The following is a 101,583-nucleotide window of genomic DNA, read 5'->3' on the forward strand; positions in this document are numbered from 1 at the left end:
TGAAGCCCCAAAATAGAGGCATCAAACGATGGGTGGTCGTTGAGTTGGGTGGCTTCGCTAGCCATTCTAGCTGCCGATATTTGCGATTGTGCTGCCTTCACTTTCTTGTTCTGAGTGAGGGCCATTTCTCGGCAATTTTGAAGAGAAAATGTAGTGGTTTGGGCATCACAGGGTAAAGCCCATCCTGCTATTACCACTATGGCTAATGCTTTACAATACTTGATAAGATTCATCTTATTGCTTTTTGTTTTTATCAAATGCTATTGTTGGTAGGTATATGAGGGGGCATTCTCAACTAACCAAGGTTGTTGACTCCTCATCAATATTTCGCTCTCTACAATGCCCCCAATTACCTGTATTGTACTCGTGTTGTTGTTTAGTGATGCTCTGGCTTATATTGGATTTCTACGGTAGCATCGGCCAAATCTTGGGGTTCTGGCTCAGGTTTTACAAATTTGTAATACAGAACAGGAATAACAAATAAGGTAAGTACCATAGAAATAATAAGACCAAACGCCAATACACTGCCAAGAGGAGCCCAGAGTGGCGACTTGCCTACAATCATTGGCACAACCCCCACGGCGGCGGCGGCCGATGTAAGAAATATAGGTCGCATTCGGCGTTTGGCCGAAGCTAGGGCAGCCGCTTTGATGGTATAGCCGTGTTCGAGGACAAGCTCGTCGGCGTAGTCGACAAGGATAATGCCGTTTCGTACTACAATACCAATAAGACTAATTACTCCCATAAAGGCTGTCATACCGATAGGGTTGTTGGTAACATACAGCCCCAAGAAAGCCCCCAGTAAGCTTAGTGGAAAAGTGGCCAAAATAATAAGGGTTTTTCCGAAGCTTTTGAACTGAAATAATAGTGTAACAAAAATCAAAATTAAACTTACACCCAAGGCTGTGAGCATACCAGGGGTATTTTCGGCATTTGATTCATAGTCGCCACCGTACTGAATACTAATGCCTTCGGGCAAATTAAGCTTTTCAATTTTGGGCTGAACCTCTTTTAAAATATTGGATGCTCGAATACCGTTTTGGGCTTCTGATAAAACCGTAAGCGTTCGGATACCATTGCGGTGAGCAATTACACCTGTGTGCCACGAAGGAGTAAGTTCGGCTACTTCGTTTAAGGGTACTTTTCCACCATACATAGTACCCAAATGGATATTGCCAAGGGTATTTATATCTTTGCGGTTGTTGGCATCGAGTCGGAGGAATATATCTACAGGCTTGTCGCCTTCCCATAGCTGAGATACGGCATAACCTTTTAGCCCAGCTCCTAGGGTTTGGGTAATTACTTGATTAGGAACACCCAAACGAGCCGCAACGTCTTCTTTTATATTGAGACTAATACCCAAATAATCATTTTCATAATCAGAACGCACCCAGTTTGTGCCTTTGGCTTCTTTCAAAATGTGTTCTATTTGTTCGGCTACACGTTTTTGGTCGTTGATATTATTACCAATTACTTTTACAGCAATAGGAGAGCCTTCCTGAAAGCTTAATTGCCGAAACCTTACATAGCCATCTTTGACAAACCCTTCAAACTTAGGACGGTATTGATGAACAATATCGTCGGTAGCCTGATTACTGGTAGTGGTAATAAAAAGCTGGGCGAAATTTTTACGTGGTATTTCGGGAGCATACGAAGTTTGGAAACGAGGTGAGCTTGTTCCGATAAAACTTGCGACACTTACGACACGTTTGTCTTTTTTTAGGATTTCTTCTACACGCCTAACGGCATTGTCGGTTTCGGAAAGAGACGACCCATCGGGCATCCAAACTTCAATATTAAATTGGTTTCGTTCGCTGGTTGGAAAAAACTCTTGGTCTACTTTTCCACCAATAAAAAAGGCCAATAAAACCGCTAACGCAGCCCCTAGCATGGTAGTTTTGGGCCAGCGAAAACAAAGCTCAACGGTTATATTGAATACATTTTGTAGCCTATCGAGCAGTGATTTTTTGGGCGGTCGGTCAGAAACCTTGTGCTTCAAGCCTTTTTTGATAAATACATAACACGTGTAAGGTGTTAAAAATAAGGCTACTAGCATGGATGTGATCAGTGCTACTGCTACAGTAATTGGTAGCGAAGCCATAAAGTCTTTGGCAATACCATTCATAAAAAATGCCAGTGGTGCAAAAGCAAATATAATGGCTAGGGTAGCCGTAAATATAGGCAACGTAAGCTGTGTGGCAGCCTGCCAAGCACCTGTCCAAGGGCTAATGCCTTCATCGAGTTTTTCGATATAATTATCTACCACAACAATGGCATTGTCGACGACCATCCCAAGCACAATAATAAGGGCAGCAAGCGAAACCTGATGTAATTCGACCCCAATGATATTCATCAAACCAAAAGTAATCAGAATAGCAATAGGTGCTGCAATCGACGATACGGCGGCCATTCTAAATGGTAATAGCAACATTACAACAATAATTACCGAGGCTATAGCCATACCAAACTCGACCATAAAATGGCTGATACTTTCTTCTACTACTTGGGGCTGATTAACAATGGTTTCGATTTTGATGTCTTCAGGAAAGGTTTTTTGGAGTTCTTGGAGTTTTTCGTCTACTTTATCTCCAAAAGCCACAATATTGTTTCCTGGCTGCATTTCTGTTGAAATCAACATTACTTTATCGTTTCCAATACGGATATAAGACGACTCTTCTTCATAACGTCTTTCTATATTAGCGACATCCTTGAGCCGTACTACAACGCCATCGGGCGTGGTATAAATCACTTGATTAGCAATATCGGCTTGTGTTTTGAACTGACTATTGGTAAAAACAGGAATGGTATTTTTGCTGATAGTTAGCTCGCCCGAATACCCTGTAATGTTTTGTGCCTGCAAGGTTTTTACGATAGTGCCTAGATCAAAGCCATATTGCTGCATTTTTTGGTCGTCTACCGTAACATAAATTTGTTGCTTTTGTCCGCCCGACCTATTGATTTTAGATACCTCAGGAATGGTTTTGAGGGCATCTTCCATTTTGTCGAGGTACTGTTCTAGTTCGGCATAACTTCTTGTAGCAGAAGATACGGCAATGATTTGAGCGGTTACATCACCAAAGTTGCTATTAACTACTGGCCCAATTACTCCCGATGGAATATTTGACCTTAGGGTAGTGTTGAGGCCGTGTTGTAATGTTGCCCAAAACTTCTTTCTATCTTTTATACGAGTATGGAGTTCGATGGTAATAAAAACCTGTCCATCTCGGGTTTGTGATTTGGTTTTTTGTTTATTAACTTCTTCAAAAGAAAACAAATATTGTTCAATTTTATTGGTTACTTGTTTTTCCATTTGTACCTCGTTGGCCCCAGGGTAAAAAGCATACACCATGGCTACGGGCGTATCTATTTTGGGGTCTTCGGCACGAGGCATATTCCGAAGAGAATAATAGCCGAATATCAATAACAGGCAGGTGATAACAATCGTTACTTCCTTGTACCTCATTGCAGCTTCAATAAAATTTATCTTTCGCTTTTCCATTGTATTTTTTTGCTAAAAACTGACACCAACGTTTTATTTTAAAAGTTTACTAAAGCTCCGTCTCTGAGCTGGGTTTGCCCTTCAACAACAATTAGGTCACTTTTATCTAGCCCATCTTTTACAATTGCTTCTTTATTGCCAATAAGGCTGCTTACTACGATACGTTTTTTGATGGCCTTTTTGTCGGCGTTTATAACAAATACATAAGTAAGGTCGTCGGCATCTCTGACCACCGCTGTAGCTGGAATAGTTAGTACGGGAACGTACTTATTAGGATTGATTTCGACATTGGCAATCATCCCTGGCAATAGGTTTTGGCTAGGGTTATTCAATTGAATTTTAGCAGAATAGGTTTTAGAAGCGGCATCTGCCTGAGGATTGATGATAGAAATTACACCTCGTACCGAGTCGTTGAGGGTAGGAATAAACACAGTTGTGAGCATTCCCTTTTTAAAATTGCCAATTTCATTTTCTGGTACTGTAATTTTGGCATATACCTTGTCGGTTTTGATAATCGTAAATGCTGGTATTCCTGGTGCTGCCATACTACCACGTTCTATGAGTTTTTCGGTAATAATACCCGACATTGGCGAGTACAATTTGCTATCGGCAATGTGCTTGTTATTAATACTTTTGCTAGCTTTTGCCTGAGCCAATTTTGTTTTAATATCGATATAATCTTTGGCTGGAAGGCTACCTTTTTGATAAAGTTCGTTGAGCCTTTGATACATATCTTCGGCTTGTTCGAGGCCTGCATTGGCAATAATCAAAGCATTCTCATATTCGGTGGCATCTATACTGGCCAAAAGCTGGCCTTGTGTTACAAACTGACCTTCTTTTACCGTTACATTATTGATAACTCCCGAAACCGCAAAGCCTATTTTGGTAGTAATATCGGGCTCAATAGTAGCCGAATATGTTAGCTTTTGGAGGCTATTGATTTGTTGTACCTGCTGGGTAGTTACTTTAACGGGTTGAGGTTTATCTTGCGTTTCGGTTGGTTTGTTATCACAGGCCGACAACATCAGGGCGGTCACTAGCAGGGGGAAAGCCTGTACTAGACTTGACTTTATCATAGGGATTTTCGTGTTTAAAAGATACTTGAACTTGACATTGCAAAGATGATATACCAAGTAGCTTTTAAAAAGGTCGAGAATTCGGCAAGATTGGTCAAAAAGTCGGCTGTAGTCTTTTATACTAAAAATAATCCGAAAAAAGAGCCAAAAATGTAGTTGTAGGTCATTATAATTTACGATATTCTTTTGGAGAAATCCCTGTGTGTCTCTTAAAAAACTTTCCAAAGAATGATTGGTCACTAAAACGAAGCTCTTCGGCAATCTGGGCAATACTCAGGTTGGAGTCGCTCAGCAATAATTTGGCTTCTTGAATCACAAAATCGTCGATAATTTCACCAGCACTTTTTCCTGATATTTCTTTGACCGTTTCGGTAAGGTATTTGGGTGTAATATGTAATTGAGACGCGTAAGCCTGTACATTTCGCTGAAATTTGGCTTGTTTTTGTAATAGCGTTACAAAATTCATGACTAAATTTTCTTTTCTCGACAAATTGGGGTTTTTAAAATTGGAGTATTTTTTGGCAAATCCTGCCAATTCATACATAAAAATATTAAAGGTAGAATAGAATAATTCTTTGCCAAAAGGATGTTCGTTTAGGGTGGTATAACGCTCTGAAATCTGAAGCATTAGTTTTTTGACGGTATTGGCATCTTTGGTATCAAGACTCCAATGCGGTGTGAGCTGATACGATAAATAGCTAAATACCTCAGGGAGGTTTTTTACCATATCGATTGCTTTGGTCATAAAATTTGCCGTAAAAGCTATACCTGATATTAATACTTGGGTATTATTGTTATAATTAGACCGTTTTAGATCGTTGGGAGTCGTAACAACTATATCATTTTTCTCGATTCTATATTCTTGTAAATTAATATTGAGGGTTAGCTCACCCTGTAATACTACAAATATAAGGAAGCAGTCGGTACGAAAATGTTTCTTATATATTTCGTGCTCTATAATAGGGCAATTGATATTGATGCTGAAATCTTCAGTATTATACCCTTCAAATACAGGGTCTATAAATAAATCAGCCATTTTATAGACGGGGGTATTCTCTCCTTTGGGTTTCATGGAAATATAAATTAGGGATGGTAAATTGTATATTGAAAGTAGGCGAGTATCCAATGGCAAAGGTATAATTTTATTTATAAATAATAAGTGCTTATGGTATTTTGAATTTTTAGGATTGGGTCTATTACTATATTTTTTAGATGAATAATCTGTGCAATGATAATCAATTTTTAGGCTCAAATCGCCGTATCTGTAGTTTATTTGACACCCCAAATAAATAATCCCGTTTTCTTATTAATCTCAATGTCATGACACTAAAGCGTACTAACTATGATAACTATACGTATGTGTTTGTGGGGCATTCAAAACAAGTATTGTGCAAATAATAAACCAATAATTCTGTTGTAGCGATACCCCATAATATTGATTAAGCTTGTAGACAGTACTGATACAAAATAGAAAAATCGGTACAAGAAGGAGTTTATCGTTGGCATATTTTGTCGGCCTATACTATAGTCTATTCATTTTTGACTAACCATAATAGTAATAATTGTTATTTGTAAGGTATCTTTGCCACATTGATTTATTTTATGTTTGGACTCCAATATCATATCGGTAAGCTCAATCCCCAAAAGGCTCGTCAAGCACGCAATGCCGTTTTGGTGGCTATTGTATGTATTATGGCCGCCCAAGGATTAATCATTCACCTTTTGGCGTTGTCAATATCGGCTCATGACGAGTTTAGCCAAGGATTGTTAAAAGCCGAAACGGAGATTGTGTCAACGCATCAAGTTTGGAAGCAAAAAGTAAAGACAATCCTGAACCTTTCGGTAGAAAATAATACGCCAGAAAAACCAAGCTCTAGCAGTAATATTGTTGTAACGTTCAATCTTTTTGTAGAAAAAATCGGTATCGAAATACCTTCTTGCCATTTTGACGAACTAGAACATCAATCTTTATTTAGTTATATCAATTTTTATCATCGGCTTCATAAGCAAAAAATCCCTCACCCGCCACAAAGGCAATCGTATTTTTCTTAGGCACATTCTTGGTCATTATTTTGTGTACAGTACTCATCTATAAGCCTTTGGCTTGATAGCTCGAAATATATTGCCTCAATGGCATTGTGCTGTACCCTTCTAAGCTGTTGTATCTGCTACGATGACAACCCCAATCGGTGTGCCTTATTATTGATTTTAACTACAATTTATAGGGTTTTTAAACAAAAGATTCATCATGGATTTTCCCATATTTCATTTAGATTTTATGGGCGATAGGCTATTGATTGCCATTATCGCTGTTTTACACGTGCTGATTAACCACGGCTTGGCAGTAGGTTTTATTCCGTTGGTTACATGGCTCGAATACATTGGTTACAAAAAAGGTGGTCAAAGCGAAATTACCAATACTAGTTGGGACAAGCTAGCGTATCATCTTATGACAGTAGCCTTTATTATTACTACTACCATCGGAGCAATGACGGGTGTGGGTATTTGGTTTGCGTCGTCATTGGTAAACCCTGCTTCTATTGGGTCGCTTATTCGGGTTTTTTATGGAGCTTGGTTTGTTGAATGGATGGTTTTTGTTACGGAGGTTGTCTTGATTCTGATTTATTATTTGTCTTGGAAAAAATCCCTGAAAAGTATCAAGGCCAAAGCTAAACATATCAAATTGGGGGCATCGCTTAGTATTTTTTCATGGGTTACTATGTCGATTATTGTATCTATTCTGGGGTTTATGATGGATACTGGTAGTTGGGTCGAAAACAAAACGTTTGTATCGGGTTTTACAAACCCTATTTACTTACCACAATTAGCCTTCCGAACACCTCTGGCAGCACTAATGGGCGGCTCTATTGCCTTATTTTTATGTTTACTTTTTACCAAAAAGGACACCGAAATCCGACAAGATGCAAGCCGGGCTATAGCCAAATGGATGTTAATAGCTACACCATTTACGGCGGTGGCGGCTTTTTGGTATCATAGCCGTATACCGCATTTGATGATAGGTAACTTGCCTGTAGCTGTGGGTACAATGGACTTCCAGTTGTGGTATGACCTCTTGGTAAAATTTATTTGGGGAGCTTTGGGCTCGGTACTCATTGTAGCAGGGTTTACTTATTTCAAGCCCCAAATTAAGCTTCCCAAGGTATTGTATATTGTTCCAGTAATAGGAATGCTGGGCTTTGCTGGTATTTTTGAGCGTATTCGGGAGTTTATCAGAAAGCCTTACGTGATAGGTAATTATATGTATTCCAATACTTTACGAAAAGAGGATTATCCTTTGTATAAACGAGATGGCCTATTGGCACATGCTGTTTTTTCGCCTGTAAAAGAAGTTACAGAAGCCAACAAACTGGTGGCAGGCGAACAAGTTTTTTTATTGGCTTGTAGTCGGTGTCATACTACCAATGGTATAAACTCGGTCGTAGAAAAATTTGAAAATATGTATAGCATCAAAAACGGTGAACCACTCAACCCCGACTTGATGAAAAACTACATTGCCCATATCGAAAACGCTCGCTATTTTATGCCTCCTTTTCCTGGTAATGAAAAAGAACTAGGGGCTTTGGTAGAATACATCAAGCATATACAAGCCCAACGTGTACCGTCGGAAGGGGTACAAGAAAGAGGTATTGCCAGTGTTCAATAATTATTTAAAAAGCTTATTGTTAGTTTGTTACAATAGGATGTTCAATTTTAATCTAAGAATATTATCATGATATTACAACATATTTTATTGCAAACGCCCATTCCTAGAGACTTGCCTTTGGCATTACCTTTGCCCCACTGGCTTTTGGTGATACTATTGGTTTTTTCGTTTTTGTGCCATCTTATTTTTGTTAATTTGATGGTTGGGGGTAGTATTTTGACCCTTTGGAGCGAAATAAAAGGCCGAAAAGAGCCTGACTATGATATTTTAGCACATGAAATTGCCCAGACAATCACCGTCAACAAAAGCTTGGCTGTGGTATTGGGTGTTGCTCCATTGCTTACTATCAATACACTTTATACGGTTTATTTTTATTCGGCCAACGCCCTTACTGGGTTGTTCTGGATTGCCATTATTCCTTTGGTGACGGTGGCTTTTTTACTGACTTATGCACATAAATATTCGTGGGAAATCCTAGAGAATAATAAACCATTGCATATCAGCATTATGGCTATTGCTGTACTGGTTTTTTTATTTATTCCGTTTATTTTCCTTACCAATATCAACCTCATGTTGTTTCCAGAAAAATGGAATACCATTCATGGGTTTGTTGAAGCATTGCTTTTGCCCAATGTATTTCCACGGTACTTGCATTTTATTTTTGCTTCATTAGGTATTACAGGGCTATTTGTTTTTTGGTATTTTGGTCGAAAAAACTACGAGTTTGAACAGACTTTTCGCGTATTGACCCGTTACGAGATTCGTAAAAAAGCCTATTCATTAACTTTTGTGGCCTCTGTCATTCAGTTTTTGATTGGGCCAGTTGTATTATTAACCTTGCCCACCAAAGGCATGAGCTGGCATTTGGTTTTTACTATTCTGATAGGAGCAGCCTTTGCCCTACCTGCCCTTTATTGGATGTGGAAGGGTATTACAGGCAAAGTCGAAGAGATTGACAAAAATTTCTGGAAAGTGGCTTTGATGCTTACCGTAACGGTAGTATTTATGGGCTCGGGAAGGCATATTTACCGTGCTACAGCATTAGAGCCTCATCAAAAATTAATGGCTCAGAAAACGGCTGATTTTCAAAAAGAAGTGGCAAAGGCTACTGCCGAAGCCAACAACCCTGACAAAAAAACTGTTGTTGCGGCTACTGGCGAAGCCGTTTTTACAACAAAATGTAGTGCTTGCCATGCGATAGATACCAAAATTGTAGGGCCTTCTGTACATGAAATGGTAAGTATTTATAAAGGCAATGAAAAAGGTTTGCACGATTGGATTCAAAAACCAGGCAAAAAACGCCCCGATTATCCTCAAATGCCAGCATTGGGTCTTTCAGAACAAGAAATAAAAGATGTTTCGGCCTATATTCTCAAACAATAACCTTGACATACCATGTTGACACTCATTATATCTATTAGTATTGTTGCGGTAATATTGCTCATTATTTTCACATTGGTCAATATACAAGTAACCATCACGGGTTTAGAAAAAATTGGAAACCCTTTACGAGAACGCATAGCACAATATAAAAATCGTTATGAAAAACAAAAAACATCTTCATAAATCCAGTAGCAGGTCTATTGGGGCATTGCTGCTACTTTTATTGTTACTCGTTTCCATGATTTTTGTATTGTGGTTTGCTTTACGAAATAATTAATTATCTATGGCTGGATTTATGGGATTAAAGAATTTTTAGGATTATAGCTTGATTATGTTTCCTATCAATCCTAAAATCCCGTAAATCCAGATAAAGAAGTTCAAATATTGATTCAGTTTTTTGAGTAAAAGAAATAACTTAATTACCAATCTATCTGTAGTATAGGAAAGCCTTTTATGCTCAACGTTGCTCTACTTTAAAGACTACAGATGTTTCGTAAGGCATCGTTGAAGGACAGGTAATGGTTAAGCCGTCAGCTTCTTGTTTCCAATGGAGTTTTCCTTTGTAACCAAGCAAAGAAACCTTCTTGATACTTTGAGAATAATTCCCTGTATTTGTACCCAAAGATTTTATTTTAATAGTGGTATTTGGAGCAGGCACTGTCATACAAAAAGCATAAAGTGAATTGTCTTTCCCAACCGTAAATCTGAAGTCTGTTTCATTGAATTTAAACTCGGCGTGCCTTTTCGTTAAGCCACCCCCTGGTAACATTTTCAACTTATTATTGATGATTTCTCCTTCTCCAGGAATACTCCAAGCCTTGCTACCATACACAGCAGCCCCATTTCTACGCATCCAGATACCTACTTCTTTTAGCATTTTCAAACTGCCTTCGTCCAAAGAACCATCGGGTAAAATAGAGATACAAAGAGCCGCATTACCGTCACGTGCAATGGCTTCGATTACATATCTAATCATCATTCCTGAATCATAAGTAAAACCTGGGGCATAAAACCAGTCTCCAACTGGTGCTTCGGCAATCCAAGGTTGAGCGGTATTGATTTTTTCAGGAACGCCAAACTCTTCAGTATTCACTGTACCATTGGTATTATTACGGAATTTTACAATACTGAAAGTATTTACGCTACCTCTTCTTTGGAGTGTACGGTTGTAAAAATCAGCAATTACATGTTGCATAGCATCGGCTTTTATCCCTGTTCCTGTGCCATTTCCTGTAAATGGGCCTTGTACAGTACCATCAGTATAAATAAAATCTGGGTCGTAATGTTCTACAACATCCATCATTCGCAAAGCCCAATTGGTGGTGTACCATCTGGCATAATCAAGATGGTTTGAAAAAATACCCGCTGGAGATGGCGACCAGTCGGTATGAGCATTTTGTTCTACTCCTTTATATTCTCTGAGGTCGATACCATAAAGCATCCGAGGGTCATAGCCTTCCCACCATTTTCCTTTACCATCGGCAAGGGTGAGGTGTCCGTCGTAAGGAATTCCCTTTTTGTCTCCTTCTTTATCGCTTCCAAAGGCTGTTTGCCACCACCACCAAGTATATTCATGGTGAAAGGTAACACCAAATCGCATTCCATCAGTTCTACAAGCTTTTGCCCATTCTCCAATTAAATCTCTTTTAGGGCCAATATTGACTGAATTCCAAGGCTGATATTTTGACTTCCATAAATCATAATTATCATGATGCACGCCTTGAATCATCAGATATTTTGCACCAGCATCTCTGTATATTTTAGTGAGCTTTGATGGATTAAGCTTGACGGGATTCCAGTCACGCAAAACTTCTTTATAGCCAACCTCTGATGGGTGTCCATACTTTTTTAAATGATTGGTATAAGCCTTTTTCTCTGATTTGTACAAATTACGGGCATACCAGTCGCCGCTTTCTCCTGCCGATTGCGGGCCAAAGTGAACCCAAATCCCAAACTTGGCATCACGAAGCCACTTAGGAGTACCGGGATAGTTTTTTTCAATAGATTCCCATGTGGGTTCAAAAGGCCCTTTTGCGATGGGAATATTTAATTTCATTTCTGGAAATGTTTTCCAATCTCCTACGGTTTCACTATCGATGGGTCTTGGCTTCGAGATCGTTGGAAATGGATTTTTTTCCTGTGCATACATACAAACAGGCAGTATGAAGGGAACAAGTAGGACAAATATTTTTTTCATGTTTGTAGCTCAATAGAGCATTTAATTAAAAAAACCTAGCGAATGAAAAACGCATTTTCATTCGCTAAGGCGTTTTAGGGATATGATTTTAATGAATAATATAAGTATCAGTGCTGAATTGTGAATGTGAAAAATTTTAATTATCAATACTTTACGCCTCCAGTTCATTAGATTTAATTTTTTGGCTTTCGGCAATGGGCTTTCGGTAAAAATATTCCCCATGAATTCAATGAAGCTTTTTGACCTAAAACTTATAACCTAGAAGGAATTAATCAAATTTAATATTCTGATAATCAGTATTTTGTATGTTTAATTCACAACTCATAACTAGTTCTGTATGAAAGATTAATCTTGTCTTCAGAATAAAATTCCAGTAGTAGCAACCCTTGTGGTTGCCATGCTGAATGTGGCAACCGCAAGGGTTGCTACTACCGCAAAAATGCTAATAATTAGAACGCTTTTGAATAAAATAATATCTTTCGTACAGCCCTAACTCACAACTCATAATTCAGCACTAATACTAATATCCAGGGTTTTGTGTAAGGTTTTTATTAATATCTCTTTCCGACTGAGGAATTGGCCATAATTCATTTCGTCCAGCAACAAAGGCTCTTTTTTGATAAAGCAAGAATCCTTGATTATCAACAGGGTAGTCTTTATAGGTAGATGGCGAGTTGGTGAGCTTCATACCTGTAAACTGTCGATTCAGTTCGGTTGCGGCAGTGCCCCATCTCAGAATATCATAATAATGTATTCCTTCAAATGCCAATTCTACTTTGCGTTCTCTTCTAAAGATTGTTCTCAAAGGTGCAGCATCAGTTACCCTTACAGGGGGCATATTCACAGACGCTCTACCTCTAACTTTATTGATAGTTTCATCCAATAACGCTTGATTAATGGCATCGCCAGCTTCCACTTTTGCTTCAAGATAGCTTAGAAGTACTTCAGCATAACGAATCAAGGTAAAGTTTCCACCATAGTTCATGAGGTTTCCAGAAAAGGTTGAATCCATAAACTTGTTGACGCAATAGCCACTCCAATTATATCGACTCATTCTATCAGGAGAATTTGATTCGGGTCTTGAGATATATTGTACTCCTTTGAATACTGCACGATCAGAAATCATGATTGTTTGGTCTAGCCTTGGGTCACGATTGTTATAAGGGTTATTTGAATTGTATAAAGGAGACTCTTCTACCGTTTTTCCATCGGTACACTCATACGACTGTACCAACTCGTTGTAAGGCGAAAACTGATGCCATCCACCGTAAGTTTCAGGATAAAGATATTGCAAAAACACATGGCTGTAGGTATCCTCGTGGTATTGTGAGGCAAGAATGATTTCATTGCTATTTTCTCCTGTTTGAATAAATAACTTTTTAAAACCTCCTTGTTCGATTGAATAAACACCGCTATCAATGATTTTTTTGTAGGTTGTAGCGGCATCGCTCCATTTTTTTTCTGCCATTTGTACTCTACCCAAAATAGCCAAAGCCGCTCCTGCTGTAATACGTCCCATTTCACTACTTGGACGAGTAGCAGGTAATAAGGCAGCACTTTCTTTTAGTTCGTTTTCTACAAAAGTCCAAACCTCTGCCTTAGGCGTTCTCGTAATAGAGTTTGCCTCATCTAAGGTTAATAGCTTTTTGGGCAAAGGCACATCCCCAAAGTATAGAGCAAGGTTGAACAAACAATAAGCCCTTAAAGTACGAATTTCAGATTTTAAGATATTCTTCTTGGTTTGATCCATCTGAATAGCATCAATATGGTCTAGGAAGTTATTGCATTTGGCAATCTTATTGTAAGTATTATTCCAATAGCTATTCGTTACCCAATAAGAGGCATTGAGTGTGCCATCGGTAACATGGTCGGGAATTAGCTCTTTCTCAGAACCCAGTCCTGCCATTAAGTCAAGATAAAATACAGCTCTGGCATTCCAAAAATCCTCGCCAGACCAGCCTGCTCCGATATTATAACATCCAATTAGGGCTAAATTTGCATCTTTTTCTGTTTTCCAGAAAGTACCGTCTGAAATGGAGTCGAGGGGTTGTTTATCAAAGTAATCACTTTTACAAGCTACCATCGAACAGTATAGTACAAACAGTAAGCCTATTTTGAAAGATGGTAGTTTTGAATATATATTTTTGAATTTCATGTCTTTCAATCGTTTAGTAAAATATGTCAGTATAGTTTAGAATGATACATTTACACCAAAAGTATAAACACTTGTAAGGGGATAAAATCCGCCATTTTGTGCCATTTCGGGGTCCCATCCTTGATAATATGAATTAATAGAAAGGAGGTTTTGACCACTAAAGTACACTCTCAGTCTATCAATCTTCATTTTATTCATCAACTCATTACTAAATGTATAGCCTACCTGTAAGCTCTTTAATCTAGCAAAACTGGCATCTCTATTCCAAAATGTTGAGGCTTGAACAATACCACTTCCTTCGTTGAGACTTGTTAGTTTTGGATAAAGTGCATTTGGATTGGGGTTTTCAGTTGTCCAACGGTTTTCTACTTGCCATCTTTGGATTTGTCCTCCGTTGAAGAAGGCAAATGCCTGATAGTTATTCATTTGTTTTTGCCATCCTGCAAGTCCTTGCACTAACATTAAGAAATCAAATCCTTTGTAGTTTGCGGTAAGTGTTAAACCAAAGTTGTATTTCGGTACAGTATTTCCGATAAATGTTCTATCATAAGTAGCGTCTACTTTACCATCTGGTACACCATTAGGGCCACTTATATCTTTGAATCTGATAAAGCCAGGTTGTGCAGAATAAGGTTGTTGAGGATACTTAGCTACATCATCGGCATCTTTAAATAAGCCATCTGCAACATAGCCATAAGTAACGCCTAACGACTGTCCTACAAACAAATTGGCACTAATATTTTGCTGAAGCCCATTGGCGAGCTCAGTTACCTTGTTGTTGACCACCGTAAAGTTTGGCGATACTCCGATTTTAACCTTCCCGATGTTGGCATGATAGTTTAAGCTCGCTTCAAAGCCCGTGTTTTCTACGCCTCCAATGTTTACAGGAGAAGTACTAAGACCCAAAGTGGCAGAGCTTGCTACGCTATAAAGCACGCCAGAAGTTTGTTTTTTGAACACACCCAAGGTAAAATCTAATTTTCCTTTCCACAAACTGGCATCTATACCAATATCGGTTGTAGTGGTGGTTTCCCAAGTAATATCAGCGTTACTAAGTCTTGTAGTAGCTGCTCCAGAAACCAAAACGCCACCTAGAGAATAGTTTTGTCCAAGCGAAACGATGTTCTGATAAGGATATGTTCCTACATTTTGGTTACCCAATTTTCCCCAGCTTGCTCTTACTTTTAAGGTATTAACCCAAGAAACATTCTTCAAGAAATCTTCTTCTGAAAGAATCCATCCTGCTGAGAACGAAGGGAAATACCCCCATCTACCTTTTGCAGGAAAGCGAGAAGTTGCATCCGAGCGTATATTGGCCTCAAACAAGTATCGGTTGTTATACGAGTAGTTTACTCTACTAAAAAACGAACGCATCGACCATGCCGAAGCAGAACCCGAGTTACTCATCCCTGTGGCAGAGCCGCCATTGATTTCATAGAGTGTATTCGTAGGGAAATCTTTACGAAAAGCCGACATTCCCCAATCATCATATTGCTCCTGAGAAACACCACCGAGTATCGTAAACGAGTGTTGGTCTATTTGTTTGGAATAGGTTGCCAATGACTGCATGGTTAATTGCTGTCCTTGCCCAGATGATACGGTTAGATTATTTGGGCCAACCGTTTTGTTTGCATTAAACACAAATTCTGAAGCATAATCTTTGTTGTAATAGCTCCAGAAATTATATCCAACTTTTCCGCTCAAGGTTAATCCTTTGATTACTTCCCAAGCAATTTCACTGCTTCCCAAAAAGTATTTGTTTGTTCCCTTGTAAAAAGACTGACTTGACATCCATGCTTCAGGACTGTAATTATCTTGGTAACCATAAGTTCCATCAGATTTTTTACCTGCAAAAATAGGGCCTTGTCTTACCGCAAAATTTATCATGCTGTTCATGCCACCATCATATTGACGTGGAGAGTGGTTTTCGGAAGTGTAGCCAGCCAAATTCACCTTTAGTGTAAGGTTATCCTTGATTTTGGTATCAGTATTCAAAAGGATATTGTATTTTGAATAGCCATTTTTAGCCACGATACCGTTTTGTTGAAGATACCCAATAGAAAAAAGGTACCTTGTTTTATCATTCCCACCCATAAAACTTAGGTTATGGTTACTTTGAAAACCATCTCCAGAAGTCAAGAGATTTTTTAAGTGAGGTACATTTGGATAATTATCAGAGTCTGAGCCATTTCTGAATTTCTCAATGTCAGCATCTGTATAAGAAATACCTGCACCTGCGTTGATATTTGCCTCATTCCTTAACTTAGCATATTCGGCAGATTCCACAAAATCAGGTAGTTGTGTAGCATTTTGCCATCCAGCATAGCTATTATAACTAATTTTCATTTTGCCAGCTTCTCCTCGTTTGGTTTCGATGAGGATTACACCATTGGCAGCTCGGCTACCATACATCGCCGCTGAGGCTGCATCTTTCAATACCGAAACACTCTTGATGTTGTTGGGGTCAACATCATTAATAGACGTGGCTAATCCGTCAACAAGTATCAATGCACCACCGCCAGCACCATAAGAGCCAATACCACGAATCGTAATACTTGCACCGTTATTACCAGGCTGTCCAGAACCTTGCGATACCGAAACACCTGTCATTAAACCTGCTAGTGCTTGAGACGATTGTGTAATGGGTCTGTCTGCAATTTCCTTAGCAGAAATACTTGAAACAGAACCAGTTAAATTGATTTTCTTTTGAGTGCCATAACCCACAACTACCACTTCATCTAAGCTTTGTTGTTCTGCTACTAGCTTTATAGTCAATTCGGTTGCTTTACCTACTTGGATTTCTTGCTTTTTGTATCCTATATAGGAAAATACCAAAATGCTAGAGCCATTAGGGACATTGATGCTGAATTGTCCTTTGTCATTGGTTACACCACCCTTAGACGTTCCTTTGACTGTAATATTTACCCCTACCAAAGGAACACCATTTTCGTCTGAAACAGTACCTGTGATGGCTTGTTCCTGATATTCAGCTTGGGGTTCTACTTTTTCTTCGTTTTTTGAGAGAGGAGTATTGGACTTTTTTAGCAAAATCCTATTTCCTTGAATTTCATAGCTAATACCAAGTGGTGTAAATACTTCATGTAACACCTCTTTTAATTCCTTATTTTTGACATTAATACTTATTTTTCGCTTTGCACCTATACTATTTGGGCTATAGAAAAAGTTTACTTTTGCGGTATTCTCAAACTCAGAAAGAGCATCGATTAACCCTTTTTCTTGGATATGCAGAGTTATCTTTCTCTGTAACATATCTTGTCCGCTAGCATCTCTGGCGTACGACAGCGTTGTGAAAATAATCGCAATAAATATCTGTCCAGCTGAAATTTTCATAATGGATAGTAACGTTGCTAACGTTAATAGATTTTTTTTCATAAATTGTAATGTTTTTGTTTTTCTCGAAAATTGACAAAAATATTCCCATACACTTCCTCGAAAGAAGTGCCTAAAATTGTTTCAACGGGAATTGCATGGAGTCGGTAAATGGTGCGAACATTTGCCGACTTTTCTTTTTTAGGAAGAATTGGAAACTTTTTAGCTCATAGTTGTTAGTAGGCTTTTTATAGTGTTAAAGAAATATATTTGTTAATAATTAGTAGTTACATCCTTGTCCAGATATAATCACCTGAACATCCGTAACTTGGTAGCTTAGCCCTGTGATTTTGGTAATACTATTCAATTTATCAAACATGGTTTCGTCCGATAGGTTGCCGTTAATCGTACAGTTTTCATAGAGTTTTGCATCGTATACTATTTTGATTCCATAGGCTTTTTCTAAGTCTGAAAACACATTTGCCAAAGATGCGTTATGATATATAAATAATTGATGACCAGTAGATTCTGGTAGTATTTGAGGCAATTCTACAATCTTTCTTATTAATTTAGCTTTGGGCAACTCATAAACCACTTCTTGATTTGGAGTAACAATGACTGTATTTGGGCTCGTAATGTTATCTTTATTGTTGCGACTATTTACTTCTGTTTGTGCAAGCACCGATACTTTACCCGTTTTTACAATAACTCTTTCTTCTTCAGTATCAGGGTTTGCTTTGATTGTAAAGCTTGTTCCTAATACTTGAGTTATGAGCTTTTTGGTATAAATAATAAATGGTTTTTGTGGGTTTCTTTTAACTTTAAAAAAAGCTTCACCAACCAAATAGACCTCTCTTTTACTTTTTTCAAATACTTTAGGGTATTTAATCCGTGTGTTTTTTTGGAGAACTATTTCCGAACCATCACCCATTTTGATACTCATAGGTTGGTTTGAAGTATTTTGATTTTCAACAAACTCTATTTCTTCAAGATTATAATTCGCTAATTGAGGAATATCAAAATTTCTATTCTCTTGCTTATAATAGCTCATCCAATAGCCTAGTCCTATCAGTAACAATACTGATGCTGCTAGCTGCCACTGAAACTTTGGCCAATAGCTTGATTTTTCAGACATTTGGATTTCTTGCTCTACACCACTCCATATTCTTTGGAGCGATAACTCTTCATCAATAGGTGTAGCTTGCATAGTGCCAAGCGTTTTTACCAGTGATTTTGCTTCTAAAATCACCGTTCTTTTTTCTGGATGATTTCGCATGAAATCTTGCCAGAATGTATTTGTATGTTTATCGGGACTTTGTACCCAACGACAAAAAAAATCGTCTTTTACAAAATCTGTGGTGTTGTAATGAGAGTAGTTCATAGCTGTCAATTATAGAATGACATTTATAACAAAAATATATCCTATTTTTTTGAAAAAAATTTATACTTAATTTGTCATAAATTAGGTAAGTGAAAATAAATCAATGATTTATCTAATAAATAATGCGAAAATAATTAGGGAAAAATGGATGGAAATATGGATTGATTGACGTAAAGAGAACAGAGCTTTTTGAAGAAGATTACCCACAGAAGCATAATTTAGCTCCATTATTTCTGCAATCTGGGCATTTGAGAATTGGTGATAATATTTTAAATTGATGACTTCACGCTGACGCTGCGATAGCCCATCAAATGCTATTTTGAGTCTTTCTAATCGTTCTTTTTGACTTTCTTCCTCAATTAAAATTTTCTCGATCGAAGCCTCGAAAAGATCTCCTCCTAATGTTTCATCAATTTCATCAGTATTTTTAGAAAAGTCGTACTTAACTGTTCGCATCAGCTTGTTTTTCAACGCCCGAAACAGGTAAAATTTAATAGAATCTGTGTCAGTGAGGTTTTCTCTACTTTGCCATAGTTCCAGAAATAAATCTTGAATACAGTCTTCGACAACCGATAAGTTTGAAGAGATACGGAGTGTTACGCCATAATTCAGTAATGACTTAGCGTATAACTGGTATATTTTAGTAAAAGAATTTTTGTCTCCTTTTTTGAAGGATTGCCAAATTTCTAAATCACTGTTATGGAAAGAATTGATAGCCAAAATCTTAGAATTAATAAAATTTATAAATGACTACGACAGCTATTCATCATCTACAACTCAACGGGTATTGGTGACACAATTACTTAAGTAAAATAATACAAAAAATACTATTATAAATATCAATTTTTAACAAAAAAATACCAAACAATACTCAATAAATGAATTACACACAATAATATCTCTATTACCTAAACTAATATCAGCAATATTAATGGGGATTTTTTCTTGTATTTTCAATAAGCTGCAATAGGGTTGTAGATATAGTTTTTGTATTGGCTTGAAGGCAAATGAATCATTGAAGATGTAAAAGATTCTATCTAAAGCAAGGTACAGGTATAATACTTTCTTGCTCAATCTTAATTATATGAGTTGTCCTAAAACCTATTCTTTTTAATTATTCTGAATTCTTACCCAAGTGTTTCCTTTGATCAGATTATATATTGAAATACAGAATGCTCTGCTTCAACATCCAGAAAGTTGGAATCTTATGATATATTTCAGATGATTGTCATTGAAACTCGCAAAATGAGCCTTGATCTTGTAGATGTCGTTGTATTTGTGCCAAAATTTGAATTCTATATTACTTATTACATAAAAGACTTCTGTAAAGCAGTAATCCAAATGGCCAAGTAATGGGAATAGTAAACCTTTCGGTTATGTCTTATGGATTTGGCAAAAATGGGAACTTGGGTTTAGGAACTCTAGCTAATGTAATAATTACTACTTGATGGTAATGTTGGTGCTACTGATGTAGAATCCCTTCGTAAAAATTAACTTTGATACTAACTAGCTGATATGAAATATTTTTTTCTAAACCAAAAAGCCAAGTTAACCAAAGCAATTAGTGCAGGTACTTCTACCAATGGGCCAATAACCCCAGCAAAAGCTTCGCCACTATTGATGCCAAAAACACCAATAGCTACGGCAATAGCCAATTCAAAATTATTGCCTGTAGCGGTAAAGGCTATTGACGTACTTGTAGAATAATCGGCACCGAATACTTTGCCAATAAAAAAACTTAGCACAAACATTACCAAAAAGTAAATACTTAAAGGAATAGCTATTCTGATTACATCGAAAGGGATTTTTACCATTAGGGACCCTTTCAAACTGAACATTACCACAATAGTAAAAAGCAAGGCGATTAACGTAATGGGCGATATAACAGGAATATATCGACGCTGATACCACTCTTCTCCTTTTGCTTTTATCAAAACATACCTACTAATAAACCCCGCCACAAAAGGAATGCCCAGATAAATAGCCACACTTTCGGCAATTTGTCCAATCGTAATAGTTACTTCAAGCCCCTTTAATCCAAAAATAGGAGGGAGTACCGTGATAAAAACATAAGCATAAACACTATAAAGTAATACCTGAAAAATACTATTCATCGCTATTAGTCCAGCTCCATATTCACGGTTACCTTCAGCTAGTTCGTTCCAAACCACCACCATCGCAATACAGCGGGCTAAGCCAATCAAAATTAAACCAATCATGTATTCAGGGTAGTCGCTTAGAAAAGTAATAGCCAATAAAAACATAAGAATAGGGCCAATTATCCAATTCAATATCAAAGACACTCCTAAAACTTGGGTGTTTTTAAATACCTCGCCCATGTTTTCGTACTTTACTTTTGCCAATGGGGGGTACATCATCAAGATAAGTCCTATGGCCAATGGAATATTGGTTGTGCCATTCGACATGGAATGTATTGCTGAAGCTGTTCTAGGAACAAAATAGCTTAGACTTATGCCTACGGCTATTGCTAAAAAAATCCAAAGGGTAAGGTAGCGGTCTAAAAAGCTTAATTTTTTCCGCTCCACAACAGGAGTACAACGATTGGCGGCCATAATTTTATTGAATTTGAGAGAAAACAAAAAATGTTTCAAGGGCAATCTGACGAGAACGTTCATCGTACTTGACATCTTGTAAGTCGGTATTGTCGAAGGCCTTAGGGTCGTCGTAGGTTGTCCCTATTCTTAGCTCAACGCCTGAAATAAAGGGGCAGTTTTCGTCTGCATCCGAACAAGTCATAATGGCTGCAAACCCACTTTGAGGATTAGCGGTATGGTTATACACTTTTGAAAAACAAGTGGTGTTTTTACCTTCGCCAAAAGCTACTGTATAAATAGGATTACTTGTGGCTTGGTTGTTGGTAATTACAAAGCCCGTTTTTTTCAAAGAATTGATGGCATTATGATTAAAGGCTGTAGCCTCTGTGCCTCCCGAATAAGTAAATACATTGGGTACGCCATAATAGCAGGCTGCAACGGCTGCCCAAACTTGCCCAAAATGGCTTCTTCTTGAGTTGTGGGTACAAATATACACCAAATGAATAGGTGAATTTTGGTCTTTTTTGTGCTGAATATAATCGGTAATTTGTAGTAATAACTTTTTTCTATCATTACTAATAGTACCAAACGAATCGATAAGGTTATCGCCAAATTTTTTGATTTCTGTAAACATTTCTATGATATTTGATTAACAACAACTTTGTTTTTTGGGGGTATATTCATCGAATAAGGTATTTAGAATACCTTGAAATTTTCGCCAGGCTTGTTCGTCAATACAATAACAAATGGCATTGCCTTCGATTTCTCCTTTGATAAGACCTGCGTTTTTTAGCTCTCTAAGGTGCTGTGAAACAGTAGGTTGTGCTAGGGGTAGTTCATTGACAATATCGCCACAAATACATGAATCAACTTTGATAAGATAATCTAAAATAGCAATACGAGCAGGATGCCCAATGGCTTTGGCCAATGTAGCAAGCTGATTTTGGCGGTCGGTAAAGTGGTCTGTTTTGCTAGCTCCCATAATGTTTAATTTAATATTGCAATATTACGATAAATATTCAATAAATAAAAGTACATAGCAATAAGGTTATTGGAAGGGCTTATTCTATGTACTTTTAATAGCTTTTCAGTAAAATTTCGTAGTAATTTCTATGATTCTATGATTTTCCAACCTTCACGGTACTGACGACCAACAAACTGGTTGGCATCGTCAAAGTTGGTGATTTTCATAGATTCGCCATTCCAAATTAACTTGTTACGGCCATAGAAATCTAAGTTTCCTTTTTCGTTTTTCTTACGAAGCATATAACTCCTGATAGCCAAATTACCCATCAAAACGGTTTCAGTCAATGGCCCAGAATAGTCAAACGACGACGTTAATCCTTTATGCTCTTTGCTATTAAAACCAGCTTTGCAAGCTTCTGTCCAACTAATTTGGTGACCATATTCTGGTAGCGACTTCACTTCGTTTTGGGCTTTTGGCATTTCTATTTTTTCACCAGAATTCAAATAGATTTTTGGGTCGTTGCCATACATACCGATAGTCATAATACCTTTTGTTCCTGTCAAAATAATACCATTTGCTCCGCCATCGTTACTGATAGCCTCGTTGGCAGGTATCAAATCGGGGTGCATCGGACGAATACCGCCATCCATCCAAATCATTTTTACGGCAGATTTATTCTTTTTGGTAGCTGGAAACTTAATTTCTACGTGCGAAGATGGAGGACAGCCTTCTGGAATATACTCAGGAGTCCAGTCTTTAATAAATACTGCTCCTACGCTACATTCTACTTCTGTTGGATAACTTAATCCTAATATTCTGAAGGCCGAATCGATTGTATGACAACCAATATCGCCCAGTGCCCCTGTACCGAAGTTCCACCAGCCACGCCATTTGAATGGGTGATAAAGCGGGTGATAGTCTACCCACTGAGCAGGGCCAACCCATACGTCCCAATCTTGTGGCGACATTGAGTCTATCAAAGGGGGTTTATCGGTAGGAACAGGAATACCCTGAGGCCAAACAGGGCGGTTTGTCCAAATATTCACCGTATTGACAGTACCTATTTTGCCTTCCTCAAACCATTTGATGGCTACCTGCTGAGCAGGGTTTGACGACCCCTGATTACCCATTTGCGTAACAACTTTATACTTTTGAGCGGCTTTGGTCAACATTCGAGCCTCGGCAATATTATGAGTCAAAGGCTTTTGTACATAAACGTGCTTGCCCAATTGCATACAAGCCATAGCGGCATAAGCATGAAAATGGTCGGGTGTAGAAATCGTTACAGCATCTATATCAGAACGCATTTCGTCGAGCATTACTCTAAAATCACGGAATTTTTTTGCTTTGGGAAACTTATCAATAGCGGTTTTGGCTCTTGCCCAATCTACATCGCACAACGCCACTACATTCGATGCTCCATTGTTATAGGCATTGATAATATCAGACTGCCCCTTGCCGCCTGCCCCAATAGCCGCAATATTCAGCTTGTCGCTAGGAGCAATAAATCCTTTGCCGAGAACATGACGAGGAACAATGAAAAAACTTCCTACTGCCAGAGAGCTTTTTTTGATAAAGTCTCTCCTTGAGTTTTGATTGTTAGAATTTGACATAGTTTTTTTTCTAGTTTATTTGGGAATATGACGCTCCAAAATACGATTTATCGTTAAATAGTGTATCCTGATTGAGTCAAAAAGTTGCCTTTTATTAAGATTTTTTAGTATTTATTGACTTTGGCAATGTCGAATTACGGGAATTCTTATAAATTTGTGGTTCGGTATGCAAAACATTAAGCCCATAACTCGTGTATTTAGCACATTATTGATGTGCCAAATATTGCTATTTTCGGTATTGGGTAAAAGCCTACCGATTAAGCAAACTCACTTTGTTGTAGCCAAACATACAACTGTTGAGCCAGCAAAGCCACATGTTCATCAAGTATTTGGCGAATACCGTGCTGTCGATGAAATTCAATTCAATTCCCTCAATATTGAATTTCTTTCACAAATAGAAGTGAGTTTCCTTAGCCATTTTCAGCGTTGGGCAGCCATTTCTTTTTCGCTATTTGAATCTACCTTTACCACTACATTTCCACTTCACGCTATACTTTTCGAGCAGTTTATCTCGATGAATGCCCCTTGATTGTATTGATACACCTTGAGATTACTCTGTTTGGTTTCAACAATCAGGCATAAATCTGCTATTGTCATTTCTACACAATAGCCCTATTCTATTGTATCAATTAGTCACCATTTTGTTAGTAGTAAGTGCATAAAAACGCCACAATAGGTATGTCTTTGTACTATAGCCTGTTTGTGGGGTTGATGCCCTATTACTTGCCAACTAACACAATCATTTAGGATTATGCGTAATAAAAACGCCATTATTTGGCTTACAGGCATTGTTTCGGCTTTATGCCTTTTTTTCTTATCATTTACTTGGAAAGCCAACCAAATTCGTAAAGAAGCTATCGAATATGCTACTAATGCCGATGGAAAACTCGACCCAAGCCGAAAAACCCGTTATATAGATTCGTTGTGGCGAAAACCCGTATATTGGAGCTATACCCTACAAGATGTAACCACTTATGCTCTTCAAAAAGGACTTGACCTAGAGGGTGGTTTGCATGCTGTTATTGAAGTTTCATCTGTAGAAATTATTAGGGCTTTATCAGGAAAAAGTACCGACCCCAATTTTGAAAAAGCTTTACAGTTGGCTAGCCAAGCTCAAGTTAATTCTAATAAACCTTTTAGTGATTTGTTTTTTGAGGCTTTTGCCAAAGTTGCTCCTCAACAACGTTTATCGACTATCTTCAGTAATTCGGTAAATCATGAAAAACTCAATGCGTCGTCGTCGGATACTCAAGTAAAAAAAGTAATAAATAAAGAAATAGATGGAGCAGTTGACCGTGTTTACAAAATTATTCAAGCTCGTATTGATAAATTTGGCGTGGCTAACCCCAATATTCAACGATTGCCAGGTACTAATCGCATACAGGTTGAGCTACCAGGAGTAGACAACCCTGAGCGTGCCAGAAAACTATTATCAGGCTCGGCCAAATTAGAGTTTGTCGAAGTTGCCGAAATCAATGAATGGGGTGCGAGTTTATCGGCTTTGGATGAATATTTGACTGCTGCCGAAAAACTTAAAGACAACAATACCACAACTGTAGACTCATCGGCTGCTTTGGCCAATAAATTGGGCAAAACTAAAAAGGACAGTGCCCAGTCGTCGGCTTTGACTAAATTATTGATACCTTTAGACAACCAAGGCCGTACTTGGGGGGCTTTCAGAAAAGATACAGCCAAAGTAAATGAGCTGTTGCACCGTCCAGAAGTGAAAGTTTTATTCCCTTCCAATATTACTTTGCTTTGGTATGCCAAAGGAATTGTGGCAGACAACGGCGATGAAATTATTCAACTAGAAGCTGTCAAAAAAGCGGAAGGTCAAAAAGCTTTATTGGAAGGCGATGTTATTACCGATGCCTCGCAGGATTTTGACCCTAACAACCGCCCAGAGGTTAGTATGGTAATGAATGCAACAGGTGCTAGAATCTGGAAAAATATAACAGCAGCCAGTATTGGTAAGCGTATTGCTATTGTTCTTGACAATTATGTTTATTCAGCTCCAGTAATCAATGGCGAAATCCCAGGAGGTCGTTCATCTATCACAGGGTCGTTTAGTATTGAAGAAGCCAAAGACTTGGCCAATGTCCTGAAAGCAGGTAAACTACCTGCTCCAACACGACTCGTTGAAGATGCTTTCATTGGGCCTTCTTTAGGTGAAGAAGCCATCAATCAAGGGTATTTATCCATGGGGCTAGGCCTTGCCTTAGTGGTGATATTTATGATTGGTTATTATGGAAAAGCTGGTTGGATGGCCAATTTGGCACTTCTTTTCAACATCTTCTTTATTTGTGGTATCCTTGTTCAAATACAGGCCGCCCTTACCTTGCCTGGTATTGCAGGTATTGTACTTACCTTAGGTATGGCTGTTGATGCCAACGTACTTATCAATGAACGTATTCGGGAAGAGTTACACCGAGGGCATGGGCTTCTGAAGTCTATACAAATAGGGTATGAAAAAGCCCTTTCGGCGATTATTGATGGGCAAGTAACTACTGTACTAATCGGTGTTATTCTTATTCTTTTTGGAACAGGCTCGGTAAAAGGCTTTGGGGTAACTCTTTGTATAGGTTTGGTAACATCGGTATTTACGGCTGTTTATATTTCACATATTCTGATAGATTGGATGGCTAAAAGAGCCATTAAGCAAGGCAAAGAACACGAAATTACGTTTGAAACGTTTATCTCTAAAGACCTCTTCAAGGGTATGAATTTTGACTTTATTGGTAAAAGAAAGGCTTCTTATTTCTTTTCGTGGGGGCTTATTGTCCTTGGTGCTATTGTACTGACTATTCAGGGAGGGTTTAACCTTGGGGTAGACTTCAAAGGTGGCCGCTCGTATGTGGTACAATTTGCCAAACCTCTTGAGGCTGGTATCGTAAAAGATGCCCTAAAAGATAATTTTGATGAAAAAGGTGTAGAAGTAAAAACCTTTAATGGTGATACCAAACTCAAAATTACAACTTCGTATTTGGTTGAGGATGAATCTATTAAAGCTAATCAAATCGTAAGAACAGCTTTAGAAAATGGATTGAAAGAATTTGCTAGTGCAAAACCCATTATTATTTCCGAATCAAAAGTTGGGGCAACTATTGCCGATGATATTCTCAAGCAGTCATTTGTGTCGGTAGGATATGCCCTCATTGCTATATTTATTTATATTCTGATTCGTTTCCGCAAGTGGCAATACTCATTGGGTGGTATTATTGCTCTTACACACGACACCCTTGTTGTTTTGGGTATGGTAGGAATTGTGCGGTTATTTGGTTTTGAACTCGAAATCGACCAAATCTTTATTGCAGCAGTATTAACCGTAATTGGCTATTCGATTAACGATACGGTAGTAGTTTTTGACCGTATTCGTGAAGAAATAGGGGTAAATGCCGACCTGAGCGACAGAGAATTAATCATCAAAACTATCAATAGCTCTATTAATCATACCATGAGCCGTACAGTTATGACAGCTACAACAGTATTTTTGGTAGTAACAGTATTGCTTTTGTTGGGTGGCGATGTACTTCGAGGATTTTCGTTTGCTATGTTTGTCGGTGTAGTTTTTGGGGCTTATTCGTCCATTTTTGTGGCGGCGCCTATCATTATTGACTTAGGTACAAAAAAGAAAAAATAACCACTATATATTTAAGGAGTTTGGTTTGTAGCACCTGCTATTTCCTCTTAGTGAGCCACTAAGAGGAAGCTCCTTTTATAGACGTTACAGTTCTACTCAGTATACCTATTCTTCTCTATTTGCTGTTTTTTGCCCAATTTTTTTATTCAATGTTCGTAAAATTATTTTAATAAAAAATAAGATTATATCAATTTTATGCAAAAATTAGTCAACAATATTGACCAATTCGTCTCAAACGCCAGATTTTGTTGAACGAATCTTTTTTCAAAGGCGTTGTTGATATATGTTTTACCTAAATGAACATTTTTTAAACTTTATTAACAGCTAATTTCATGTACAATATGCGTAACATCGGAAGATTGTTGCCGAAACTGTTTTTTACAGTCCTATGCTTGCTTAGGTTTTCTTCGGACATTTATTCCCAAAATCAGCTCGCCCCAACTCCTGTCGGAAGTACATCGAGCAAACCCGAAACCCTGGACAATGCTACGCTTGAGAATATTATTCAATATGCCATCAAGCATCAGCCACAAATCCAACAATCGATTATTGACCAGAAGGTCGTTGAAAATACCATTAAAAGTAAACTTGCCGATTGGTATCCCCAAATCAACTTCAACTACAACCTGCAGCATAACTTCTTGGTTCAAACCAGTATTATTGCAGGCAACCCTGTCAAGTTAGGCGTAGATAATACCTCGGCAGCACAGTTTAGTCTTTCGCAAAGTATTTTTAACAGAGACGTTTTGTTGGCAAACAGAACCCAAAACGATGTTCGACAACAAGCATCACAAACTGTTACCAATAATAAAATTACAGTGACGGCCAACGTTGCCAAGGCCTTTTATGCGGTGTTGGCTACTCAGCAACAAATTGCTGTATCGGAAGGTGATATTATTCGTTTGGAAAAAAGCTTGAAAGATGCCAAAAACCAATACAATGCAGGAACAAGCGATAAAATCGACTTTAAAAGAGTAACGATTGCCCTCAATAATACCCTTGCTACCAAAAAAAGCAACGAAGAGTTATTGAAAGCCCGAGTTCAAAACCTGAAGGCGTTGATGGGTTATCCAGAAGCTGAGCCTCTTACTATTGTATACAACCCTGAAGCAATGGAGTTAGAAATTGCTCTTGATACTACACAAAAGGCAGATGTTCCTTCACGTATCGAGTTCCAGCAATTACAAACTCTCAAAAGACTTCGTGAAGCCGATTTGAATTATAATAAGTGGAGTTATTTGCCTACTGTAGCATTCAACGGGGCTTATAACCTTAACTTTTTGAACAACTCTTTTGGCGATTTATATAACCGTAATTATCCCAACTCTTTTGCGGCTATTACACTTTCGTTACCTATTTTTCAGGGAGGAAAACGCAAAAACAATATCAATTCGGCCGAATGGCAACTCAAACGCCTTGAATGGGATATTACCAGCCTCAAGTTATCTATCAATGCCGAATACCAACAGGCTTTGGCTACTTACAAAAGCAATTTGACGGTATTTTTATCACAAAAAGAAAATATGGAATTGGCCAAAGAAGTATACGACCTTGTTCAGTTACAGTACCGTTCGGGTATCAAAACCTATTTGGAAGTTATTACCTCCGAAACAGATTTACGCTCGGCTCGAATCAATTATTACAACTCCCTATATTTGGTGTTGTCGAGCAAAGTAGACGTACAAAAAGCTCTAGGTCAATTCAATTATTAGTACTTAAAACTCTAAGAATTACTATGTTATTCCATAAATCAGCAACATACACAGCATTTTTAGGACTTATTTTATTGAGTTCGTGCTCAGATAATAAAGCAGGTCAAGCTCCACAAGGCCCAGCGGCCGTTCCTGTTACTATTGAAGAAGTAAAAATTACCGATGCTTCGTATCACGACGAATACCCTGCTACCGTAACAGCCTTAGATATGGTAGAGCTACGCCCACAAGTAAGTGGTTATATTTTGGGGGTTCATTTTAGCGACGGAGCACGTGTACGCAAAGGGCAATTATTATATACTATTGATACACAGCTATATGAAGCCAACTACGACCAAGCTGTAGCTAACCTCAATGTACAAGAAGCAAATTTGGCGAAAGCCCAAAAAGATGCAAATCGTTATCATGAACTAGCCAAAAACGATGCCGTTGCCAAACAGTTGGTAGACAACGCAGATGCAGCCTTAGAAGCAGCTCAAAGACAAGTAGAAGCCTCAAAAGCCAATATTCGGAGTGTACAAACCAATGTGCGTTATACCAAAATTTATGCTCCTTTTGATGGTACAATTGGTATTTCGGCAGTAAAAAAAGGAACAGCCGTTACTGCTGGACAAACCCTTTTGAATACTGTTTCGACTGATAACCAATTGGCGGTAGATTTTAATGTAGACCAAAAAGAAATTTTCAAATTTGCTAATTTATTACAAAAGAAAGCTTCAGGTAATGACTCCACTTTTACGCTAGCCTTTAACGGAGAAAAATATCCTTATGTTGGGAAATTAGCTTTTCTTGACCGTGCCGTTGACCCACAAACAGGTACTATCAAAACCCGTTTGGTATTTCCAAATCCTAACAACCTTCTTAGAGCAGGCATGAGTGGAACAGTACGGGTACTTTCAACGTCAAAAGAAGCCGTCTTGATTCCTTACAAAGCTATTTCTGAGCAGTTGGGCGAGTTTTTTGTATATGTACCAACCGACAGCAGTAAAGTAACCCAACGACGTGTTGATTTAGGAACTGCCATTGGCACAAACGTAATTATCAAAAATGGATTAAAAAGAGGAGAACGCCTTATTGTAGAAGGTATTCAGAACTTACGTGAAGGAGCTGTTTATATAACTGAAGTTCCAGCGGCTGCACCTGCCAAAAAGTAAGTAAATGAATCGTGGTACAAGCCACCTCGTTATTTTTAATACTTAAAACATATTTCTTATGATAGCTGATGTTTTTATAAAAAGACCTATCACTGCCATTGTTACATCTATAGTAATTGTAATAGTTGGAGTTATAGCACTTACCACTTTACCTGTAGCTCAATACCCCGATATTACCCCGCCAACCGTAACAGTAACTGGTAATTTTACGGGTGCCGATGCTCAGACAGTAGAACAAACCACTACAACGCCTATCGAAACCCAAATCAACGGTACGCCAGGCATGACCTATATGTCGAGTAATAGTACCAGTAGTGGACAAAGTAGTATCAACGTAACTTTTGATATTGGTACTAATGTTGATATTGCTGCCCTCGACGTACAAAACCGTGTATCGGTAGCTCAGCCGACTTTGCCCGATGCCGTAAAACGTCTTGGTTTGACTGTACGTAAACGTAACCCAAGTATCATGATGGCCTTGGCTTTGTATTCGCCACAAGGTACACACGATGCCAAATTTATTGGTAACTATGCCAATATTTACCTAAAAGATGCCCTACAAAGAGTAAAAGGTGTAGGTGATATTGTATCAAGAGCTGATGACTTCGGGATGAGGATTTGGTTAAACCCTGAAAAATTAGCCAACCTCAGAATGACCCCTGCCGATGTAACGGCCGCTTTGGCCGAACAAAACTTACAAGTAGCCGCAGGTACGGTAGGGGGGAATCCTCAGCCAAGCAATCAGGCTTTTGAATACAGTGTATTGACAAACAGTAGGTTAAACAAAAAAGAACAATTCGACGACATTATTGTGAGGTCTTCGCCTGCTACAGGAAGTGTGGTTTATTTGAAAGATGTAGCTCGTGTAGAATTGGGTCGTTTTGACTATGGTGTCAACGCATTTGTTTCGGGCAAGCCTGCTGCTTTTGTAATTATTTATTTGGCTCCTGGTGGTAATACCCTCGACACATACAATGGCGTAATGAAAGCTTTAACAGAAATGAAAAAGACTTTCCCAAAAGATTTAGATTACGTTGTTCCGCTCGAATCGGCATCGGTAGTAAAGGTATCTATCGAAGAGGTAATACACACCCTTGTTGAAGCCCTTATCTTGGTGGTATTGGTGGTATTTTTATTTCTTCAAAACTGGCGTGCTACGCTTATTCCTATATTAGCTATTCCGGTGTCGTTGATTGGTACGTTTATATTCTTTATTCCTTTTGGTTTTACGATTAACACCCTTACGTTATTTGCTTTTGTACTGGCCATTGGTATTGTAGTCGATGATGCCATTGTAGTGGTAGAAGCCGTTCAGCATAATATGGACGAACACGGGATGACTCCAAAAGAAGCAACAGCCAAGGCTATGAAAGATATTTCTGGCCCAGTAATTGCCATTGCCCTTATCTTGGCGGCGGTATTTGTGCCAGTAAGTTTTGTACCGGGTATTGTTGGCCGTTTGTATCAGCAGTTTGCAATTACGATTGCGGTTTCGGTAATTCTTTCGGCATTTGTGGCTCTTTCATTAACGCCAGCTTTGTGTTCTATTATGTTGAAACCAACCAAGGGCAAAGATGAAAAGAAAAACTGGTTAGAGAAGTTCTTTGTATGGTTCAATATTCGTTTTGAAAAACTTTCTTTTGCTTATACACGTGGTGTAGCCAAATGGATTAAGGCTACTCCTTTGGTATTGGTAATGATGGTTTGTTTGTTTGTAGGCTTATTTTTCTTATTCAAAAACAAAGCTACTGGCTTTATTCCAACCGAAGATGAAGGCCGTTTGTATGTAACGTATGAAATGCCCGAAGCTACTTCTACAAGCCGTAACGTAGCCTTGTTTCAAACTATTATGAAACGCCTCGAAACCGTCCCAGAGGTGCGTGTAGTTGGGGGTATTGCAGGCTTGAACATCGTAAGTTTCTCAAACAAAACCAATGTTGGTACTTTCTTTGTCAACCTAAAACCTTGGTCGGATCGTGAGGGCAAAGAACACCATGTACAAAGTGTAATAGAACAGATCAAGAAAAAAACGGCTGATATTAAAGAAGCTAGGGTGTTACCGATTGCTCCTCCTGCTATTCCGGGCTTGGGGCAAACGGCAGGTTTTACCTTTGAATTGCAACAAACCACTAGCCCCGACAATATTCAGCAATTTGAGAAGGTTGCCCGAAATTTCTTGGCCGAACTCAACAAACGCCCTGAAATAGGTATGGCCTATACGTTCTTTAGTTCAAGAACGCCAAGTTATCAAATCGATGTTGACCGTGACCAAGCCAAAAAGCAAGGGGTTCAGGTATCTGAAATCTTTGGTACATTGTCTACGTTGCTGGGTAGCTCGTATGTCAACGACTTTACGCTATATGGCCGTAACTTTAGGGTAATGGTACAAGCCGATAGTAGCTACCGCTCGTCGCTGGAAAGAATCGAGAAGTTTTATGTACGCAATACAGCAGGCAATATGATTCCTTTGAAAGCTTTGGTAAAAGCCAAAGTAGTAGAAAATGCCGCTTTGATTTCGCACTATAATGTATATCGTGCTATCGAAATCAACGGTTCGCCAAAGCCAGGCTTTAGTAGTGGTCAAGCTATTCAGGCTTTACAAGAAGTTGCTGCTAGTACTTTACCTGTTGGGTATTCATACGAATTTTCGGGGATGAGTCGCGAGGAAATCAAGGCTGGCGATAGTACTACGGCAATTTTTGCCATTTCGATTGTCTTTGTATTCTTATTCTTGGCAGCCTTGTACGAAAGTTGGTCTATTCCTTTCTCGGTATTATTTGCAGTACCAGTTGGGGCATTTGGTTCAATTCTAACATTGACATTATTGCCCAACTTATCAAACAATATTTATGCCCAAATCGGTTTGATTACCTTGATTGGTTTGGCTGCCAAAAATGCTATTTTGATTGTAGAATTTGCCAAAGAGCGTGTCGATAAAGGTATGGAACTAATTGCTGCTACCTTAGAGGCCGTCCAGTTGCGTTTGCGACCAATCATTATGACATCGCTTGCCTTTATTCTTGGGGTATTGCCTTTGGCTTTTGCTAGTGGTGCTGCCGCAGAATCACGCAAAACAATAGGCTGGACAGTATTTGGAGGTATGATGGCCGCTACTTCGTTGGCTATCTTTATTGTACCAGTGTTGTTTGTTGTTATTGAAAAAATAGCTAACAAAAAACAACATTCAAAAACAGTAGCTACCGACGAGGCAAAATAAGCCCCATAGCATACTTTTATATCAACCCCGTTGAGTTTTTGGACTCAACGGGGTTTTGTTTGGTAGCCAAGTAATCGTACAAAGTATATTTTCAAAATCTCAATACCTACTTATTCTCTACAAAACAGTATTAGTAATAGGGAGATTTTTACTAAATTTTAGCTCAATTTTTAATACTTATTTCAAAACATGAAAAAACTTTTGTACGTTACCTATTTCTTGCTCTATACTTCGGCTATCTTGGCTCAAACGGCTGGTAATCCTGTATTTAAAGGCTGGTATGCCGACCCCGAAGGAATTATTTTTGGAAAAAAATACTGGATTTATCCTACATATTCTGCTCCTTACAATAAGCAAGTTTTCTTCGATGCGTTTTCTTCTACAGATTTAGTAACATGGACTAAGCACGAAAGAATTTTGGATACTACTGCCATAAAATGGGCGAAAAGAGCCGTATGGGCTCCTTCTATTATTGAAAAAGATGGAAAATACTTTTTGTTTTTTGGAGCAAACGATATCCAAAACGATAATGAATACGGTGGTATTGGTATAGCTGTAGCCGATAACCCTGCTGGCCCCTTCAAAGATTATTTGAATAAACCCCTCATTGATAAATTTCATAACGGGGCACAGCCTATCGACCAGTTTGTTTTTAAAGATAAAGATGAATATTACTTGATTTATGGCGGTTGGAGACACTGTAATATAGCTCATTTGAAAAAGGACTTTACGGGTTTTATTCCTTTTGAAGATGGTAAGATATTCAAAGAAATTACGCCAGAAAATTATGTCGAAGGCCCTTTTATGTTTAAAAAAGATGGCAAATATTATTTTATGTGGTCGGAAGGTGGCTGGACAGGCCCCAACTATAGTGTAGCATACGCCATAGCAGACTCGCCTTTTGGCCCATTTAAGCGTATCGGTAAAATACTGCAACAAGACCCAAAAATTGGTACTGGTGCAGGACACCATTCTGTAATTCATGACCCCAAAAGTAAAGATTGGTATATTGTATATCATAGAAGACCCCTCGACCAGACCGACGGAAATGCCCGTGTAACGTGTATTGACCAAATGTTTTTTGATAAAAACGGACTTATCAAACCTGTTGTTATCACAAACGAGGGTGTTAAAAAGAACACAATCAAATAACCCTATGAAATTGAGTGTTTATTGGCTGAAACCAATAAACACTCAATAACTAAACAACAAGATAGTAACTAGTACTTCTACCACCTGCGTCTTCTTTTTGAAGTATGCCTTTCTCAATTAAATCCTGAATATCTCGACCTGCAGTGTCTTGTGAACATTTGGCCATTTTTGCCCATTTAGATGATGATAATTTCCCTTCAATACCATCCTGTAGTTTAATAATCATCAATCGTTGTCGTTCGTTGAGCAATGTTTCTTTGTGTTTTTCCCAAAATAGAGCTTTTTGCAAAATCGTACTCAACATTTCATCACTGGTTTGTAAAGCTGTATAGAGGCAGCTCAAAAACCATTCTAACCATTGGGTAATATCAAGAGATGATTTTTGCGTTTTTTCTAAAATATCATAATAACTTTTTCTTTCCAAACGAATCTGTGTTGACATACTATAATAGCGTTGGGTATTTTGCTCGGCTCTTGCCAACTGCATGTCTGTTAAGGCACGGGCAATTCGGCCATTGCCATCGTCGAAAGGGTGAATCGTCACAAACCAAAGATGTGCAATACCTGCCTTTATAACAGGGTCGAGGGTATCGGTGTCGTTATTAAACCATCTGAAAAAAAGGCTCATTTCGTCATCTATTAGCTCAGCACTTGGAGCTTGATAATGAATACGTTCACGCCCCAAAGGCCCCGAAACAACCTGCATAGGCCCTTTGGTATTGTCTCGCCAGTTGCCTGTAACTACTTGGTACATACCACTCCAGCCTGAAGGAAACAGCGACGATTGCCAACCCCAAAGGCGTTCTCTGGTTAGCTTATCGGTATATTTCTGTGTAGCATCCAGCATCATTTCTACTACACCATCCACATTTCTATCTGATGGTACTAAGCCTGCTATTTCAATGCCCAATCTACGGGCAATAGACGAACGCACTTGAAGAGGGTTTAATACTTCGCCCTCGATTTCTGTAGATTTCAGAATATCATCGGTAAGATTTTTGAGGGTTGTTTCTGTTCTCACCGATATACCCACACCTTCCATTCTTCCAGCAATTTTTCCCTGCAAATACCGTACTTTGCCTAATAAGGGCGATAACAAGCTTTCGTCCCACTCAAAAAAAGGCCAACCTGCTCGTTGATATATATATAGACTCATGATAGAATAGCTATTTTAGGGTGAATATACGCATTATTCTCCGCAAAAATACTGAGAAAATGTCTTTTTTTCTCCGCATCATCATATCAGTATTTTTAATATACGTTAAGGTAATAGGTTAATATTTTCCTATTTTATTCACCAATTACCAAAGGTTAAACAGTTTTATCTAGCAATCCCTAAAACTGAGAAGATTTTCTAACTATTAATTCACCTTGTACTGTAATAGTGGTGGGCGTAAAATTATCTTTTTCTATGATATTATTAATCAAGGTATTAGCAGCTATTTCACCCACTTTGAACGGAAACTGATGGAATACCGTCAGCGATGGTTCGATAAGTGCCGCAATCTGGTCATCACCAAAACCTACTAATGCTATATCTTCTGGAATTCTGACATTGCGTTCTTTAAGAGCTACCAGCAGTTCTATGGCATTGCCATGATGTACCGAAAATATGGCATCGGGAGGCTCGGGCAGAGCCATCCATTGATTCAGAGCAACCAACGATTCATCTTTTTGGAAATGAATATGATAAACCAACGCCTCGTCGAAAGGAATATGATAGGCAGCCAAAGCAGCCACATACCCCTCGAATCGTTCTTTACTAATCAATAAATCCTTTGGGCCAGCACAAATGGCAATTCTTTTACAACCCTGCAGAATCAGATGCTCGACCAATAAATACGAGCCTCGAAAGTTATCCAAAATCACCTTTGCCGTTGGAAGTTCATAACAAACCCTATCAAAATGTACAATAGGTACGCCTCTGTTGAGGTGTAATTTGATATGCTCAAAAGACGTAGTTTCGATAGAATGGCTAATGAGCAAACCATCGACCTGACTACTTATTAGGGCTTGTACATTGAGGGTTTCGGTAGAATGTGATTCGTTCGACTGGCAAATCATTACTCTATAACCTGCATTGCTAGCAACGTGCTGAATACCAGCCAAAACACTCGCAAAGAAAGGGCGTTGAATATCAGGAATCACTACACCGATTGTATTGGTAGCTCCACGATTGAGGCTTTGAGCCAGTAGGTTGGGGCGATAGTCAAGCTCCTGAGCTACCCGAATAATCTCCTGGCGGGTAGCTTCATTAATTTCTTTGCTATTATTCAGGGCTCTTGATACTGTTGATGGTGCAACCCCCAAAGCCTTGGCAATATCTACGATTGTAGTTTGGTGCGACTTTTTTTGTATGGTCTGATGAGGTAATTGTATCGTAAAATATTGTTCACAGGCTTTACAATAAAAACGCTGTTGTCCTCTTACAAAACCCGCTTTAACCAGTGTTTCGGTTGCTCCGCACTTAATACATTGACTCATCTTGAATATAACTTTTTAAATAATTGTCTAAACCCCCTTTTTTATAGTACCACTACGGTAATATTTAATCAGTCTTCAATTTACATAAAATAAATTAGCTTTTAGTATATATCGAAAACGTTTCCGAAAACGAATCCGATATTTTTATAGAAATAAATCAATTAAAACATTGTTTAATATAAAAACATACCTGTACTTTTAGCTAAATAGCCAATAATTATCTACTAATCCCTGAGATACCAAAAGACTTTTTTTTGTACTTTACTTAGAAAAAGACTTTGGTTCTTCAAAAATACCCCTACTGAGTATGATACACACAATGAGATGGTTTGGCCCTAATGACCCTGTTTCGCTCATGGACATTCGGCAAGCTGGATGCACGGGTGTAGTTTCGGCCTTACACCAAATTCCTGTTGGTGACGTTTGGTCGGTTGAAGCCATTCAAGAACGCATCCAAATAATAGAACAACACAATCATAACTTTACCCCTTTAGAATGGCTAGTTGTAGAAAGCCTACCTGTGCATGAAGACATCAAAAAGGGGCTGCCTACTAAGGATTTTTACATAGAAAATTACAAAACATCTTTGCGGAATTTGGCTAGTTGTGGCATCAAAACGGTATGCTATAATTTTATGCCTGTTTTGGATTGGTCACGTACCAATATTAGTTATGAAATGCCCGATGGCTCAAAGGCGCTGCGGTTTGTTTGGGAGGACTTTGCTCTTTTCGATTTGTTTATTTTGAAACGCCCCAATGCTCCGCTTGATTATACCCCCGAAGTACAGGCTTCGGCCAAAACTAAATGGGAAAATATGAGTAAAGAAGCTATTGCCGAACTCACCAATACTGTTTTGTTAGGTTTGCCTGGTTCGGAAGAAGCTTTTGATTTAAACACCTTTCAGGGTTTATTGGATCAGTATGCTCATATTGGCGATAGTGAGTTACGCAATAACTTGTATTATTTTATACAGCAGATTGCACCACTTGCCCAAGAACTAGGCATCTTGCTTTGTATTCATCCCGACGACCCACCCAAATCGCTATTGGGTTTGCCACGTGTTGTAAGTACCGAAGATGACTTAGCACAACTCATGGATGCCTGCGATGTTACAGCCAATGGTATTACTTTCTGTACGGGTTCGTTGGGGGTTCGTGCCGACAACGATTTGCCCAAAATGGTAAAACGCTTTGGCAACAGAATCCATTTTATTCATCTTCGCACTACGAAACGAGAAGAAAATCCCCTGAATTTTCACGAAGCAGCTCACCTCAATGGCGATGTAGATATGTACGAAGTGGTAAAGGCTTTTGTGGAAGAAGAACAACATCGTAAACAAACAGGACATTCTAATCCGAGCTTGCCGATGCGTCCCGACCACGGTCATCAGATGCTCGACGACCTCCATAAGCGTACTTATCCAGGCTATTCGGCTATTGGCCGCTTGAAGGGCTTGGCTGAGCTAAGAGGCTTAGAGTTGGGTATTGTGAGAAGTATGTCGTAAGGGTATTTGATTCGTTATGATTTTGATGTTTTTAGTTAAAATATCAAACATTAGCATTATTAAATTGACTCACCAATTCAGGGAAATAAGACGATATTTTGAACCATTTTGATTGATAAAACCTATAATTATTACGATAATGCTAAAAAAAATAAGCTTCCTATTACTATTTATTTCGTCAACAGCATGGGCTGACGATGGGTATCGTTTGTGGCTAAAATTTGATTTAATCAAAAACCCTACTCAGCGAGCTACCTATGCAAAATTCAGTCAATTTATTTATACTGAACAACAAGATGCCATTAGCCAAACAGCGAGCAAAGAGCTACAAACAAGTTTGCAAGGCTTATTGGGCAAGCGTATCCCTATTGCCAAGAATATTCAAGATAAAAAAGGAGGGATTCTGCTAAAAGTATCGGCAACAGATGCCAAAACACAAGCTTTGGCCGACGATGGCTTTGCCATTTATACACAAAATAACAATATCGTTGTTTCGTCAAAAAACCCTTCTGGAGCATTATATGGGGCTTTTGCACTGTTAAGACGTATCCAAACAGGACTAGACATTAGCAAGATTGATATTGCCGATAGCCCCAAGGTACGCTTGCGAATGCTTAATCACTGGGACAACCCCCTTGGCACAATAGAAAGAGGCTATGCTGGTTCTTCGCTTTGGAAATGGTACGAATTGCCCGAAGTAATAGATCAACGTTATATTGATTATGCCAGAGCCAACGCCTCTGTTGGTATCAATGCTGTAGTACTCAATAATGTCAATGCAAGTGCCCGTTTTTTGACAGACGAATATCTTCAAAAAGTAAAGGCCCTAGCTGCTGTATTTCGTCCTTATGGTATCAAAGTGTTTTTATCTTTGAATTTTGCCGCTCCTAAAATTTTGGGGAAAACCAAAAACTCTGACCCACTTGCACCAGAAATAAGAACATGGTGGAACAACAAAACCCAAGAAATCTACAAGCTCATTCCTGATTTTGGAGGGTATTTGGTAAAAGCCAATTCTGAAGGAGAACCAGGCCCACAAGATTTTGGCCGTACCCATGCCGACGGAGCTAATATGCTAGCTGAAGCCTTAAAACCTCACCAAGGTATTGTAATATGGCGTGCATTTGTATATGCTGCCGACCCTAAAGGCGACCGCTTCAAAGAAGCTTACAAAGACTTTAAGCCTTTAGATGGTACATTTGCCGACAATGTGATGGTACAAGTAAAAAATGGCCCTATAGATTTCCAATCTCGTGAGCCGTTTCATCCTCTTTTTGGTGCTATGCCCAAAACGCCTCTAGCGATGGAATTTCAACTAACACAGGAATATCTAGGCTTTTCGACCAACTTGGTTTATGAAGCTCCTTTGTTCAAAGAATGCCTCGATAGCGACACCTATGTACAAGGCAAAGGCTCGACAGTAGCCAAAGTAGTTGATGGTAGTCTTGATAAACATACCCTTACTGCCATCGTAGGGGTTGCCAATACGGGTTCAGATAGAAACTGGACAGGACATTTAATGTCGCAAGCCAACTGGTATGCTTTTGGCCGTTTGGCATGGAATCATGCCCTTTCTTCTGAACAGATTGCTGAAGAATGGATTAAAATGACATTGACGCAGCATCCACAATCGGTAACTGTGATTCAAGATGTGATGCTGAAATCCAGAGAAATTTATGTAGACTTCACTACGCCACTTGGCCTACATCATGTAATGGGGCAAAATATCCATTTTGGCCCTGAACCTTGGCTAGAGCGCAGTGCCCGACCCGACTGGACGGCCATTTATTATCACCGTGCCGATTCGCTAGGATTAGGATTTAATCGTACTGCTACTGGTAGCAATGCTCTAAGCTTATATTCGCCCGAAGTACAACAATTATGGGGAAATCCCGATACTTGTCCGCTTCCATATTTATTATGGTTTCATCATGTGCCTTGGACAAAGCAGCTGAGTACAGGAAAAAGCCTTTGGGATGAATTTAGTAGCCGCTATTACAAAGGCGTTGCCTCGGTAGAATGGATGCAAAAACAGTGGAAAAGTGTGGCCAATCAAATAGACCCAGCCATTTTTGCCGATGTTGATGGCCGTTTGGCAGCACAGCACCGTGAGGCTCTTAATTGGCGAGATGCTTGTGTGCTGTATTTTCAGCAATACGCCAACCAGCCTATTCCTGCACCATATCCAAAACCTACCAGAAGCTTAGCTGAAATGAAAAAAATAGTAGAGATATATCAGTTAAGATAAGCCATAAAGTCGAAAAACTTTTGTCTGCTTAACCTCAGGCTTTCCTTTTTCTATTAGCTAGAGCTACTCTTTTCTGGCTAATAGCATATAAATCAAAACCTTATTCCTATAAATAAAAGTTTTTTCCGAACGATAAAACCCTCATTAATAAGGTAATATGATAAATCGTAATTCATAAAACTTCTTTAAAAACGACAAAAAATGTTTAGTTTAGCTAATAAAATTGCCTTGATTACTGGTGGCGGTAGTGGTATTGGATTTGCAATTGCTACAAGTATGATTGAAGCAGGAGCAAAAGTTGTTATTACGGGTCGACGAGAAAATGCTTTACAAGAAGCTGTGGCATCTTTGGGCGAAAACGCCTATTATGTTGTCAATGATGTAACAGCATTACAGCACTTGGAAGGCTTAGTAGCACATATAGAAAATAACATTGGCGAAATAGATATTTTGGTCAATAATGCAGGTATCAATATGAAAAAACCTGCTCTGGAAGTAACAGACGAAGAGTTTAATCGAATTATTCATACCAATCTCAATGCTGTATTTGCACTAACCCGCACTTGTGCTAGCCGTATGACTGCCCGCAAACGGGGAGTAATTTTGATGATTTCGTCGATGGCCGCCTATTATGGTATCGACCGCGTGCCAGCTTATTCGGCATCCAAACATGGTGTCGAGGGGTTGGTAAAAGCCTTAGCCATGGATTTTTCACCCCACAATGTTCGTATCAATGCTATTGCACCGGGTTTTATAGAAACGGCCATGATGCAAACCGCCATGAGTTCGGACCCTGCTCGAATGAATAAAGCCTTAGATCGTACTCCGATGGGTTATTTTGGAAAACCCGAAGATATAGGCTTGGCGGCTGTGTTTCTAGCTTCGGAAGGAGCAAAATATATTACAGGAGCATCATTGCCTGTAGACGGGGGCAATTCTATTGGTTTTTAAAAACTATTTTAAATAAAAAATTAACTCCATTAAATGATGAAATCAACCTTGATTACTGCTAGCTTGGTAGTTTTTAGTTTGGGTGTTTACGCTCAAGCCAAAAAGCAACCCATTTCACAACCTTTGGTTTCTCATATTTTTACGGCCGACCCCTCAGCTCATGTTTTTGAGGGCAAGATTTATATCTATCCTTCACATGATATAGAAACGGGGGTATCTCAAAATGGAGACGGCGACCACTTCGATATGCGTGATATTCATGTGTTATCTATGGATAAAATTGGTGAAAAAGTAACCGATCATGGTATTGCTATCGACAAAAAGGATATTCCTTGGGCTGGTCGTCAGTTATGGGCTCCTGATGCGGCTTATAAAAATGGTACATATTATTTATATTTTCCACTCAAGGATAAAAACGATGTTTTTAAGATTGGGGTAGCTACCAGCAAAAAGCCCTATGGCCCTTTCAAGGCCGAAAAAGAGCCTATTAAAGGAAGTTTTAGTATCGACCCTGCTGTATTTAAAGATAGCGATGGTAGTTTTTATCTTTATTTTGGGGGTATTTGGGGTGGCCAATTACAACGATGGGCTACAGGTAGCTACAATCCTGATGGAAAACTAAAAACCCCTAACGAAGTGGCCTTCTCGCCCAAGGTAGCAAAGCTGTCGGCCGATATGAAGAGCTTTACTGAAGAGCCCAAAGATGTACAAATTTTAGATGAAAATGGTAAAGTTCTTTTGGAAAGCGATAATACCAAACGCTTTTTTGAGGGAGCTTGGATGCACAAATACAAAGGCAAATACTATTTGTCATATTCTACGGGCGACACCCATTTTGTGAGCTATGCCACTAGCGACAACCCTTATGGCCCTTTTACCTACAAAGGAGTTGTGCTAAACCCTGTTGAAGGCTGGACAACCCACCATTCTATTGTTGAAATAAAAGGAAAATGGTATTTGTTTTATCATGATGTGCAGCTTTCGGGAAAAACCCATTTACGCAATATCAAAGTTACAGAATTGAAGTATAACCCCGACGGTACAATCCAGACCATTACGGCTTATCGATAAATTTCATTCACACAGATAGTAGTTTTCAACGCAAGTAGGTTTTCCTGCTTGCGTTTTTTTGTATTAGCTAAAGGTAATTAAGGATAGCGTATCATTATTAAAAGAATATTTTAGAGGAAAAATAGGAAGTAGATAAGCTATCGAACCCGCTTTTTTGGTTGAACTACTGAATACAATCTATCCAATGCACTATTCTTTGAAAAAACAGATACCTACTTTTATTTTCTTTTTATTCGTTTTTGTAAACACAACCTTTGCCCAAAATAAGGCTTTGGTGAAGGGAAAAGTTGTAGACAAACAAACCAACGAGGCATTGAGCTATGCCAATGTAAGAATCTTTAAAAGTGCTGATAATAAGGTAATAACGGGCAGTATATCCAATGAAAATGGGGCGTTTTCTATTGATTTAGCTTTTGGCGAATATTACGCATTGATTGAGTTTATGGGTTATAAGGCCATCAAAACGGCATTGTTTAGCCTCAGCAAAGAGCAGCCTTCCAAAGATTTGGGGATTCTTCAAGCCGAATCTGTTAGTAATCAACTTTTGGAAGTGGAAGTTCGTGGCGAAAAAAGTACGATGGAATTAGCCCTCGACAAAAGGGTATTTAATGTTGGTAAAGACCTAGCCAATGCAGGAGGCACAGCCAGTGATATTCTTACCAATATACCATCGGTGGCTGTTGACCCCGACGGAGCAATCAAGCTACGAGGAAGCGACAATGTCAGGATTTTGATTGATGGAAAGCCTTCGGGTTTGGTGAGTTTTAAGGGTGGTGCAGGTCTACAATCGCTACAGGCCAGTATGATTGAGCGTGTCGAGGTTATTACCAATCCTTCGGCCCGATACGAAGCCGAAGGGATGGCGGGTATCATTAATATTATTCTGAAAAAAGACAAAAAACAAGGCTTCAACGGCTCTTTTGATGTTATTACGGGGTATCCTGTCAATCAGGGTTTAGGACTCAATTTGAATTATCGCCACCGAAAAGTCAACTTCTTTATCAATTATGGTATTGCTTATCGCATTACGCCCAATATAGCACATACCTATCAGGAAGTATATGGTAAAGATACCACTACGATTTCGGACCAAGACCGCAATGGACGTTTGAGAGGTTTCAACAACAATATTCAGGGAGGGTTAGACTATTATTTTACCGATAAAAGTTATTTAACAGCTTCGTATCTTTTTAGAAGAAGCGATGCCCGCAGGCTCACCGATTTGGTTTATAAAGATTTTATTAATTCAACCAACAACCTTATCCGTACAACTTACCGTACCCAAGACGAAACCGAAGCCGAACCTAATTCGGAATATGCCCTAACCTACAGAAAAGATTTTGACAAAAAAAATCATACATTTTCTGCTGAAGTTCGATTTTTAGATAATTGGGAACGTTCTGACCAGCTATTTACCCAAAATGCGTTTTTTAAAGACGGCTCTATTGATAGCAAACAAACCGTTTTGCAAAATTCACTCAATGATGAATACGAAAAACAATGGCTTTTTCAGATAGATTACTCGCAACCTATTGGCAAGGAGGGCAAGGTTGAAACAGGACTCAGAAGTAGCTTTAGAGACATGGTAAATGACTATGTTGTTAACCAAAAAAGTGACCAAGGGGTATTTGTGCCACTCCCTGGGCTAAAAAACTATTTTATTTATAACGAAAACATCAATGCTTGGTACGGAATCGTTGGCAACAAAACCCGAAAGTTATCGTACCAAATGGGGCTTCGTGCCGAGTGGACAGACGTGAAAACTACCCTTCGAGAAACCAACGAAGTAAACCCTCGCAAATACACCAACCTATTTCCAAGTGCCCATATTTCGTATGAACTACCTCTGGAAAATGCTATTCAGCTAAGCTATAGCCGACGTGTACGCCGACCATTTTATAATGATTTAAGCCCTTTTGCAACGTTTTCGGATAGCCGTAATTTTTTTGGAGGCAACCCCAACCTCAATCCCGAATTTACTAATGCCTTTGAAATAGGACATGTCAAATACCTTAAAAATGGTTCGTTGAGTTCATCGTTCTTTTTTAGAGATACCAAAGACAAAATCCAAACGATTCGTCGAGTAGATGCACTAGGCTTTGCCACGACTCGCCCCGAAAACCTCAAAGGAGAACAGTCGTTGGGCGTCGAAATGGCCAGTCAGATAAATCTCAAAAAATGGTGGAAAAGTGATTTCAGTTTTAGCTTTTTCCAAGCCAAAATAGATGGTAGCAATATAGACGAAGCCTATTTACGAGAAACCTATAGCTGGTTTGTTCGGCACACTTCTCGTTTTTCATTGCCCAATAAATGGGATTTACAGCTACGTGGTAACTATGAAGCTCCACAAAAAACTGTACAAGGGCGACGATTGGCCCTTTATTATGTTGACTTTTCGGTAAGCAAAGATGTGTTTAAAGGCAAAGGCACTCTCAATCTCAATATTATGGATATTTTTAACTCAAGAATTTCAAGATTTGTTACCGAAGGAGATAATTTTTATACCGATGGTCGTTCACAATTTAGAAGACGACAAATCAATTTAACGCTTAATTACCGTATCAAAAATGCCAAAAAAGTAAAAAGTATTATCAGCGACGAAACCAACTAGCGTATCCTGTATTGGGCGTATTTATAAGTAATCGGCAAGTTATTACATTGGGAATATAAAAGACATCCTCTAACTTGCCGTTGATTACTCAAAAGGTTTTTCAACTAAAAACAATCCTCATGAAAAAAGTATTTGGCCTTATTATAGGGCTGTTCATTATTCAACAAACCTATTCACAAGCCTTGAATGTGGCAACGTACAACCTTCGTCTCAATACCGCTAGCGATGGTGTCAATGCTTGGCCCAATCGTAAAGAAGAAGTAAAAAAGCTAATCCGTTATCATGAATTTGATATTTTTGGTACACAAGAGGGCTTTATTGGACAAATAAAAGACCTCGTCGAAATGCCCGAATACGCCTACGTAGGTGTTGGCCGTGACGATGGTAAAGAAGCAGGCGAGCATTCGGCTATTGTTTATAAAAAAGACCGTTTTCAATTATTACAAAAAGGTGATTTTTGGCTAAGTCAAACTCCCGACCAACCTACCAAAGGCTGGGATGCTACTTGTTGTAATAGAATTTGCTCGTGGGCTAAGTTTAAAGACCTCAAAACGACCAAGGTATTTTACTTTTTTAGCGTACACTTTGACCACCAAGGTGTTGAAGCACGTCGACAATCGGGCTTTTTAATGGTAAAAAAAATCAAAGAGATTGCCAAAAATAGCCCTGTTATCTGTGTAGGTGATTTTAATTCTACCCCCGATACCGAGCAAATAAAAACAATGCAAGCGTCTTTGAATGATGCCTATTTGGTTTCAAAAATGCCTCCTTATGGCCCTGAAGGCACTTTCAATGGCTTCAAGCACGACGCTGAACTCAAAAGTAGAATTGATTATATTTTTGTAGATAAAAAAATAGAAGTACTAAAATACGGCGTACTAACCGACTCTTACGATAATAAGTACCCGTCCGACCACCAGCCTGTAGTAATCAAAGCGGTGTTTAAGTAATATCCTGTACTGAGTGTCTGAGCAAATAGATTGATATTGAGCAGTTTAGATACAATTTTACGAAGTGTCTTATTGAAGATTTTTTTTGTTATAGTACAGTTAGCTAGCCTATTTATGGGCTAGCTAACTGATTCCAGAAGCCTAGTTCTGATTACAGCGAAAATGCGATATAGCTATCGCCCTTTTTAGTACCTAATTTTGTACCACCACAAGCTATCACGATATATTGTTTGCCATTGAGTAAATAAGTGCTTGGTGTGGCAAACCCTGCGGCTGGTAGCTGGGTTTGCCAAAGAATTTCTCCTGTTTTTTTATCAAAAATCCTGAACATACCATCTTTGGTAGCAGCAATAAACAACAACCCACTTGCAGTAACTACTGGCCCGCCATAGTTTTCAGAACCCGTTGTTGGAATACCTTTGGCCGTGAGTTCGGGATATTCGCCAAAAGGTTTTTGCCAGAGATGTTTGCCCGTATTAAGGTCAATTGCGGTGAGTGTTCCCCAAGGCGGACGAATACCAGGGTAGCCTTTTGAATCAATAAATTTGTTATATCCATTGAATTGGTAGGGTATATATGGTGTTTGGGTATTTTTGTTGGTAGCACTTGCTTCGATTTTTTCATCTCCCAACAAAAAAGCTACTAAAGCCTGTCGGTCGGTATTGGATAAATGACCAAAGCCAGGCATCATTCCTTTTCCCGACGTAATTATTTTGTTAATGTACTCACGGTCATGTTTTTGTGAAATATCTACCAACGACGGATAACCGCTTTTAGGATTACCTTTTCGTTCTTTACCATGACAAACAGAACAATTATTGCTATAAAGTCTTTGGCCTGCACTTAAATGTGCCAATTCGTCTTCTTTCGGGGTTTTGCGTAAGCTAAACAGCCACGCCATTTCATTGGCATTGACGTACATAATACCCTCAGGGTCTACTGCTGCCCCGCCCCATTCGGCTCCGCCATCGGCACCAGGATATACCAATGTTTCCTTTTGGCTAAGGGGTTTAAATAGACCCTTTTGAGCTGTTTGGATTGTTTTTAATAAAGCTGCCTTATCGTCCGAATAAGGGTTTACGTCGGCTTCAGTGATATTTTGTCGAGAAAAAGGAGCTGGTAACATAGGAATAGGCTGCGTAGGCCATGTACTTTCTTCGGGCAGAGTCGACTTAGGAAATGGCATTTCTTTGATAGGAAACAAGGGTTTTCCCGTTACTCTATCAAAAACAAATACATGCCCTGTTTTGGTTACTTGTGCTACTGCATCAATATTTTTACCATTACGTTTAATCGTAATCAAGTTGGGCGGGGCGGGTAAATCTTTGTCCCAAATATCATGATGTACAAACTGAAAATGCCATAATCTTTTGCCAGTATTGGCATCTAGGGCAATTAAAGAGTTGGCAAAAAGGTTTTGTCCTTTGCGGTTTCCTCCATAAAAATCAGAAGCCGCCGAGCCTGTAGGTACATACAAAATACCTCTTTGTCGGTCTATGGCCATACCAGCCCAGTTATTTGCACCACCAACTTCGGTATTTTTATAGGTATCTTTAGGCCAAGTATTATACCCAAATTCGTTGGGGAAGGGAATCGTATGAAAAACCCAAGAGAGCTTGCCTGTTCTTACGTTAAAAGCTTGAATATTCCCTAAGGCTGCATCAGCCCCTTCTGAAAGGCGTAAAGGCATAATAATATTGTCGCCAAACAAAGTACCAGGGGTATTAGAAACTACAAATTTATTAGCGGCTGTTGCCCCTAATCCTTCTTTCAAACTTACACGACCGTCATCGCCAAAGGTGTTTATTTTTTGCCCTGTCTTGGCATCGATGGCATAAAGCCATGAACCCAACGCCACCATGATTCTAGGGGTATCGGTATCGTTTTTGTTGGTACTGGCCCAGTAGGTTACTCCCCGACATGTATTGAGTGACGACCCCCCTGTATTGACAAACTGCCATAGTTCTTTGCCTGTAGCAGCATTAAGGGCAAATAGCTTGTTGGTAGCTGTAACACCATACAATATCCCATTCACCACAATTGCATTGCATTGTACCTGCCCTGAGTCGAGTGTGTGGTATTCCCACGCTACTTTTAGCTGGCTAAGGTTGCTTTTATTGATTTGAGTCAAACTTGAATAGTGGTTACGTTCGGGCCCACCCAAATACTCTGTCCAGCCTGTATTATCAACTTGGGTGGTTGACTGAGGCAAATAGGCAGCTGTTAACAAGGCCATTGTGATAAATGCCAAGAATAAATAGATTTTTTGCATATAGTTATCAGTTTCTGAGGAATGGATTTTATTATTCAAATCAAAAAAGCCCATTGCATAGCTATGGTTGCCAAAATTATATATTTTATTGCTTTAATAGTATTTTTCTGTGTGGTAATGATAGCGTTATTCCTGCAAGCACATCATTATGTTTGGTCAAAAACACGCTAGGTAATGAAAATTATGTAGTAAATAACTTTATTTTTTGTTGTAATAAATATCAGTATAATGATATATATAATATATTTGCATTATTATAATAATAAAAATGCTATGATACTGAATTTAGAATGGCTTCGTACTTTTAAGGCTATTTACGAAACGGGTACTTTGACACAGGCCGCCCAAACCTTATATATTTCACAACCAGGCGTAAGTTTACATTTGAGTTCGCTAGAGGCTTATACTGGTTATCAGTTATTTGAGCGTTCGGCCAAAAAAATGATTCCTACCGAAAGAGGTAAAGTTTTGTACAACTTTGTACTAGAGCCATTAAGTAAGTTGGAGGCCGCTGAGCAGTTATTTCACAAAAGTTCTAATACCGATAAAGCTACGATTAGTATTGGCATGTGTTTTGAAACATTCCAGTTTACCCTCGAAAAATACATTTCATCGCTTAATTTCAATGTCATAATCAAATTTGGCGAATACCCCCAAATGATACATGATTTGGACAAGGGGTTATTGGATTTGATTATTACTCCTCAAAAAGATGTTCAGAAAAATTTAGAATTTACGCCTTTTTCTAAAGAAAGAATCGTACTTGTTTGTGGTGCCAAAACAGATACCCAAGCCCTGGACAAAATGCTGGAACAAGAACAAATACTATCGGCAAAAGATTGGCTCAAGCAACAAATTTGGTATAGTACTGCCGCAGATATGGAACACCAAAAACGGTTTTGGATTAATAATTTTAAAAGCCACCCCGACTTTAAGCCTAATTATATTGTACCTAATATTAGCTCGATAGTGCGTTGCCTAAGCAATGGATTTGGTTTTGCGATTGTGCCAGATTTTTTGTGTAGAGACGAAATCAGGTCAGGGGGGCTCAAGTTGGTTTGGGAGGGTAATCCAATTATGGAGAATATCCTATATTTTGGAAAACGCAAGAAAACACTATTTGCCCATGAAATAGGGCAGGTAGAGCAAATTTTTGAACAAAATGGGTTATAGACTGGTAATGAGTCAAAAACTAAGTGGCAAAATATAGGTAAAATACCACAATAGAATACTTTATGAATAAAGAAGTTTGGGTAAAAGGTGATGAGCTATAATATCAATAGTTATCTTATTGAACTGATTATCAGTTTTTAATAATTTAATCTTTCACTCAAACTTTTGCTTAATCATTTAAGTGTAATAAATTGTATATATTTGAGATTGAATATTACCATTTGAATAGACCTCCTTTTGACTAAGAAAATATTACATATTGAAGATGAAGTCCTTTGGGAGTTGTTGCGGGCGGGCGACGACACCGCCTACGAAGCCTTGTATAGGCGTTATTTCAAAATACTTTACAGTTACGGAAAACGTATTTTTAATGACGAGGATATTCTAAACGATGCTATTCAAGACCTTTTTGTGGACATTTGGCGAACACGCCATTTGCTCAATCAGGCCGAATCAGTCAAATTTTATTTAATAAGTTCTTTGCGTCGTAGAATTCACCGTTCTACCAAGCTCAATACTTTGCAGGTAAATGAATGGGAAAATGTACACGAAACCCTATTACCAACCGAAGACTCGCCCGAAATAGATTTTACCAATCAAGAAGATACCGTTATTCAAAAACAAAAACTCAGTCAATGGCTGAATCAATTACCTACTCGTCAGCACGAAGCCATTGTGCTGAGATTTTTTCATGATTTCAGCTATGCCGAAATTGCCCAAATGCTTCAAATCAAAGAACAAACTGCCCGAAATCTTGTTCAAAAGGCTTTGATTATTCTACGGTCATTGATTATTCTATTGATTTTCATGGTTTTATAAAATATTTTATATTTTTTATAAAAAAATTCTTCTTAAAGGAGTTAAAATCGACAAAGCATGTCTCTATACAAGTAAGAGCGAAATAGTACAAATATTTCTCTTTTATATGATATGAATTATGCAGATTTTACTCGAAATGATTTTATAGAAGATACTTTTTTTAGGTGTTGGGTTTTTGAGCCAAACCAAGAAACAGAGTTTTTTTGGCAAAACTTCATGGCCGAATATCCCGAAAAGAAGCAGGATATACTAGCTGCCAAAAACTTATTACTTGCGATTGACCAAGAGGTAAAAAGCGATTTTCCGACACAAGAACATGAAGATTTAATTTTTGACAGAATCCAAGAACAACTCAACAAACAGGTAGTTTTCTTGAGTCCTCGTTTGGCTATTTGGGTAAAATGGGCTGTTGCGGCATCGGTGGTATTGGCTATTGCTTTTTGGCAATGGAATACGCCTTTTTGGCAAAACCCCGCTGTTACTTATGAGACAAACCTCCAAAAATCTACTTTAACGTTGATCGAGAAAATGAATACTACCAACAAGCCACTTGTAGTAAAGCTGAGCGATGGTAGCACAGTTACCCTAAGTGCCAATAGCAAAATAAGCTATCCAGAAGCATTTAATACCTACCCAACTCGTGAAGTGTATTTGAGTGGAGAAGCCTTTTTTGAAGTAGCCAAAAATCCCAAAAAACAGTTTTTGGTATATGCCAACGAAATGGTAACGAAGGTGTTAGGAACAAGTTTTAGGATTAGGGCGTACCCTCAAGAAAAAGACATTATAGTTCGGGTAAAAACGGGTAAAGTGTCGGTATTGGCTGTTGCCAACGACAAACAAGCTGACAATCATACGGGGCCTTATCAGGTAGAAGGCGTTTTGCTATTGCCCAACCAGCAGGCCATATTGGTTCGTGAAGAAACCCGTTTGGTAAAGTCGCTAGTCGAAAATCCTGAACTGCTCAAATCGGCCAAGCCATCGTTTGTGTTTACCGACACCAGCGTTGTTGAAGTGCTTAAAGCTTTGGAAAAAGGATACGGAATAGAAATCGTTTTTGATGAAGATGCGCTAAAAAGCTGTCAATACACAGGCGATTTGTCGAGGGAATCTTTGTACGAAAAACTGGATGTAATTTGTAAATCAATCGAAGCAAATTACCAGATTTTAGATACAAGCATAGTTGTTTCCTCGAAAGGATGTGAATAAAACTACTGATACAATACTTAATAAATACAATGTTTCAACCATAAACCCCAACCCTTGACTATGCAATAAAAAAACTTACGAACATTTTAAATGAAGAAGTCGGCAATGCTCCACCATCACCGACTTCGGATTCCTCTCTTTGCAAATCTCATCTGTTTTTAGACAGATGCAGAGGTAGTTTTTTGTCAAATTTTCTCTAAAAAACAAATCAAAAGTATGAAAAAAAATAATACCATCCGTTACTGGGGGGGTAAAATTATGAAATGGACTATAATACATTTATGTATAACTATCGTCTTTACTAATATTTCATTAGCATTTGATGCATCAGCCCAAGAACTACTCGATCGTCGTATTTCTATAGAAACTATTAATCAGAATATCAACGTGGTACTCTCAGAAATTGAGAAAAACGTTGATGTAAAATTCTCGTATAGCCCCAACCTTATCAAAGCTTCGAGAAAGGTAACTTTCACAGCCACCAACGATAAGCTGTCGACGGTATTGGAGCGGTTGTTGAAGCCTCAAAAAATTAAGTATGAGATTGTTGGACGACAGATAATTCTTAGAAGAGAACTGTCGGAGGTAATCCCAAACGAAAAAGAAGAAGCGTCAAGCCTCGTCAATATTTTTGAACAAACCCTTACAGGAACAGTAACCGACGAAAGTGGTATTCCTTTGCCAGGGGTTACTATTTTGGTAAAAGGTACACAAAAAGGCGTAAACTCAGACAACAACGGGAAGTTTAAAATAACAGTAGCCAACGAAAAGGCAGTATTGGTATTTTCGTTTGTGGGCTATATTGCCCAAGAAATAGAAGTAGGTACTAAAACCACAATTAATATTTCTTTGAAAGCCGACAACAAAGCCCTTGAGGAAGTTGTCGTGGTAGGTTATGGTACAAAAAGCCGCAAAGATGTAACAGGTTCTATTGCTTCGATTAGTACACAAGACATTAAAGATATGCCTGTAACCAATGTTGCAGAAGGTATGGCTGGAAAAATGCCTGGGGTTTTGATACAACAAACTACAGGTGCTCCGGGCAATAGCCCCTCAATCAAAATTCGGGGGTTTGGGTCTATTAGTGCTGGCAATGGCCCATTGATTGTGGTTGATGGTCAGCCTCTTAGCTCAGGAGACCTGAATAATGGAAGTGGCCTAAACCTGATGAATCCCAACGATATAGAAAGTGTTGATGTGCTGAAAGATGCTTCTGCAACGGCTATTTTTGGGTCGAGAGGAGCCAATGGGGTAATGATGATAACCACCAAGCGAGGCAAAGCTGGTAGAAGTCGTATCAATTTTGACTTTTACACGGGTGTACAGCAAATCAGCAAAAAAATGGATATGCTCAATGCACAGCAGTTTGCCGAATTTAGTAAAGATGCTGCCAATAATGCCTATTTAGAGCGAGTAGCGGGTGCTTTGGTAACAGACCCCAACAGTGTTCGTCCTGCTGGTGGCCGTTATCGTTATCCAAGAGGCGAATTTGCGGGTATTAATTTTGACAACCCCGCCAGCTTAACTTCATACGATTATCAGAGCCTTATTTTTCGTCAAGCTCCTATTAGTAACTATCAGTTATCGGGTTCGGGTGGCTCTGAAAAGGTACAATATATGGTTTCTGGCAACTTCCTTACTCAAGATGGCATTATCAATACATCGGGCTTAAAGCGTTATACTTTTCGCTCAAATATAGATGCTCAGTTGTCGCCTAAGTTAAAAGTAGGAATGAGTATGAGCCCTTCATTTACAACCGAGCGTCGGGTCAATTCAGATGGTCACTGGGCCAACAACGGTGTTATTAATGCGGCATTGTCACAAGCTCCTATTATTTCTATTTATCAGGCCGACGGCGTAACCTATAATTCGCAGGCATCTATTGCAGGAGCTTACGACTGGGCAGGTGTAACCAACCCAGTAGCCAATATTACCGAACTCGACAATACAGCCAATACATTGAGGTTGCTTGGTAATGCTTATGCCGAGTTGGCTATTTGGAAAAGCCTCAAATACCGTGGAAGTATAGGCGGTGATTTTAACTATTTCCGTCAAAATCAATTTCAAACTTCGGCTCTTCCACTCAACCAATTGTTGCCACCTAATGCCAATTCGGCCTCGTCGACTACCAGCCAGAATATCAACTGGGTAACAAGCCATACATTGAGCTATAACTTTGATATAAACAAAGATCATCATTTTGATGCTTTGGTAGGCTTGGAAGCACAGAAAAATGATTTTGAAAGTAATAGGGTCAATGCCAATAAGTTTCCTAACGACCTTGTAAGGACACTCAATGCTGGGGTTATTATTGGAGGTAGCTCATTAAAAGAACAATGGTCGTTGGCTTCGTATTTTGGGCGTATTGGGTATACTTACAAAGACAAATATCTTTTCAATGGCTCTATTCGTCAGGATGGCTCTTCTCGTTTTGGTGTTAATCAACGCAATGGTATTTTTCCTTCGGCCTCGGTAGGTTGGCGAATAAGCGAAGAGTCTTTCTTGAAAAATAGTAATGTTATTTCGGATATGAAATTCAAAGCTAGTTACGGATTGGCAGGTAACAACGCTTTTAATAATTATGGCTCGATTGGCCTATTGAGTAGTGACAACTATGTTTTTGGCAATAACCTTGTTAATGGCTTGGCTACAACCAGTATCGGTAACGATAATTTGACATGGGAAAAAAGCCGCCAAACCGACATAGGCTTAGAGCTGGGTTTGTTGAAAAGACGTATCTTTTTGACCATAGATTATTACTCTCGTATTACTACCGACTTGTTGCTATCGGTGCAAGTACCCACTCTTACGGGTTTTTCTACGGCTAGTCGCAATATCGGTAAAGTTGAAAATAAGGGAATGGAGTTTGGCTTAGTAACTCGCAATATTACTGGCGAATTTCAGTGGAGTACCGATTTTAATGTGTCGTTCAACCGAAACAAAGTGCTAGCCTTAGGGCCAACAGGCGATGCGATTCGCAGTGGGTCGGGTGTTGGCGAAACCAATATTACCGTTATTGGAAAGCCACTTGGTAATTTTTATGGGTTCAAACAGCTCGGTGTATTTAAAGACCAAGCCGATTTGGATAGCTACCCACACGAAGCAACGGCTCGCCCTGGCGATGTGAAGTTTGAAGATGTGAATGGCGATGGAAAAATCAATGCCGATGACCGTACCATTATTGGTAATAACCAACCCGATTTTATTTATGGTATGACCAATACCTTTTCATTCAAAGGCATCGACATAGGTATTTCGGTACAAGGAATACAAGGTGGACAAATCCTCAACTTGAGTCGCCGATTTATCGAAAACCTCGAAGGAAGTCAAAATCAGCTTACTACGGTCTTGAACCGCTGGCGTTCGCCTCAAGACCCAGGCAATGGTGTTGTACCACGTGCCAACCAACGCACTACGGGTAATAGCAATGCTATTTCGAGCAGATGGGTAGAAAGTGCCAGTTATTTCCGTATCAGAAATATTACGATAGGATATAACATTCCTAAAAAATTGATTGAACGTGTCAAAATCCAAAGCCTTCGTTTATATGGTGGTGTTCAAAACGCCTTTACTTCAACCAAATATTTAGGATATAACCCCGAAGTAAGTGGCTACGAAAATGCCCTTACTGGTGGTGTCGATTACGGCTCGTATCCTTTGGCTCGTACCTATACGATTGGTTTAAATATTGGTTTTTAATCAAATATAAAACGGTAAAATAATGAAAATAAGATATATATACCTTAGCTTTCTGATGCTTGGGCTAAGCAGTTGCAAGGATAGCTTTTTGAGTTTGGCTCCTATTTCATCGGCCAATACTGCTACCTTTTACAAAACAAGTAGCGATATGATTAATGCCCTCAATGCTAGTTATGGCTCGTTGCAGTCGGCAGGTCAATATGGCAACTATTATGTAGTATCCGAAATCCCCTCCGACGATACCACTCCTGTGCTTTCGGGTTCTGTAACCGACCAAGACGAATTTGATAAATTTTATTTGCGTACGACCAATCCCTTTTTGGCTGCTCGCTGGAGCGACGGCTATCGTGGTATTTATCGGACAAATGCTATTTTGGACAGAATAGGAGCCGTACAAATGGATGAAACCCTCAAAAAACGTATTGTGGGTGAATCCAAGTTTTTGAGGGCTTTGATGTATTTCAATCTTGTGCGGGTATTTGGCGATGTACCTTTGGTTTTGAAAGAAATCACCGACCCTAACGATGGATACAATTATAGCAGAACAGCCGTAGCTGATGTTTATGCTCAGATTATCAAAGATTTACAAGAGGCAGAAACCGACCTTCCAGACCGATATACAGGTGCTGACCTTGGGCGAGCTACCAAAGGGGCTGCCAAATCTTTACTAGGAAAGGTGTATTTGACTCGTAAGCAATATGCCGAAGCTGCTACCAAACTCAAAGAGGTAATTGATGGTGGTGTTTATGACTTATTGCCCAATTATGCAGATGTATTTAAGGTAGCCAACAAAAATCATAAAGAATCCATTTTTGATATTCAATACAAAAAAGGGTCGATTGGTGAGGGTAATGGCTTGCCTAATGCCTATGCTCCCGAAAATTCGGGCAACTCGGTAGTTTTGTTTGGAGGTGGTGGCAACAACCGCCCAACCGCAGATTTTGTTAATGCTTACGAATCGGGTGATTTACGAAAAAGTGTTTCTATGTCAACTAGTTATGTAAATGCACAAGGTATAACTGTAGAATATAATTATATTAAAAAGTATTTGGATACTCCAATAACCAGTGGCGACTCGGAAGATAATTTCCCCGTTTTGCGTTATGCCGATGTTTTGTTGATGTATGCCGAAGCCCTGAACGAAACAGGAAAACCAATAGATGCTTTGCCGTTTTTGAATCGGGTTCGTCAGCGAGCAGGCTTGGCTAGTAAAACCACTTTGAGTCAGGCCGAAATGCGTTTAGCTCTTGAACAAGAACGCCGAATAGAGTTGTCTTTTGAAGGCCATCGCTGGTTTGACCTTGTGCGTACTGGCAGGGCAATTCCTGTACTAACAGCCAAGGCTCAGGCAATCGGTATCAAAACCAACCTTACCGAAAACAATTTGTTGTTTGCTGTACCTCAAAGCCAAATAGATATTAACCCTTCCAAAATTAAACAGAATGCAGGGTACTAAATCTTGGCTATAAGTAAAATGTATTTTAAAATTTATCCAAAAAGCTTTGAGGGAAACCGCAAAGCTTTTTGTTTTTTAATCCTAATACCAATTGTTGCTGAAAGAATATCAACCTTGCGTATCCTTTCAAACGAAATAAAAACCATTGGTCATGAAAAAATAAAAAAAATACAAAAGGTTTTGGTCTAGCAAATATTAGTTATAACTTTGAATCGTTGATTATGTCAACTATATACAAAGTCAATAATACTATGGAAGCAACACAACGCTCATTTAAGCTTTTATTTGGTAGTGCAATAAGAGCTTTTCTTAAGCAATCAACAAAAGAGTTTGAAAATCAGGGACTTAAAATATCGCCTGAACAGCATTATATACTTCGAATCTTGACACAAGAAGATTCTATTCAATCTGATTTAGCTGAAATTCTACAAAAGGATAAGTCGGCAATTATGCGTCATATCGACCAACTCGAAACACTTGGTTATGTAATCAGAGTGAATGATGCTACCGACCGCCGCAAAAAACACATCGTCATTACCGAATTAGGCACTTCTGTTTTTAATCAAGGAGAAGAAATTATCAATACACTTTCTGAAAAAAATATGGAAGGTATTTCTGACGAAGAAATTACTATTTTTCAAAATGTACTTATCAAATTAAAAGAAAATGCAGAAAAGTAATTTTTTTGCCCAAATAGTTGACCAAGTCAATTATAATAAAGTCAATAATATTTTTATCAACTATATTTTATGAAAAAGAATAAGATTTTCTTTTATCTGATATTATTCGTTTTGGGCTATGATACACAGGCACAAAAGAACATATCTTTAAAAGAATGCGTAGATTTTGCTCTCAAAAATCACCTCAGCAATACGGTTTATGAAAATGAAATCGCTATTGCCCAACAGAAATCAACCGAAGCTTTGGCGGGTTATTTGCCACAGGTAAGTACCAATGTTACCTTCGACGACAACCTTAAACGTCAGGTTTCTATTATTCCTGCGGGTGCTTTTAGTCCAACTGAAATTAAGCTACAGTTTGGTACTCAGTACAATACCAGTGCCATAGCCCAGGTAGACCAAGTGATTTATGACAAGTCTATGTTGGTAGGTATCAAGGCTGCCGAACCAAATAATCAAGTAGCTATTTTGAAAAAAGAACAAAACCAAGATAACATCATTTACAATACGGTAGCGTCCTATTTTCAAGTATTGGTGTATGTCGAGCAGGAGAAGATTACTTTAGAGAACGAAAAAAAATACCGAGAACTACTCGATATTCTCAAATTACGCTTAGAAAAAGGGGTTATCAAAAAAACAGATTACGACCGTACCAAAGCAAGCTTAAATAATATTGTTTCGCAAAAATCTATTTTGCAAATGAACAAACAAGTGGCACTTAACAAACTCAAATACGCCATGGGAATGTCGCTAGACGAGGATATTAATGTTTTGGAAATGCCTAATTACGAAACACTTGCTGTTATTGGCGACGACAACGGTTTTGAACTAAACAACCTGTTAGACTACAAAATCCAAACCAATAATATGTATCTCCAAGAGTTTGATGTAAAACGCAAACAAGCCGCATTTATGCCTACAGTATCGATGTATGCCCGCTATGGAGCTTCGAGTTTTGGAAATAGCTTGGGGAGTTCTTTTAACAATTGGTTTGATTTTTCAACCATTGGTTTGAAAGTAAATATTCCGATTTTTAGTGGTTATCGCAAAAATAGCCAATTAAAACAAGCCGAAATAAGTTTGTTGAATGCCAAAACCAATATCAAATTAAGTGCTGATAATATGAGGTTGGCCTTCAAAAACTCCAACGCTCAGTTACAAAAATCTCAATCAGATTTAGGAATCAATCGTGAAAACCTCTATTTCGCCAAAGAAGTTTTTGAAAGTAGCAATGTAGAATACCAAAAAGGCGTATCTACGCTTTCAGACTTGCTCAATGCCGATTATTCTTACAAAGAAGCACAAAGTAATTATATCACTTCTTTGATAAATGTACTAAGCTCAAGACTCGAATACGAAAAATCAAAAGGTAACTTAAAAAGCTATATCAACCAATTCTAATATTCAGACCCATGAAAAAGTCTTTCATCATAACATTATCTGTACTAGCTGTGATAGGAGCTATCGCTTTTACGCTTGCCAAAAATAAAAGTAAAATCGAAGCCAATAAGGTAGTTGTTGATCGCTCGATTATTCCTGTGGCAGTATCTACCACAAAGGCCGATTTTCAGCCCTACGATGGCAAAGTAAACTTGCCTGCCAATTTGGAATTGACTAACGAAGCTACTATTGCTATTGGGGTTCAGGGCAAAATCGAAAAGCTTGCTATCGAAGTAGGCTCACGAGTAAGCAAAGGACAAGTAATAGGTCAGTTAGATGCTAAATTGAAAGTTATCAATTTGAAAGCCAATGAATTAGCCCTTGAAAAATTGGAAAAAGAGTATCAGCGAAACAGCGATTTGTTCAAAGGAAATGCTGGTACAGAACTAAGCGTAATCAATGCTAAATACGACGTTGAAAATACTCGCATTCAAATCGAACAAACTAAACAACAAATTGCCGATGGTAATATCATTGCTCCAATTAGTGGCGTAGTTACTTCTCGCAAATTGATGGCAGGTGAATATGTAAGTCCAGGAACGGTTATCGCTACGGTTGTTGACGATATTCATTTGAAAACTGTAGTTTTTGTCAATGAAAAAGACGTATATCAATTGAAGTTAGGACAAACGGCTACGATTACTTCAGATATTTTTCCCAACAAAAACTTTGTAGGCACAGTGAAATTTATTTCGCCAAAAGGTGACGAAAACCATAATTATCGTGTGGAATTGCAATTGAATACCAATCAATTAAGAGCTGGTACTTATGTAATGGTGAGTTTTGATTTAGGCCACAAAGCGAGTGTATTGCAAATTCCAAAATTGGCTTTGGTAGAAGGTACTAAAAATCCTTATGTGTATATCGTAGAAGGCAATGTAGCGAAGATACAAAAAATTACGGTTGGTCGTGAAATTGGTGAAAATATTGAAGTAGTTGCTGGTTTACAAGCTGGACAAGAAGTAGTTACGAGCGGACAAATCAATTTGACTAATGGAAGTAAAATTTCAAAAACTACTAACCAATAAACCTTAAAAGTATGTCAATTACCGAAATATCCATCAAACGACCATTACTGATTACAGTAATTTTCGTAACGCTTATTTTGTTTGGTTTTGTAAGTTATAAACAGCTCAATTATAACCTATTACCCAAATTTGAAGCCAATGTAATCATTGTTCAAACGACGTATCGTGGTGCTTCGTCCGACGAAATTCAGAACGTGATTACCAAACCAATCGAAGAAGCCGTTTCGGCCATCGAAGGAATTGATAAAATTGCTTCTTCCTCATCTGAAGGTCTTTCTTTGATTACCGTTCAGTTGAAATCGGGCATTAATACCCTTGATGCCCAAAGAGATGCAGAGCGGAAAATCAACCAAATTAAATCTACTTTGCCCGACGATGCCGACGACCCTGTGGTAAACCGATTCAATACCGACGAAATTCCAGTATTAAGAATCAGTGCTTCGGCAAATATGTCTGAACCTGAATTGTATGATTTAATCGACCAAAAAATCAAACCTATTTTATCAAACGTTGCAGGCGTTGGTACTGTTCGTTTGATTGGTGGCAACGAGCGTGAAATTCAAGTAAACCTAGATAACGACAAGCTTCAAGCTTATAATATTTCTTCGGCACAAGTCAACCAAATGATTGCCAATAGCAATAGTTCGTATCCTGCTGGTAGTGTATTGAGTAATAGCAATCGTACTTCTATCCGTTTGGATGCCAAATTGGTAAAAGTAGAAGAATTAAGAAACTTGATTATTCGTCAGAATGCCGATGGAAGTAGAGTTTTGTTGAGAGACCTTGCCGTAATTACAGACGGACAAACCGAAACCAAAACCCTGAACCGTAACAACGGAAAAGCAGGTATCGGTATCGAAATCGTAAAACAAGCCGATGCCAATGCCGTAAATGTAAGTAAATCTGTAAAGGAAAAGCTGAAGGAAATTCAAGCGAATTATGCTTCAAAAAAATTCTCTTATGACATTGCCGCCGACCAATCTATTTATACGTTGGCTTCTGCCGATGCCGTAATGCACGATTTGTTCTTGGCGATTATCATTGTAGGGGCGGTAATGTTGTTTTTCTTACATAGTTTCAGAAGTTCTTTGTTTGTGTTGGTTGCTATTCCTTCGGCAATGATTCCGACTTTTATTTTGATGTACATCTTTGGCTTTTCGCTCAACTTGATGACCTTGATGGGACTTTCTTTAGTCGTTGGTATCTTGGTGGATGACAGTATTGTGGTATTAGAAAATATCTATCGTTACCTCGAAATGGGCAGAAATAAAGTAGATGCAGCCCTTGAAGGACGACAAGAAATTGGTTTCACCGCCATTGCCATTACTTTGGTGGACGTTGTGGTATTTTTACCGCTTTCGATGAGTGGCGGTTTGATTGGAAATATCTTGCGTGAGTTTTCATTGGTAGTAGTATTTTCTACTTTGATGAGTTTGTTTGTGTCGTTTACGCTTACGCCATTGTTGGCTTCAAGATGGGGAAAAGTTGAAATCTTGAGTGAATCAACACTTTGGGGAAAAATCAACTTAGGTTTTGAAAGATTTTTGGATGCCGTAAAAGAAGAGTACGGAAAACTCCTTACTTGGTCGTTAGGTCATAAAAGATGGGTATTGATTGCTATTATCGTTATGTTTATTGGTTCGGTTTCGTTGTTGGCAACGGGTTTTATTGGTTCATCTTTTGCAGGTTCGGGCGACCGTGGCGAGTTTGCTATTCAACTTGAAATGGCACCTCAAACCCCTTTGGCACAAACCAACTTGCTGACCAAACAAGTAGAACAACTACTTTTACAAAAGCCAGAAGTAACAAAAGTATTTGCTAACGTTGGTACGCAAACGGGTGCGGTGGGTACGGGAAGCTCTAATTCAAACATTTCTGAAATATCAGTTACTTTGGTTGAAAAAGAACACAGAACGGTTTCTACCGATGCTTTTAGTACAGCGATTCGTGATGAGATTAATAAAATTCCTGGTTTGAAAGTCGTAATTCGCCCCGTAAGTCTTACAGGCGGTAGCGAAGCACCGATTCAAATTGCCATAAAAGGCGTAGATATGGCTGTGATTCAGGATGTGGCTAATCAAATCAAAGCTATTGTTCGTAAAACACCGGGAACTGATTACGTAGAATTTAGTACCAAAAGCTTAAAAACTGAAATTGCCATTCAGCTCGACCGTGACAAAATTGCCAATGCAGGACTAAGTATTCCAGAAGTGGGCGGGGCGATTCAGTTGGCATTTAGAGGAAACGACCAGTCGAAATTTAAACAAGCAGGGGAGGAATATCCGATTAATATTTCTTTAGAAAAGTCTGATAAACGTTCTATCGAAAATGTACGTGAACTTACGCTTCGCAATAGCAGAAATGCTATTATAAAATTGAAAGACGTAGCCACTGTTTCTGAAATTGTAGGACAATCAGTATTGGAACGCTCTGACCGAATGAATTCTATCAAAGTAACGGCTTCGTCGGTTGGTCGCCCAACGGGAACGATTGTGGCGGATATTCAAAAACAAATTGCCAAAATCAAAATTCCAGATGGTGTAGTGATTGATTATCAAGGAGAAGCACAACGCCAAAAAGATGCTTTTGGTAGCTTAGGTTTGGCCATGTTGCTGGGAATTTTGTTGGTATACTTAATCATGGTTGCTCTTTACGAAAGCGTAGTCTATCCATTTGTCGTACTTTTCTCAATACCTGTGGCATTGATTGGAGCATTATTAGCCTTGGCTTTAACGATGGAATCACTCACGATTTTTGCCATTGTTGGTCTGATTATGCTCTTGGGTTTAGTAGCCAAAAACGGTATTTTGATTGTTGATTTTACTAATCATCTCAAAGAAAAAGGTTTATCAGTAAAAGAAGCCTTGATCGAAGCAGGCAAAGAACGTTTACGTCCGATTTTGATGACGACCATCGCCATGATTACAGGTATGTTGCCGATTGCTTTAGCCTCAGGTTCGGGAGCAGAAGTAAAAAATGGTATGGCTTGGGTAATTATTGGTGGCTTGACAAGCTCCATGTTTTTGACCCTACTTTTAGTGCCTTGTATGTATTATATCATCGAGTCGTTGAAGAATAAAGTGTTAGGCATTCGAGCTAAAAAAGCTTAGTTTTTATGTAATAACAAATAAAATCAAAACCCTGATAGTGTAAACTGTCGGGGTTTTGATTTTATATAGTGATTGAATAGACTAGTATATTTTATCAGTTTTAAGACTTCAATGGAGTACTATTAATATATACATAAAAAGCATCCTGTAGTGTCTGTAGTGGTATTTTTTGTATTTATGCTAAAAATGTATATCAAAAATGTAATTAAATATTTGAATTGGACAATTATAATTAAAATTTAAAAACTATTTTAAAAAGTGCTTGTTAGATAGATTTCTTGATTTTACATTTGCCCTATAGAACTAATAGATTAATTCAGTATGTGTCAAATAGACACGCTTTTAAAGGGTATTTCCTTAATCTACTCTACACACGCTAATTCATGTAAAAATCGATAAAATAAGTAAGTCAATCAAACAGCACCTCATTTAGGTGTGGGTGAATACTGTTGTCTAAATTTTAACAAAATCAACTTAAAGTCATGAAAAAATATCGTGAATGGAAAAAACTTTTATCAAATCTGTATCAAACATTGGGTGTCATATTCGTTTTGGGTATCACTTTTTCTCCTTCTTTAGCCCAAAAATCTACAAGTTCTAGCGAACAAGTTATAAAAGGAATTGTTAGAGATGAAAAAGGGGATGTACTACCTGGTGTTAACATTGTTATTAAGGGTACACAGCAAGGGGTTTCAACAAACCAAAATGGTAAATATGCCATTACCATAAATACCAAAGAAGCATCATTGATATATTCGTTTGTAGGGTATTTTTCGCAGGAAGTAAAAATCAATAATCAGACTACCATCAATATTGCTCTTCAACCCGAGGCTAAGTCATTGAGTGAAGTATTAGTAATTGGTTATGGTACCCAAAAAGCAAGTGATATTACGGGTTCGGTGGTATCGTTCGATGCCAAGCATTTAGAAGAAAAACCTATTGCTAGAATAGAACAAGCCTTGATTGGACAAATGGCTGGGGTTCAGGTAAAACAGCAAACAGGCTTACCTGGTACAGGATTAAGTATTGTAGTACGTGGTACGGGCTCAATAAATGCAGGCTCAGAACCACTTTATGTGATAGATGGATTTCCGCTAGATATAGCAGGGCAAAGCTCAGATGGAAGTATAGGTACAAGCCCGCTTGCCAACCTTAGTGCCAACGACATAGAAAGTATACAGGTATTAAAAGACGCTGCTGCGGGTGCAATTTATGGTTCAAGAGCAGCCAATGGTGTAGTATTGATTACAACTAAAAGAGGAAAAACAGGTAAGCTAAAAATTAATTTGAATGCTAATACTGGTGTAAGTAGTATTGCTAAAAAGTTAGATATTTTGAGTGCCGACGAATGGGTACAGGTTGCCACAGAAGTAGCTAATACCAACTGGGTGCGTTCGGGTACAGGTAGAACTGCCGACCAAACAAATGATCAACGTCGAGCAATTCTGGGCTTGAAGGCTGGTGAATACAATACCTCTTATATGCCCGACGAACGTTGGTCGCAAGAAGGGCATCCAGGTTTACAATATGTAGACTGGCAAGATGCTATTTATAGAAAAGCTGCTTTTCAAAACTACCAATTATCGGCAACAGGCGGAACAGACAATGTAAGTTATTTTTTCTCAGGAAATTACCTTAATCAACAATCAACTTTAGTAAATACTGATTATAAAAGCTACGGTATTCGTGCGAATATTGAAGCGAAAGCCAATAAAAAACTAAAATTTGGTATCAATTTAGCTCCAACCTATTCAGAAAATAACACCCCACAAGGCGATGGTAAAGATAGTCCTATTATGAATATTGCCGCTATTTCGCCAGTAGTAGAAGCTGCCGCAGGTCTTAATACAGGTGCTGGTGAATTTTTGACCTATACTTGGAGTAGTCCTCGTTTGGTAAGTCCTTATGCTATTTTGAATAACTCGATTGGATTAACCAAAAATACTCGACTTTTGAGTTCTATTTATGCTGAATATTATATTTTGCCAAGCCTTTTCGCTAGAACTACAATCAACTACGATGATGTAAACCAACAAACCAAAAAGTATGTATCTGATTATGTGGCAGTTGGTGGTGCCGCCGAACGTATAACAAATCCAGGGAAAAATGCTAGTGGCTCGTATGGAGGGTATAGAAAACAAAATTTTGTTAATGAAAATACCTTAAACTTTATCAAAACCTTCAACAAAGTACATAATATTGCGGCAGTGGCTGGGGTATCTTTCAACAGCGTTCATAGCGAATCTTTTAATATTAGTACGGCAGGAGGTTTTGCCAACAATATTGTCAATACCCTTAGCAATGCTATTCCTAATACTGCAGGTGTAACAGTAACAGGCTCGACCTCCGAGAATAACAATACGCTTTTTTCTTATTATGGTAGGGTACAATACGATTATGAAGGCAAGTATTTATTAACGGGTAGTATTCGTCGTGATGCCTCATCCAAATTCGGGATCAACAACCAGTGGGGAACATTCCCATCGGCTTCTGTAGGTTGGAGAATTTCGCAAGAACCTTTTTTGAAAAATATTAAAGCTATTAGCGACTTAAAATTACGTTTTAGCTGGGGCAAATCAGGAAATAATAATATAGGAAACTACAGTGCTATTCCTACTTTGGCAGGTACTTCGTACAACTTTGGTGGTAATACACCAGTAGTAGCCAATGGTCAAGTAGCAGCAGGGTTGGCCAATCCAAACCTAAAATGGGAAACATCAAATACGTATGATATAGGCTTTGATGTGGGATTGCTCAACAATAGAATCAATGTATCCTTTGATGCTTATACCAAAAAAAGTACCGATTTGTTATTGAATTTACCTGTACTAGCAGCTAGTGGGTTCTCAACTAGCTTACAAAATATCGGTTCTGTCAAAAATCAGGGTATTGAGTTAGGGATTACGACAAGAAATATAGTAACCCCTGATTTTCAGTGGACTACCAATGCTAATATTGCTTTTAACCGCAATGAGGTAATCTCGCTGAATGCCGACGGTTCGCCTATTTATATTCCTTCGGCCTATAGCGGTAGCAATGCCCCGTATATTTTACAACCAGGCTTACCAATGTTTAGTTATTATGTTACTAAGTCGATCGGAATATTGACACAAGCTGATATTGATGACCCCAAGGTAGCTAAAATTAAAAACCAGACAGTTGGAGATACTAAGTATCTGGATGCCAACGGCGATGGGGTAATCAATGCCAACGACCGTATTGTCTATGGGCAGCCTAATCCAAAATACACTTGGGGTATTACCAATACTTTCAAATACAAAAACTTTGATTTGGGTGTACAGGTGTATGGGCAAGTAGGAGGTTCGATACTGTCGTATTTTGGTCGTGCTGTTGATTTTAGTGGAAGTACTACTGCCAATATTTTGGGTATCTGGCGTGAAAGATGGACTCCAGAAAACCAGAACTATGATGCTCCTCGAGGCAAGCTAGCAAGTACTTACACTTTACCGCAGGTTACTTCCGATTGGGTATATTCTACCGATTTTATCCGTATTCAAAATATAACCTTGGGCTATAATTTAAGAGATTTAGCTAAAACAGGGGTGTTTTCTTCCGCTCGTGTGTATATAGCCTTACAAAACTGGTTTAGCCACGACAATTACCGAGGTGGTGTAAACCCCGAAGCCCAAAATACCAATGTAAGTGGCAATGGTAGCTATCCTATTCCTGGCGATTATGGTGCCATGCCACTCAGCAAAACTGCTTCTGTTGGTATTAATCTTACTTTTTAATTAACGATTTTATATTTTATAGGCATGAAAAAATTAGTTTATATTACATTACTTTCGGCTCTCTTCGGACTTACATCCTGCGATGACCAACTAGATCAGAAACCTGTATCTAGTACAACAGCAGAAAGCTTTTATACCAATACCAACGATTTTACACAAGCTATAAATGGCGTTTATAGTAAATTAACATCTTATCCTAGTCAGGTTCTTTGGCTAGGTGAAATGCGAAGCGATAACCTCAATGTATTGCACGACGGTAATAGAGACTGGCAAGGTATTAATGACTTTTCGCCTAATATTACTACAACGGGCTTTATATCAAGTGCTTGGAATGATAATTTTAACGGAATTTTTAATGCTAATTCTGTGCTACAGGCTCTAGAAACTAAAGGGTCGATAATTACAGATGCAACACCTAAAACCCGATTTACGGCCGAAACACGTTTTCTAAGGGCTTTTTATTATTTTCAATTAGTTCGTACTTTTGGCAAAGTACCTTTGATAGAAAAACCCTTAACGGCTGTCGAAGTCGAATCTGTTCCTCGTAGCAATGTAAGCGATATTTATAAACTTATTATTGCCGACTTGGAGTTTGCCTCTCAAAACCTGCCTTTGTCTTATACAGGAGCCAATATTGGGCGTGCAACAAGCAATGCCGCCAAAGGATTGTTGGGCTTGGTATATTTAACTCGCTCTGGGCCAACGTATAATATAGAGGGTGCTGGCTTGGCTAGTAATGAATACGACAAAGCTCTTGCTCTTTTCAATGAAGTGATTGCAAGTAATCAATACCAATTATTACCTAGTTATCCTTCTGTTTTTGCCTACGATAACGAAAACAATAAGGAGGTGATTTTTGATGTACAATTTATGAGCTCTTCAAACGGTGCAGGGTTTCCTAGCCACCTAGTACCAGTTGCTTTTTGGACAGGACAGGGTATTTCTAACGCTTATGGCAATGGGTATGGTGCAAGCAATTTCAATGTTTCAAAAGAACTCAGAGCCTCGTACCTAACCACTAGTGCTTCAGATATAAGAAATACATTTAATATTCAATTGTCATATTCACAGCCTTTTATTAAAAAATACATTGATCTTGCCAAAAGGGGTACTAACGGACGAGATTGGTCTATCAATTTTATTGTATTGCGGTACGCCGATATTCTTTTATTAAAGGCCGAAGCTATTTTGAAAGGAGCAAAAGGAACTCAAACCGAAGTAGATGCCCTAGTTAATCAGGTAAGAAATCGGGCTGGTTTACCTAGTATTGCCAATGTAAGCTTTGATGCCCTTCTGGAGGAAAGAAGAAAAGAGTTTTTGGGTGAAGGTATCCGATGGAACGACCTTGTTCGTTCGGGCAATGCTATAACTAAAATGAATGCTTGGATAAAGAATGACGGAATCCTAACCATTAATCCTATTATCCCTGAATTTTTGATTTATCCTGTACCAGCTACCGAAATTGGTACAAAGGTAGGTTTATATCAGCAAAATCCAGGCTATAATTAAAACTCACATACATCTTGTAATACATACGTAGCGATTAAGTTTGCTGCGTATGTTTTGTTTTATAGAAGAAAATAAGAATACGTATTTTATCGGGGCTTTTTGTATTTATGGCCTATTCAATAATGAAGAATTTAGTAAAATTAATAGTATATCTTTGTGTTTATCTAATGGTTGTTTATTCCAAAGCACAAACGGGTATTACTTCTTGGCCAACTATTACCCAAGAAGCAAAACCTTGGACTCGCTGGTGGTGGATGGGCAATGCAGTAGATGAACCAAACCTTCGTTGGAGCCTTTCCGAATATGCTAAAGTGGGCTTGGGAGGTGTCGAAATTACACCTATTTATGGAGCAAAAGGCTACGAAAATCAATATATTGATTTTTTGTCGGAAAAATGGCTTGAAAAAGTAGATTTTACCACTCAGACAGCCCAGCAGTTTGGCATGGGTGTTGACCTCAATTTAGGAACTGGTTGGCCCTTTGGTGGCCCACAAATAACGCCACAAAATGCTTCTTCCAAGCTTTTTTTACAGCAATATCAATTAAAAGAAGGAGCATATTTACAAGACAAAATAACGGTATTACAACTGTCTAAACAAAAATACGAGACATCGTTACAGGCCCTAACAGCCTATTCAAAAGATGGTATGATCCAAATTATTACCGACCAAGTAAATGCCGAAGGAAAGTTGCAGTGGCAAGCTCCCAAAGGTGATTGGACATTATATGCTCTATTTTTAGGAAAAACTGGGCAGAAAGTAAAACGAGCTGCCCCCGCAGGTGAAGGCTGGGTTATGGATCACTTTTCAGGAATAGCCTTAAAACAGTATTTAAATCGCTTTAATGATGCTTTTGGTCAAAAATTACCTGCTATTCGAGCTTTTTTCAACGATAGCTATGAGGTGTACGATGCCAACTTTACACCTGATTTTATAGCCGAATTTCAACAACGTCGTGGGTATGATTTACGTTATTATCTCAGAGAAGTATTCTCGGAGGAAAATGATGAAAAAACTGCTCGAATAAAAGCTGATTTCCGAGCTACACTGTCAGATTTGCTCCTCGAAAAGTTTATGAAACCATGGGTTCGATGGGCACATCAGCACCAAAAGATTATTAAAAACCAAGCTCATGGCTCGCCTGCCAATATTTTGGACTTATACGCTCAGGCCGATATTCCCGAATGTGAAACTTTTGGGTCGAGTTATTTTGCTATTACTGGCTTGAGAAGAGATACCGCCGATATTCGGAAGGTACACCCCGAACCTTTGATGCCCAAATTTGCTACTTCAGCGGCACATGTAAGTGGTAAAAAATGGGTTTCTTCGGAGGCTTTTACTTGGCTGACAGAACATTTTAAAACTTCGCTTGCACAATGTAAACCCGAAGCCGAGCAGCTTTTTTTGGCAGGAGCGAATCATATTTTCTTTCATGGTACAACCTATTCTCCCCAAAATATTCTTTGGCCTGGTTGGATGTTTTATGCAGGTGTTAATTTTTCGCCCAATAATACTTTTTGGCCGCACCTTTCAGGTTTAACTCATTACATTGCTCGCTGTCAGGCAATCTTGCAGGACGGCCAACCCGACAACGAACTATTGGTATATTGGCCTATTCATGATATTTGGCACAAAAAAAGTGATTTATTACAACAAATTAGGGTGCATGAAGTAAACGACTGGCTCTATCCAGAGGCCTTTTATCGTGTAGTTTCTCTTTTGCATAAACAAGGATATGCTACTGATTTTATATCTGATAAGTTATTACAAAATGCAGTTGTCAAAAATGGGCAAATAATTACCTCTAATTTTGGCAATACCTATAAGGCTATTGTTGTGCCTAGTACCCAAAAAATGCCTATCGAAACATTCATGCAGTTAATTGACTTGGCCAATCGGGGGGCTACTGTTATTTTTGAGGACTTACCACAAAGTGTTCCGGGTTTTGGGCATTGGTTAGAAAGAGAAAATCAATTAAAAAATCTTGACAAAGGACAAATAACCATTACTAAACAAATTGTAGAAGTACTTACTAGAAAACGTATTGAGGCCGAAACACTTGTTGAAACGGGCTTACAGTTTATTCGGCGACGAAATAAAAAGGGAGTCGTGTATTATTTGGTCAATCATACCAGTAATACAATAGAAGGTAATATTCCACTCAATAGCTGTAGCGTATTGGTAAGTATTTTAGACCCACAAACGGGAAATATAGGTAAAGCGAAATCGTATTTTAGTCAAAACAAAACCTTTGTTAAACTCAAATTACGTTCAGGAGAAAGCCTTTTTTTACAAACATATTCCAAAAATCAGCCAATACCTGCATGGAGTTATGATGAAGAACAAAAGCCCATCCAAATACAAGGAAAATGGACTATTGATTTTAGAGAGGGAGGGCCTATTTTGCCACAAAAAATTCAGATAGACACGCTCAAATTATGGACAGACTTGTCGGATGAAGCTATGCAAAACTATTCGGGTGCTGGTGGATATTCCATATATTTTGAACTTAACAAAACGGCTAAAGATTATTATTTAGATTTAGGGAAATTAGCTGAAAGTGCAGAAGTGTTTGTCAATAAAAAATCCGCTGGAATAGTTTGGAGTGTGCCAAGTCGTTTAAAAATAGGATATTTGCTGAAAAATGGACGAAATTTTCTTCAGATAGAAGTACGTAATTTGATGGCCAATCGGATAAGATATATGGACAAAAACAAAGAAATTTGGCGAAATTACCACGAAATCAACTTTGTAAATGCCCATTATCAACCTTTCGATGCTAGTAACTGGCGTATAATGGATGCTGGTTTGGCGGGTCCTGTAACCTTGATTCCTTGTAAGTGATTTTGCAAAACAGTGTTAATATATTGTATTGCTACTTATTCAATTTGTAATTAGCCAAGAGTATTCGATTTTAGCGAATACAAAATAGTAAGATAAATACATGCTAAAACATATAATATCGTATGAAAAAAATAGTATTGAGTCTGATTTTGACTTTATTAGGTATACGCATTACTACTGCTCAGACACTCCCAAAAACAACTAAAACTCGTCCAAATATTGTACTGATTGTAGCCGACGATCTGGGCTTCGGCGATGTTGGTTTTAATGGGCAGCAGCTTATCAAAACGCCCAACATAGACCGTTTAGCATCGCAGGGTATGAAGTTTTCACAATTTTATGCTGGCACATCAGTGTGTGCACCTTCTCGCTCGGCTTTAATTTCGGGCTTGCATACTGGGCATACTTATATCCGAGGCAACAAAGGCGTACAGCCTGAAGGACAAGAACCTATTGCCGATTCTGTGTTAACTGTAGCCGAAGTTTTGAAAAAAGCAGGTTATATTACGGGTGCATTTGGTAAATGGGGGCTGGGGCCGGTGGGTTCGGAAGGCGACCCCAACAAGCAAGGATTTGACCAGTTTTTTGGGTATAACTGCCAAACATTAGCACACCGCTATTACCCCAATCATTTATGGAATAATGCCGAAAAAATAGTGCTAGAGGCCAACGAGAATTTGGTAAAGAATAAAATTTATGCCCCAGATTTAATTCAAAATAAGGCATTAGATTTTATAGAATCACAGAGAAATGGAAAACCATTTTTCTTGTTTTTACCTTATATATTACCTCATGCAGAGCTGATTGTACCAGAAGATAGTATTTTTCAATATTATAAAGGAAAGTTTGCTGAAAAGCCTTTCAAAGGACATGATTATGGCCCCAAAGCAACTGTTGGAGGGTATGCTTCTCAGGAATATCCTCATGCAGCTTTTGCTGCTATGGTTACTCGATTAGACTGGTATGTGGGGCAAGTGGTGGCCAAACTAAAAGAAAAAGGACTAGACAAAAATACTATTATTGTTTTTTCAAGCGACAACGGCCCTCATGTTGAAGGAGGGGCTGACCCTAGTTTTTTCAAAAGTAGTGGGAAATTTAAGGGGGTAAAGCGTGATTTGTATGAAGGTGGTATTCGAGAGCCTTTTATAGTTACTTGGCCGAATGTTATCAAACCTAATTCTAAAAGTGATCATATTGGTGCTTTTTGGGATTTGTTACCAACTTTTGCAGAATTGGGTGGAGTATCTATTCCTAAAGGTATAGATGGTATTTCGTTTGCTTCGTTGTTGACTGGCAAGGGTAAACAGCGTCAGCATAATTATTTGTACTGGGAATTTCATGAACAGGGAGGAAAGCAGGCCATTCGTCAAGGGAAATGGAAGGCTATTCGCCTGAATGCTATTGATAATCCTGACGGCCCTGTTGAATTATATGATTTGGAAAAAGATCCAAGTGAAGCTCAAGATTTGGCTAACCAGTACCCTGAAAAAGCCAAAGAATTGGGCGATCTTATTAAAAGGTCGCATCGGCCATCGGCATTATTTCCTTTTTATAGAACCACTAAATAGATTCAACGTTACGACTGTTGCTTTCATGGCTCCAACAAACAAAAAACCCAGGCAAAATGCTTGGGTTTTTGAAAGTTATCAAACTAAATCTGCATTTGAGTTGACACTGCAGATTCAATCGGGATTTAGGGTTTATGAAGTGTAATTTTGATAAAAGACTTGGGTTAAAATACATCAAACCACAGCTTGGTCAACAGGTTGTCTGTTCCTTGTTTGGCAACAGCCGCTTTATAATTGGCAGTATTAAGGGCTTGTTCGCCAGTTGGGTATGTAAGGCGTAAAGGAAACGAGCCATTGAGTACACCAGCATAAGCAGGCTTCAATTTTGGATAATCCAAGCGTCTCCACTCGGTATAAGCTTCCTGACCTTGGCTAAATAAAGCGAGCCATTTTTGTTCACCAATAGATTTTTTGTAATTAGTAGCATCATAAGCCACCGAAGTTTGGGTTAGGTATTGTGCAATATCGGCTGTACCAACCTTAAATTGTTGTAAAGAAGCTGTAATAGCTTGTTTGTACAGAGCCTCGGCATTGTCGCTAATAAAGCCTCGTTGTGCCGCCTCGCTAAGGTTGAAAAGTACTTCTGAGTAGGTCAAGAAAATAGCAGGCGTAGTAGCCGCTGTAAAATAGTCACCTAATTTAGAAGTTTTTGAGAAACCCAAACGTGAAGCTGAATCGGCTGGTAATCCATTGGTAACACCAATATACCCTGCTGGAGTGGCATCGGCTGTTTTGTTGGCAAAAATACCCAGACGTGGGTCATTCAAGCTTACCAATTTATCAATAACAGATTTACTTACACGATAATCATCGCGGGTTTCACGGTCACGAGCTACAGGGTTTTGATTGGGCGATGCCAAATAAGCCAATTGAGCTATTTCGTCGTTGCTGGCAATCAGGTTATTTTTATTGCTGGCTACTTCGGCTATAACGGTTTTGGCTGTTTGTGGGTCACGGTCGGCAATACGCAATGCTACACGCAAACGCAAAGAGTTGGCAAATTTTTTCCATCTCGACAAGTTACCATTATAAATCACATCGCCTTTAATAGGATTGCTATTGAGGTCGATAAGGTCAGAAGCTTTTTTTAAGTTGGCCAAAACGCCCGCATATACATCTTTTTGTTCGTCGTATTGTGGTGTTAGGTATTGGTCTATATTAAGGGCTTGGCTATATGGAATATTGCCGTACAACTCTGTCAGAATTTGGAAAGACCAAGACTGTAGAATCAAACCCACAGCTTGATAATTAGGGTTGTTGGTTTTTTGGCCAATCTTAATTACCTCGGCATAATCATTGAGGCTTTGGGTATAATAGTTGGTCCAAATATTTTGGACATTGGTAGGGTTTACTACATATTTGTCAACATCTGTATATTGGATTTTGGCCCAGTGTTGTACAAACAAAGTGGTAGTTTCCATTGAGGCATCCGACCCTAATAACAAGTCAGCATTAGCTTTGATAGCATTGGCCAAAAGGTACTCGGGCTGAGCTGTTGTAGACTCGTTGGGGTTTTTATTGATTTTTTCTAATTCATTTTGGCAAGCACTCAGCGAAGTAGCCATTGCCAAAGTAATTACACCTTTGAATATATTTTTGATAGTCATTTTCTGAATTTTTTAATAAAACTAAAACGATTGAAATCTTTTCTCAAAGGTTCTATTACAGAACCTTTGAGTACTTTGTCTGTTTAGAAGGTAATGTTTACATTAAAACCATAACTTCTTGTAGTAGGCAGCTGAAGCGATTCCAAACCTTGTCCATTTCCTGTATTGAAAGCCGTTTCTGGGTCGATATGTGGTGCATTTTTCTGCAAAAATGCCAAGTTTCTACCAATCAAAGAAAACGTAACCCCTTGCAAATGGAATTTGTTGGCCAAGCTAGTAGGCACAGCATAACTCAAGCGAACTTCACGCAATTTGATAAACGAAGCATCAAAAATACTTGATTCGTTGATATTGCTATTGCTATAAGTAGCTTTGTAATAGCGTTCTGCTGGCAAAATAACCGTATTGGGTTTACCATCGGCAGTTACACCTTTAAAAATAATACCATCATGATATACTTGTTCTCCGGTTGGAGAAGCCGCCGAATGCGAAGCCAATTGTACTGGAATTCCCGACTTGTTGTTGCCTGGATAATAATATGGCAAACCTCCGTTTTCTTCGTCTCTACCTTGCAAGCTTTCTATCAATACCCCAGTGTATTTACCAGTAGCGTTGGTAGCCGAATAAATTTGCCCACCTTGCTTAGTATCAATCAATACGCTCAGATTGAAGCCTTTGTAGCTAAACGAGTTGGTAATACCACCAAGCCATTTTGGGGTATAATAACCCAATACTTTTAAGTTAGGGTCACGTACAGGAGTACCGTTGGCACTCACAATAATATCGCCATTGTCGTTGCGTAAAAATGCTGTACCAAAAAGAGCTCCATAGCGTTTGCCTTTGCTAGCAAGCACCGAAATAATACCACTAGACCCCACTTTATAATCGTTCAAGAAACCCTCATCGTCCAACGAAATTACTTTACTTACGTTGGTTGAGTAGTTAACCAATACGTTCCACTTGAAGCCCGAAGCTGTTTGTAATGGCGTAAAGTTCAGTTGAGCCTCAAAGCCACGGTTGTTGATATGCCCTGCATTCAATAGTTTTTGCTTAAAACCTGTAGTTGGGCTTACATCTGCACGCAAAATTTGGTTGTAACTATCCGAGTTATAGTAGTTAAGGTCTAGTCGTACTTTATTTTTGAAAAGGGCTACGTCTACACCAATTTCACTAGATTGTGTAATTTCGGGTTTTAGGTTTGAACTCAATACTACATCCGAAACGGTCAATAATGGGTTACTACCAAAAGGCTGATTGAACGGATACGTATTAATCAACTGATAAGGGTCGGTATCTTTACCTACTTCTGCCCAGCCACCACGTACTTTAGCAAACGAAAGAACATCGCTTTGAATATTTAGGGCTTCTGTTAGTACCAAACTGGCATTGATTGATGGATAAAAATAAGAATTGTTTCCAGCAGGCAAAGTCGACGACCAGTCGTTACGGGCTGTAAGGTTCAAAAATGCAAAATTCTTGTAGCCCAACTGTGCCGACGAGTACAAACTGTATACTTTTTGCTTACGGAGTATATTATACGAAACTAGTGGGTCACGGGAGTTGTTCAACGTATATAAGTCAGCGACAGCTAATTTGGGTGCTTGTTGATAATTCTGTTCGTTGAAGTTGCTTCTGAGGTTACCGCCCACTAACCAGTCCAAATCAAAGTTGCTATTAAGCTTTTTGTTGAGGTTTAGGGTAAAATCAGTGTTGTTTTCATTTACAACGTAGGCATCTTCGGTATACGAGCCAAATGGTGTTCCGTTAGTACCAAACGCCACCTTAAACTTTCTTTTATCGGTATAGTAGTCGTTTCCTGTACGAATACTTGCATTTAACCAACTATTGATTTTATACGAAAGGTTGACATTACCAAAGAAGCGGTCACGGCGTTGTTGTACTGTATTTTCGTAAAGTAGCAGATAAGGGTTGCTATAATAGCTATGATTCCAGTTGTAGTCGAAGCCTCCTTTGTTGTAGTCTTTCAAAAGTTCGGTATCGACCTGACGACCAAACCACAAGAATTGTAGCATAACGCTTTGTCCACGACCCGAAAGCCCAGGAAGGTTATCAGAACCACTTCTGATAAAATTGGCACTTGTACTTAGGGTTAATTTGTTGTTTAGGCGATAAGTAGAGTTTACAGCAAATGAGTTTTTGGTAATATCTGTATTAGGAATAACCCCTGTTTGATTAGAGTTGTTGAATGAAAAACGATAGTCTAATTTTTCGTCAGAACCAGCAACCGAAATACCAAGGTTAGCGGTTTTTCCTGTTACAAAAAAGTTTTTCACATTGTCGGGATGAGCTACAAACGGAGCTGGTTGTCCATTTGAAAAGAACTGAGGAATCAAACGTCCATCTAATTTTGGCCCCCAACTTTCGTCAGTACCGTCGTTGATACCACCACCTTTACCATCTTTATACGAAAACACGCCGCCTGTTCCTTGTCCATAACTATTCTGATAATCTGGTAGTACCAATAAATTTTCGGCCGTAAATCCCGCATTCAAAGTAACGCCTAGGCCTTTTTTCTTAGCTGATTTTCCACTTTTTGTTTTGATCAAAATAACACCATTAGAAGCTCGTGAGCCATATAGTGCAGCCGAGTTGGGGCCTTTCAAAACACTAATAGATTCAATATCGTCGGGATTGACATCGGCAATAGCATTGGCAAAGTCACGACCAGAACCAATCCCATTTTGGGTGTTATCTACTGGAACACCGTCGATAATGAACAAAGGTTGGTTGTTACCAGCAATTGACGTTTCGCCACGAATCACGATTCTCGACGATCCCATACCGCCTTGGCTGTTGGTAATGTTAACCCCTGCAATTTTTCCAGAAAGGGCATTGACAAGGTTGCCTTCTCGTGCTTCGGCAATATCTTTTGTACGGAGTTCTTGAACAGCATACCCTAGCGATTTTTTCTCTTTGGCAATACCTAGGGCTGTTACCACTACTTCCTGTAATTGGGTATCTTCTGTTTCTAAAGCGATATTGACCACTCCACTAGCAGGTACTTTTTGCTCGACCGACTTAAACCCAATAAATGAGAATTTGAGAATATCTTCTACTTGAGCCGAAATATTGTATTGTCCTTCGGCATTGGTTACTGTACCTTTGGCAGTACCTTTTATGAGTACAGTAACACCAGCAACAGGCTGATTATCAGACTTTGATAGTACTTTTCCAGTAACTTTGATATTTTGAGCAAAAAGCTCGCCCAGCTGTAATACAAGGATCACAGCTAATGAAAATCTTAAAAGTTTTTTCATGTAGTATTTATATTTTGAAAATAAACGAACAGCCTTGTCTTGCTAGACATGGAGTGCTGACAGATAGGTAAACGGATGCTGAAAAGCAATTTAGGTATTTAGCTGACCTAACAAGCGAACCTATACCTGAAGAAGAAATTAATGTTGTTATAGAATTTGGAATGCATATTTAAAGAGTTTTGATGATTGTTTATAGATAAAATATAAAATCTATATGTTTAGTAGGCAAATATATAATCATTCATCCCTTATCTGCAAACAATCACCGTATAAATTGTATTATTTTAGTTAAAAAGTTATATATGTTGAAATTATAAAACAAATAATTGTATTATTCTATGCTGTTGCTAGTAATGGTGTTGCCAACGGAGTCACATTTTTAGGGAGTCTGTCTTCTTCGTAAATCGCACGAATGGTATCAATAATAACCTTGATTTCGTAAGGAGTATTGAATTTACTAAACGAAAATCTGATATTATCTTTGTCGAGGTTTTGTTGTAAAGCCTTTAATACATGCGAGCCTGCACTGGTCAAGTTAGAACAAGCACTACCACCCGACACCGCAATATCTAGCTTGTCGAGCTTATCGAGCAAAGGCCCACCTTTCCGTAAATGTGGGAAAGCCACATTTACGATATTATAACTACTGGCTGTTTCAGACTCACTTGCTCCATTGAAAGAAATATCGGGTATTGGGCTGTTTTTGAGCTGCTCAATCAAATATGACTTCAAATAGGCAATATGATTACGGTATTCCTCTAGTCCACGATAAGCCACTTCCAGGGCTTTGGCCAATCCTACAATTCCAGCCACATTTTCGGTGCCGCCTCTTGTACCACGCTCCTGAGCCCCTCCATAAGTATGAGGTTTTACTCGCTTATACTTGTCGATATAAATAAAACCAACACCTTTGGGGCCATGAAATTTATGAGCCGAACCCACCAAATAATCTACATTTAGCAGAGAAATATCAAATTTGTACTTGCCAATACTTTGTGTGGTGTCGGTATGAAATAGGCCATCGTATTTTTTTACTAAATATCCTATTTGCCGAATATCGTTGATATTCCCGATTTCATTGTTGACGTGCATTAGGCTAACCAATGTTTGTGGATTATATTTCAACAGATTTTCGAGATGTTCAAAATCAATATTTCCTTTAGTATCTAGCTGTACAAAGCTCACTTCTAATTCTCCTTCCTGCGAAAATTGCCCTAAGGTTTGTAAAACAGCCTTATGTTCTATTCTCGAAGTAATGGCATGCTGCACCTCAAATGTCCTTACAGCTCCAGCAATAGCCAAATTATTGGCTTCGGTAGCACCCGAGGTAAAAAAAATATCATTAGGCGAAACATTGAATAACTTGGCAACTGTCAGCCTTGATTCTTCTACTGCTTCTTTAGCTTTTCGGCCAAAAATATGATTTGAAGATGCGTTACCATACTGATTAGTCAAATACGGAATCATGGCATTAAGTACTTCAGGGTCGAGGGCTGTTGTTGCGGCGTTATCACAATAAATCTCCATGTCTTTTCTTGTTTTTAGGTTGTTGTTTACGAGCTTTTTCATAGTCAATAGGTTTAGGGTATGTTCCCACTAAATTCACCATTTTTTCACTTTAATATATTTAGTATATGGATTTTATAGATTATATCTCTAAAACTATATATGAGGTTCTTAATCAGTACAATAAATATTTCTAGTATTGGGATTGGAAAGATTTATCGTTAGAATTAGGTTGGGGCACCTTGCTGATGACTACAGGTTGCCAGAAGTTCGTCGAGCCTAATCTCTCCCTTCATTCTTTATAAATCTATTTATTCGATAGGCAAAGTTCTTTATGTCTTTTGACAATTCCAAATTTTTTTGCAAAATTTATTTTATTAGTTTAAAAAGGAGTTGATAGATTATTATAAAGTGAATTATGGGTCAGTGAATGAACGGTTGATTAAACACTTTTGGATAAGCCTTGTAGTAGCTTTGTCATTGATTATGAGTTTTTTTCGAGTGATATGACTAGCGGTGAAAAACTTTTTCATTACAACTACAAGTATTGGATAAGTGCATAAAATGATATTTATCAGATTTTTTTTCAGAATAATTTGGATATGTAATTTTTTATTATGTAAATTTGTCCTATAGAATAACTAGATTAATAGATTTATAAAGAACGAAGGGAGAGATTAGGCTCGACGAACTTCTGGCAACCTGTTAGCCACCAACAAGGTGCCCCAACCTAATTCTAACGATAAATCTTAAGTAATTAAGCCATTTATCATGTTGGATAGCATTATGTGCTGTTTTCAATAGATGGTATCAAAATTACTTTTTTCAACCATTTTAATAAGTAACTCATTAATTAGTGATTAATTACCTGATTATCAAGGCATAAATTCTAGGAGAAACGCCAGTTTGATAGCGTATATGTTTGATTTTCATTACTTTAATTGCTTTTGTATGTATTATATCTTTTTTAAATATACTAAATCTATATACTTAATAGATTAACAAAAACCAATAAACGAAATGAAATCCAAGAAACAACTACTCTCTATTGCTTGTTTGGCCTTATCTACGCTATCCGCCAATGTAGTTAATGCCCAAAGTACCTTTATCAAAGAAGGTGCATGGCGTGGTGTATTCAAAGTAAACGAGGTACAAGTGCCTTTTAATTTTGAAGTGAAGGGCAAGGATGCCGAACATGCCACCTTTACACTCATCAATGGAACAAGAAGAGACGATTTTCACGTTCAGCAAACAGCAAAAGATTCGGTATTTATCAAAATGAATACTTATGACGCTGCATTAGTAGCTAAAATCCATGAAGACGGTACGCTTTCGGGTGTTTACAAAAGTTTAGTTCCTAATTTTAGAGGTAATTTCTTGCCTTTTACCGCCGAATATGGCAAAACTTTCCGATTTGTTGAGCCTGAAAAAGAAATAAAAGCTAATCATAACCTTTCGGGCAAATGGGCTATCAAAATTAGTAGCAAAGAGCCTGTAGCCGACCAAGTGGCTGTTTTTGAACAAAAAGGTAATAAGCTTAAAGGTGTATTCCTGAAGGTAACAGGCGATACTCGTGAGCTGGAAGGTATTGTTCAAGGTGACGAATTTACATTGACAGGGTTTTCTGGCCCTAGTCCATGGCTAATTCGAGGCAAAATCAATCCTGATAAAAGTATCTCGGGCGAAGTTGGTCTTGGAATTTATAACAACGTGAAGTTTGAAGGGGTAAAAGACAAAAAGGCCGAATTGCCCGACCCTTATGCTTTGACGTATTTGAAAGAGGGTTATGAAAAACTAGATTTTACGCTACCAGATTTGAATGGAAAGCCTGTTTCGTTGAGCGATGAAAAATACAAAGGCAAAGTTGTAATTGTAGAAATTGTTGGAACGTGGTGTCCTAACTGCACCGACCAAACACAATTTTTATCGCCTTGGTACAAAGCCAACAAAGACCGTGGTGTAGAGGCAATCGCTGTAGGATTTGAGCAAAAAGATGATTTAGCATACGCCAAATACACTTTAGGTAAGTTAAAAGAGAAATATGATATTCAGTATGATATTCTTTTTGGGGGTATTGCCGACAAAAAAGTAGCTTCCGAAAAATTTGCCGCACTTAACAAAATGATTGCTTTTCCAACTACTATTATTATTGGTCGTGATGGCAAAGTAAAACAAATTCATACAGGATATACAGGCGAAGTAACAGGGAAATATTTTAAGCAATATGTTAAAAAATGGAACAAAGACCTTGATAAACTCATAGCCGAGCCTGTTCCTACTTCGGAAGTAGCTCTTAAATAAATTTTACAGACAACAATTTAATAAACTATTTATGATGAAAAAAGTAACCTTATTATGCACAACACTGTTGGCATTGGCACTAGGTGCAAATGCTGGAAACGATAACGGAAAAGCTGCCGATGCCAACTATACGGTTGATAATCAGGCCAGCAAGCTGGTATGGACGGGCAAAAAAGTAACAGGGGCTCATACTGGGAATATCTCTTTGAGTGCGGGCAATTTAGTAGTGGCCAATAACAAACTCAAAAGTGGCTCTTTTGAAATAGACGTTGCCTCGTTGACCGTCACCGACCTAACCGATAAAGACTATAATGCCAAATTGGTAGGGCATTTGAAGGCCGATGACTTTTTTGCTACCGATAAGTTTCCCAAAGCGAAGTTTGTAACTACCGCCGTAACAGCCAAAGGTGGCGACAACTACGAAATAGCAGGAAAGCTAACGATTAAAGGTATCACTAGCGATGTCAAATTTCCAGCAACTGTAAAAGTTGAGAAAAATAAAGTATCAGCTCAGGCCAAAATTGTAGTAGACCGTACCAAATATGACATTAAGTTCCGTTCAAAAAACTTCTTTGAAAACCTTGGCGACAAAGCTATCGACAACGATTTTGAATTGGATGTTAACTTGGTAGCTCAGGCTGGCACAGCTTCGGCAAAGGCTACAGGTAAGTAACGATTTTGTTATTATGTATTTGTGGGCAGATAAATACATGATTATTAAAGTATTACAAAATTAGGGGTGTACTAAGGTTCTCTCAGGAATTGACACCCCTACCTTATTCAATTGTTAGGCAACATGAAAAAAACACTCTTATTATCGCTACTATTGAGCTTGGCGGCTACTTTTGTTCAAGCACAGGAAATAGATAAAATTGTAACTTGGAAATTCAAATTTGCCAATGATAATTTCAAAGTTGGAGATGAGGTTGAATTGATTTTTGATACAACCATCGAAAAGGGATGGTCGCTTTATTCCTCCGATTTTAAAGGAGACGTTGGCCCACAGCCTACTATATTTCAGTTTTCAGAAAATGGGTCGTTCGAGCTCAGTTCCGATATAAAGCCTATATCGCCCCTCAAAAAAACAGATAGAAATTGGGGAACAGAAATATCTTATTTTACCCAAAAAGCCCAGTTTCGAGCCAAAGTACGAGTGGTAGAATACAACTACGATATTTTTGGCTCAATCAAAGGGCAAGTTTGCCATGACAAAAAAGGCGTTTGTATTCCCTTTGAAAAAACCTTTCAATTTTAAGCCTATTACATTTTAGTTTTTCCAAAATTTTCTAATTATTTAAAGATGAAAAAGTGTTTGAGCATACTTGCGGTGGTGAGTGTTGTATTGATGAGTTTTCAATATGGTATGCAGGAAAACGAACCAACAAACAAAGTAGCATTAGGGGAAAAGTTATTTTTTGACCCTATATTGTCTTCTAAAAAAACACTTAGTTGTGCTTCTTGCCACAAACCAGAACTGGCTTTTGCCGATACCGTTCAGTTTAGTACAGGCGTAGATGGAGCTCCGACCGACAGAAATACCCCCTCTGCTATGAATCTGGCAGGCCGAATCCACTTATTTTGGGATGGTCGCTCCAACTCGCTGGAAGAGCAAGCCATACAACCCATTATTTCACCAATCGAAATGAATCTCCCTATTGAACAGGCCGTAGCACGACTCAATGAGGACAAAGTATATAGTAGAGCGTTCAAGAAAATTTATAAATCACAAGCCACCGAAAAACTTTTGGGTGATGCCTTGGCCGCTTACCAGAAAACACTCGAAACAGCCAATACACCTTACGACCGCTATATCAATGGCGACGACTCGGCCATGAGTGCCGAGGCCATTCGAGGCAGGCTTTTGTTTATTGGTAAAGCTAATTGCTCTAATTGTCACGCTGGCGAAGATTTCACGGCAGATAGGTTCAAGAATATTGGCCTATTCGACGGCAAAAAGCTAAATGATATTGGTCGATTTAAAATAACCAAAGATTCTAGCCATTTGGGGCATTTTAAAGTACCAGGGCTTAGAAATGTGGCCATTACACCGCCGTATATGCACAATGGTATGTTTAAAACCCTCAGAGAGGTTATAGAATATTATAACCAGCCCGATGCCATTGTAAGGAATGGTATCAACCGTGATTTGTCGTTGAGTGCTCCGCTCAACCTAACCAAAAGTGAAATAGCTGATTTAGAGGCTTTTTTAAGGGCTCTTACCGACGATAGATTTTTGAAAAAGTAAATTTTGTGTACAACTTAAATAATTGATTTTTAACTATTTTTCAACAACTAAATCCCAGAACTATGACGAGGCTCATCAAGTTTCATTTGGTCTATCACGACCAATGCCAGTAATCTATTGGCTATTTCTTAAATCTTAACTTAAACCCCTTCGTCCACCTGAGCAAGTTTATGATTGGTTGGTATCTTCTACATTTGTAAAGGTGGACCACTAAACATTCTAAATAGTATTATGAAAAGTAATTTTCTAAAAGGAGCGTGTCAGGTCTCGCTACTTAGTTTGTCGTTGGCAAGTGTATCTTTTGCCACCGAAAAGCCCATCCTGAAAGAAGGAAAATGGCGTGGAGAATTTAAAGTAAATGAAACGCGTGTACCTTTTAATTTTGAAATAAAAGGTAAATCTATCGAATCAGCTACTTTGACTTTACTGAACGGTAGCCGCCGAGATGACTTTCAGGTAAAAACTATTGCAGGCGATAGCATTTTTGTAAAGATGAATACTTATGATGCAGCTTTGGTAGGCAAAATAGATGAAAATGGAGCTTTTAAAGGGGTTTACAAAAGCCTTGTTCCTAACTTCAGAGGCAACTCGCTGCCATTTGTGGCTGAGTATGGCAAAACGTATCGGTTTGTAGAACCTGGCCAAAACCAAAAACCTGTAACCAACGTATCTGGAAAATGGAACGTCAAAATCATTAGTAAAGACCCCAATGCAGCTAATTCGGTAGCTCTTTTAGAACAAAAAGGCAATAAACTTACAGGCGTTTTGATGACCGTTGTAGGCGATACCCGTGAGCTCGAGGGAACAATCCAAGGAAATGAATTTCGTCTTTCAGGTTTTACAGGGCCTAGTCCAGTGGCTATCAGAGGCAAAATCAATGACGATTTAACATCTATTAGCGATGGTGAAATCAGTTTTGGAATTTATGTTACCCAAAAATTTGAAGCCGTAAAAGATAATAAAGCAACATTACCAGACCCTTATAAGTTGACTTTTCTGAAAGAAGGATATAAGAAATTAGATTTTACCTTTCCTGATTTGACAGGTAAGCAGGTTTCATTGAGCGATGACAAATACAAAGGCAAAGTGGTGATTGTAGAAATAATTGGAACATGGTGTCCTAATTGTACCGACCAAACCCGCTTTTTGTCACCTTGGTTCAAGGCCAACAAACACCGTGGTGTCGAAGCTATTGCTATTGGATTTGAACAAAAAGATGATTTGGAATATGCCAAATATACTTTAGGAAAACTTCGTGATTTTTTTGGCATTGAATACGATATTCTTTTTGGAGGAATTGCCGATAAAAAAGTAGCAACCGAAAAACTCGCTGCACTTAACAGAATGGCGGCTTTCCCAACAACCATTATTATCGACAGAAACGGTGATGTTCGTGAAATATACACAGGTTATACAGGTGAAATTACAGGCAAGTATTTTAAAGATTATACCAAGAAATTCAACAAAGTGCTAGATGCCCTTATTGCAGAGCCTAATCCCTACGAAAAGGCTACTATCACAACCGCTAGTCTGAAATAGTATTCATATTTTGTTGATTGCTAAATCCAGTAAGGGATATGGATTTAGCAATCAATATATTCAATCTTCTGTTCATGTAGCCTGCTATTATAGGCTATAAATATCAAGATTTTGGAGAATAGTACTTCTATAAGCCCATGACTTATAGCATGATACTGCTACCTTGATATTTTTTTAAAACTTTCATTTAATGGGCAAAAAAACTACAATTTTATATTTGCTTTTGTCTTTATTCGGCTTGAATCAAGGCTTTTCACAGCAAAAAGTGGTTACTGGAAAAGTAACATCACAAGAAGATAATTCACCACTGATTGGCGTATCGGTGGTTATCAAAGGAACAAACACAGGAACTACAACAACGCCCAACGGAACATTTAGGCTGAATTACCTGAAGGGGTCTACGTTGGTTTTCTCATTTATTGGTTATCAAACCAAAGAAGTACCCATTACATCAGGAAGTGAAATAAACATATCGTTGAGCCCTTCTATAAATACTTTGGGTGAAGTACAGGTTGTGGGGTCACGTAATGCCAATCGTACCAAGCTCGACTCGCCTGTACCAGTCGATGTGGTCAATATCAAGCAATTACAAGAGTCTGCTCCGCAGGTTACTATTACTCAAATATTACAATATGTAGCACCATCGTTTCATTCGGCCGAAAGTAGCGGGGGCGATGCTGCCAGTGCAACCAACTTGGCTCAGCTAAGAGGCTTGTCGGTTGACCAAGTCTTGGTATTGGTCAATGGCAAACGACGACACAAAAGTTCTAATATCAATTTTGGTGGCAATGGCAACGGTTCGACAGGCTATGACCTCAACGCTTTGCCTACGGCTTCGATTGAACGAATTGAGGTGCTTCGTGACGGTGCTGCCGCACAGTATGGCTCAGACGCTATTGCGGGTGTAATCAATATTGTTTTGAAAAAAAATACCGACAATCTATTGGTTAGTACAACAGGGGGCGTAAGGTATTCGGGCGATGGCGAATTTACGAGAAGTAGTATCAATTATGGTTTTAAAACAGGCGAAAATGGAGGCTTCGTCAATTTAACAGCCGAATTTGGTACACAAGGTATTGCCGAGCCTGTAGGTGGTGGCGACAATGGCTTGTACACAGGCCCAATTTATGGTGGTGGTGCTGGTGTTAGAGACTACGATGCCATTTTTACCAAAGAAATAGACGAAGCTATTTTAGCAAAAAGAGGTTTGACCCGAAAATATTTTAACCAAAGGAGTGGTCCCAACCGTCAAAAAGATGCTTTAACGTTCTTCAATGCAGCTTTGCCATTGAGCAACGGAGCCGAATTTTATGCTTTTGGGGGATTGAGTTACCGCAACTCTGAGTTTACAGCCGTACGTCGTCTTCCGGGCTGGGGTACACGCAACAATACATTTATTTATCCAGATGGCTTTTTACCAGCAATTGAACTAGGTATTTTAGACAAATCATTGGCTGTCGGAATTCGTGGAAAAGTACGAGGGTGGTCGGTTGATTTTTCCAATGTATATGGAGGCAATAGCTTTACCAATCGAGTAACACATTCGTTGAATGCAAGTTTGGGTTTGAAAACCCCCAAGAATTTTTTTGCTGGAGCGTATGGAGCAAGCCAAAATACCACTAGCTTAGATTTTAGCCAATATTTTGATAAAGTTTTGCATGGGCTCAATATTGCTTTTGGGGCACAGTATCGAGTAGAAACCTACTATGTAGAAAAAGGTGAACCCAACTCATATATCAAAGCCGACACCCGAACCATTTACGACATAGATACTACTTATCAGGGTATTCCTTATTTACAAGAAGCTGGCCAAACAGCCCTCAATGGTACTGCCGCTGGCTCGCAAATTTACCCTGGGTTTAGGCCAGAAAGCGAAACCAATGTTTCTCGTTCTATTGTATCGGCCTATTTGGATTTAGAAACCAACATTACTCCTAGCTGGACACTTTCAGGAGCATTACGTGTCGAAAACTTCTCAGATTTTGGAAACGTACTAACAGGCAAAGCGGCTACTCGTTATCAGTTTGCTCCTTGGTTAGCTATTCGTGGCTCGGTTAGTTCGGGTTTTCGTGCTCCTGATTTAGCCCAGTTTTATTATACAGCGGTTTCCACTTCGTTTTTGGGTGGGGTTGGGGTCGATATTTTAACGGCCTCTAATGTAAGTGCGGCAGCTCGTGCTTTGGGTATTCCGAGTTTGACACCCGAAAAATCAAGAGGATATACCCTTGGATTTACCTCAAAAGCGAGTCGCAATATTGAACTTTCTATTGATGCTTATTCGATTGATATTGATGATAGAATTGTACAAACAGGTAACTTTAGCTCAAGTGCTGCGAATTTGCCAGCCGACCTAAAAGCTGCCTTTGCTGCTACTGGGGCTAATCAGGCCAATTTCTTTTATAATGCCATCAGCTCTCGAACTCGTGGAATAGATATTACCTCTAGCTATAAGGCCCAAATAGGCAATGGTAATTTTACCTTTATTGCGGCGGCTAATTTTGGCAAAAATGAAATTCGCAAAATCAACACTCCCAAGGGTCTTGAAGCTTTTGTAGATGTAATTGTAAGTCCAACCGAAAAGGTGCGTGTTGAATCGTCTATTCCACAAAGGAAAATTAGTTTGCAAGGATTATATGCTATTGACCGCTGGAATTTCTTGTTGAGAACTGTACATTTTGGCGATGTTAATGTGGCAACCAACTTTGGCGGGGGTAATATTTTCTACCAAAACTTTAGTCCTAAATGGATTACCGATGTGTCGGCAGGATACAAAATTTCACCAACTATACAGGTTACTGCGGGTATAAACAATGTGTTCAACGTATTGGCCGATTATACCGACCAGTTAGTGGCTGGCCGACGTATTGCCACACCAGGAGGGGGGCAATTTGTATCGACAGGTGGTCGTGCATTTGTGCGTTTGGCAGCTACTTTTTAGTTCTTGAGTATTTCATTTAATCTTGGTAATTATGACAATTCATTCAAAATATCTTTGGGGTATTATTTCTATTATTGCTCTTTCTTTGACATCCTGCAAAAAATCATACCTCGATTTTCAGGAAGAAGGCGAACCTCTTTCGGCAAAAATCCGCTTTGTTAATGCACGAAATAATGGTGCTTCAATACACTTTTGGACATACATTACGCGTGTAACAAGTAGTTTAGTAACTCAAAACCAATCCACTAATTATATCAATACTCAGTTTGGTGATGTCCAGATCAGTTTTTCAGAAGGAAGCAATAGTACCTTAAAGGCATCAACTCAGTTTGGCAATGCCGCTACATTTGGAGCGTCGGGTGGCCCCAATGGCCCTATTCCAGATTATTACCACACGGTTTTTGCTATTAGAAAGAAAAACTCGGTAACTAACGATTCCTTGATTTTATTTTATGATGACTTGGTTGCTCCTGCTGCTGGTAAAGCCAAAGTACGATTTGTGCATCTGGCTCCGTTGGTAAGCGATATTAGGGTAAAAGCCAATAGTAATACGTTGTTCAATAGTATTGCTTATGGCCGTGCAGGAAACTCGATTATTGCTGGAACAGGCTTGAGTGCCTATTCGCTTGGGCCATTTGTGAGTGTCGATGCTGGAACTTTACGTTTTGAGCTTACCAAAATTGCCAACGAAAGTAATTTGGCATTAGCTCGACAAGAAATAGCCGTTCAAGAAGGGAAGATTTATACCATTTATCTGAGTGGTGTTACCGACACAGCTCTTACCCTAAATAGCTTTACTCATAACTGATAAAAGGAATAGCATTTTAAACTACTTCATCGATATGAGTGATTCTGAAATTTAACATGAAAACACAAGTCATCCCGAATAATCAATAAATGCCTTAGAGTTGTGTGCTTTTTTTCCAATAAATACTCACAAGAAGGCTTTATTACAAATTATCCCAAAATTCGGGATGACGCATGTTTGTTACTCTTTTAATTCTGTTAAAGCCGCCTGAGCTTTGTTGTCTATTGAGTTTTTGTATTCGTGTTTTTTGTAGGAAATAGCCTTTTCAAACCATCCAATAGCTTTTTTATTATCTTTTCGTTTTTGAAAAATATAGCCCAATTGTAAAGATGAACTTGCTCCAAAATGGGTATCAAGATTACTCGCCAAAGTTACACTTCGTTCAAAAAGTGTAATAGCTTGGTCGGTATCGTTGAGATTTTGTAAAATTTTGCCTTTTCTAAAATTATATTCAGCTTTTTCGATAGTGCTAGTACATACACTTTCTGAAAGGTCGTTAATATATTCTAGGGCTTCTTTATAGTAACCGCCATCGGTAGCAAATCGAGCTTTGATTAAAGCTTTATTAGGTAAACTTTTGGTTTTAGCGTATGTTTCATAAAACTTTTGAGCAGCCTTATCCGACTCTGATAGCTTTTTTCCTACATTATTGATTTGTAATAAATAGCCCTTCGCCTTGTTGTCTTCAACGCCTAGCCAATTGCAAAGAAACAACTTATAGTGAGCATCTTTGATAAAGCTATGCCCTCTAAATTTTTTAAGATAATTGCTATAATATACCTCTGCTTTGTCGTATTGGCCTTTTTGCAAATAAATATCCCCTGTGTACAAATCAAAAATAGGTAATACCAAATACCCTTGTGTAGTAGGAATTTTTTGAAGAATACGCCATGCCTGCTCACTTTTATTATCTTTTTCGGCAATGGCCACACCCAAAAACACAGCCGATAAGCTTTCTGGATTTTTTTGTATGTAGTCGGCTACCTCGTTTCTTACACGGTCGTTGATGGGCAATATATAGCTTTGTACAAATAGTTTATAAAAACGAGCTTCTGTACCAAAAATTTTGTCTTGACTTGCCAATTCTAATTCATGAACACCTTGGTCTATATTACCTTTGAGACCTAATATTTTGGTAATCCAACGATAATTTTCGGGAACAGAGCCAATCAAAACATGTATTACGCCAAGGATTTTGTTGGTAGGAGTAAAAGAAGGGAATAATTTTTTATTTTCTTCCAATAGCTTATAAGCACCAATAACATTCATGCCTGCCTTGGTTTCGTGGCCAAGTTTCATTTGAACCAAAGCCCAGTGAAATTTGATTTCGGCACGAAGCAAGCGATTGTATGGCGATTTTGGGTCAATATCTTCGAGCATATCTAATCGTTCGTCGGCTTTGTCGTATAGGTTATCATAATCACCTTCACTTTCATTGGCATAAACGGTAATCATATCGGCAAGGTCGTCGAGCCAAATTTTGATACCATTATTGGAAGGTTCTTTGGCTAATAGCTGTCGGGCGTGTGGAATCTTGAATTTGGTAACCTCGGTGTAAGCATTCTGCAAACCAGGCGTAAAATCAAACGTTTGAGCTTGGGTAATAGGGCCATAACTAGCCAACCAATACCATACAATGCCTAATAAAATACGGAAAACTTGACCTTTAAGGAGTTGTTGTTGTGTGCTTTGATTCATGTAAATGGATTATCGTTTTGCTAAATTATCCTTGATAATTACCTGACTACTCAGATAAATCTTCTTGTTTTTCTTCTGTTTTTCTTTGAACAAATTAGGATTGCCAATTGCTGTAATAAGTAATATCGTGAATGGCGGAATAAGCCAAATAAATCGAGTGGCAAAAGATGTTATCGTTGTTTTCATCGTGATAAGTAGTTTTTACAAATATATTAAAAATATATAATCTATAGAATTAGTATATTTTATTTTTTGTATTTTCTCTCTTTTTTTAGCTCAAATGAGTTCTATTTATCGTAAAATTGCTATAAATGACATATATCATTTATTAAATTCTTCTTTTAAATACATAAAATTTCTATAATATACATTATTCTTCATTAGTGTATATTATGAAAATAAAGTATATAAAGTTTATAGATTAAGTAGTTTTAATCTTGTAATTTTGTCATATCAACTTAGCTATAGCAATTCATAAGCATGAACATAAGATTTTAGTCAAGTGGCTGAGTGGTTAGGCGAAGGTATGCAAAAGCCTTTAACAGTGGTTCGAGTCCACTCTTGACGCAAATAATTCACAACACTTTAAAGTAAATTGTCAGATGAGCACTAATCAATTAAACTATATACATTTGAATTGGGACAGAAATTTTCCTTTAAAAACCTATAAGAAACCTAATCGTGCTTCTTTATTGAAAGTAGGAGATAGATTTCCAAGTTTGACATTAGATAAAAATGCTTTAATCTTACAGCATATTCCTTATAATTTTGACAACCAACCACCAGTGCATTTACGCAGATTGATGAATCGTAAGCCACTGGTTATTAGTTTTTTGTCGGGAGGATGGAACGGCTATGGCCTAAAACACCTTCAGAAATTAGTAGAAGCGTATCATGAAATATTACATTTTGGCGGAAACTTATTGGTAGTTGTACAAGCTACACAAAAAGAAGTAAAAGAAATGGTTCAGCATTTTGATATTCCTTTCAACCTACTGGCCGACCCTCATAACCAACTAGCAGCACAGCTAGGTTTGTATCAGCCCGAGTTTCCTATCTGGGAACGTATTGCTGGTATTTCGGACGATGTAATTTTGCCTGCTACGTATGTTATTTCGGCAAGTGAAAAAGTAGTGTATGCCTCTGTTGACCACAACTTCGACAAACCTTTTAAGGCTACCGAAATGTTAGCGTCGGTGTTTGGTGCAAGCAAAAATATTCCTGTTGTAATTATGCAAGAACTGGCTGCTTAATGTTGCAATATTAGTCTATAAAAACTATAGAATTTATATTATGAAAGCAATAGAAATACTAACAGACTCATTTTTAGAACAGACTAATCTTGGCGAAAAAATTCTACTTGGATTGGTAGGTACAATAGTAACCATATTGTTAGGTATTTCCGTATTTCTGCTGAGCGATAATTATTTCCATTTGTGCTAAGGTTCAGCCATCTGAAAAGTACAAAATACGCTTGTTTGCAATAATTATATAGCTTATTATCAACAAGTTAGTTTTATCAAAATCTGTAACTTACTTAAAGTAGACTTTAGAAGTAAAGTAAAAATAGTGAATGAAAAAATTGGTTGGTTATCCAAGGCAATTCAACGTAAGAAGGCCATTTCTTACCAAAACTCAATTATAGTGCGATACTAGGAATTCATTGAGATTGTTTTTGGAGAATTGTACTCGACATTGGGTATGTCCTTATGGGCAACCCAATGCCTTGAGTCTTGGAGCATTACACTAAATATATATCAAACAAATCTAAATAAGTTGACCTGATAAAATGCACACTAAATATCTTGCTTTTGCCATACCCTTGTTTCTTGTGCTGATGACATTTGAGTTTTTTATTGCACGCAAACAAGGAAGAAAACTGTACAGTTTTAAGGATACTATTTCAAACCTCAACGTAGGTATTGCCGAAAGGTTGATAGATTGCTTTACGGTAGGGATATTTTATTTTTTCTATGACTATATCCAAAAAAACTGGGGTATTCTTGATATTCAATCGGGCGTTATATCGTGGATAGCCCTTTTATTACTCACCGATTTGTTGTGGTATTGGTATCATCGTTTGGGGCATGAAGTCAATTTGCTTTGGAGCGTACACATTGTACATCACCAAAGCGAAGAGTTTAATTTTACGGTTTCGGCACGTATTACGATATTTCAGGCTGTTGCTCGTACATTTTTCTGGTCTATTTTGCCGATTATTGGTTTTTCGGCCGACATGATTACCATCGTATTGATGATTCATGGTATTTATCCGTTTTTTACTCACACTCGTACAGTAGGTAAATTAGGAATTTTAGAATATATCTTGGTAACACCTTCGCATCACCGTGTGCATCATGCTTGTAACGAGCAATACCTGGATAAAAACTATAGCGATATGTTTATTATCTGGGACAAAATATTTGGCACTTTTGCCGAAGAAGTAGAAGAGCCTGTTTATGGGCTTACCAAACCTATCAAAAGTTATAGTTTTTTGTGGCAGCATTTTCATTTTATGTTAGAATTGCTGTATGCCTGCCGACAAGTGCCTACTTGGAAAGAAAAACTAAAAATACTTTTTGGTAAACCCGAAATCATCGACCCCGAAATAAGAAATACCCTTGAACACCGTTTTTTGGTGAGTGTTAAGGAAGAATCTTCTACAGGACGATTTAAGAATTATGTTACGATTCAGATGATTGTAATTTTGGGTATTTTGTTTGGTGTGATTTATTATCAAGCCCAAATTCCTGTAACGATTCAGGTGCTTATTGCAGTACTTATTTTGCTTACATTGGTAAATTGTGGTGCTTTGCTAGAGCAAAAACGATGGATTTTTTACCTAGAATACAGTCGCTTGTGCCTAACGGTGCTGATTATAGGTATTTATTTTTCAAATACATTTTACTTGAGCCTTATTGTTGGGCTACTAACGGTAATAAGTCTATTTTTCAGAACACTCAACTCGCAGTACTTGAGGCTACTGTATGGTGTTAATTAATTCATATTTAACTAAAGACATAATGGAAAACGTACAACCGCTTGATAAAGATTTAGCTCTTTCTGGAAAATGGACGCTATTAGAAGAAACCCTGATGTGGTCGATTGTAGTAGTGATTTATCTTGGTCTTTCTTTGGTAATAATAGGAAAGCAAGAAATCGTTCACGCTTCGCAGGTAGCCTACAATTGGTTGGGGCAAGACTTTTGGCTGTATGTTGGTGTTGGGCTTGCCGCTCAGTTGGTAGACGGTACACTCGGAATGGCCTATGGTATTACTTCTACATCTTTTTTGTTAGGAATTGGCGTTCCTCCAGCTTTGAGTAGTACAAGTGTACACGTTTCTGAGATGTTTACAACAGGAGCTTCGGCTTTTTCGCATTATAAATTTAAAAATATCAATATCAAGCTTTTCAAAGCTTTACTTTGGGGTGTAGTTGGGGCGGTTACTGGTGCTTATTTACTTGCTGAAATCATCGATGGAAATGTCATAAAACCCTATATATCAGCTTATATGTTTGTGTTGGGGATTGTTATATTGAGAAAAGCTTTTCAGAAAAATATTACAAAAAAGAAAACAAAACAGGTGGGCTTGTTAGCTGTTTTTGGTGGATTCATGGACTCGATAGGCGGGGGAGGCTGGGGGCCTATTGTAACCTCTACTTTATTGGGACAAGGACGTAACCCTCGTTATGCTATTGGTTCGGTCAATGCAGCAGAATTTCTGATAACTTTTTCTAGTGGTATTACTTTTTTGTTATTTGAAGGTGTAAATAGCTGGCAAATTATTTTGGGATTGGTAATAGGGGGCATTATTGCAGCACCTTTTGGTGCTATTCTGATCAACCGAGTACCTCGTCGCCCTTTGATGATTTTGGTGGGTACAGTTGTAATTTTATTAAGTGCCCGTACCATTTTGAGTGCAATATTCTAAATACCATAGAGCAACTATTTTTAAAAATTTGATAATCAATATATTACAACAATATACATCTTTTACTTATTACTAAAAAATCACTGAACAGACACAGCATTGCAGGAAGTAATGCTGTGTTTTGTATATTTATACCGACCCAATACTATAAATATTCACGATTTTTGGCTATTCTAAACACTCCTTCTGGCATACCTTCCTATATTTTGATATTATACAAATATATTTTTGGATAAAAGTATTAAATGGTAAAAAGATTAATTAGTTTTGTGTCAATTTAACACAATTTAATTTACTTACTTCTTAATACCATAATTCAATATGTTTAGCAAAAAATTAGTGGTACTATGTGGGCTTATAACAAGCTTTTTACCAAGTTTTGGTCAGCAACAACCAGCCATAGAATCTATCAAAAGTTTTCCTTTACAGGCTGTTCGTTTGAAAGAAGGGCCTTTTCTGAATGCTCAGAATGTCGATATGAAATATATCCTCGACCTCGATGTAGATAGATTACTTGCTCCTTATCGGATAGACGCAGGTTTGCCACTGAAAGCCGAGCGGTATGGCAATTGGGAGAACTCTGGCTTAGATGGTCATATTGGGGGGCATTATTTATCAGCTTTGGCCTTGATGTACGCTTCTACCAACAACCCTGTATTACTTCAACGCCTAGACTATATGGTAGGTGAGTTAGCTTTGTGTCAGCAAAAAAATGGTGATGGCTACGTAGGAGGTATTCCACAAGGTAAGGTATTTTGGGCAAGAATAGCCAAAGGCGATTTGGACGGTAGCGGTTTTGGGCTTAATAATACGTGGGTTCCTCTATACAATATCCACAAGCTATTTGCGGGCTTGTACGATGCCTATACCATAGCTGGTAACAGGCAGGCCCTTGATGTGTTACTGAATTTGTCCAACTGGTTTGCCAACACTATTCAAAATCTAAGCGACGAACAAATTCAAAAGATGCTGAGAACCGAACATGGCGGTATGAACGAAGTATTTGCTGATATTTATGAAATTACACAGGATAAAAAGTATTTGGATATTGCCCAAAAAATATCGCACCGAGCTATCCTAAATCCTTTGATTGAGCAAAAAGACGCTTTGACGGGTTTACATGCCAATACGCAAATCCCAAAGGTAATTGGTTTTCAGAAAATTGCGTCACTAACCAACAATCCAGACTGGGCAAAAGCTTCTGTTTTTTTCTGGCAAAATGTAAGCCAAAAGCGTAGTGTATCTTTTGGTGGCAATAGTTTTAGAGAGCATTTCAATCCTACCAATGATTTTGGCCCAATGCTTGAATCAAATCAAGGCCCCGAAACCTGCAATTCATACAATATGCTCAAACTGACAAAATCTATCTTCTTGTCAAACCCCCAAGCAAGCTATATTGACTTTTTTGAAAGAACGCTTTTCAACCATATTTTGTCGTCACAACACCCTACACACGGCGGATTTGTCTATTTTACGCCTATTCGTCCTAGGCATTATCGGGTGTATTCTCAGCCACAACAAGGCTTTTGGTGTTGTGTAGGTTCAGGTTTAGAAAATCATGGGAAATACGGTGATTTGATTTACGCTCATTCCGACAACGATGTTTATGTGAATTTATTCATGGCATCTACCCTCAACTGGAAAGAAAAAGGACTCACCTTAACCCAAAACACTCAATTTCCAGCTAGCGAATCTACCGAGCTATCCCTAAAACTGATTCATCCTAAACAATTTACGGTACATATTCGCTATCCAAAATGGGTAAAACCTCAGGCCCTGAAAATTACTATCAATGGCAAAAATATACCTATCAATAATCAGCCTTCTTCTTATGTGGCTTTGACTCGAACCTGGAAATCGGGCGACAAGATAAGGGTAGTTTTACCGATGGAGACTACAGCCGAAGCCCTACCCGATGGCTCGCCTTGGGTGTCATTTTTGCACGGGCCTATTGTATTGGCTGCAGCCACAGATACTACCGACTTAAAAGGTATTTGGGCCAATGATAGTAGAATGGGGCATGAAGCTTCTGGAAAGTTATATCCACTGAATGAAGCTCCTATATTGGTCAGTAATTCAAATAATTATTTGTCTGAAATAAAGCCTATTAGCAAACAAAACCTTAGCTTTTCTTTAGGTAGCTTGGTCTATCCTCAAAAGTATCAAACTTTAAAATTAGTACCTTTTTATCAAATACATGAAGCTCGGTATATGCTGTATTGGCCAGTAATGACACAAGATCAATTGGGTATAAAAATAAAAGAAATTCAGGAACAGGAAAAACTAAAACTTGCATTAGAACAGCAAACCATAGACCAAATTGCCTTGGGGGAACAACAGCCCGAAGCTGACCATAACTTTAGGGGTAATCAAACCAATATGGGAGGTGAGTTAGGCAATTTCTGGAGAAGTACTACCGATTGGATGAGCTATGATCTGAGAAATACAGAACAGAAAGCTCAAAAATTACGATTGCGTTATGCTAGTATCAATAAACCTAGGGTATTTGATATTGTACTGAATAATACTGTATTGCAAACGGTACGCTTGGAAGCCAGCAACATCAAAAAAATCATAGAAGTAGACTATGAATTACCTGCTGATATAAAAAATAGTGTGTCTATAGCCTTAAAAATTGTGGCTAAAAATCAGGAATCAACAGGGCCAATTTATGAAATACGTCTTTTGAAATAAGAAGCTAGTATCAGGATTGTGGGATTTTTAAGATTTACTTATCCCACAATCCTACAAACCCTGATTTCGACGAAATTCCATTGGATTTTGCTGAAATTGCTTCCTAAACAAACGATTGAAATTAGATAAATTTTTAAACCCACACTCGTAGCAAATTTCGAGAATCGATAAGTTTGTTTCACGCAAAAGCCTACGACTTTCATTGAGCCTCATTTCGATAACAAAGCCCAAAAATGTTTTTTGTGTTCTAGATTTGAAATACCTACAAAAAGCAGATGCTGAAAGATGCGATAGAGCAGCCACTTGGGCAATAGATATGTCTTCTCTGAAATGCTGTAACGTATAGTCAAGTACACTATTCATTTTGACACTATCATTGATATTTATGCCACTAATTATACTAGGTGAAATAGGCTGTAGTTCGTCGCAATTAGAAAGAAGCATGAAGATTTCAAAAAGCTTATAAAGCCTCCCTATATTGTTAATTTCTAGCATTTCTATCATAATTTGCCTGATATGCTCGTGGGTTTTTCCCAAAACCAATAGGCCATTTTTAGATAATACCAAAATCTTTTTCATAGTAACCATTTCAGGACTATTGAAAAAATCTTTTCCCAAAAAATCTTCCGAAAATTGGATGACAATCGAACTGGGCTTTTGTTGGGCATACGCCTGATAAAATGAGTCATCTGCCTTGAATAAGTGAGGTATATTTTTCCCGATAAAGGCAATTTCGCCTTCCTGATAATCAGAAAAACTATTCCCAATAAATTTTTTACCGAAACCTCTTTCACAAAATACCAATTCATATTCTTCATGAAAATGCCAAGGTGTTTCAAAATAAGGCGACTCATAACGTTTGACAATAAACGAACTTCCTGCCGTAAGTGGAAGCTTCTGGAATACCGCATTTTTATGTGCTATCAAATTGGTCAAAATAGTATCGGTTAAAGTTGATTTGTGGTGGAAATATAGTATATAAAATAGGTTATTTGTGAAATAAATAATATTAAATATACAAAATTGATATAATACTGACTAGTGTATTTCAACAACTATCTCCACATTTTACCATTAAGCCAATGAAAATTGCCATGTTAGGGTCTGGGTTTATTGCCCGTTTTTATGCAAGTTCTTTACATTCACAAAGACGAAAAGATTTTATTTATAGCGTATATTCTCGCAATATTGATAAAGCCAAGCGTTTTGCCGATGACTTTCATTTACAGCACTTTACCGACAATATGGAAGAAGCCATTGGCCATCCTGAAGTAGATGTTGTACTCATTTCGTTGCCCAATCATTTACACGAAATTGCAGTAGAGCTTTGTGCCAAAGCTAAGAAGCACGTGCTTTGTACAAAACCTCTTGGCCGAACAGCCGCCGAGGCAGAACGAATGCTACATTTGGTAGAAGAAGCTGGAATCTTTGGAGGGTATCTCGAAGACCTATGTTATACTCCAAAATTCTTGAAGTCGCTGGTGAGTATACAACAAGGAAATATAGGTCGGGTGCTTTGGACTAAATCAAGGGAAACTCACCCTGGCCCTCATAGCGATTGGTTTTGGGACAAAGAAAAATCGGGTGGTGGAGCTATCATAGATTTGGCCTGTCATTGCGTAGAAATTGGTCGAAATTTTATTGGAAAAGACATCAAACCCGTAGAAGTAATGTGTTGGGCAGATACCCAAGTGCATCCTATAGAAGCCGAAGACCATGCCATAGGTTTGGTAAAATACGAAAATGGAGCAATCGGGCAGTTTGAAGTAAGTTGGAGCTTTAGGGGTGGTATGGATCTGCGTGATGAGGTAGTTGGTACTGAGGGTTCTATTTGGCTAAATAATTTTTTACGAACTGGCTTTGAGGTATTTAGCACGGGTAATGGTGCAGGATATGTAGCCGAAAAAGCCGAAATAAACAAAGGTTGGTTATTTCCTGTAGGCGACGAAGCCCATGAGTTGGGCTATCCCAACATGTTTACAGATATGTTTGACGCTATCGAAAATCAACGCCAGCCTCAAGAAACTTTTTATGACGGCTATGTAGTAAATGCTATTTTGGATGCTGCCTTTGTATCGGCCAAAACCAAACAGTGGGAGGCCGTAAAATTACCAATCTGGCGAGGGTTAGTAGGGCAAACTCCTCCCTCGGTTTATAAAGAATACGACGCCGACCATTGGCTTATCAAAGAAGAATTATTGCCTAATGGCGACAAAAAAGTGATTTTGAAGAAAAAAACTAATGGCGAGGTAATTGAAATCGAAACACTTTCAAATTTGTGATATATCATGACAAAACCCACCTTGACCCCAGCACAAATAGAACAGTATCACTGCGATGGATACTTGATTCTAAGGCATTTCTTTCAGGCCGAAGAAGTGTCCAAACTCTATAATATTGCCATTGAGGATGAGGTAATTAGCAAAAATGCTATGAGTGTCAATGATAGCTCAGGCAAACGAAGCAAGCTTTCGTTATGGTACAAACCTGGCAATGACATTTATGGCTTACTAACAAGAAGTGAAAGCTTGGTAAAGGCGGTCAACTATTTGCTCGATGGCGATGCGGCTGTATGTCATTTTCATTCAAAGCTCATGCAAAAAGAACCAAAAGTAGGAGGGGCTTGGGAATGGCATCAAGATTACGGATATTGGTATAAAAACGAATTTATTTTACCCAATCAAATGATGTCTGTGATGGTGGCTATTACCCAAGCTAACCCCGAAAATGGTTGTTTGCAGGTTATCAAAGGCTCGCATAAAATGGGACGGGTAGAGCATGGTTTTTCGGGCGAGCAGGTAGGGGCTTCTCAGCGATATGTTGACTTGGCACTAAAAACAATGGATTTGGTATATGTTGAACTAGAGGCGGGCGATGTACTTTTTTTCCATAGTAATTTATTACATCGCTCAGAAGCCAACCTTTCCGATAAAGCTCGGTGGTCATTAATTTCATGTTATAATCGAGCTTCTAATATTGGGTATAATGCCTCTACGGCTTCTATTTCAAGTATTACTCCTATCGACCTCGTTCCTGACGAAGCCCTACTTACTTGGCATACAGCAGGGCTCAGCGAAGAGGTAGCAGATTTTTTGGTAAAAGAAGCCGATATTGCCCTCAAATAAACAACTTCCTAATATTGCTATTTATGGTGCCACAATTTTATGCTCCACTTTGGGGCAATACACTGCCCTTTGAGAGTTTTTGTAACAATGTAAAAAATGCAGGATACACAGGTGTAGAAATGCACTTACCTTTTGAACAACAAGAAAAGCGAAAAATCTTATCAATTTTGCATGATTTTGAACTTCAATTGATTGGACAATACTGGCAATCGCATGAAAAAAATATTGATGCCCACGCTACAACTTTTGAGCAATATTTAAGGCATCTTATTGAAGCTCGTCCTATTTTTATTAATAGTCAAACAGGGAAAGACTATTTTACTTTTGAGCAAAATAAGCGTTTATTCGATATTGCTCGTCGGTTAAGTCAAGAAACAGGTATTGCCATTATCCATGAAACGCATCGAGGAAAATGCCTTTTTGCTGCTCCTGTGGCTTATCAATACCTCTCTAAAATACCTGATTTACGGATTTGCCTAGATATTTCGCACTGGTGCAATGTCCATGAATCTCTTTTAGCCGACCAGCAGGAATACACCGATTTGGCTATTGCTCATACGCATCATATTCATAGCCGAGTAGGACATCCAGAAGGGCCACAAGTCAATGACCCTAGAGCCCCCGAATGGTCTGAAACACTACAAGCTCATTTGTCTTGGTGGGACAAGGTTGTTGATATTCATCGAAAAAAAGGCACTCAACTCACTATTACCACCGAATTTGGGCCAGCCACTTATATGCCTGTATTGCCCTATACCCAAATGCCCGTAGCTAATCAGTGGGAAATCAATGTATATATGATGAACCTTCTCAAAGAAAGGTACAAAACATAATATGTTTATA

Annotated in this window: 65 protein-coding genes, 1 tRNA gene and 2 riboswitches (1 of these 68 running past the window's edge); of the genes, 44 read left to right on the forward strand and 22 right to left on the reverse strand. The window is 38.5% G+C overall.

What is annotated here, in order from left to right; all coding sequences use genetic code 11:
• From FLEMA_RS0101600 to FLEMA_RS75845, 4 genes are all read right to left on the reverse strand, one after another.
• On the reverse strand, positions 1-233 hold the 5' portion of the coding sequence (locus FLEMA_RS0101600; RefSeq protein WP_026993945.1) for a TolC family protein. Its footprint begins 1,051 nt before the window's first position; only the first 233 of its 1,284 coding nucleotides appear in the window; it begins with the start codon at positions 231-233; its stop codon lies off the left edge, out of view.
• A gap of 143 nt (positions 234-376) precedes the next feature.
• A complete protein-coding gene (locus FLEMA_RS0101605; protein WP_174395944.1) occupies positions 377-3,499 on the reverse strand; it encodes an efflux RND transporter permease subunit in 3,123 nt (1,040 codons plus the stop codon).
• A 38-nt stretch (positions 3,500-3,537) separates the two neighbouring features.
• The gene (locus tag FLEMA_RS67170) at positions 3,538-4,575 is read right to left on the reverse strand and encodes an efflux RND transporter periplasmic adaptor subunit (RefSeq protein WP_081681234.1); all 1,038 of its coding nucleotides are present in this window, start codon (positions 4,573-4,575) and stop codon (positions 3,538-3,540) included.
• A 166-nt stretch (positions 4,576-4,741) separates the two neighbouring features.
• Positions 4,742-5,647 (reverse strand): AraC family transcriptional regulator, encoded by a 906-nt coding sequence (locus FLEMA_RS75845; RefSeq protein WP_052353909.1) that lies wholly within the window; start codon positions 5,645-5,647, stop codon positions 4,742-4,744.
• Positions 5,648-6,177: 530 nt separating this feature from the next.
• Here FLEMA_RS75845 and FLEMA_RS0101625 point away from each other — a divergent pair.
• The 4 genes from FLEMA_RS0101625 to FLEMA_RS76885 all read left to right on the forward strand — a co-directional run bounded on the left by FLEMA_RS0101625 (position 6,178) and on the right by FLEMA_RS76885 (position 9,805).
• Positions 6,178-6,627: a hypothetical protein gene (locus FLEMA_RS0101625; RefSeq protein ID WP_026993947.1), complete on the forward strand. Its 450-nt coding sequence runs from the start codon at positions 6,178-6,180 to the stop codon at positions 6,625-6,627.
• Positions 6,628-6,823: 196 nt separating this feature from the next.
• Complete coding sequence (locus FLEMA_RS0101630; RefSeq protein WP_026993948.1) at positions 6,824-8,239, forward strand: cytochrome c; 1,416 nt, start codon at positions 6,824-6,826, stop codon at positions 8,237-8,239.
• A gap of 66 nt (positions 8,240-8,305) precedes the next feature.
• On the forward strand, positions 8,306-9,622 hold the full coding sequence (locus tag FLEMA_RS0101635) for a c-type cytochrome (RefSeq protein ID WP_044170469.1): 1,317 nt from the start codon (positions 8,306-8,308) through the stop codon (positions 9,620-9,622).
• Positions 9,623-9,634: 12 nt separating this feature from the next.
• Positions 9,635-9,805, forward strand: a complete 171-nt coding sequence (locus tag FLEMA_RS76885; protein ID WP_159102646.1) for a hypothetical protein — start codon at positions 9,635-9,637, stop codon at positions 9,803-9,805.
• A gap of 274 nt (positions 9,806-10,079) precedes the next feature.
• Here FLEMA_RS76885 and FLEMA_RS0101645 read toward each other — a convergent pair whose 3' ends face one another.
• The 9 genes from FLEMA_RS0101645 to FLEMA_RS0101700 all read right to left on the reverse strand — a co-directional run bounded on the left by FLEMA_RS0101645 (position 10,080) and on the right by FLEMA_RS0101700 (position 23,820).
• Positions 10,080-11,819, reverse strand: coding sequence for an alpha-L-fucosidase (locus tag FLEMA_RS0101645; protein WP_026993950.1), 1,740 nt, complete (start codon positions 11,817-11,819; stop codon positions 10,080-10,082).
• Positions 11,820-12,339: 520 nt separating this feature from the next.
• On the reverse strand, positions 12,340-13,974 hold the full coding sequence (locus FLEMA_RS0101655) for a RagB/SusD family nutrient uptake outer membrane protein (protein WP_026993951.1): 1,635 nt from the start codon (positions 13,972-13,974) through the stop codon (positions 12,340-12,342).
• A gap of 36 nt (positions 13,975-14,010) precedes the next feature.
• The gene (locus tag FLEMA_RS0101660) at positions 14,011-17,367 is read right to left on the reverse strand and encodes a TonB-dependent receptor (protein WP_026993952.1); all 3,357 of its coding nucleotides are present in this window, start codon (positions 17,365-17,367) and stop codon (positions 14,011-14,013) included.
• Positions 17,368-17,584: 217 nt separating this feature from the next.
• Entirely contained in the window at positions 17,585-18,685 is a 1,101-nt protein-coding gene (locus FLEMA_RS0101665) for a FecR family protein (protein ID WP_026993953.1), read from the reverse strand.
• Between the two features lie 108 nt (positions 18,686-18,793).
• On the reverse strand, positions 18,794-19,405 hold the full coding sequence (locus FLEMA_RS0101670) for an RNA polymerase sigma factor (protein WP_052353910.1): 612 nt from the start codon (positions 19,403-19,405) through the stop codon (positions 18,794-18,796).
• Between the two features lie 782 nt (positions 19,406-20,187).
• On the reverse strand, positions 20,188-21,258 hold the full coding sequence (gene arsB, locus FLEMA_RS0101685) for an ACR3 family arsenite efflux transporter (protein ID WP_026993955.1): 1,071 nt from the start codon (positions 21,256-21,258) through the stop codon (positions 20,188-20,190).
• Between the two features lie 4 nt (positions 21,259-21,262).
• Complete coding sequence (locus FLEMA_RS0101690) at positions 21,263-21,874, reverse strand: low molecular weight phosphatase family protein (RefSeq protein WP_026993956.1); 612 nt, start codon at positions 21,872-21,874, stop codon at positions 21,263-21,265.
• Positions 21,875-21,889: 15 nt separating this feature from the next.
• Positions 21,890-22,222, reverse strand: coding sequence for an ArsR/SmtB family transcription factor (locus tag FLEMA_RS0101695; RefSeq protein ID WP_026993957.1), 333 nt, complete (start codon positions 22,220-22,222; stop codon positions 21,890-21,892).
• A 128-nt stretch (positions 22,223-22,350) separates the two neighbouring features.
• Positions 22,351-23,820 (reverse strand): Gfo/Idh/MocA family protein, encoded by a 1,470-nt coding sequence (locus tag FLEMA_RS0101700; RefSeq protein WP_026993958.1) that lies wholly within the window; start codon positions 23,818-23,820, stop codon positions 22,351-22,353.
• Positions 23,821-23,986: 166 nt separating this feature from the next.
• Between FLEMA_RS0101700 and FLEMA_RS0101705 the strand changes: the two genes are divergently transcribed.
• The 6 genes from FLEMA_RS0101705 (at position 23,987) to FLEMA_RS0101730 (ending at position 34,695) form a co-directional block, all read left to right on the forward strand.
• Positions 23,987-24,349 (forward strand): hypothetical protein, encoded by a 363-nt coding sequence (locus FLEMA_RS0101705; RefSeq protein WP_044170471.1) that lies wholly within the window; start codon positions 23,987-23,989, stop codon positions 24,347-24,349.
• Positions 24,350-24,571: 222 nt separating this feature from the next.
• The gene (gene secDF / locus FLEMA_RS0101710) at positions 24,572-27,460 is read left to right on the forward strand and encodes a protein translocase subunit SecDF (RefSeq protein WP_026993960.1); all 2,889 of its coding nucleotides are present in this window, start codon (positions 24,572-24,574) and stop codon (positions 27,458-27,460) included.
• 332 nt (positions 27,461-27,792) lie between these two features.
• Positions 27,793-29,172, forward strand: coding sequence for a TolC family protein (locus FLEMA_RS0101715; RefSeq protein ID WP_229359321.1), 1,380 nt, complete (start codon positions 27,793-27,795; stop codon positions 29,170-29,172).
• A gap of 23 nt (positions 29,173-29,195) precedes the next feature.
• Entirely contained in the window at positions 29,196-30,326 is a 1,131-nt protein-coding gene (locus FLEMA_RS0101720) for an efflux RND transporter periplasmic adaptor subunit (RefSeq protein WP_026993962.1), read from the forward strand.
• Positions 30,327-30,384: 58 nt separating this feature from the next.
• Entirely contained in the window at positions 30,385-33,543 is a 3,159-nt protein-coding gene (locus tag FLEMA_RS67180; protein ID WP_044170474.1) for an efflux RND transporter permease subunit, read from the forward strand.
• A 189-nt stretch (positions 33,544-33,732) separates the two neighbouring features.
• Positions 33,733-34,695, forward strand: a complete 963-nt coding sequence (locus FLEMA_RS0101730; protein WP_026993963.1) for a glycoside hydrolase family 43 protein — start codon at positions 33,733-33,735, stop codon at positions 34,693-34,695.
• Positions 34,696-34,744: 49 nt separating this feature from the next.
• Here FLEMA_RS0101730 and FLEMA_RS0101735 read toward each other — a convergent pair whose 3' ends face one another.
• Positions 34,745-35,851 carry a Fic family protein gene (locus FLEMA_RS0101735; protein WP_026993964.1) on the reverse strand — a complete coding sequence of 369 codons (1,107 nt, stop codon included), beginning with the start codon at positions 35,849-35,851 and terminating at the stop codon, positions 34,745-34,747.
• A 179-nt stretch (positions 35,852-36,030) separates the two neighbouring features.
• Entirely contained in the window at positions 36,031-37,179 is a 1,149-nt protein-coding gene (locus FLEMA_RS0101740) for a LacI family DNA-binding transcriptional regulator (RefSeq protein ID WP_026993965.1), read from the reverse strand.
• 307 nt (positions 37,180-37,486) lie between these two features.
• Here FLEMA_RS0101740 and uxuA point away from each other — a divergent pair, with 307 nt between their 5' ends.
• From uxuA to FLEMA_RS0101770, 6 genes are all read left to right on the forward strand, one after another.
• Entirely contained in the window at positions 37,487-38,683 is a 1,197-nt protein-coding gene (uxuA, locus tag FLEMA_RS0101745; protein ID WP_229359323.1) for a mannonate dehydratase, read from the forward strand.
• A gap of 139 nt (positions 38,684-38,822) precedes the next feature.
• Complete coding sequence (locus tag FLEMA_RS0101750; RefSeq protein WP_026993967.1) at positions 38,823-40,931, forward strand: alpha-glucuronidase family glycosyl hydrolase; 2,109 nt, start codon at positions 38,823-38,825, stop codon at positions 40,929-40,931.
• 201 nt (positions 40,932-41,132) lie between these two features.
• Complete coding sequence (locus FLEMA_RS0101755) at positions 41,133-41,882, forward strand: SDR family NAD(P)-dependent oxidoreductase (protein WP_026993968.1); 750 nt, start codon at positions 41,133-41,135, stop codon at positions 41,880-41,882.
• 33 nt (positions 41,883-41,915) lie between these two features.
• Positions 41,916-42,953 carry a glycoside hydrolase family 43 protein gene (locus FLEMA_RS0101760; protein ID WP_026993969.1) on the forward strand — a complete coding sequence of 346 codons (1,038 nt, stop codon included), beginning with the start codon at positions 41,916-41,918 and terminating at the stop codon, positions 42,951-42,953.
• A 196-nt stretch (positions 42,954-43,149) separates the two neighbouring features.
• Positions 43,150-45,564: a TonB-dependent receptor gene (locus FLEMA_RS0101765; protein ID WP_310587196.1), complete on the forward strand. Its 2,415-nt coding sequence runs from the start codon at positions 43,150-43,152 to the stop codon at positions 45,562-45,564.
• A 119-nt stretch (positions 45,565-45,683) separates the two neighbouring features.
• Complete coding sequence (locus tag FLEMA_RS0101770; RefSeq protein ID WP_026993971.1) at positions 45,684-46,514, forward strand: endonuclease/exonuclease/phosphatase family protein; 831 nt, start codon at positions 45,684-45,686, stop codon at positions 46,512-46,514.
• A 151-nt stretch (positions 46,515-46,665) separates the two neighbouring features.
• Here FLEMA_RS0101770 and FLEMA_RS0101775 read toward each other — a convergent pair whose 3' ends face one another.
• Positions 46,666-48,786 carry an outer membrane protein assembly factor BamB family protein gene (locus FLEMA_RS0101775; protein ID WP_026993972.1) on the reverse strand — a complete coding sequence of 707 codons (2,121 nt, stop codon included), beginning with the start codon at positions 48,784-48,786 and terminating at the stop codon, positions 46,666-46,668.
• 273 nt (positions 48,787-49,059) lie between these two features.
• Between FLEMA_RS0101775 and FLEMA_RS0101780 the strand changes: the two genes are divergently transcribed.
• From FLEMA_RS0101780 to FLEMA_RS0101850, 13 genes are all read left to right on the forward strand, one after another.
• Positions 49,060-49,959: a LysR family transcriptional regulator gene (locus tag FLEMA_RS0101780; RefSeq protein WP_026993973.1), complete on the forward strand. Its 900-nt coding sequence runs from the start codon at positions 49,060-49,062 to the stop codon at positions 49,957-49,959.
• Positions 49,960-50,196: 237 nt separating this feature from the next.
• Entirely contained in the window at positions 50,197-50,778 is a 582-nt protein-coding gene (locus FLEMA_RS0101785; RefSeq protein ID WP_026993974.1) for an RNA polymerase sigma factor, read from the forward strand.
• A gap of 111 nt (positions 50,779-50,889) precedes the next feature.
• Entirely contained in the window at positions 50,890-51,984 is a 1,095-nt protein-coding gene (locus FLEMA_RS0101790; RefSeq protein WP_026993975.1) for a FecR family protein, read from the forward strand.
• Positions 51,985-52,200: 216 nt separating this feature from the next.
• Complete coding sequence (locus FLEMA_RS0101795; protein WP_026993976.1) at positions 52,201-55,683, forward strand: TonB-dependent receptor; 3,483 nt, start codon at positions 52,201-52,203, stop codon at positions 55,681-55,683.
• 22 nt (positions 55,684-55,705) lie between these two features.
• Positions 55,706-57,139, forward strand: a complete 1,434-nt coding sequence (locus FLEMA_RS0101800; RefSeq protein WP_026993977.1) for a RagB/SusD family nutrient uptake outer membrane protein — start codon at positions 55,706-55,708, stop codon at positions 57,137-57,139.
• Between the two features lie 251 nt (positions 57,140-57,390).
• Positions 57,391-57,819, forward strand: a complete 429-nt coding sequence (locus tag FLEMA_RS0101810; protein WP_026993979.1) for a MarR family winged helix-turn-helix transcriptional regulator — start codon at positions 57,391-57,393, stop codon at positions 57,817-57,819.
• Positions 57,820-57,888: 69 nt separating this feature from the next.
• Positions 57,889-59,220 (forward strand): TolC family protein, encoded by a 1,332-nt coding sequence (locus FLEMA_RS0101820; RefSeq protein ID WP_044170485.1) that lies wholly within the window; start codon positions 57,889-57,891, stop codon positions 59,218-59,220.
• 11 nt (positions 59,221-59,231) lie between these two features.
• Positions 59,232-60,287: an efflux RND transporter periplasmic adaptor subunit gene (locus tag FLEMA_RS0101825; protein ID WP_026993981.1), complete on the forward strand. Its 1,056-nt coding sequence runs from the start codon at positions 59,232-59,234 to the stop codon at positions 60,285-60,287.
• 11 nt (positions 60,288-60,298) lie between these two features.
• Positions 60,299-63,397 carry an efflux RND transporter permease subunit gene (locus FLEMA_RS67185; RefSeq protein ID WP_044170488.1) on the forward strand — a complete coding sequence of 1,033 codons (3,099 nt, stop codon included), beginning with the start codon at positions 60,299-60,301 and terminating at the stop codon, positions 63,395-63,397.
• Positions 63,398-63,879: 482 nt separating this feature from the next.
• Positions 63,880-67,149: a SusC/RagA family TonB-linked outer membrane protein gene (locus tag FLEMA_RS0101835; protein WP_044170491.1), complete on the forward strand. Its 3,270-nt coding sequence runs from the start codon at positions 63,880-63,882 to the stop codon at positions 67,147-67,149.
• Between the two features lie 24 nt (positions 67,150-67,173).
• Positions 67,174-68,658: a RagB/SusD family nutrient uptake outer membrane protein gene (locus FLEMA_RS0101840; protein ID WP_026993983.1), complete on the forward strand. Its 1,485-nt coding sequence runs from the start codon at positions 67,174-67,176 to the stop codon at positions 68,656-68,658.
• Positions 68,659-68,780: 122 nt separating this feature from the next.
• A complete protein-coding gene (locus FLEMA_RS0101845) occupies positions 68,781-71,501 on the forward strand; it encodes a glycosyl hydrolase (RefSeq protein ID WP_026993984.1) in 2,721 nt (906 codons plus the stop codon).
• Between the two features lie 122 nt (positions 71,502-71,623).
• Positions 71,624-73,069 (forward strand): arylsulfatase, encoded by a 1,446-nt coding sequence (locus tag FLEMA_RS0101850; RefSeq protein WP_026993985.1) that lies wholly within the window; start codon positions 71,624-71,626, stop codon positions 73,067-73,069.
• A gap of 164 nt (positions 73,070-73,233) precedes the next feature.
• Here the strand turns inward: FLEMA_RS0101850 and FLEMA_RS0101855 are convergent, their stop codons facing one another.
• The 3 genes from FLEMA_RS0101855 to FLEMA_RS67190 all read right to left on the reverse strand — a co-directional run bounded on the left by FLEMA_RS0101855 (position 73,234) and on the right by FLEMA_RS67190 (position 79,523).
• Positions 73,234-74,676: a SusD/RagB family nutrient-binding outer membrane lipoprotein gene (locus FLEMA_RS0101855; protein ID WP_044170497.1), complete on the reverse strand. Its 1,443-nt coding sequence runs from the start codon at positions 74,674-74,676 to the stop codon at positions 73,234-73,236.
• An 83-nt stretch (positions 74,677-74,759) separates the two neighbouring features.
• Positions 74,760-77,954, reverse strand: a complete 3,195-nt coding sequence (locus FLEMA_RS0101860; RefSeq protein ID WP_026993987.1) for a SusC/RagA family TonB-linked outer membrane protein — start codon at positions 77,952-77,954, stop codon at positions 74,760-74,762.
• 336 nt (positions 77,955-78,290) lie between these two features.
• Positions 78,291-79,523, reverse strand: coding sequence for a cysteine desulfurase family protein (locus FLEMA_RS67190; RefSeq protein WP_229359325.1), 1,233 nt, complete (start codon positions 79,521-79,523; stop codon positions 78,291-78,293).
• Between the two features lie 149 nt (positions 79,524-79,672).
• A riboswitch (SAM riboswitch) is annotated at positions 79,673-79,768 on the reverse strand.
• Between the two features lie 344 nt (positions 79,769-80,112).
• A riboswitch (SAM riboswitch) is annotated at positions 80,113-80,209 on the forward strand.
• A gap of 271 nt (positions 80,210-80,480) precedes the next feature.
• Here FLEMA_RS67190 and FLEMA_RS0101870 point away from each other — a divergent pair.
• From FLEMA_RS0101870 to FLEMA_RS0101900, 7 genes are all read left to right on the forward strand, one after another.
• Positions 80,481-81,761, forward strand: coding sequence for a peroxiredoxin family protein (locus FLEMA_RS0101870; RefSeq protein WP_026993988.1), 1,281 nt, complete (start codon positions 80,481-80,483; stop codon positions 81,759-81,761).
• 31 nt (positions 81,762-81,792) lie between these two features.
• Positions 81,793-82,434: a YceI family protein gene (locus FLEMA_RS67195; RefSeq protein WP_229359328.1), complete on the forward strand. Its 642-nt coding sequence runs from the start codon at positions 81,793-81,795 to the stop codon at positions 82,432-82,434.
• 123 nt (positions 82,435-82,557) lie between these two features.
• The gene (locus tag FLEMA_RS0101880) at positions 82,558-83,016 is read left to right on the forward strand and encodes a protein-disulfide reductase DsbD domain-containing protein (RefSeq protein ID WP_026993989.1); all 459 of its coding nucleotides are present in this window, start codon (positions 82,558-82,560) and stop codon (positions 83,014-83,016) included.
• A gap of 45 nt (positions 83,017-83,061) precedes the next feature.
• On the forward strand, positions 83,062-84,006 hold the full coding sequence (locus FLEMA_RS0101885; protein ID WP_026993990.1) for a cytochrome-c peroxidase: 945 nt from the start codon (positions 83,062-83,064) through the stop codon (positions 84,004-84,006).
• Positions 84,007-84,237: 231 nt separating this feature from the next.
• A complete protein-coding gene (locus FLEMA_RS67200; protein ID WP_052353911.1) occupies positions 84,238-85,545 on the forward strand; it encodes a peroxiredoxin family protein in 1,308 nt (435 codons plus the stop codon).
• A gap of 190 nt (positions 85,546-85,735) precedes the next feature.
• Positions 85,736-88,483, forward strand: coding sequence for a TonB-dependent receptor (locus tag FLEMA_RS67205; protein WP_044170503.1), 2,748 nt, complete (start codon positions 85,736-85,738; stop codon positions 88,481-88,483).
• A 31-nt stretch (positions 88,484-88,514) separates the two neighbouring features.
• Positions 88,515-89,291 (forward strand): DUF4397 domain-containing protein, encoded by a 777-nt coding sequence (locus FLEMA_RS0101900; RefSeq protein ID WP_026993991.1) that lies wholly within the window; start codon positions 88,515-88,517, stop codon positions 89,289-89,291.
• 180 nt (positions 89,292-89,471) lie between these two features.
• On the opposite strand, the gene FLEMA_RS0101905 is transcribed toward FLEMA_RS0101900, so the two are convergent.
• Both FLEMA_RS0101905 and FLEMA_RS76890 read right to left on the reverse strand, forming a co-directional pair.
• Positions 89,472-90,989 (reverse strand): tetratricopeptide repeat protein, encoded by a 1,518-nt coding sequence (locus FLEMA_RS0101905; protein ID WP_052353912.1) that lies wholly within the window; start codon positions 90,987-90,989, stop codon positions 89,472-89,474.
• A gap of 9 nt (positions 90,990-90,998) precedes the next feature.
• Positions 90,999-91,175, reverse strand: coding sequence for a hypothetical protein (locus tag FLEMA_RS76890; RefSeq protein ID WP_159102647.1), 177 nt, complete (start codon positions 91,173-91,175; stop codon positions 90,999-91,001).
• A 310-nt stretch (positions 91,176-91,485) separates the two neighbouring features.
• On the opposite strand from FLEMA_RS76890, the gene FLEMA_RS0101915 reads away from it, so the two are divergent.
• The 5 genes from FLEMA_RS0101915 (at position 91,486) to FLEMA_RS0101935 (ending at position 97,615) form a co-directional block, all read left to right on the forward strand.
• Positions 91,486-91,557: transfer RNA gene (locus FLEMA_RS0101915), tRNA-Cys, on the forward strand.
• 34 nt (positions 91,558-91,591) lie between these two features.
• Entirely contained in the window at positions 91,592-92,242 is a 651-nt protein-coding gene (locus FLEMA_RS0101920) for a redoxin domain-containing protein (RefSeq protein WP_026993993.1), read from the forward strand.
• A 536-nt stretch (positions 92,243-92,778) separates the two neighbouring features.
• Positions 92,779-93,990: a sterol desaturase family protein gene (locus FLEMA_RS0101925; protein WP_026993994.1), complete on the forward strand. Its 1,212-nt coding sequence runs from the start codon at positions 92,779-92,781 to the stop codon at positions 93,988-93,990.
• Positions 93,991-94,012: 22 nt separating this feature from the next.
• On the forward strand, positions 94,013-94,921 hold the full coding sequence (locus FLEMA_RS0101930) for a sulfite exporter TauE/SafE family protein (RefSeq protein ID WP_026993995.1): 909 nt from the start codon (positions 94,013-94,015) through the stop codon (positions 94,919-94,921).
• Between the two features lie 321 nt (positions 94,922-95,242).
• Complete coding sequence (locus tag FLEMA_RS0101935) at positions 95,243-97,615, forward strand: glycoside hydrolase family 127 protein (RefSeq protein ID WP_026993996.1); 2,373 nt, start codon at positions 95,243-95,245, stop codon at positions 97,613-97,615.
• Positions 97,616-97,666: 51 nt separating this feature from the next.
• Here the strand turns inward: FLEMA_RS0101935 and FLEMA_RS0101940 are convergent, their stop codons facing one another.
• Positions 97,667-98,551, reverse strand: coding sequence for an AraC family transcriptional regulator (locus FLEMA_RS0101940; protein WP_229359330.1), 885 nt, complete (start codon positions 98,549-98,551; stop codon positions 97,667-97,669).
• 146 nt (positions 98,552-98,697) lie between these two features.
• Between FLEMA_RS0101940 and FLEMA_RS0101945 the strand changes: the two genes are divergently transcribed.
• Genes FLEMA_RS0101945 through FLEMA_RS0101955 form a run of 3 tightly spaced genes read left to right on the forward strand, consistent with a single transcriptional unit; the run spans position 98,698 to position 101,573 of the window.
• Positions 98,698-99,897 (forward strand): Gfo/Idh/MocA family protein, encoded by a 1,200-nt coding sequence (locus FLEMA_RS0101945; protein WP_026993998.1) that lies wholly within the window; start codon positions 98,698-98,700, stop codon positions 99,895-99,897.
• Positions 99,898-99,903: 6 nt separating this feature from the next.
• On the forward strand, positions 99,904-100,740 hold the full coding sequence (locus FLEMA_RS0101950; RefSeq protein WP_026993999.1) for a phytanoyl-CoA dioxygenase family protein: 837 nt from the start codon (positions 99,904-99,906) through the stop codon (positions 100,738-100,740).
• 23 nt (positions 100,741-100,763) lie between these two features.
• Positions 100,764-101,573 carry a sugar phosphate isomerase/epimerase family protein gene (locus FLEMA_RS0101955; RefSeq protein WP_026994000.1) on the forward strand — a complete coding sequence of 270 codons (810 nt, stop codon included), beginning with the start codon at positions 100,764-100,766 and terminating at the stop codon, positions 101,571-101,573.
• The last annotated feature ends 10 nt before the right edge of the window (positions 101,574-101,583 follow it).

The sequence above is a fragment of the Flectobacillus major DSM 103 genome (assembly GCF_000427405.1).
Lineage (GTDB): Bacteria > Bacteroidota > Bacteroidia > Cytophagales > Spirosomataceae > Flectobacillus > Flectobacillus major.

Bases quoted from the DNA above. Each gene is read 5' to 3' on its own strand.
- FLEMA_RS0101715 (WP_229359321.1), top strand. From the start codon at position 27,793: ATGTACAATATGCGTAACATCGGAAGATTGTTGCCGAAACTGTTTTTT.
- FLEMA_RS0101945 (WP_026993998.1), top strand. From the start codon at position 98,698: ATGAAAATTGCCATGTTAGGGTCTGGGTTTATTGCCCGTTTTTATGCA.
- FLEMA_RS0101750 (WP_026993967.1), top strand. From the start codon at position 38,823: ATGCTAAAAAAAATAAGCTTCCTATTACTATTTATTTCGTCAACAGCA.
- FLEMA_RS67200 (WP_052353911.1), top strand. From the start codon at position 84,238: ATGAAAAGTAATTTTCTAAAAGGAGCGTGTCAGGTCTCGCTACTTAGT.
- FLEMA_RS0101605 (WP_174395944.1), bottom strand. From the start codon at position 3,499: ATGGAAAAGCGAAAGATAAATTTTATTGAAGCTGCAATGAGGTACAAG.
- FLEMA_RS0101740 (WP_026993965.1), bottom strand. From the start codon at position 37,179: ATGAGTCAATGTATTAAGTGCGGAGCAACCGAAACACTGGTTAAAGCG.
- secDF (WP_026993960.1), top strand. From the start codon at position 24,572: ATGCGTAATAAAAACGCCATTATTTGGCTTACAGGCATTGTTTCGGCT.
- FLEMA_RS0101775 (WP_026993972.1), bottom strand. From the start codon at position 48,786: ATGCAAAAAATCTATTTATTCTTGGCATTTATCACAATGGCCTTGTTA.
- FLEMA_RS67170 (WP_081681234.1), bottom strand. From the start codon at position 4,575: ATGATAAAGTCAAGTCTAGTACAGGCTTTCCCCCTGCTAGTGACCGCC.
- FLEMA_RS0101780 (WP_026993973.1), top strand. From the start codon at position 49,060: ATGATACTGAATTTAGAATGGCTTCGTACTTTTAAGGCTATTTACGAA.
- FLEMA_RS0101860 (WP_026993987.1), bottom strand. From the start codon at position 77,954: ATGAAAAAACTTTTAAGATTTTCATTAGCTGTGATCCTTGTATTACAG.
- FLEMA_RS0101695 (WP_026993957.1), bottom strand. From the start codon at position 22,222: ATGGGAGCTAGCAAAACAGACCACTTTACCGACCGCCAAAATCAGCTT.
- FLEMA_RS0101760 (WP_026993969.1), top strand. From the start codon at position 41,916: ATGATGAAATCAACCTTGATTACTGCTAGCTTGGTAGTTTTTAGTTTG.
- FLEMA_RS0101720 (WP_026993962.1), top strand. From the start codon at position 29,196: ATGTTATTCCATAAATCAGCAACATACACAGCATTTTTAGGACTTATT.
- FLEMA_RS75845 (WP_052353909.1), bottom strand. From the start codon at position 5,647: ATGAAACCCAAAGGAGAGAATACCCCCGTCTATAAAATGGCTGATTTA.
- FLEMA_RS67205 (WP_044170503.1), top strand. From the start codon at position 85,736: ATGGGCAAAAAAACTACAATTTTATATTTGCTTTTGTCTTTATTCGGC.
- FLEMA_RS0101690 (WP_026993956.1), bottom strand. From the start codon at position 21,874: ATGTTTACAGAAATCAAAAAATTTGGCGATAACCTTATCGATTCGTTT.
- FLEMA_RS0101855 (WP_044170497.1), bottom strand. From the start codon at position 74,676: ATGACTATCAAAAATATATTCAAAGGTGTAATTACTTTGGCAATGGCT.
- arsB (WP_026993955.1), bottom strand. From the start codon at position 21,258: ATGGCCGCCAATCGTTGTACTCCTGTTGTGGAGCGGAAAAAATTAAGC.
- FLEMA_RS67195 (WP_229359328.1), top strand. From the start codon at position 81,793: ATGATGAAAAAAGTAACCTTATTATGCACAACACTGTTGGCATTGGCA.
- FLEMA_RS0101935 (WP_026993996.1), top strand. From the start codon at position 95,243: ATGTTTAGCAAAAAATTAGTGGTACTATGTGGGCTTATAACAAGCTTT.
- FLEMA_RS0101870 (WP_026993988.1), top strand. From the start codon at position 80,481: ATGAAATCCAAGAAACAACTACTCTCTATTGCTTGTTTGGCCTTATCT.
- FLEMA_RS0101635 (WP_044170469.1), top strand. From the start codon at position 8,306: ATGATATTACAACATATTTTATTGCAAACGCCCATTCCTAGAGACTTG.
- FLEMA_RS0101825 (WP_026993981.1), top strand. From the start codon at position 59,232: ATGAAAAAGTCTTTCATCATAACATTATCTGTACTAGCTGTGATAGGA.
- FLEMA_RS0101905 (WP_052353912.1), bottom strand. From the start codon at position 90,989: ATGAATCAAAGCACACAACAACAACTCCTTAAAGGTCAAGTTTTCCGT.
- uxuA (WP_229359323.1), top strand. From the start codon at position 37,487: ATGATACACACAATGAGATGGTTTGGCCCTAATGACCCTGTTTCGCTC.
- FLEMA_RS67185 (WP_044170488.1), top strand. From the start codon at position 60,299: ATGTCAATTACCGAAATATCCATCAAACGACCATTACTGATTACAGTA.
- FLEMA_RS67190 (WP_229359325.1), bottom strand. From the start codon at position 79,523: ATGAAAAAGCTCGTAAACAACAACCTAAAAACAAGAAAAGACATGGAG.
- FLEMA_RS0101810 (WP_026993979.1), top strand. From the start codon at position 57,391: ATGGAAGCAACACAACGCTCATTTAAGCTTTTATTTGGTAGTGCAATA.
- FLEMA_RS0101705 (WP_044170471.1), top strand. From the start codon at position 23,987: ATGCAAAACATTAAGCCCATAACTCGTGTATTTAGCACATTATTGATG.
- FLEMA_RS0101665 (WP_026993953.1), bottom strand. From the start codon at position 18,685: ATGAACTACTCTCATTACAACACCACAGATTTTGTAAAAGACGATTTT.
- FLEMA_RS0101930 (WP_026993995.1), top strand. From the start codon at position 94,013: ATGGAAAACGTACAACCGCTTGATAAAGATTTAGCTCTTTCTGGAAAA.
- FLEMA_RS0101820 (WP_044170485.1), top strand. From the start codon at position 57,889: ATGAAAAAGAATAAGATTTTCTTTTATCTGATATTATTCGTTTTGGGC.
- FLEMA_RS0101630 (WP_026993948.1), top strand. From the start codon at position 6,824: ATGGATTTTCCCATATTTCATTTAGATTTTATGGGCGATAGGCTATTG.
- FLEMA_RS0101955 (WP_026994000.1), top strand. From the start codon at position 100,764: ATGGTGCCACAATTTTATGCTCCACTTTGGGGCAATACACTGCCCTTT.
- FLEMA_RS0101755 (WP_026993968.1), top strand. From the start codon at position 41,133: ATGTTTAGTTTAGCTAATAAAATTGCCTTGATTACTGGTGGCGGTAGT.
- FLEMA_RS0101925 (WP_026993994.1), top strand. From the start codon at position 92,779: ATGCACACTAAATATCTTGCTTTTGCCATACCCTTGTTTCTTGTGCTG.
- FLEMA_RS0101645 (WP_026993950.1), bottom strand. From the start codon at position 11,819: ATGAAAAAAATATTTGTCCTACTTGTTCCCTTCATACTGCCTGTTTGT.
- FLEMA_RS0101795 (WP_026993976.1), top strand. From the start codon at position 52,201: ATGAAAAAAAATAATACCATCCGTTACTGGGGGGGTAAAATTATGAAA.
- FLEMA_RS0101900 (WP_026993991.1), top strand. From the start codon at position 88,515: ATGACAATTCATTCAAAATATCTTTGGGGTATTATTTCTATTATTGCT.
- FLEMA_RS67180 (WP_044170474.1), top strand. From the start codon at position 30,385: ATGATAGCTGATGTTTTTATAAAAAGACCTATCACTGCCATTGTTACA.
- FLEMA_RS0101730 (WP_026993963.1), top strand. From the start codon at position 33,733: ATGAAAAAACTTTTGTACGTTACCTATTTCTTGCTCTATACTTCGGCT.
- FLEMA_RS0101850 (WP_026993985.1), top strand. From the start codon at position 71,624: ATGAAAAAAATAGTATTGAGTCTGATTTTGACTTTATTAGGTATACGC.
- FLEMA_RS0101845 (WP_026993984.1), top strand. From the start codon at position 68,781: ATGAAGAATTTAGTAAAATTAATAGTATATCTTTGTGTTTATCTAATG.
- FLEMA_RS0101840 (WP_026993983.1), top strand. From the start codon at position 67,174: ATGAAAAAATTAGTTTATATTACATTACTTTCGGCTCTCTTCGGACTT.
- FLEMA_RS0101885 (WP_026993990.1), top strand. From the start codon at position 83,062: ATGAAAAAGTGTTTGAGCATACTTGCGGTGGTGAGTGTTGTATTGATG.
- FLEMA_RS0101835 (WP_044170491.1), top strand. From the start codon at position 63,880: ATGAAAAAATATCGTGAATGGAAAAAACTTTTATCAAATCTGTATCAA.
- FLEMA_RS76890 (WP_159102647.1), bottom strand. From the start codon at position 91,175: ATGAAAACAACGATAACATCTTTTGCCACTCGATTTATTTGGCTTATT.
- FLEMA_RS0101790 (WP_026993975.1), top strand. From the start codon at position 50,890: ATGAATTATGCAGATTTTACTCGAAATGATTTTATAGAAGATACTTTT.
- FLEMA_RS0101800 (WP_026993977.1), top strand. From the start codon at position 55,706: ATGAAAATAAGATATATATACCTTAGCTTTCTGATGCTTGGGCTAAGC.
- FLEMA_RS0101625 (WP_026993947.1), top strand. From the start codon at position 6,178: ATGTTTGGACTCCAATATCATATCGGTAAGCTCAATCCCCAAAAGGCT.
- FLEMA_RS0101735 (WP_026993964.1), bottom strand. From the start codon at position 35,851: ATGAGTCTATATATATATCAACGAGCAGGTTGGCCTTTTTTTGAGTGG.
- FLEMA_RS0101880 (WP_026993989.1), top strand. From the start codon at position 82,558: ATGAAAAAAACACTCTTATTATCGCTACTATTGAGCTTGGCGGCTACT.
- FLEMA_RS0101700 (WP_026993958.1), bottom strand. From the start codon at position 23,820: ATGTCAAATTCTAACAATCAAAACTCAAGGAGAGACTTTATCAAAAAA.
- FLEMA_RS0101950 (WP_026993999.1), top strand. From the start codon at position 99,904: ATGACAAAACCCACCTTGACCCCAGCACAAATAGAACAGTATCACTGC.
- FLEMA_RS0101920 (WP_026993993.1), top strand. From the start codon at position 91,592: ATGAGCACTAATCAATTAAACTATATACATTTGAATTGGGACAGAAAT.
- FLEMA_RS0101770 (WP_026993971.1), top strand. From the start codon at position 45,684: ATGAAAAAAGTATTTGGCCTTATTATAGGGCTGTTCATTATTCAACAA.
- FLEMA_RS0101660 (WP_026993952.1), bottom strand. From the start codon at position 17,367: ATGAAAAAAAATCTATTAACGTTAGCAACGTTACTATCCATTATGAAA.
- FLEMA_RS0101655 (WP_026993951.1), bottom strand. From the start codon at position 13,974: ATGAAATTCAAAAATATATATTCAAAACTACCATCTTTCAAAATAGGC.
- FLEMA_RS76885 (WP_159102646.1), top strand. From the start codon at position 9,635: ATGTTGACACTCATTATATCTATTAGTATTGTTGCGGTAATATTGCTC.